94 protein-coding genes and 9 pseudogenes (2 of these 103 only partly in view) are annotated in these 114,228 nt (G+C 60.6%); 49 read left to right on the top strand and 54 right to left on the bottom strand.

What is annotated here, in order from left to right; all coding sequences use genetic code 11:
* Together AAEQ75_RS14950 and AAEQ75_RS14955 are read left to right on the top strand one after the other, a co-directional pair.
* On the top strand, positions 1-1,283 hold the 3' portion of the coding sequence (locus tag AAEQ75_RS14950; RefSeq protein WP_343349478.1) for a serine/threonine-protein kinase. 196 nt of this gene lie to the left of the window's left edge; the window shows 1,283 of its 1,479 coding nt (coding positions 197-1,479); its start codon lies beyond the left edge, outside the window; its stop codon occupies positions 1,281-1,283.
* A 15-nt stretch (positions 1,284-1,298) separates the two neighbouring features.
* The gene (locus AAEQ75_RS14955) at positions 1,299-2,207 is read left to right on the top strand and encodes an FHA domain-containing protein (RefSeq protein WP_343349479.1); all 909 of its coding nucleotides are present in this window, start codon (positions 1,299-1,301) and stop codon (positions 2,205-2,207) included.
* Between the two features lie 143 nt (positions 2,208-2,350).
* Here the strand turns inward: AAEQ75_RS14955 and AAEQ75_RS14960 are convergent, their stop codons facing one another.
* The 4 genes from AAEQ75_RS14960 to AAEQ75_RS14975 all read right to left on the bottom strand — a co-directional run bounded on the left by AAEQ75_RS14960 (position 2,351) and on the right by AAEQ75_RS14975 (position 4,827).
* Positions 2,351-2,680 carry a DUF2025 family protein gene (locus tag AAEQ75_RS14960; RefSeq protein WP_143507836.1) on the bottom strand — a complete coding sequence of 110 codons (330 nt, stop codon included), beginning with the start codon at positions 2,678-2,680 and terminating at the stop codon, positions 2,351-2,353.
* A gap of 141 nt (positions 2,681-2,821) precedes the next feature.
* Positions 2,822-3,229: an NUDIX hydrolase gene (locus AAEQ75_RS14965; protein WP_343349482.1), complete on the bottom strand. Its 408-nt coding sequence runs from the start codon at positions 3,227-3,229 to the stop codon at positions 2,822-2,824.
* Between the two features lie 41 nt (positions 3,230-3,270).
* Positions 3,271-3,972, bottom strand: a complete 702-nt coding sequence (locus AAEQ75_RS14970; RefSeq protein ID WP_343349485.1) for a YebC/PmpR family DNA-binding transcriptional regulator — start codon at positions 3,970-3,972, stop codon at positions 3,271-3,273.
* 120 nt (positions 3,973-4,092) lie between these two features.
* On the bottom strand, positions 4,093-4,827 hold the full coding sequence (locus AAEQ75_RS14975) for a sulfite exporter TauE/SafE family protein (RefSeq protein ID WP_343349487.1): 735 nt from the start codon (positions 4,825-4,827) through the stop codon (positions 4,093-4,095).
* Between the two features lie 139 nt (positions 4,828-4,966).
* On the opposite strand from AAEQ75_RS14975, the gene AAEQ75_RS14980 reads away from it, so the two are divergent.
* Entirely contained in the window at positions 4,967-5,860 is an 894-nt protein-coding gene (locus AAEQ75_RS14980; RefSeq protein WP_343349489.1) for an EamA family transporter, read from the top strand.
* 81 nt (positions 5,861-5,941) lie between these two features.
* Here the strand turns inward: AAEQ75_RS14980 and AAEQ75_RS14985 are convergent, their stop codons facing one another.
* The 3 genes from AAEQ75_RS14985 to AAEQ75_RS14995 all read right to left on the bottom strand — a co-directional run bounded on the left by AAEQ75_RS14985 (position 5,942) and on the right by AAEQ75_RS14995 (position 8,433).
* The gene (locus AAEQ75_RS14985; RefSeq protein ID WP_179574151.1) at positions 5,942-6,481 is read right to left on the bottom strand and encodes a DUF1003 domain-containing protein; all 540 of its coding nucleotides are present in this window, start codon (positions 6,479-6,481) and stop codon (positions 5,942-5,944) included.
* 59 nt (positions 6,482-6,540) lie between these two features.
* A complete protein-coding gene (locus AAEQ75_RS14990) occupies positions 6,541-8,070 on the bottom strand; it encodes a GGDEF domain-containing protein (protein ID WP_343349493.1) in 1,530 nt (509 codons plus the stop codon).
* An 81-nt stretch (positions 8,071-8,151) separates the two neighbouring features.
* Complete coding sequence (locus tag AAEQ75_RS14995) at positions 8,152-8,433, bottom strand: peptidylprolyl isomerase (protein WP_024309017.1); 282 nt, start codon at positions 8,431-8,433, stop codon at positions 8,152-8,154.
* 167 nt (positions 8,434-8,600) lie between these two features.
* On the opposite strand from AAEQ75_RS14995, the gene AAEQ75_RS15000 reads away from it, so the two are divergent.
* Positions 8,601-8,942 (top strand): hypothetical protein, encoded by a 342-nt coding sequence (locus tag AAEQ75_RS15000; RefSeq protein ID WP_343349495.1) that lies wholly within the window; start codon positions 8,601-8,603, stop codon positions 8,940-8,942.
* A 135-nt stretch (positions 8,943-9,077) separates the two neighbouring features.
* Positions 9,078-9,527 carry a hypothetical protein gene (locus AAEQ75_RS15005; RefSeq protein ID WP_343349497.1) on the top strand — a complete coding sequence of 150 codons (450 nt, stop codon included), beginning with the start codon at positions 9,078-9,080 and terminating at the stop codon, positions 9,525-9,527.
* Between the two features lie 11 nt (positions 9,528-9,538).
* On the opposite strand, the gene AAEQ75_RS15010 is transcribed toward AAEQ75_RS15005, so the two are convergent.
* Positions 9,539-10,579 (bottom strand): GGDEF domain-containing protein, encoded by a 1,041-nt coding sequence (locus tag AAEQ75_RS15010; protein WP_343349499.1) that lies wholly within the window; start codon positions 10,577-10,579, stop codon positions 9,539-9,541.
* Between the two features lie 197 nt (positions 10,580-10,776).
* Here AAEQ75_RS15010 and AAEQ75_RS15015 point away from each other — a divergent pair, with 197 nt between their 5' ends.
* Positions 10,777-11,625, top strand: coding sequence for a CAP domain-containing protein (locus AAEQ75_RS15015; protein WP_430523419.1), 849 nt, complete (start codon positions 10,777-10,779; stop codon positions 11,623-11,625).
* 13 nt (positions 11,626-11,638) lie between these two features.
* Here AAEQ75_RS15015 and AAEQ75_RS15020 read toward each other — a convergent pair whose 3' ends face one another.
* On the bottom strand, positions 11,639-12,226 hold the full coding sequence (locus AAEQ75_RS15020; RefSeq protein WP_343349504.1) for an NAD(P)H-dependent oxidoreductase: 588 nt from the start codon (positions 12,224-12,226) through the stop codon (positions 11,639-11,641).
* A gap of 155 nt (positions 12,227-12,381) precedes the next feature.
* Between AAEQ75_RS15020 and AAEQ75_RS15025 the strand changes: the two genes are divergently transcribed.
* On the top strand, positions 12,382-12,690 hold the full coding sequence (locus AAEQ75_RS15025; protein ID WP_343349506.1) for a putative quinol monooxygenase: 309 nt from the start codon (positions 12,382-12,384) through the stop codon (positions 12,688-12,690).
* A gap of 85 nt (positions 12,691-12,775) precedes the next feature.
* Here AAEQ75_RS15025 and AAEQ75_RS15030 read toward each other — a convergent pair whose 3' ends face one another.
* On the bottom strand, positions 12,776-14,785 hold the full coding sequence (locus tag AAEQ75_RS15030) for a peptidase U32 family protein (protein ID WP_343349507.1): 2,010 nt from the start codon (positions 14,783-14,785) through the stop codon (positions 12,776-12,778).
* Positions 14,786-14,931: 146 nt separating this feature from the next.
* Here AAEQ75_RS15030 and AAEQ75_RS15035 point away from each other — a divergent pair, with 146 nt between their 5' ends.
* On the top strand, positions 14,932-15,576 hold the full coding sequence (locus AAEQ75_RS15035; protein ID WP_343349509.1) for a YecA family protein: 645 nt from the start codon (positions 14,932-14,934) through the stop codon (positions 15,574-15,576).
* Positions 15,577-15,590: 14 nt separating this feature from the next.
* Here AAEQ75_RS15035 and AAEQ75_RS15040 read toward each other — a convergent pair.
* The 3 genes and pseudogenes from AAEQ75_RS15040 to AAEQ75_RS15050 form a co-directional block, all read right to left on the bottom strand.
* Positions 15,591-15,783 (bottom strand): annotated as a pseudogene (locus AAEQ75_RS15040) (HDOD domain-containing protein); the annotation flags it as partial.
* 387 nt (positions 15,784-16,170) lie between these two features.
* Entirely contained in the window at positions 16,171-16,518 is a 348-nt protein-coding gene (locus AAEQ75_RS15045; RefSeq protein WP_343349510.1) for a cupin domain-containing protein, read from the bottom strand.
* A gap of 211 nt (positions 16,519-16,729) precedes the next feature.
* A complete protein-coding gene (locus tag AAEQ75_RS15050) occupies positions 16,730-16,897 on the bottom strand; it encodes a hypothetical protein (protein ID WP_343352495.1) in 168 nt (55 codons plus the stop codon).
* Between the two features lie 285 nt (positions 16,898-17,182).
* On the opposite strand from AAEQ75_RS15050, the gene AAEQ75_RS15055 reads away from it, so the two are divergent.
* Positions 17,183-17,926, top strand: coding sequence for a class I SAM-dependent DNA methyltransferase (locus AAEQ75_RS15055; RefSeq protein ID WP_273255024.1), 744 nt, complete (start codon positions 17,183-17,185; stop codon positions 17,924-17,926).
* Between the two features lie 35 nt (positions 17,927-17,961).
* On the opposite strand, the pseudogene AAEQ75_RS15060 reads toward AAEQ75_RS15055, so the two are convergent.
* Positions 17,962-18,162: pseudogene (locus AAEQ75_RS15060) on the bottom strand (NAD(P)H dehydrogenase); the annotation flags it as partial.
* Between AAEQ75_RS15060 and AAEQ75_RS15065 the strand changes: the two are divergent.
* Positions 18,156-18,371, top strand: a pseudogene (locus AAEQ75_RS15065) (LysR substrate-binding domain-containing protein); the annotation flags it as partial. The pseudogenes AAEQ75_RS15060 and AAEQ75_RS15065 overlap by 7 nt on opposite strands.
* Before the next feature lie 456 nt (positions 18,372-18,827).
* Here the strand turns inward: AAEQ75_RS15065 and AAEQ75_RS15070 are convergent.
* A complete protein-coding gene (locus AAEQ75_RS15070; protein ID WP_343349514.1) occupies positions 18,828-20,219 on the bottom strand; it encodes an FAD-binding oxidoreductase in 1,392 nt (463 codons plus the stop codon).
* A 289-nt stretch (positions 20,220-20,508) separates the two neighbouring features.
* Here AAEQ75_RS15070 and AAEQ75_RS15075 point away from each other — a divergent pair, with 289 nt between their 5' ends.
* Positions 20,509-20,808, top strand: a complete 300-nt coding sequence (locus tag AAEQ75_RS15075; RefSeq protein WP_343352403.1) for a putative quinol monooxygenase — start codon at positions 20,509-20,511, stop codon at positions 20,806-20,808.
* Positions 20,809-21,059: 251 nt separating this feature from the next.
* On the opposite strand, the gene AAEQ75_RS15080 is transcribed toward AAEQ75_RS15075, so the two are convergent.
* On the bottom strand, positions 21,060-21,755 hold the full coding sequence (locus AAEQ75_RS15080) for a GNAT family N-acetyltransferase (protein WP_343349515.1): 696 nt from the start codon (positions 21,753-21,755) through the stop codon (positions 21,060-21,062).
* A gap of 202 nt (positions 21,756-21,957) precedes the next feature.
* Between AAEQ75_RS15080 and AAEQ75_RS15085 the strand changes: the two genes are divergently transcribed.
* Complete coding sequence (locus tag AAEQ75_RS15085) at positions 21,958-22,293, top strand: hypothetical protein (protein ID WP_125836534.1); 336 nt, start codon at positions 21,958-21,960, stop codon at positions 22,291-22,293.
* The gene (locus AAEQ75_RS15090; protein WP_125836532.1) at positions 22,277-22,468 is read left to right on the top strand and encodes a DUF1289 domain-containing protein; all 192 of its coding nucleotides are present in this window, start codon (positions 22,277-22,279) and stop codon (positions 22,466-22,468) included. Before AAEQ75_RS15085 ends, AAEQ75_RS15090 begins: the two co-directional genes overlap by 17 nt.
* Positions 22,469-23,296: 828 nt before the next feature.
* Here the strand turns inward: AAEQ75_RS15090 and AAEQ75_RS15095 are convergent.
* The 6 genes and pseudogenes from AAEQ75_RS15095 to AAEQ75_RS15115 all read right to left on the bottom strand — a co-directional run bounded on the left by AAEQ75_RS15095 (position 23,297) and on the right by AAEQ75_RS15115 (position 30,264).
* Entirely contained in the window at positions 23,297-24,496 is a 1,200-nt protein-coding gene (locus tag AAEQ75_RS15095) for a DUF3800 domain-containing protein (protein ID WP_125836531.1), read from the bottom strand.
* A gap of 304 nt (positions 24,497-24,800) precedes the next feature.
* On the bottom strand, positions 24,801-26,180 hold the full coding sequence (locus tag AAEQ75_RS15100; RefSeq protein ID WP_343349519.1) for a hypothetical protein: 1,380 nt from the start codon (positions 26,178-26,180) through the stop codon (positions 24,801-24,803).
* Between the two features lie 222 nt (positions 26,181-26,402).
* Positions 26,403-26,747 (bottom strand): annotated as a pseudogene (locus AAEQ75_RS22000) (TniQ family protein); the annotation flags it as partial.
* Positions 26,744-27,688 carry a TniB family NTP-binding protein gene (locus AAEQ75_RS15105; RefSeq protein WP_343349521.1) on the bottom strand — a complete coding sequence of 315 codons (945 nt, stop codon included), beginning with the start codon at positions 27,686-27,688 and terminating at the stop codon, positions 26,744-26,746. The gene AAEQ75_RS15105 and the pseudogene AAEQ75_RS22000, both read right to left, overlap by 4 nt.
* 2 nt (positions 27,689-27,690) lie before the next feature.
* Positions 27,691-29,610: a hypothetical protein gene (locus AAEQ75_RS15110; protein WP_343349522.1), complete on the bottom strand. Its 1,920-nt coding sequence runs from the start codon at positions 29,608-29,610 to the stop codon at positions 27,691-27,693.
* 3 nt (positions 29,611-29,613) lie between these two features.
* Positions 29,614-30,264 carry a Tn7 transposase TnsA N-terminal domain-containing protein gene (locus tag AAEQ75_RS15115; protein WP_343349525.1) on the bottom strand — a complete coding sequence of 217 codons (651 nt, stop codon included), beginning with the start codon at positions 30,262-30,264 and terminating at the stop codon, positions 29,614-29,616.
* A gap of 885 nt (positions 30,265-31,149) precedes the next feature.
* Here AAEQ75_RS15115 and AAEQ75_RS15120 point away from each other — a divergent pair.
* The 3 genes from AAEQ75_RS15120 (at position 31,150) to AAEQ75_RS15130 (ending at position 33,521) form a co-directional block, all read left to right on the top strand.
* Entirely contained in the window at positions 31,150-31,488 is a 339-nt protein-coding gene (locus AAEQ75_RS15120; protein WP_343349528.1) for a hypothetical protein, read from the top strand.
* 159 nt (positions 31,489-31,647) lie between these two features.
* Positions 31,648-32,262, top strand: coding sequence for an MbcA/ParS/Xre antitoxin family protein (locus AAEQ75_RS15125; protein ID WP_343349529.1), 615 nt, complete (start codon positions 31,648-31,650; stop codon positions 32,260-32,262).
* An 878-nt stretch (positions 32,263-33,140) separates the two neighbouring features.
* On the top strand, positions 33,141-33,521 hold the full coding sequence (locus AAEQ75_RS15130) for a helix-turn-helix transcriptional regulator (protein WP_343349530.1): 381 nt from the start codon (positions 33,141-33,143) through the stop codon (positions 33,519-33,521).
* A 75-nt stretch (positions 33,522-33,596) separates the two neighbouring features.
* On the opposite strand, the gene AAEQ75_RS15135 is transcribed toward AAEQ75_RS15130, so the two are convergent.
* Entirely contained in the window at positions 33,597-35,690 is a 2,094-nt protein-coding gene (locus AAEQ75_RS15135; protein ID WP_343349533.1) for an ankyrin repeat domain-containing protein, read from the bottom strand.
* A 142-nt stretch (positions 35,691-35,832) separates the two neighbouring features.
* On the bottom strand, positions 35,833-35,988 hold the full coding sequence (locus AAEQ75_RS22005; protein WP_430523420.1) for a hypothetical protein: 156 nt from the start codon (positions 35,986-35,988) through the stop codon (positions 35,833-35,835).
* A 273-nt stretch (positions 35,989-36,261) separates the two neighbouring features.
* Here AAEQ75_RS22005 and AAEQ75_RS15140 point away from each other — a divergent pair, with 273 nt between their 5' ends.
* The 3 genes from AAEQ75_RS15140 (at position 36,262) to AAEQ75_RS15150 (ending at position 39,133) form a co-directional block, all read left to right on the top strand.
* Positions 36,262-37,287: a hypothetical protein gene (locus AAEQ75_RS15140; protein WP_343349534.1), complete on the top strand. Its 1,026-nt coding sequence runs from the start codon at positions 36,262-36,264 to the stop codon at positions 37,285-37,287.
* A 134-nt stretch (positions 37,288-37,421) separates the two neighbouring features.
* Complete coding sequence (locus AAEQ75_RS15145; RefSeq protein ID WP_343349536.1) at positions 37,422-38,618, top strand: hypothetical protein; 1,197 nt, start codon at positions 37,422-37,424, stop codon at positions 38,616-38,618.
* Positions 38,619-38,896: 278 nt separating this feature from the next.
* Entirely contained in the window at positions 38,897-39,133 is a 237-nt protein-coding gene (locus AAEQ75_RS15150) for a hypothetical protein (protein ID WP_343349539.1), read from the top strand.
* 10 nt (positions 39,134-39,143) lie between these two features.
* Here AAEQ75_RS15150 and AAEQ75_RS15155 read toward each other — a convergent pair whose 3' ends face one another.
* The gene (locus AAEQ75_RS15155; RefSeq protein WP_343349542.1) at positions 39,144-41,087 is read right to left on the bottom strand and encodes an ATP-binding protein; all 1,944 of its coding nucleotides are present in this window, start codon (positions 41,085-41,087) and stop codon (positions 39,144-39,146) included.
* Between the two features lie 332 nt (positions 41,088-41,419).
* Here AAEQ75_RS15155 and AAEQ75_RS15160 point away from each other — a divergent pair, with 332 nt between their 5' ends.
* A complete protein-coding gene (locus AAEQ75_RS15160) occupies positions 41,420-45,361 on the top strand; it encodes an RNA-directed DNA polymerase (RefSeq protein WP_343349543.1) in 3,942 nt (1,313 codons plus the stop codon).
* Positions 45,362-45,446: 85 nt separating this feature from the next.
* On the opposite strand, the gene AAEQ75_RS15165 is transcribed toward AAEQ75_RS15160, so the two are convergent.
* The 7 genes from AAEQ75_RS15165 to AAEQ75_RS15195 all read right to left on the bottom strand — a co-directional run bounded on the left by AAEQ75_RS15165 (position 45,447) and on the right by AAEQ75_RS15195 (position 58,106).
* On the bottom strand, positions 45,447-46,157 hold the full coding sequence (locus AAEQ75_RS15165; protein WP_343349545.1) for a SprT family zinc-dependent metalloprotease: 711 nt from the start codon (positions 46,155-46,157) through the stop codon (positions 45,447-45,449).
* 13 nt (positions 46,158-46,170) lie between these two features.
* On the bottom strand, positions 46,171-49,455 hold the full coding sequence (locus AAEQ75_RS15170) for a type I restriction endonuclease subunit R (protein WP_343349547.1): 3,285 nt from the start codon (positions 49,453-49,455) through the stop codon (positions 46,171-46,173).
* A 3-nt stretch (positions 49,456-49,458) separates the two neighbouring features.
* The gene (locus AAEQ75_RS15175; RefSeq protein WP_343349549.1) at positions 49,459-50,343 is read right to left on the bottom strand and encodes an OST-HTH/LOTUS domain-containing protein; all 885 of its coding nucleotides are present in this window, start codon (positions 50,341-50,343) and stop codon (positions 49,459-49,461) included.
* 10 nt (positions 50,344-50,353) lie between these two features.
* Complete coding sequence (locus AAEQ75_RS15180) at positions 50,354-51,607, bottom strand: restriction endonuclease subunit S (RefSeq protein ID WP_343349551.1); 1,254 nt, start codon at positions 51,605-51,607, stop codon at positions 50,354-50,356.
* The gene (locus AAEQ75_RS15185; RefSeq protein ID WP_343349552.1) at positions 51,604-53,217 is read right to left on the bottom strand and encodes a type I restriction-modification system subunit M; all 1,614 of its coding nucleotides are present in this window, start codon (positions 53,215-53,217) and stop codon (positions 51,604-51,606) included. Before AAEQ75_RS15185 ends, AAEQ75_RS15180 begins: the two co-directional genes overlap by 4 nt.
* Positions 53,218-53,487: 270 nt before the next feature.
* The gene (locus AAEQ75_RS15190) at positions 53,488-54,738 is read right to left on the bottom strand and encodes a ribonucleotide-diphosphate reductase subunit beta (protein ID WP_037000242.1); all 1,251 of its coding nucleotides are present in this window, start codon (positions 54,736-54,738) and stop codon (positions 53,488-53,490) included.
* A gap of 458 nt (positions 54,739-55,196) precedes the next feature.
* Positions 55,197-58,106, bottom strand: coding sequence for a ribonucleoside-diphosphate reductase subunit alpha (locus AAEQ75_RS15195; RefSeq protein ID WP_179574134.1), 2,910 nt, complete (start codon positions 58,104-58,106; stop codon positions 55,197-55,199).
* 763 nt (positions 58,107-58,869) lie between these two features.
* Between AAEQ75_RS15195 and AAEQ75_RS15200 the strand changes: the two genes are divergently transcribed.
* The gene (locus AAEQ75_RS15200; RefSeq protein WP_017674890.1) at positions 58,870-59,625 is read left to right on the top strand and encodes a winged helix-turn-helix domain-containing protein; all 756 of its coding nucleotides are present in this window, start codon (positions 58,870-58,872) and stop codon (positions 59,623-59,625) included.
* A 10-nt stretch (positions 59,626-59,635) separates the two neighbouring features.
* Positions 59,636-61,243 (top strand): ATP-binding protein, encoded by a 1,608-nt coding sequence (locus AAEQ75_RS15205; RefSeq protein ID WP_343349556.1) that lies wholly within the window; start codon positions 59,636-59,638, stop codon positions 61,241-61,243.
* Positions 61,244-61,434: 191 nt separating this feature from the next.
* On the opposite strand, the gene AAEQ75_RS15210 is transcribed toward AAEQ75_RS15205, so the two are convergent.
* The gene (locus AAEQ75_RS15210; protein ID WP_343349558.1) at positions 61,435-62,139 is read right to left on the bottom strand and encodes a 4'-phosphopantetheinyl transferase family protein; all 705 of its coding nucleotides are present in this window, start codon (positions 62,137-62,139) and stop codon (positions 61,435-61,437) included.
* A 540-nt stretch (positions 62,140-62,679) separates the two neighbouring features.
* On the opposite strand from AAEQ75_RS15210, the gene AAEQ75_RS15215 reads away from it, so the two are divergent.
* On the top strand, positions 62,680-64,554 hold the full coding sequence (locus tag AAEQ75_RS15215) for an MFS transporter (protein ID WP_343349559.1): 1,875 nt from the start codon (positions 62,680-62,682) through the stop codon (positions 64,552-64,554).
* A 76-nt stretch (positions 64,555-64,630) separates the two neighbouring features.
* On the opposite strand, the gene sugE is transcribed toward AAEQ75_RS15215, so the two are convergent.
* The 3 genes from sugE to AAEQ75_RS15230 all read right to left on the bottom strand — a co-directional run bounded on the left by sugE (position 64,631) and on the right by AAEQ75_RS15230 (position 67,081).
* Complete coding sequence (gene sugE, locus AAEQ75_RS15220; protein ID WP_343349561.1) at positions 64,631-64,945, bottom strand: quaternary ammonium compound efflux SMR transporter SugE; 315 nt, start codon at positions 64,943-64,945, stop codon at positions 64,631-64,633.
* Positions 64,946-65,087: 142 nt separating this feature from the next.
* The gene (locus AAEQ75_RS15225; RefSeq protein ID WP_343349563.1) at positions 65,088-66,035 is read right to left on the bottom strand and encodes a bile acid:sodium symporter family protein; all 948 of its coding nucleotides are present in this window, start codon (positions 66,033-66,035) and stop codon (positions 65,088-65,090) included.
* A gap of 185 nt (positions 66,036-66,220) precedes the next feature.
* Positions 66,221-67,081: a MurR/RpiR family transcriptional regulator gene (locus AAEQ75_RS15230; RefSeq protein ID WP_177429707.1), complete on the bottom strand. Its 861-nt coding sequence runs from the start codon at positions 67,079-67,081 to the stop codon at positions 66,221-66,223.
* Between the two features lie 211 nt (positions 67,082-67,292).
* Between AAEQ75_RS15230 and zwf the strand changes: the two genes are divergently transcribed.
* From zwf to AAEQ75_RS22015, 5 genes and pseudogenes are all read left to right on the top strand, one after another.
* Positions 67,293-68,762, top strand: coding sequence for a glucose-6-phosphate dehydrogenase (gene zwf, locus AAEQ75_RS15235; protein ID WP_343349564.1), 1,470 nt, complete (start codon positions 67,293-67,295; stop codon positions 68,760-68,762).
* Positions 68,749-69,462, top strand: a complete 714-nt coding sequence (gene pgl, locus AAEQ75_RS15240) for a 6-phosphogluconolactonase (RefSeq protein ID WP_343349565.1) — start codon at positions 68,749-68,751, stop codon at positions 69,460-69,462. The genes zwf and pgl overlap by 14 nt, the downstream gene beginning before the upstream one ends.
* A gap of 1 nt (position 69,463) precedes the next feature.
* A complete protein-coding gene (locus tag AAEQ75_RS15245; protein ID WP_343349566.1) occupies positions 69,464-70,135 on the top strand; it encodes a bifunctional 4-hydroxy-2-oxoglutarate aldolase/2-dehydro-3-deoxy-phosphogluconate aldolase in 672 nt (223 codons plus the stop codon).
* Positions 70,136-70,423: 288 nt separating this feature from the next.
* Positions 70,424-71,308, top strand: a pseudogene (locus AAEQ75_RS22010) (methyl-accepting chemotaxis protein); the annotation flags it as partial.
* 198 nt (positions 71,309-71,506) lie between these two features.
* Positions 71,507-72,211, top strand: coding sequence for a methyl-accepting chemotaxis protein (locus AAEQ75_RS22015; RefSeq protein WP_430523466.1), 705 nt, complete (start codon positions 71,507-71,509; stop codon positions 72,209-72,211).
* 62 nt (positions 72,212-72,273) lie between these two features.
* On the opposite strand, the gene ggpS is transcribed toward AAEQ75_RS22015, so the two are convergent.
* The 6 genes from ggpS to phhA form a co-directional block, all read right to left on the bottom strand.
* Positions 72,274-74,532, bottom strand: a complete 2,259-nt coding sequence (gene ggpS, locus AAEQ75_RS15255; RefSeq protein WP_343349569.1) for a glucosylglycerol-phosphate synthase — start codon at positions 74,530-74,532, stop codon at positions 72,274-72,276.
* Between the two features lie 160 nt (positions 74,533-74,692).
* Entirely contained in the window at positions 74,693-75,946 is a 1,254-nt protein-coding gene (locus AAEQ75_RS15260; protein ID WP_343349570.1) for an MFS transporter, read from the bottom strand.
* A 145-nt stretch (positions 75,947-76,091) separates the two neighbouring features.
* Positions 76,092-77,435, bottom strand: a complete 1,344-nt coding sequence (locus AAEQ75_RS15265; protein ID WP_343349573.1) for a DUF2254 domain-containing protein — start codon at positions 77,433-77,435, stop codon at positions 76,092-76,094.
* 85 nt (positions 77,436-77,520) lie between these two features.
* A complete protein-coding gene (locus AAEQ75_RS15270) occupies positions 77,521-78,720 on the bottom strand; it encodes an amino acid aminotransferase (RefSeq protein WP_343349574.1) in 1,200 nt (399 codons plus the stop codon).
* Positions 78,717-79,073 carry a 4a-hydroxytetrahydrobiopterin dehydratase gene (locus AAEQ75_RS15275; RefSeq protein WP_343349575.1) on the bottom strand — a complete coding sequence of 119 codons (357 nt, stop codon included), beginning with the start codon at positions 79,071-79,073 and terminating at the stop codon, positions 78,717-78,719. Before AAEQ75_RS15275 ends, AAEQ75_RS15270 begins: the two co-directional genes overlap by 4 nt.
* Before the next feature lie 93 nt (positions 79,074-79,166).
* Positions 79,167-79,952, bottom strand: a complete 786-nt coding sequence (gene phhA / locus AAEQ75_RS15280) for a phenylalanine 4-monooxygenase (RefSeq protein ID WP_343349576.1) — start codon at positions 79,950-79,952, stop codon at positions 79,167-79,169.
* A 256-nt stretch (positions 79,953-80,208) separates the two neighbouring features.
* Here phhA and AAEQ75_RS15285 point away from each other — a divergent pair, with 256 nt between their 5' ends.
* Positions 80,209-81,762 carry a sigma-54-dependent phenylalanine hydroxylase transcriptional regulator PhhR gene (locus AAEQ75_RS15285; protein ID WP_017362120.1) on the top strand — a complete coding sequence of 518 codons (1,554 nt, stop codon included), beginning with the start codon at positions 80,209-80,211 and terminating at the stop codon, positions 81,760-81,762.
* Positions 81,763-81,848: 86 nt separating this feature from the next.
* On the opposite strand, the gene AAEQ75_RS15290 is transcribed toward AAEQ75_RS15285, so the two are convergent.
* Both AAEQ75_RS15290 and AAEQ75_RS15295 read right to left on the bottom strand, forming a co-directional pair.
* Entirely contained in the window at positions 81,849-82,403 is a 555-nt protein-coding gene (locus tag AAEQ75_RS15290; RefSeq protein ID WP_343349578.1) for a nucleoside deaminase, read from the bottom strand.
* 228 nt (positions 82,404-82,631) lie between these two features.
* Complete coding sequence (locus AAEQ75_RS15295) at positions 82,632-83,519, bottom strand: LysR substrate-binding domain-containing protein (RefSeq protein WP_343349579.1); 888 nt, start codon at positions 83,517-83,519, stop codon at positions 82,632-82,634.
* Positions 83,520-83,719: 200 nt separating this feature from the next.
* Between AAEQ75_RS15295 and AAEQ75_RS15300 the strand changes: the two genes are divergently transcribed.
* The 6 genes from AAEQ75_RS15300 to AAEQ75_RS15325 all read left to right on the top strand — a co-directional run bounded on the left by AAEQ75_RS15300 (position 83,720) and on the right by AAEQ75_RS15325 (position 90,303).
* Positions 83,720-84,547, top strand: a complete 828-nt coding sequence (locus tag AAEQ75_RS15300; RefSeq protein WP_343349581.1) for an FAS1-like dehydratase domain-containing protein — start codon at positions 83,720-83,722, stop codon at positions 84,545-84,547.
* A 68-nt stretch (positions 84,548-84,615) separates the two neighbouring features.
* Entirely contained in the window at positions 84,616-85,779 is a 1,164-nt protein-coding gene (locus AAEQ75_RS15305; protein WP_074918923.1) for an acyl-CoA dehydrogenase family protein, read from the top strand.
* A 10-nt stretch (positions 85,780-85,789) separates the two neighbouring features.
* Positions 85,790-87,142, top strand: a complete 1,353-nt coding sequence (locus AAEQ75_RS15310; RefSeq protein WP_343349582.1) for an MmgE/PrpD family protein — start codon at positions 85,790-85,792, stop codon at positions 87,140-87,142.
* Between the two features lie 14 nt (positions 87,143-87,156).
* Positions 87,157-88,359, top strand: coding sequence for a CaiB/BaiF CoA transferase family protein (locus tag AAEQ75_RS15315; protein ID WP_343349584.1), 1,203 nt, complete (start codon positions 87,157-87,159; stop codon positions 88,357-88,359).
* Positions 88,356-89,177, top strand: coding sequence for an HpcH/HpaI aldolase/citrate lyase family protein (locus AAEQ75_RS15320; RefSeq protein WP_343349586.1), 822 nt, complete (start codon positions 88,356-88,358; stop codon positions 89,175-89,177). The genes AAEQ75_RS15315 and AAEQ75_RS15320 overlap by 4 nt, the downstream gene beginning before the upstream one ends.
* 130 nt (positions 89,178-89,307) lie before the next feature.
* Positions 89,308-90,303, top strand: a complete 996-nt coding sequence (locus AAEQ75_RS15325; protein WP_343349588.1) for a TRAP transporter substrate-binding protein — start codon at positions 89,308-89,310, stop codon at positions 90,301-90,303.
* Positions 90,304-90,537: 234 nt separating this feature from the next.
* Here the strand turns inward: AAEQ75_RS15325 and AAEQ75_RS15330 are convergent, their stop codons facing one another.
* Both AAEQ75_RS15330 and AAEQ75_RS15335 read right to left on the bottom strand, forming a co-directional pair.
* A complete protein-coding gene (locus AAEQ75_RS15330; protein WP_343349590.1) occupies positions 90,538-91,473 on the bottom strand; it encodes a hydroxymethylglutaryl-CoA lyase in 936 nt (311 codons plus the stop codon).
* 164 nt (positions 91,474-91,637) lie between these two features.
* Positions 91,638-92,840, bottom strand: a complete 1,203-nt coding sequence (locus AAEQ75_RS15335; protein ID WP_343349593.1) for a CaiB/BaiF CoA transferase family protein — start codon at positions 92,838-92,840, stop codon at positions 91,638-91,640.
* A 168-nt stretch (positions 92,841-93,008) separates the two neighbouring features.
* Between AAEQ75_RS15335 and AAEQ75_RS15340 the strand changes: the two genes are divergently transcribed.
* The 7 genes and pseudogenes from AAEQ75_RS15340 (at position 93,009) to AAEQ75_RS15370 (ending at position 100,546) form a co-directional block, all read left to right on the top strand.
* Positions 93,009-93,929, top strand: coding sequence for a LysR family transcriptional regulator (locus AAEQ75_RS15340; protein WP_343349594.1), 921 nt, complete (start codon positions 93,009-93,011; stop codon positions 93,927-93,929).
* A gap of 118 nt (positions 93,930-94,047) precedes the next feature.
* Positions 94,048-95,067, top strand: coding sequence for a TRAP transporter substrate-binding protein (locus AAEQ75_RS15345; protein ID WP_343349595.1), 1,020 nt, complete (start codon positions 94,048-94,050; stop codon positions 95,065-95,067).
* Positions 95,068-95,218: 151 nt separating this feature from the next.
* The gene (locus tag AAEQ75_RS15350) at positions 95,219-95,848 is read left to right on the top strand and encodes a TRAP transporter small permease (protein WP_343349598.1); all 630 of its coding nucleotides are present in this window, start codon (positions 95,219-95,221) and stop codon (positions 95,846-95,848) included.
* Positions 95,845-97,128 carry a C4-dicarboxylate TRAP transporter large permease protein DctM gene (gene dctM, locus AAEQ75_RS15355; protein WP_055985020.1) on the top strand — a complete coding sequence of 428 codons (1,284 nt, stop codon included), beginning with the start codon at positions 95,845-95,847 and terminating at the stop codon, positions 97,126-97,128. Before AAEQ75_RS15350 ends, dctM begins: the two co-directional genes overlap by 4 nt.
* 212 nt (positions 97,129-97,340) lie before the next feature.
* Positions 97,341-99,302 (top strand): acetate--CoA ligase, encoded by a 1,962-nt coding sequence (gene acs / locus AAEQ75_RS15360; protein ID WP_003462147.1) that lies wholly within the window; start codon positions 97,341-97,343, stop codon positions 99,300-99,302.
* 200 nt (positions 99,303-99,502) lie between these two features.
* Positions 99,503-99,715, top strand: a pseudogene (locus AAEQ75_RS15365) (methyl-accepting chemotaxis protein); the annotation flags it as partial.
* Positions 99,716-99,766: 51 nt separating this feature from the next.
* Positions 99,767-100,546 (top strand): EAL domain-containing protein, encoded by a 780-nt coding sequence (locus tag AAEQ75_RS15370; protein WP_343349601.1) that lies wholly within the window; start codon positions 99,767-99,769, stop codon positions 100,544-100,546.
* 221 nt (positions 100,547-100,767) lie between these two features.
* On the opposite strand, the gene AAEQ75_RS15375 is transcribed toward AAEQ75_RS15370, so the two are convergent.
* A complete protein-coding gene (locus AAEQ75_RS15375) occupies positions 100,768-101,445 on the bottom strand; it encodes a DUF4197 domain-containing protein (RefSeq protein ID WP_343349602.1) in 678 nt (225 codons plus the stop codon).
* Between the two features lie 116 nt (positions 101,446-101,561).
* Here AAEQ75_RS15375 and AAEQ75_RS15380 point away from each other — a divergent pair, with 116 nt between their 5' ends.
* Entirely contained in the window at positions 101,562-101,963 is a 402-nt protein-coding gene (locus AAEQ75_RS15380; RefSeq protein ID WP_084341108.1) for a hypothetical protein, read from the top strand.
* Between the two features lie 8 nt (positions 101,964-101,971).
* Here the strand turns inward: AAEQ75_RS15380 and AAEQ75_RS15385 are convergent, their stop codons facing one another.
* The 4 genes from AAEQ75_RS15385 to AAEQ75_RS15400 form a co-directional block, all read right to left on the bottom strand.
* Positions 101,972-102,670, bottom strand: a complete 699-nt coding sequence (locus tag AAEQ75_RS15385; protein WP_075748800.1) for an SDR family NAD(P)-dependent oxidoreductase — start codon at positions 102,668-102,670, stop codon at positions 101,972-101,974.
* Entirely contained in the window at positions 102,667-103,200 is a 534-nt protein-coding gene (locus AAEQ75_RS15390) for a DUF3833 domain-containing protein (protein WP_075748798.1), read from the bottom strand. Before AAEQ75_RS15390 ends, AAEQ75_RS15385 begins: the two co-directional genes overlap by 4 nt.
* An 8-nt stretch (positions 103,201-103,208) precedes the next feature.
* Positions 103,209-103,754, bottom strand: coding sequence for a chalcone isomerase family protein (locus AAEQ75_RS15395; RefSeq protein WP_343349603.1), 546 nt, complete (start codon positions 103,752-103,754; stop codon positions 103,209-103,211).
* Positions 103,755-103,884: 130 nt separating this feature from the next.
* Positions 103,885-105,663: an acyl-CoA dehydrogenase C-terminal domain-containing protein gene (locus tag AAEQ75_RS15400; RefSeq protein ID WP_343349604.1), complete on the bottom strand. Its 1,779-nt coding sequence runs from the start codon at positions 105,661-105,663 to the stop codon at positions 103,885-103,887.
* Positions 105,664-106,037: 374 nt separating this feature from the next.
* Here AAEQ75_RS15400 and AAEQ75_RS15405 point away from each other — a divergent pair, with 374 nt between their 5' ends.
* Positions 106,038-107,399 carry a putative bifunctional diguanylate cyclase/phosphodiesterase gene (locus tag AAEQ75_RS15405; protein WP_343349605.1) on the top strand — a complete coding sequence of 454 codons (1,362 nt, stop codon included), beginning with the start codon at positions 106,038-106,040 and terminating at the stop codon, positions 107,397-107,399.
* A gap of 230 nt (positions 107,400-107,629) precedes the next feature.
* On the top strand, positions 107,630-108,286 hold the full coding sequence (locus AAEQ75_RS15410) for a TIGR04211 family SH3 domain-containing protein (protein ID WP_343349606.1): 657 nt from the start codon (positions 107,630-107,632) through the stop codon (positions 108,284-108,286).
* Positions 108,287-108,290: 4 nt separating this feature from the next.
* On the opposite strand, the gene ubiM is transcribed toward AAEQ75_RS15410, so the two are convergent.
* Entirely contained in the window at positions 108,291-109,463 is a 1,173-nt protein-coding gene (gene ubiM / locus AAEQ75_RS15415; RefSeq protein ID WP_343349608.1) for a 5-demethoxyubiquinol-8 5-hydroxylase UbiM, read from the bottom strand.
* A 305-nt stretch (positions 109,464-109,768) separates the two neighbouring features.
* On the opposite strand from ubiM, the pseudogene AAEQ75_RS15420 reads away from it, so the two are divergent.
* From AAEQ75_RS15420 to AAEQ75_RS15430, 3 pseudogenes are all read left to right on the top strand, one after another.
* Positions 109,769-109,975 (top strand): annotated as a pseudogene (locus tag AAEQ75_RS15420) (glucokinase); the annotation flags it as partial.
* Between the two features lie 55 nt (positions 109,976-110,030).
* Positions 110,031-110,147, top strand: a pseudogene (locus tag AAEQ75_RS15425) (DNA-binding response regulator); the annotation flags it as partial.
* 4 nt (positions 110,148-110,151) lie between these two features.
* Positions 110,152-110,484 (top strand): annotated as a pseudogene (locus tag AAEQ75_RS15430) (carbohydrate porin); the annotation flags it as partial.
* Positions 110,485-110,585: 101 nt separating this feature from the next.
* On the opposite strand, the gene mapR reads toward AAEQ75_RS15430, so the two are convergent.
* Together mapR and ccoG are read right to left on the bottom strand one after the other, a co-directional pair.
* Positions 110,586-111,998 carry a GntR family transcriptional regulator MpaR gene (mapR, locus tag AAEQ75_RS15435; protein ID WP_343349609.1) on the bottom strand — a complete coding sequence of 471 codons (1,413 nt, stop codon included), beginning with the start codon at positions 111,996-111,998 and terminating at the stop codon, positions 110,586-110,588.
* A 283-nt stretch (positions 111,999-112,281) separates the two neighbouring features.
* Positions 112,282-113,694 (bottom strand): cytochrome c oxidase accessory protein CcoG, encoded by a 1,413-nt coding sequence (gene ccoG, locus AAEQ75_RS15440; RefSeq protein WP_343349610.1) that lies wholly within the window; start codon positions 113,692-113,694, stop codon positions 112,282-112,284.
* A 342-nt stretch (positions 113,695-114,036) separates the two neighbouring features.
* On the opposite strand from ccoG, the gene AAEQ75_RS15445 reads away from it, so the two are divergent.
* Positions 114,037-114,228: the 5' end (the start) of a nitrite/sulfite reductase gene (locus AAEQ75_RS15445; RefSeq protein WP_343349611.1), read on the top strand. Its footprint extends 1,476 nt past the window's final position; the window shows 192 of its 1,668 coding nt (coding positions 1-192); it begins with the start codon at positions 114,037-114,039; its stop codon lies beyond the right edge, outside the window.

Consider the following 114,228-nt stretch of genomic DNA (forward strand, 5'->3'; position numbering starts at 1 on the left):
ATCCGTCGATCATTACCATTTACCGCATCGACCAACTCGACGATGGCCGCCATTTCCTCGCCATGGAGTACCTGGCAGGCAGCGATCTGGCTCAGTACAAGGGCCAGACTCTGGAGCCGGCGCGTGCGCTGCGCATCGTCCGGCAGATCGCCAGCGCCCTGGCGCTGGTGCACGACAAGGGCCTGGTGCACCGCGACATCAAGCCGGGCAACATCCTGTTTCGTGACGATGGCACCGCCGTGCTCAGCGACTTTGGCGTGGCCAAGGAGCTGCAGCTCGACAGCGAACTGACCCAGTCCGGCATTGCCGTCGGCAGCCCGGCCTACAGCAGCCCCGAGCAGGCGCAGTGTCAGGCGCTGGACGCGCGCAGCGACATCTACAGCCTGGGCGTGATCCTGCTGGAGATGCTCAGCGGGCATAACCCCTTTCGCGGCACTAACTACACCCAGACCCTGATGAATCAATTGCAGCTAGAGGCGCCGCCGCTTCCGGAGTCGCTGAGCGAGCTGCAATGGCTACTCGACCGCATGCTGGCCAAGGACCCGGAAGATCGCTTCGCCGACTGCCACGTGCTGCTGGCCAGCCTCGATGAGCTGCAGGACGCCGATCAGGACCAGACCCGTCTTAGCCCGGGCGTCAGCCTGCCGCCTCGTCCACCCCGGCGGCGCTGGCTGCCCTGGGCCGTGCTCGGCCTTTTGTTGCTCGGTATGGGCAGCGCGGGCGGCTACTACTGGCAACTGCAGCAGCGCATCGCCGGGCTGCTCGTGCTCGCTGAAACGCGCCTGAGCGAGGGGCGTCTGCTGACCCCTTCGCAGGACAACGCCGATTATTACTTTCGCCAGGCGCTGGCCCTGGACGAGGACAACGCCCAGGCCAGCGATGGCCTGCAGCGCGTGCTGCAGGCACGTATCCAGCAGTATCTCGACCTGGCCGAGCAACGCCTCGGCGAGGGCTTGCTGATCCTGCCCGAGGACGACAGTGCGGTGTATTACTTTCGCCAGGTGCTTGGCTGGGAGCCGGACAACCTGCTGGCTCTGGCTGGCATCAATCGCGTGGCGCAGCGTTTTATCGAGCAGAGTGAGGCGGCGTATGCCCGGCGCGAGTACAACCTGGCGCTTGAGCACATCAAGCAAGGCCTTGAGGCCGAGCCCGACAACGAACGGCTGCTGGCCCTCTATGACAGCCACGAGCAGCGCGTGCGGCAGGCGGCGAGCAGCCCACGCAGCGCGCAGCCGGCCCAGCAGAACCCGATCAAGCGCTTGCTGAACAATCTATTCGACTGACCCGAGGCGACCACGATGCTCAGACTGCAGTTCCTGGATAACCGCCAAGCGCCGGTCTGGCTGACCGACGAACGCCTGACCATCGGTCAGGACAGCCGTAACCAACTGGTGCTTGGCGATGCCGGAATCGCCAGCTTCCACGCCGAGATCCGCCAGGATCACGGCTACTACTACCTGAGCGATGCCGGTCAGGGCGCCACCTGGGTCAACGACCAGCGCGTCGGTACACGCTTTCAGTTGCGCGACGGTGATCGCCTGCGCCTGGGCGTCGTCGAACTGCAGCTGGTCGACCCGGCGAAAAGTGCGGCCAGACCCGAGGCTGCCGCGCCGCGCTGGTTTCTGCAGGTGATTCAAGGCGAACACCAGGGGCGCAAGTTTCATGTCCACGGCTCGATGACCTTCGGCCGTTCGAGCAAGTGTGAGCTGTGCTTCAGCGATCTGGAACTGTCGCGCCGGCATTGCGAGTTCTTTCTCAAGGACGACGTGCTGGAGATCAAGGACCTCGCCTCGGCCAACGGTGTGCTGGTCAACCAGCAGAGGGTCAGGACCGCCGTGCTGCAACCGGGTGATCAATTGAAGATGGGCACGGTGACGCTATTGGTGATCGGGCCGAAGGTGAACGTGAGTGATGCGCCCGACGAGGATGCCACCCAGTTCATGCGCGTGGCGGACCTACCGCCAGCTTTGGCTGCCAAGGCAGCTGGCGGCGGCGCTACGCAGATCGCCCCGGTGCCGCAGGTAGTAGTGCGTGCCAGCGCCAAGGCAGCGCCGGCGGCGGCCAGTCCGCTGCGTGTGGCTCAGGCCAAGCCGGCCCCCCTTGCCGCGCCACCTGCGGCCAGTGCGGGCAAGCTGTGGCTGGGTGGGATCGTACTGCTGCTGATCGGCGTAGGCCTCGGTGCTGTCGCCATGCGGCTATTGGGCTGAGGCGGGGCGCGTCACCCGATAGAACCGGCATGGCGGGTTGCACCCGCCTTACGGGGTAGCGCTCGTGTCGTAGGGCGGGGGTACCCCGCCGTTGTGGTCCCGGTGGGTTGGTGCGCACCGAATGCCTCGAAACACGCTGAATCTCAGGCCGGCGTCAGGCGTCGCCGCTCCGCACGGATCTCCGGCAAATCGCTGCGGCGCAGGTAGACGCGCAGCGGCTCACCGAGATTCACTCGATCATCGATGCGTTGCTCCTGCAGCCAGGCTAGGCGTTGGCGATCCAGGCGCATCAGTTCGCCCTCGTCAGCGTGCCAGACGTATTCGCAGGTAGGCGTGATGGTTTCGGCCGGTACGTCGAGACCGAAGCTGTCTTCGGAGAATCGCAGCAGGTACTGCTCGGTCTTGGCGTTGAAGCCGACGAAACCCTGCAACTGGTCGGCGGCCTCGCAGATTTGGGCGGACGTGATACTCATGGCAAACCTCGTTTCCTGTGGGGTTTGCAGGCAAGGCGAATGGTTTTGTTTATCGGCGCAGCCTAATCGCTGGTGTTGTCACCCGCGTTGTCGTGGATCAAGAAACTACCGCGAGCGGTTTTGATGCCGCGAGCAACGCTCTTACACTGACGGCAGCCGTTTCAGGGCCGGCAGCACCTGATCGCGCAGCAGAGGCGCCAGGTCGTCAGGAAGGGGCAGGGAAGTATCGAGCCAGCGCAGTTCCTCCAGCTCGGCGGCGGGCTGAACGGCATGGGGGAGGGCGGCGCGAAAGATGTCTGCCTGCACCCAGGTATCGGCTTCGTTGGCGGCGGGCGCCTGGAACTGACCGAGTGGTTGCAGTGCGCCGGCCTGTAGTTGCAGCTCCAACTCTTCGAGCAGCTCACGCTGAAGCGCAGACAGCGCATCTTCGCCCGGTTCGCGTTTACCGCCAGGCAGCATGAAGAATCGGGTGTTGCGCTTGCGCACGAGCAGCAGGCGGCCTTGTTCGTCGAACAGGCAGGCGGCGGCAATGTGCAGGGTGGTTGGCATGGGAGCAGCGTTGGGCGCCCAATTCGGGCGCCCAGCGAACATCAGCCAGCGAGGCCGACATAGACGTTCTGCACGTCGTCATGGCCGTCGATGGCTTCGAGGAAGGCTTCGACTTCTTCCATCTGCTCCGACGTCAGACTGCTTACCGGGTTCTTCGGGCGGTAGCCGAGCTTGGCCGAGTTGACGGTGAAACCCTGTTCCGGCAGTGCCTTGCACACGGCGTCGAGGTCGGTCGGGTCGGTGATGAACAGGGTCGAGCCCTCGTCATCGGGCACGAAGTCCTGGGCGCCGGCTTCGATGGCCGCCAGTTCCGGGTCAGCGCCTTCTTCGGTAGTGGCTTCGATCAGGCCAACGTGGTCGAAGTCCCAGCTGACCGAGCCGGAAGCGCCGAGCTGGCCCTTGCGGAACAGCACGCGAATCTCGGCGACGGTGCGGTTGACGTTATCGGTCAGGCACTCGACGATCACCGGCACCTGGTGCGGGGCGAAGCCTTCGTACAGGGTGCGCTCGTAGTTGATCACTTCACCGGACAGGCCGGCGCCTTTCTTGATGGCGCGCTCCAGGGTGTCCTTGGGCATCGAGGCTTTCTTGGCCTGATGCACGGCCAGGCGCAGCTTGGGGTTCATGTCCGGGTCGGCGCCGTTGCGCGCGGCGATCATGATTTCCTTCACCAGCTTGCCGAAGATCTTGCCTCGGGCATTGGCGGCGGCTTCTTTGGGTTTGGCTTTCCACTGGGCGCCCATCTGGGGTCTCCTGGCCGATAGGTGAGACGGCGTCGCGCGAATCTGGGCGTGACGATCGGATAGGCTGCGGATTCTAGTGCCTTGCGCGGTTGTCGGCACCTGCAATTTCAGTCGGCGGACTCAGAGGTAGCGCCAGATCAACTGCACGCCCGCCAGCAGAATGCCCAACCGGGCGATGCGGTAGAACCACAGGTGGTTGACCCGCGATTGCAGCCACAGGCCGCTCCAAACGCCTAGTGGCACGATGGGCGCGAGCATCAGACTGAGCAGCAGGTTTTCCTGGGTGAACTGACCCAGCGCGGCGTAGGGAAACAGCTTCGCTGCGTTGGTCAGCAGGAAGAACAGGTTGATGGTGGCGACGAAACGCACCTTGTCCAGTTGCTGCGGCAGCAGGTGCATCATCACCGGCGGGCCACCGGCGTGGGCGACGAAACTGGTGAAGCCGGCCAGGCTCGACAGCAGTGTGCCGCGTCCTTTATGCAGCGGGCGGGGTGCCTGGTTGCCAACTACCAGGCCGAGCCCGACGAAGATAATGGCGATGGCGCCGATCAGCAGGCCGATGGCGCGCTCGTCGAACAAACCGAAAGTCATCGAGCCGATGGCGATGCCGATGACCGCGCCCGGCAGCATGACCTTGAGATTGGCCGTATCCCACTTGCCCCAGTAGGCCTTGAGGCCCACCACATCGGCCAGGCAGAGAATTGGCAACATCACCGCCACCGCCTGTTTCGGCGACGTGGCCAGTGCCAGCAACGGCACGGCGATGCCGCCCAGAGCGCCGCCGAAGCCACCCTTGGACAGCCCGGTGAGAAACACTGCAGGCAAGGCGAACAGAAGGAAATCTTGCAGAGTCATGGGTTTGGCGTACCACTACAGAAGCGCACAGGTTAGCAGCCGGCAGTGGCTGTGTGGCTTTTTTCCTCGGCCTCTGTGTCTGTCTGCTGCGGGGTGAGGCTGTTCTAATGCCGGCTCACTCAACTCGAGGTTTGTGCTCATGACCCCCAAGGATCTGCTGCTGGCGCTGCTGGTGATCGTCGTCTGGGGGCTGAACTTCGTGGTCATCAAGGTCGGCCTGCACGGCATGCCGCCGATGCTGATGGGCGCCCTGCGTTTCATGCTCGCGGCGTTTCCGGCGATTCTCTTCGTGCGTCGGCCGCAGGTGCCCCTACGCTGGATGCTGGCCTACGGCATGACCATTTCCCTGGGGCAGTTCGCCTTTCTCTTCTACGCCATGTATGTCGGCATGCCGGCCGGCCTGGCGTCGCTGGTGCTGCAGTCGCAGGCGTTCTTCACTCTGTTTTTCGCCGCGCTGTTTCTCGGCGAGCGGCTGCGCGGCAGCAACCTGTTCGGCCTGCTGGTGGCGGCCAGCGGCCTGGTGTTGATCGGTCTGCAGGGCGGGCAGGCGATGACCCTGGCCGGCTTTGCCCTGACCATCGCCGCTGCCTCGATGTGGGCGCTGGGCAACGTGGTCACACGCAAGCTGGGCAAGGTCAATCTGGTCGGCCTGGTGGTCTGGGGCAGCCTGATCCCGCCGCTGCCGTTTCTGGCGTTATCGCTGTGGCTGGAAGGCCCGGAACTGATCAGCCAGTCGCTGCGTAGTCTCAGCCTGGACTCGCTGCTGGTACTGGCTTACCTGGCATTCGGTGCCACCATTCTCGGTTACGGGCTCTGGAGTCGTCTGCTGTCGCGTTACCCGGCCAGCCAGGTGGCACCGTTCTCGCTGCTGGTGCCGGTGGTGGGTATCAGCTCCTCGGCGCTGTTGCTCGATGAGCGCCTCGGCAGCTTGCAGATGGTCGGTGCGGCGCTGGTGATGGCCGGGCTGCTGATCAACGTGTGGGGCGGACGCTTGCTAGATAGCTGGCGGCAGCGCGAGCCGACGCTACCGTAGTCTACGCTGCGCGCCTGGCCTGAATGCCTGAACTCTGGTGCGCACGGCGCACCCTACGGTGCAAACGCGGCCCGCGTCGGCTCAGTCTTGCGGGCGTTTTTCCGGCAGGCGCTCGAGAATCTGGTCCAGACGCTGCTGGATGCGTTGGTCGATCTTCTCGTGCAGGCGCATGATTTCCAACTCGGCGCGCAGGTTCACTTCGAAGTCCAGGCTCGCGGCCAGGCGATCCTTCGCCGCCTGGCGGTTCTGGCTCATCATGATGATCGGCGCCTGGACGGCGGCCAGGGTCGACAGCATCAGGTTGAGGAAAATGTAAGGGTAGGGGTCGAAGGCCATGCCGAAGTGCGACAGCACGTCGGTGTTGAGCAGCATCCAGCCGAGCATGGTCAGTGAAAAACAGATGATGAAGGTCCATGAGCCGCCGACCGATGCGACCCTGTCGGAAAGCCTCTCGCCGAAAGATGATTGTTCATCCGACGCGTCGGCAGCATCGCGGCTGATGGGGCGACGCTGGCGAATCTGTTCGAGCACATGGCTTTCTTCCGGCTCGAGTTCGTGGGGGGCTTTGCCGAGCAGGGTCTGGGCGAGTTTTTGCAGCGGGTGCGAGGTGTCGTTGCTCATCGTGACTGCTCATTTATGGCTGACAGTAGCAGGGATGCTGAATCGCTCCGGCCGACTTGTCACCTGTCCACTGCATCCTGGCGTGCTGCACTTTCCAGGCGGTTGCGACCATTGGCCTTGGCCCGATACAGCGCCTGGTCCGCTGCGTCGATCAGGCTCAGAGCGCTTGTGGCGCTGTCCTGGGTGCCGGGGCTCAGGCTGGCCAGGCCGATGCTCACTGTAATTCTCTGGAATGGACTGTTCTCATGCGGCAGTGCGCTGTGCTCCAGGTTTGTCATGAACGCGAGAGCGATGGCTTCGGCGCCCTCGCTACTGGTGTTCGGCAGAATCACGGCCAGTTCTTCGCCGCCGTAGCGTGCCGCCAGGTCGCCGGGGCGACGCATGCAGCGCTGGAGCAGGTCGGCGACGCTGCGCAGGCATTCGTCACCCGCCAGGTGGCCGTAGTGATCGTTGTAGCGCTTGAACAGGTCGATATCGAGCAGCATCAGGGTAAGGTCTGAACCCTGGCGCTGCGCACGGCGAATTTCCACTTCCAGCGTCTGGTCGAAGCTGCGACGGTTGGCCAGGCCGGTCAGGGCGTCCTGCGAAGCCAGTATTTCCAGGCGGGCATTGGCGTCGAGCAGTTCTTCCCGGGCGCTGAGCAGTTGGCGCTCGGCGCGCGAGCGACGGTGCATGTCGACAAGTAGCCGCAGGCCGATGATAGCGACGGCGAGCAGCAGGATCAGAACCACCGTGGCGAACAGTCGTGCATCACGGCGCCAGGCCGTTAGTGCCTCATCGCGACCCAGCGCCACCACAGTGATCAGGGGGAGGTTGCTGTTATGGCGGAACGCGTACAGGCGCTCGATGCCATCGATGCGGGAGACCTGTGTGGTCGTGGCCTGTTGCCGTTCGCGTAATGTCTGAAAGATCGGCGAGCTCGACCAATCCAGCCCCACATCCTGTTCACGGAAGGGCTGGCGAAACAGCAGGGTGCCATCGCTGGCTGAGAGGCTCATCGTGCCTTGCTGGCCCAGATCGAGGCTGCCGAACAGCTGGAGGAAATGCTTCACGCTCAACGTGATGGCCACCACGCCGGAGAAATTGCCGTCGGTATCGTTCAGGCGCCGGCTGACGGTGAATACCCACTCGTGCGCCAGGCGGCTCTTGATGGTCGGGCCGATGAACGTCTCGGGCGAGGGATTGTCGCGATGATGGATGAAGAACGCACGATCGGCGGCGTTCGGGCGCGCATTGATATCGCCCCGCGATACCAGCAGGCGGTCACCCTTGGCGTTGTAGATGATGATGGTGCTGGCCAGCTTGAGCACCCGGCTCTGTTCCTGCACGACCTGCTGCAGGCGATCGAGATGTGCCCGACCCTTGCCTTCGTGCTCCAGGCGTTCTGCCAGCTCCACCAATACCAGCTCGGATTGGCGAATCACCCCTTCGCTGTAATTGTCCAGGGCACGCGCCAGGTTGAGATTGGCCACGTTCAGATCATGCAGGGCACGCTCGCGGGAAAACCAGATCTGCCAGGCCGTCAGCAATGCCAGCGACAGGCATATGAATACCAGCAGGATGAAGGTGAGGCGGGTACCGCGTTTCATAAAGCCAGAGCCCTGCCGTGGGACTGAACAGCGTGGGCAACGGAAAAACCACCGGCGGGTGGCTTTTCCATTGCGAGAGAATCAGTCCTGACGGCTGGTGACTTCCAGCAGGTGATAACCGAACTGAGTCTTGACCGGGCCTTGCACCACGCCGACCGGTGCGCTGAACACCACGGTGTCGAATTCCTTGACCATCTGGCCCGGGCCGAAGGAACCCAGATCACCGCCGCTACGGCCGGACGGGCAGGAGGAGTTGTCGCGGGCCAGTTGGGCGAAATCGGCACCGCCCTCGATGGCGGCTTTCAGTTCGTTGCACTTGTCTTCGCTGGCAACCAGGATGTGGCGGGCAGTGGCGCGGGCCATGGGAGTACCTCCTATCAATGAAGGTGCAGAGCCTAGCGCAATCGCCTCGACAAGCAAACGGTCGGCCGTTCGTCCATCTGTCAGGAGCCGTTTCGGCGTCTGGCTTGTCCCATCTTCTGTAAGTGGGCATTTGCCCTGAACTCAGGCTTCACTGAGGAGACTTGCGGATGAACACCCTGAGCATCGACGGTTGGCGCAAGGCCGACAATGACAGCAAATCCATCCCTATCGGCACTATGCAGTTCTATGTCAGCGAGGCGGAGCACTTGCGCCTGGAGCAGGCTGAGGAGCAATTGCAGCGCAGCGGCGTCCGGGACGCGATGATCGACGCAGACATGCAGACGTTGGAGCTGGTCATGCCGGAGGGCTTCGGCCCACTGAGTGAATGCAAATGGCGCGTCTACATTGGCGGCGAAGAGGGGCGTGGCCAGTTTCATCTGGTCGGCTACAGCGCCGAAGATGGCTGCCTGATCTACAGCAACGCGGTAATGGTCGATCTATTGGGTTGACCGCTATTGGCAAACCCTTGCCTCGGGGTGGCAAGTCCATGCCGCGACGTCGTATGAAAGCCGCGTATTTACTGGTCTGCAGCGGCTGGCCCGGAATCTGCTATGCATCAGGCGAACGGATTTCGCGGAGGCCTCATGACCAGTATCAACAACAGCACGCCTGCCATGCTCAGCTACTACGGTAGCCAGCTCAACAATCGCTCGACTGCGACCAGCGGCGAAGCCAACGGTCAGGCCAGTCAGGATCCAGTTGCCGACTTGCGGCGTTTTGCCAAACAGGTGGTGGCGCGCAGTGAGGGTGGACTACTACGCGCGATGAATGGTGGCGCGGCGCAGGCCAGCAATACCGTGCAGCGCAGTGGCGACAGTCAGCCGACTAGGCCTTCGGTGATTCAATTGCCGGATGTGACGCAGCTCGATCGCGACGATGCCGCCAAGCTGCTGGCGCAGGTGCAGAAGATGGTGGATGCCGGCATGGATGGCAGCGTGCGCATCGCCGGTTACAACGGCGACCAGCAGACCGACTCGCTGGAAACCTACCGCCAGTGGCTGCAGGAAAAGGGCGGAGTCAGCATCTACGTCTGATCCGCAGCCGTTCAGCCCAGAATGGGTTCTACGTCCTCTCGGGTGATCACCCGGTTACGCCCGGCGCGCTTGGCCGCGTAGGTGCGCCTGTCTGCCGCCAGCATCAGCTCGTCCAGTGATTGCCCATCTACCCCGAAACAGGCCACGCCAGCGCTCAACGTCATGTGCAGCGTGGTTTCATCCACCGTCAGCGATTGCGCAACCAGGCGTTCGCGCAGGCTTTCGGCGATTTCCCGAGCTTGCGCTGCCTTGCTGCCTGGCAGCAGCACCGCAAATTCCTCACCGCCCAGGCGACAGAACAGATCATTGACCCGTAAACGCTGCGCCAGCACCTTGGCGAAGTGAACCAGGGCACGGTCACCGACTTCGTGGCCAAAGCGGTCGTTGATCTGCTTGAAGTGGTCGATATCGACGAATACCAGCGAAAGCGGCGTGCCATTGCGCAACGCATGGGCACGCTCACGCTCGAATACCTCGGCCAGCTTCAGGCGGTTTGGCTGGCTGGTCAGAGAGCCGGTGGTCGCCTGCTCGGTCAGGCGCTGCTCATTGAGCAGGCGGCTGCGCTCGTAGATGTGCGCGAAAATCATCACCGCCAAGCTGGCGAGGCCGAGATTGGCGATGATCTCGACGTTTTGCAGCAATTCATCGGACGAAAACCGCTGACTGAAGACGAACAGGCCGACACCGACGAACACGATCGAGCCGTACATCCCCAGGCGCAACCCCAGTAATAGATAGCAGATGATCGGAATTGTCTGGATCCAGGCGAACACCGCGAAGGTAGTGGTGGTCTGAGACAGCGCCACAATCATGATGCTGAAGAACGGCAGCAGGTAAATTGCGGTCAATAGCTGCAGGTTGCGTGTTTTATCGATGATGGTCAGCAAATACAGCGACACCGCGGCGTAGCCGATCTCCAGACCGGCCAACAGCCAGTTGTCGTGCAACAGATTGACGACCGAGAAGAACAAACCGCCGCTCAAGGTGATCCCTAGCAAGGCTTTAAGGACCAGGCGGCGATGTTGTTCGTTCTTGGCGAAGTAACCGGGCATTAGTGTTCTCAGGCGGGAGAGGCGAGTGCATAAGTTGTGTGATGACGATAGATGGCGTCATGCAGGAACCCTGCCGTTCGGCCGCGATGCCAATGTACGCGGGCGTTCGATGGGATCAGGAAACCGGCCATGACCCTGCGCCGGGAATTGCGTCAGAATCACGACGTTAGTTGGGAGAAGGCTGTATGACAACAACAATGAGCAAATGGGGAAGGCAAGGCTGCCTGCTGGCGCTGCTGTTGATGGGGATTGCGGGCACGGCTCAGGCGGCTGAGGACCTTGAGCTGATCGAGACGATCAACAGCTATCGCAGCGAGGTGCAACGCTGCGGCGTGCAGGCCTCCGAGCCATTGCCACCGTTGACCAACGATCCACGCCTGATCCTGCCTGCCAACGGCACTGCGGACCTGCAGGATTCGCTGAGCGCGGCCGGTTACCCGTTGGTCAACGTACAGGCCATCACGCTCTCCGGCCCGCGCAATGCGCAGGCTGCCATGCAGGCCTTGAGCGAGAGCTTCTGTCGCGTGATGCTCGACCCTCAGTTCATCGATATCGGCGTCAGTCAGCAGGATCGCGACTGGCGCATCGTACTGGCTCGGCCGCTGCTCAGTGGGCGGCTGCAAACATGGCAGACCGAGGGGGAAAGTCTGCTCCTGCTGATCAACTCCGCTCGCGCCGAGGCGCGCCAGTGCGGTGACCAGGCCTTTGCCGCTACTACGCCGCTGGTATGGAGCGACGAACTGGGCAGCGCCGCCGAGAGCCATAGCCGGGCCATGGCCAATGGCAATTTCTTCGCTCATCAGGGGCGTGACGGCCTCACGCCGGGTGACCGCGCGGAGCTGGCGGGTTACAGCGGTACCAAGGTCGGCGAGAACATCGCCGCAGCGCTGGATACCACCGCCAAGGTGGTCGAGGGCTGGCTGGCCAGCTCCGGGCACTGCGCCAACATCATGAACCCGGAGTTCAGCGAGCTAGGCGCTGCCTATGCCAACGACCCGCAGAGCGATGCTGGCATCTATTGGACGGCGCTGTTCGGCGGGCAATGAGCGAGCGCCTGCGTCAGGCGACGCCGAACACCTGGGCGAGGTGCTGCTCGTAGCGCGCCACGTCCTGCTCGATGGCCGGTACTTTCATCACATCATTGCAGATGAAGGTGGGCAGGCCAGTCATGCCGAGGAATTCGTTGGCCTTGTGGAAGGGGAAGTACACCGCGTCCACGCCTTTGCCTTCGAAGAAATCGGTCGGGTCCTCGAAGGCCTGCACTGGGGCGTTCCAGGTCAGCGACAGCATGTACTGCTTGCCCTGGATGAGCCCGCCGCTGCCGTACTTCTGCGAGGCGTCGGAGCGCGTACGCCCGTCGTTGGCATAGAGGCTGCCGTGACCGGCGGTGAACACCTCGTCGAGGTACTTCTTCACCGTCCAGGGAGCGCCCATCCACCAGCCGGGCATCTGGTAGATCACCACATCGGCCCAGAGAAATTTCTGCACTTCTTCTTCGACGTCGTAGCCGCCGTCGATAAAGGTGGTCTTGACGTCGAATCCGGCGCGGTCGAGGAAGGCCACTGCTGCGTCATGCAGGGTGGTGTTGTACTGGCCGTGGGAATGGGCGAACGCTTTGCCGCCGTTGAGCAGGAGGATCTTTTTCATGGTGTTTCTCCAAAAAATGTGGCTGCAGGTTATCCAGCCCTGCGCGTGCGAAACACCGCGAAACGGTCAAATTATTGTTGACTGAAAATCATGAAAGGCTCGCTGAATGCTGCGCTAAGGTGAGGCATCTTCCCCACATCGAGGCGCCTGCACCCATGTACGGCTTTATCCTTCACGCGCACACCCATCCCGAGCAGGCCGAGGCCTTCGAGCAACTGTTTCGCGCCTATGTCGAACCCAGTCGCACCGAGCCTGGCTGCATCGAATACCACATGCTGCGCGATGCACAGGACCCGACCCTGTTCATCTTCTACGAGGTGTGGGCATCGCGGGAGGCGCTAGCCGAGCACACGGCGTTGCCACACATGCGCGCGTTTCACGACAAGCGCATGGACTACCTGAGACGTGATTTCGACATTCGCGAGATCGAGATGCTCAGCCCGGCGAGTGCAGCGCGGGCCTAGTTCGCGATCCGTGGGAGCCAGCTTGCTGGCGATAGTTGTGGTGGCCAGGATTGCATCCGGGCCACCACAACAGGCGAGGCTGGGCTCAGTGGCTGTAACCCGGCTTCTGGCGAATGGTCTTGAGCAGGTCGTCGGGTGAAATGTGCCCGACCACCTGGGTCGCCGCGCTGCCCGGTTGCGGCAGGTCGAGAATGTGGCCCTTCATCTTGCCGATCACGTGCATCTCACACGGCTTGCAGTCGAACTTCAGGGTCAGCACTTCATCGCCATGTACCAGCTGCATCGGTGCGACCTTGGTCTTCACGCCGGTTACACCCTTGGCCTGTTTCGGACACAGGTTGAAGGAGAAGCGCAGGCAGTGCTTGGTGATCATCACCGGCACTTCGCCTTCTTCTTCGTGCGCCTCGTAGGCAGCGTCGATCAGTTGCACGCCGTGGCGGTGGTAGAAGTCGCGGGCCTTCTGGTTGTAAACGTTGGCCAGGAACGACAGGTGCGATTCCGGGTACACCGGCGCTGGGTCGGTCTCGGCCTTGCGGCCGCCACGTGGATGGGCAGCGATGCGCGCTTCGGTGAGTGCTTCGATGGCGTCGCGGCGCAGTGCCTTGAGCTGCGAGTTGGGCACGAAGAACGCTTGCGGCGCATCCAGCGTCACGCTTTGGGCGTGGTAGATGGTGGTGCCGAGCTGGGTGAGCAGGTCACGCAGGCCATCGAGTGCCTGTCCCGGCTTGTTGGCCACACCGAACGGGCCGGGCAGGGCGACGTCAACACTGATGCCCTCTTCGCTGGTGGCGGTGAGCTTGAGGGCGTCTTCACGCAGCTCGGTCTTCCAGCTCACGCCAATACGGCGCTCGGCGCTGGTGCGTTGCAGCGCCTGCTGCCAGTTGTGGTCGAGGTTGCGCGAGAGCGGATGATTCGGGCGCAAGCGGAACAGGCCTTCGGGCATCTCGTTGGGCTCGACGCGGTAGCGGTAGCGCTTCTCGCCGTCTTCCTCGAACTCACCTTTGAGTTCAGCGATATTGGCGCGGAAACCCACCACCTCGCGCTTGACCAGCACGTTGAGGCCGTCGCCGTTGGACAGCGGCTCATGGGTAACGGCGATCAGGTCGCGCTTGTTCACCTTCTCCACGCTGCCGACCAGCAGGCCGGTAAAGGTGGGCGAATCGAAGGCGCCGATATCCACCTTGCGCTCAGTGACGAAGTAGTCGGTGCTGCCACGGTGGAAGGTCTTGTCCGGATCGGGCACGAAGAAGTGCGCGGTACGGCCGCTGGAGGCGCGAGCGAGGTCCGGGCGGTCTTCGAGAATGGCGTCAAGCTCGCGGCGGTAGTGGGCGGTGATGTTCTTCACGTAGGCCACGTCCTTGTAGCGGCCCTCGATCTTGAACGAGCGCACGCCAGCCTCGACCAGGGCGCGCAGGTTGGCGCTCTGGTTGTTGTCCTTCATCGACAGCAGGTGTTTTTCATAGGCGATTACGCCGCCTTTTTCATCCTTGAGGGTGTAGGGCAGGCGGCAGGCCTGCGAGCAGTCGCCACGGTTGGCGCTGCGCCCGGTCTGCGCGTGGGAGATGTTGCACTGGCCGGAGAAGGCCACGCATAGCGCGCCGTGGATGAAGAACTCGATGGCGGCATCGGTGGCATCGGCGATCTGACGGATTTCCTGCAGGTTCAGCTCGCGTGCCAGTACCAGTTGGGAGAAACCGGCCTGGTCGAGAAACTTGGCCCGTGCCAGGGTGCGAATGTCGGTCTGGGTGCTGGCGTGCAGCTCGATGGGCGGAATATCCAGCTCCATCACCCCCATGTCTTGCACGATCAGCGCATCCACGCCTGCGTCGTAGAGCTGGTGGATCAGCGTACGTACCTGCTCCAGCTCGTCGTCGTGGAAGATGGTGTTGAGCGTGGTGAACACCCGTGCATGGTAGCGCCGGGCGAACTCCACCAGCTTGGCGATCTCGCTCACCTCGTTGCAGGCGTTGTGCCGCGCGCCGTAGCTCGGGCCGCCGATATAGATGGCGTCGGCGCCATGCAGAATGGCCTCGCGGGCGATTTCGACGTCACGCGCAGGGCTGAGCAGTTCCAGGTGGTTCTTGGGCAAGGACATGGTGTTTTCTTTTATCAGGCTGGCACACGGGCAAGGCGCGCATTGTACCGGGCTGTGGCCCGCTGGGCACTCACCAGATGCCGGACGGCTGGCAATACGTGCCGATGCAGGTACAGTAGCGGCCTTTTTCAGGCGGAGGCGTGGCGATGGACAACAGAGGGTTGGAGAAGCTCGATCAGTGGCTGCTCAAGTACGGCAACGATGACTCGATCCTCTCTGCCAGCGAACTGGACGGCTTCTTCGCCGCCATCGTCTCCGCCCCGCGCCAGGTTGCGCCTGCCATCTGGTATTCGGCGATCTGGGCTGACCAGCCGCCGCAGTGGCCGAGTGACAAGGATGGCGAACGTTTCATGAAACTGGCCGTCGAGCTGATGAGCGAGGCCGCCTACATGCTCGCCGAAGAGCCGGACGACTACGAAGCGATCTTCCTGGCCGACAACAACGGCAAGGGCGAGAAGCTGATCGTCTCCGAATGGTGCGCGGGTTACCTGCGTGGTGCGGCGGTGGCCGGCTGGCTCGATGCATCGCTGCCGGAGTCGGTGGCGGCAGCTCTGGCGCTGATCACCCTGCATGGCGATGAAAGCGGCAGCGCGACGCTCAAGGCCATGACCGACGCCGAGTACGACGCCAGTACGGCGTTGCTCGAACCCGCCGCCGTCGAGCTTTTCCAGTATTGGCAGGATAACCTGGACCCGCTGCTGCCGGTGCGCCGCGAGGAGGCTAAAGTCGGGCGTAACGACCCCTGCACCTGCGGCAGTGGCAAGAAGTACAAGCAGTGCTGCATGCGCTGAGTCGTGACCCGGGGCACGGGCCCCGCGAAAACGAGGCGAGTTGGCCAGGCGCAGTACCTTGGCAGCGATGACCGGGGCGTGCTCGATATTGCGCGCCACGCTTTCCAGGCTCGAAGACGGGTTGTCGAACTGTTGAATCAGCTCCTGCGCGACCTTCGGAATGCTGGGCAGGGTGTGCAGTCGAGCGAACAGACTTTCTATATCCATGGCAACTCCGATAGGGAAGAACGCTGCAGTTGCGTTGGATGAGAAATAGCTCTCTGAGCACAGCTGTGCCTAACGCCTCAGCCAGTCCCATAGTTGCTATTTAGAGCCTTTTCCATGGGGGGTACCAGTCTGAAATACCCGCCCCGAGGGGTAATGCTGTTCACATAAGCAATGGTCGGACGCGATTAGTCACCTCGCCCCTTTGGGGAGAGGGTTAGGGCGGGCCGCGTTCGGCGAGGGGGAAACTGGCAGTTTTGCGGTGTTCTCAGCCCTCTCCCCCAACCCCTCTCCACTAGGCGTGCCCCCAATAAATGGGAGAGGGGGCCAAACGTGTGCAACTTTAAGTGAATAACATTCCGCCCCGAGGGGCGGTTTTTCGACGATGCGTCAGGCGAACACGAAGTACTTGCGCACCGTTTCCACCACTTCCCAGGTGCCTTTCATACAAGGCTCGACCACGAAGATGTCGCCGGCCCTGAGGTGGATCGGCTCCATGCCGTCCGGGGTGATGATGCAGTAGCCTTCCTGGAAGTGGCAGTACTCCCACTTCACGTAATCCACGCGCCATTTGCCGGGTGTGCAGATCCAGGTGCCCATGATCTTGCTTCCATCTTCGGAGGTGTAGGCATTGAGGTTGACGGTGTGCGGGTCACCTTCGATGCGCTCCCACTTGCAGGCATCGACGACGGGCATCGGCTGGGTATCGCGCAGAACGGTGATCGGTTTGTTGGTCATGGGGCGCTCCGGTGAGTGATCAAAGTGGCGTTCACCATAGAGCGGGGGCGGGGCGGTCGATTGCCTGGGGTCGACACGGGGCTGCTCATTCGCGCAGTGCGCGGGGCTTTCTATTCCTGAAAAAACCAAGGCCGGTTTATCAGGCCGGCCTTGTGGGGCTGCGCGTTCCATCGAGTCATTCGACGTTCTCGATCAGTTCATCAGGAAGGTATCAGGCGGTGCGGCTTTCGATCAGACGATCGGAGCCACCTTCAGCGACGCGGTTCTGGATCAGACGATCAGAGCCACCTTCGGCGACTACAGGTTGGGCGGAGGAGGCGGCGAATACGTTGGCTGCCAGTACGGAGAAAGCGAAGCTGAGGATGAGTTGGCGTTTCATGATGTTTTGCTCCAGCGGTGTTGTGGTTGGGTATGGAGCAGATGTTACGCACTGGATTTTTTCAGAGAACTTCATTGGCATGATGGTGAACATCGATGCCGCTGATAGCTGGTGAAATCCACGGAATACAAAGCCTCCAGCTGTTTCGTGAGCGTCGCTGGGGCCCGTTCATGGTGAGCGTCGGGCTCGACCAGACCGCCGGCATAGCAACGGCAGCGATAGTGATTTTGCCCATTCGCGGCCTGAGCTATGATGCGCGCCCTTCGTCCTTGCGCCCCTGTCATCATGTCTGGCAATGCCCTCTATACCGACCTGTCGGGTTACTACGATCTGATGTGCGCGGACATCGACTACGCCGCCCAGAGTCATTGCGTGCACCGCCTGCAACAACTGTTCGGCAACGGAGGCAAGCGCCACCTCGATCTGGCCTGTGGCACCGGCCCGCATGTGCGCCATTTTCTCGATGCCGGCTATTCCAGCAGCGGCCTGGACATCAACCAGCCGATGCTCGATCGCGCCGCCCAGCGCTGCCCCGAGGCACGCTTTGCCCGGCAGGACATGTGCGGTTTTCAGGTCGACGAGCCGCTGGACCTAATCACCTGCTTTCTCTATTCCATCCATTACAGCGCCAGCATCGAACGGCTCAAGGCTTGTATCGCCAGCGTGCACGGCGCCCTGGCGGTTGGCGGGGTGTTCTGCTTCAACGCGGTGGACAAGCAGCGCATCGATAACGCCTCGTTCGTTGCCCACAGCGCACGGCATGCCGAAGGGCAGTTCCGCTTCAGCTCCGGCTGGTACTACCGCGGTGAAGGCGAACAGCAGGCGCTAAGGCTGCGTATCGAACTTACCCTCGCCGAACAGACCGAGGTCTGGCACGACGAACACCCGATGGTGGCGGTGAACTTCACCGAGCTGCAGAGCCTGCTGGCGCCGTACTTCGAGGTGCAGGTGCTTGAGCACGACTATCAGCGGCTGGCGCCGTGGGATGGCAGCTCTGGCAACGCGCTGTTTGCCTGCACCAAGCGCTGAGGCGAGGCAGCGTCATCCTCGGCCTGGCCATTGCCTCACGCCGGCTCCTCGACGCGCTCGGCTTGCAATGAACGCTGCAGCTCGGCCACCAGCGCATCGACCTTTGCCAAGGCCTGTTTGACGGATTCGGCGAGCAGTTCACCGCCGACTTCCTGGCCTTCGATGGCAATCTGGTGTACGCGGGTGATGCCGATGAAGCCGAGCGCGGTGATCAGATTCGGCTCCAGATGGTTCGGCGGCCGTTGGCGCCCAGGGCGAGGCGCTGATGCGCCGGCAACTGATCGAGGATGAGCTGAGAGAGGGACGATTGGTGCAGCCTTTCGGCCCGGAACTGGAGGGCAGACCGTTCTTTCTGGTGTACCCGGAGAGCCGCAGAAACGATCCGACCATTCTCGCGGTGCGGGAGTGGATCATGGCGGTGCTGGGAGGGTTGTGTTCGCTGTGACGACTTTATTCAGGCGGTGCCGGGTGACGAGGTAATCAAGAAGGCCAGAGCCCTGATTCGATGAAGCATTTTTCCACCCGGTAGCGGAAGCCGAGTTTCTGTAGTCAGTCGGTTACTACGAATCGAAGGTTCCTGGATTAGGTGGGCATTGATCAACGAGTTTCAGGCCTTGGCCAAATTGATTGGTGAGTCACCCATGGCCTGGCGGATTGAACTTGAACCAGATATTCGCAGCGTCCCCCCTTCGGCGTTTTCCGCTATCGATCATTTACCGGCCAAGGCCAGACGGCTTCCAGATTCTGGCCGTTACCCTTCACCGCCGCCGTCCGCAGTACTGGCTTGGCAGGCTCTGATTCCGGGCTTTCCAGCTGTCTCCCATGCGGTTGCATGGGAGTCGCCCTGTGACCTGGTTAATGCCAGACAGCAGAACTCCTGAGCGTTGGACCGCGATTTCAATCAGTGGCCACTGGGCTGCAGGTAATAGGCATCCCACAGCTTATTGCGGAATTTGTTGCTTGGGTCGACGCGTTTTTTCAGCGCGAAAAATTCCTCGGCGCGAGGGTAGGCGGCAAGGAATTGCTCCCGGCTGGCGTGGATTTGATAGGGCAGGTAGTAGCTGCCCTGGTGGGCGATGGCCAGATCGATCAGCTGTCGTGTCCAGTCGCCTACGGCGGCGCGCTCGCTGGGTGAGACGCCCTGGCGGTAGTAGATCACCAGCGCGAAGGTGTCTTCGCGGGCCCAGGCCAGCAGCGTACCCGGGTCGGCCTTGGCATGGCGGATGGAGATATTGGCGACCTTGACCTTGTGCGCTTTGAGCACGTCTCTCATGCCCGCGACAAAAGGCTCCAACTGGGCTTCGGGCACGAAATATTCCTGCAGCACATAGCTGTAGTCGGTGCCGGAAATGGGCTGCAGTTCGCGCACATCCAGGCTGGCCTCATGGTTGCGCCACTGCACTTGCGGTCGTTTCAGCAGCAGCGGGTCGACGACGCTTTCACGCACCTTTGCGCCGCCATTGCTGCTGGCCACTGCCAGCGCGGCGCGCATGGCCTTGTAGTCGCGGTCCAGCGGTACCAGGCGTTCGGTGACGGTCAGCGGCGCATCCGTACGCAGGTAGGACACGGCGCGTACGCTGTCGTAATCGTCGGTATAGAGAATGCCGTTGTGCATCACCATGTCCGGGTTGCCGCGTACCTGGCTGGCGAAGAACTGCGCATAGTCTCCGAGCGGCATGAGCTGCGTCTGACGCACCAGCTTGCTGTTCTCCACCAAGTGCAGGGTGGCCTCGACGATCACGCCCAGCCCGCCGTAACCGCCTATGGCGCCATGGAACAGCTCGCTGTTGTGCGTCGGGCTGGCATCCACCACCTGACCGTCAGCCAGCACCAGGCGTAGCGAGCGAACGCCCAGCACCAACGGCCCCTGGCCGACGTATCGGCCATGAGCGTTGACGCTGAGGGCGCCACCGACGGTGAAGTTGGCGTAGGACTGCATGATCTGCGGCGACAGGCCGTGTGGGTCGATGTACTCCAGTAACTCGCGCCAGGTGATACCGGCCTGCACACGAATCTCCCGGCGTTCGGCGGAAAATTCCAGCACCCGGTTGAACCGGCGCATGTCCAGTTGCAGGGCCTGTTCGGTGGCGGTCTGCCCGCCCATGCTGTAGCGCCCGCCGCCAATGGCGATGGGGCCGGCATGCCCGCTAACGGCCGTGACGATCTGCTCCAGTTCGGTGGGCGCCAGTACCTGCGCCACTTGGATGGGGTTCATGCCGGTGACGTCGTTGACGGTCTCGGTGGCGTGCACGCAATGGCACAGAAACAGCAGTAGGACGAGGGCGAGGCGCATGGAGCTTCCTTGTTCGCAGCGGAGAACGAATGGTTTGGCTGATAGTGCGTTGTGGCGTGTTCAGGTGGCAATCGCCAGTGGCCATTCAGGGTGCTTCATTTTCAATAGGTCGAAGAAAGTATTAGCGCGTTCTGTCGGTGTTTCTTTTCGATTGAATGGACAAGGATGAACCCACTCCACAGAGAGTGAGATGAAACCCATGATCAAACACCCGAGTCTTTGGCTGTGCGTGCTGCTGTTCACTGTCCTCGCCGGGTGCGCAAGCCAACCCATCGAACGAGTTAACACCATGAGCAAACCATTTGTATCCCTTGCCGTACTCAAGGCCAAACCCGGTAAACAACAGGAACTGAAAGAAGGATTGCTGAGCCTGATAGAACCCACGCGGGCCGAGCCGGGCAATCTTGATTACGTGCTGTTCGAAATGCGTGATGAGCCTGGCACCTTCTACATGCGTGAAGCCTTCAAGGATCAGGCAGCCCTGGATGCGCATTTTGCGACGCCCTATTTTCAGGCGTTTGCCGCCACCGCTGATGAACTGCTCAGCGAGCCATTGCAGCTGATATTCCTCGAGCAGGTGTCCAACTGAGTGGGACCTATGGCCATTGCTTGATGCATGGGTATACCCGTTGGTTCGCTGATGGTCGCTCCCACGCCTCTAGATGGGCCGCCTGGTGGTCTGCGCCGACCGGGCGAGAGTCCCTGTCTTAATGCTTTATCAGCGTTGGCGGGCGTTCAACGTCCGCCAACTGCGCGTGTGCATGCGTGGTGTCGGCTGACCGCCACAGGTGATTGCAATCGGCGTTTCGTGAAGCCCCACGGCTAGCGTGGGGCATTGCCTCAATGCAGGGCGCGCGAGGGCAGGCGCTCGTCGACCAGTTGCTGAGCCTGGAGCGCGAGTGCATCGAGGTGCGCGTCACGCTGCTTTTCCGCCTGTTGCATGGCGCGCTGGCCGTGTTGCTTGAGCAGGTAGGCGTGAATCTGCCTGACCTCGGTGGAGGCAAACACCGGCGCCAGGTCGGCGACCGCTACCATGCCGGTGGAGCGGTAGTCGCGGCTGTTCATCACCACCAGCGCACCCTGAGCGGCCAGCACCTGCAAGCCTAGGGCCTCGAACAGCGGCACCTTGCCTGCCACGCAGGCCAGCTCCAGATGCGGGCGTCGCTCCAGCACCCGTTGCAGCAGCGCCCGGCCGATGCCCTGAGCGCGATACTCGTTATGCACCGCCAGATAGGCGAGGGTGCAGGCGGCAGCATCGTCCGGGCTCGGCAGATACAGGGCAAACCCCAGCACACGGGCCGGATCTTCATCGTCCAGCGCCAGTAGCAACTGCACGGGGCCTTCGGCGTCGCCGTTCATGGTCTGCAGGTGCAGATGCAGCTCATAGCCGATCACGTACTGGTACAACTGATACAGCGGATTGCTTGGCAGCAGCGGTACTGCGCTGACATCGGCGAAGTAGTCCACCACCATCTGCTGCACTTGGCTCTTCAGTGACTCGGGCGGCGGGCTGCTGAGGTGGGAAAGGGTGAACATCGGTATATGGTCCGCTGGAGAATGCGTGGGCCGTGGATTGTAACCCGCGGGCGGGGTTGCTCGGGCGCCATGATCGTACCCTCACTCGGCGTTACCCCGTGTCGCGGATACCATTTTCCGGCCTCGCCCCATCAATTCCCTCTGGCCGTTTTGCGCCTCGGGTAACATGGCGGCGCAGCGAACTCGGACCCAGAACAACCTTATGCCATCGCCGAAACGAAAATACTCAGGCATCGAGCGCGAGCTGATTCGCACCCTGACCCTTGCCTGTGAAACGGCGAAAAGCGAAATCGTCGGCTTCCAGTGGCTGACCCATGATGTGAACTACGAGCAGTTTCCGCAGAGCCTTGTGGTGACCTGGGTGTTCGACAGCGAAGCGAACAAGGCGCGTGCACTTGCCTGCGCCGACAAGGCGAGAATGCGGGCGCTGACGCTGGCCGCTTTCGATGAGGTGGGCATCAGCGTTTCCAGCATCGCCGACCACGTCGCGTTCTCGGTCGAACGACCGGCAAGGGGCAAGCGTGGCCAAGGACATTGAGAACCCCTGCGTGTCGCTGTGCCAGCTCAACAGTGAGCTGTGCGTCAGTTGCGGGCGCACGCGCGAGGAAATCCGCAAATGGCGAGGCATGAAAAGGCCCGAGAAGATGGCCAGTGTGCAGAAGGCCGCAGCGCGGATGAAGGCGATTGCCAAGAAGAAAGGCAAAGGTCAGTAGGGTGGATGACGCTTTTTTCATCCACTCTTCAGCGGTTCTCAGGTCTACTCGCTCAACCAGCCAAGAACCACGATGGCTCACGCCTGACGGCACTTTGGTTAGACCTCAGTTACACCACTTCCTGGGACACGATCCGGCGTGAACTCGCCGCTTCCATGTTGTTGCCGATACCGGTTCCGCTCTTACAGCGGCTCACTTTTGGCAGACGCCCCAAAAGTAAGCAAAAGGTCTGTGCCCCTGCCATCCGGCCCGACTTCGTCGGGTTCCCTCGCTCCATCATTGTTCCAGGGGCCCGCCGCGAAGGGCCATCCCTGGCCCATCGCGGCTCTCGCGGCATCCATGCCGCTCAACCCCTTACACAACGATTCCACTCGGCCTCCTGACGGGGCGTTTGGCGTCGTCTGTGAGATCGGCGATCCAGCACCAAACAGAGCGAGAGCATTGCGGCTTGGCCGCAATGCTCTCGCTTTAAGCTCTGCTTTTGCTTTTTTGCTCTGCCTTCCACAACACGTTCAAATACCGCGGTCCCCGAATCCCGTCAGGAGGCCGAGTGGAGGTGCTGTGGAGAGGGGCGTTTGGCATGGATGCCAAACGAGGAGTGATGGGCCAGGGATGGCCCTTCGCGACGACCCTCGGAGCAGCGCCGGAGCGAGGGGAGTTTCGCGTAGCGAAACCCGGATGCCGGGCGCGCTTTCTCTTTGGTTACTTTCTCTTTCGCGCGAGCAAAGAGAAAGTGGCTCGCCGTAAGGGCGAAAACGGTAAAGGAGAGCGACATAAAAACGTTTCAGGTTTAACTGGAGTCGTAGGGGAATTAGTATTTTGAAGTTTTTAATTGTTATCTTTGATAAGTTGTGCTTGGATTTTTTGCCATGCGGGGTCACTAGCCTCTATTAAATTGCATAGGTCTCCGGCGCTGTCTTTATTGATCATTTCAAGTGTTCCTGCAGATTGGGTGCGATAATGATTATGCATTTTCTTAACGCGATCCAATATGGGAATTATTTGAGATGTTACTTTATTTAGATAGTCTTGGATGTCAGATAGAGATGTCGGTATTTTGTAACCATTTGGGCTGCTCGCGATTATGACGCTTTCGTCTCGAAGTTTTGCAATTCCTCCAGTGCGTAGCATTTGTTGTGTGATGTCTGTGAGTCCAATATTTTTTAAGTGATTTTCTATTTCTACCGTGCTTATGTAGTTGGACGTTCCCTCTAGTGTGTTTTTGAAAAGCAAGAATTTCAGTATCGCCGTTTGTAGTCTTTTAGATTGATCGGCAGATTTTGGTGTTTTAGAAAGGTAATCATATGCGCTTTTTATAGCGATTTCGTATACCTTTTGGTCTTGGGGTGTTGAAGATTTAGATTGGGGAGGTGATGTGTATCGGATTGGCCACTCAATAAAAGAATTCTGCTTTTCTCTGATTTTATTTAAGTACTCCAGGGCAATATACGGTGGGCATTTTTCTTCGTATATGTGCGCTATCGTGCCCGCATAGAAGTCGGCTACTTGAATTAATATGGCTTCATGGCTCTTTGCTGTTCCGAAGGCCGAGGTGGAGTCGATTAAATCAAATTTCCTATTGACGTACGCTTCTAGCGAGGATTTGAATTCTGGCGACCCATGCTCATCAGCTAACACCTCAATGGTGGGATATGTTTCATATAGGTTTTTATATAGTATGCTGGTTCCATATTTTATGAAGGATTTTTTATGCTTGAGGCCGCTATCTGGATATATTTCAGATTTGTTTATTGCGATAATCTCAAGCCTTATCTCGAGCTTGGCTAGGTCTTCTAGTATTTGAATTCTGCGGTTATGGCTTTTATGTCCGACGTTGCTTGATTTTATTTCGCTTGTTTTGAAATGTCTTTCTCTTATTGCTTCGGCAACTTTTTCGTTTTGCTTTAAATTGTGCTCTGAGCTAATTATTGCGCATACTACATAGTATTCTGATGTTCCGTCCTTTTCTATGTTTAAGCTAGTATTTCCCGACTCGTCGACATATGCGTAATGTTTTTCAGTAAGCATATATTCCTCGCCAATAAAAAGCCCCGCACTAGGCGGGGCTTTTTATTCAACTTCATTCCCAACATCCCTGGCAGGTGTAGGGTCAATCTACTCTGATGTCAGCCACTCATTTTCGTTAATTGCCGAAACCTTGATCCCGGAACTCAGGGCCTCTAGGTTGATTTCTCGCTGGGGGCGAAACTTATTTTTCGCTATTTCGCGAATTTCTAACCAGTTTTTGCACTAATTTGCGAAATGGCTTTTTAAGGTTTTAAAAGTTTGTGTTCGCAGTAACAGAACGCTACTGGTTTTTGCGGAGGAGTGGCTACTTTATCTCGTTGATATCATTGCGGCGAACAAGGCGAACCGTAGATACATAGCCGGCTTCATTGGAAAGGATAGGGTTAAGTTTTTTCATTCTTATAAGGTTGGCGGTGTGGCCAATGGGCGCGCCAAGAATTTCGTCCGCTTCGCAGAGACTGACGAATAGGTAGCGGTGCTCTTGGATGCGATGAAGCTGCTCCACCGGCACTAGGATTTTGCTACCTATACGAATGTACTTCAGAAAGTCACTTTGGATGTATCTCCTGGAAAAAGTCTGAGAAGACATGCCGAGCTGACCTGAAAAGCACTTGAGTGAGACCGTGCTCTTAAGCAGTGCTTGAGCATTTTTCACTGAGCTGTTAGTGAAATAGCGACCTGTCTTAAGGTTCTTTGATCGAATGAGGTGACCAAGTCGTTCGAGATGCTTCAAGTCGTGCACGCCGACACCCAGCGTGCGCGCCGTATCTGTGCTTGATGTAGATTCATCTCCCGAGCGGCTAGAACAACCAGCCGGTTTCCTGCCTGAGTTTGATTTGTAGTGAGCGAGATTTTGTAGCGTGGCCTGAACCTCGTCGGTTACATCATCTCGGCGATATATAGGTATTAGACCTTCATCAAACCCATGCCCAGAAACGGGAGCTATCCCGAGGTGAAGGAGCTTGGCGGAAAGGGTGGTTCTAGGAAGACTCAGATCCGTAGCAAGCTGACCTACGAAAGCGAAGGTCGCTGAAAAATGGTCTACCGCAGCCGCCTGGAGCAGTCTCCTGCCATGAGCATCTTTCCTCGCCGAGGCGTGCATGAAGCCCTGCGAGTAGGCGCTACGAACTGCATCTGGGTATACGCCCAAGCGGACAGCGACCTCATCAATGGTGAGGTATGTACTGCAATCGTGGGTTGAGGGGCTCAAGGTGGAAGCATGCTTAGCTTCCGCGCTAGGCGCGGTCGACTGCTCAAGCAGCATGCATAGCTTCTTGGCAGAGTACTTCCATCGTGCTTCATCCCCCTTCGCGCGTTGAACCAAATCACGGGTCAGGAATGATCTGAGCTTGGTCGGTGAAACCTTCAGGGCATAAACCATCTCGTCCTGATAAAGCTGAAGTTCTGAGCAATTGCATGTCCCGCTTGCGTCGGCGATATCGGCTTTGGAACGAAGCAAGTGGTGTACTTGGCTTTTGACCCATGAATCCTCCGAGGCGATCCAAGGAGCGAGAAGTGGTCTCGCCGTAAGGCACGGGTAGAGGCGCTCGGATGCCTGTATCAGCTCCTCGAATACCCCCGCGTCACAATCGGCGACACGTGCAGCGGCTTCTACAATGCTCTGCGCTTGCTCATGGTGCTGGGTATACCGAAGGGCCTTCAGCGCATAAATGAATCGATCCAAAGCGGGCTGATCTTTTCGCCTGAAGATGTTCAGGAGTCGATGGGAACTGTCCGCGTGAGTGGAAATTATCGGCGTAGCGCGTAGATCAAATCCGCACTGACAATGGGGGCCGGAAAGCTGGGTCCATCGGATACCCCGAGAGCATTCAGGGCACGCCGACACTAGCTTGCAAGCGTGATAGGGGCAGCTTTCTAGCCAGTTGAGATCCAGTATCGATGGATGGCTGCCTGACTGGATGCAGCCTGGGCAAAAGCTATACGCATCAGTCCGAATAATGGCCGCCGGCACGGCCAATCCCATCACCTCAACGGGGCTCTCACTTGTGCGTCCGAGCTGTCTGTAGAAACTCGCGAGAAATTGTGTGCTATTGAGGCCTTCATGGCTGGCCAACTGACTAGCAAGTTTTGAGTGCTGCATTTGCCAAGCGAAGGGTTGGCGTGACTCCTTCGCTCCAAAGGCTCTGGCCATTGCTGAAACTGAGCCAAACCCGTTCGCATGGGCGGTACGCATCATTACGCTTCGGGGGCTCTCTTCATGACGGGCGTGGGCGAGGTGGAAAATTTTCATTTTACTTTCACCCCGGAGATGATTTTAGTGAGCGACTCGTCGGTGAGACGAAAGGCATTGCCGCGATACAGAGCGGTGGGGATGACAGAGAGATCTGCGGCGCTGATCAGGTCGATAAGTTCGAAACTACCGTTGTTACGCAGCAGTGCGAGCCGGAAAGCATCGTTGAGGAGCTGGCGAATGCCATTCATGTTTCCGCCTGTCGTCAGGTACATCGCCTTAAGCGGCTGCTCTGTGTTCAAGCTAATGCACTTCTCGAATTCACCGATTTTCTTGATCGCTCCACCAAGCGCCCGCAAGGTCTTACTGAATACGGAGGCAGGGTCAAGCGCGGCGTAGGTGAAGTGATTCATTTGGTGCCGATACGGATACCGTCTGGAAAGCTGGGGATGTGCATTGATGATTTCTTCGCAGCTGGGAATACCAACAATCGCAACCGGAACCAATGTTTCGTTCAACAGGGTGCGCACCCAATCGCAGACTTGTTCGCGGGATTTTTCTGCTCCCTTGCGAAGCAGGTTGTCGAACTCGTCAAGCACGATGAGCTTGGTCTGGCACGTTTGAAGAAGAGTGACCAGGCGCTTGAATAGCGTCGAGCTGTTGCCGGTCACGTTGCTGCATCCCAGCTCCTGCAACATCGACGTTGTGAGGCTCTTGGTCGTGGCGCCCGCTTGTAGAGAGCAGTAGAACGCTGGAACAATTTCGGTCGTACCTGCCTCCGTGGTGACAATCCGCCTCTCACCGAACTGGCTCAAGGCTATCCTGCAAGCCGTTGATTTACCCGTCCCTGGTTCTCCAGTCAGGAGCGCTGATGCCGGTTCTCCCCGTGTCGTCGTGGCTTCAATGCTGCGGGTGATGCAACTCAGTGCATCGGCGTACTCAGGGTGGTTCACAACAAATTGTGCAAACTGCACCAGCTTGTCTTTGATCTCGTCGTTCATCATTACTTCCTAGGTAGTTCGAAGGTTTCGTAGTCGTCATCGTCATCAAGCGTGTCGTCAATAAGTTCAAGATCGATTTCCTCTGCAAGTTCGATGTGTTCGTTGATGTGTTGAACATCATCACTCAAGTTATTAGGGGCGGTAATGTTCTGTGTCTGGTTACTGCGAACATCACTGAGATGGGCGCGTTTACGTCGCGCATTGTTCGCTGTGCTCTCGCTCAGGGCCTGCCAGATCCGGCGCAATGTCTGCCGAGCTTCTTCGCCTGTAAAGAGCTTTGCCTCTTCCTTAAGCTTTTTTTGTACCAGTTCGTGTTCATACATGGACAAGCCAAACTGATAGCTATGCACTCCATCTGCTTGATAGAACGTACCGCTGCTCGGATCTCGCACGTAGACAGTACCGAGGTCCGTTCGGTCGTATAGAACTTCGACCTTTTGTGATGTCTTCAAATTACTTTCAATTATGGGTAGCCCCGGACCGGACCATGCCAGGTTCTTGAACCGAACTCGACCGCGATTGATAGTGCAGAAGTGAGTCGAAATACAGATAAAACTCAGAGCCTCAGCTGTAAAAACTTTCGGCGGATTCATTTTGTCTATGTATCGCTCCCACAGCACGTTTGCTGGCAGATAGCGATGGCCGTGACTCATTTTGTTGTAGTAGTTCAGAATCCAGTCATCGACGATCGCGCGAAACTCATCTAGCGTCATTACCGCTTCGCTTTCGGAGTCATAGTCTCCCCGCATTGTTGGATTGGACTTCGTGGTTCCGCTCAACCCATGAATGAGTTGTAGATTCAAAGTGCGGAAAAAGCTCTCAACGTGGGGTTTTTGGTTAGGTTGGCCCTTCGAGCAGAAGCGAACGGTGAACCCAAGGCGGTTGGCCAAGGCAAGCAGAGAGGCGTTGTAGAACTCTGGCCCGTTATCTACGACTAGCTCTTCCATGAGTCCGGCGGGGGAGCCATCCTCGCGCACGCGCAACGCATGACTCAGCGCGCTGGCGGTTTTTTCGAAACAAGGCGGAGTGAACGAAAGGCTCCAGCCAATAACCGAACTGGTTAGTACTTCTAGCAATACGGTTAGGTAGGCACGTCCTATGTAGATGCCATCCTCACCAACCAGGTGAATGTCTACTTCCTGAGTGTCCGCCTCGACCCTGCTCAATAGCCTTTCAGGGACGTGGATTCCTTTGCCGAAGCCATACTTTTTAGCTGCTGCTCTTGAGCCAAGTCGGGCGCGGTCCACGTCGTAGCTGTTGAGTGCTTTTAGCGCTCGGTAAAAAGTCGAAGCGGACGGTACGTCCAGCTTGCTTTCGGAGTGCAGGTTCAGCTCTTCCAGGTGAGATACGAACAATTTGTAGACCATCAGTGCAGGCGGCTTTGTGCTCTTCAAATAGTGATGGCGGATATAGTCCTGCATGACTTCCAGGGACTCTTGGCTCAACCGCTTGGCGCGTAGCTGCTTACCTGTTGCCAGATCGACAAGGGCGAGCGTGCTTTTTCCGTTTGCCAAGAAGAGCTTTACTTGCTCGTATAGCTTGGTGTACTTCGGCGGTTTTGGATCTCCCAACTCAGCGGCCATCGTCGCTACCGCAGCGAGAGTCTTTTCGCGTGGGAGCGAACCATGAAACATCTCTATAAGATTCTGGATGTAGTAGGACATGTGGTCGAGCTTGAGACGCTGAGCTGCGTCTAGCCTCACCAGTTGTAGGGCCTTTTGTTGATCCATCAGGGCGCTGCTGATTGGTACGAAACGGCCTTGGCGGATGAGCTGATCCACTTCTGTCTCAGGAAGGTACAAGGCGCCTTTATGGTTCACACCACGCATGAATATGCGTCCGTTGGCCTGATCGATGACCTCGACCAAATCCCCGTTCAGTTCGTACCGTGCCCCGATTTGTACAGTGTGCTGGTTCGGCATGCTTTACCCCCAGAAAACCCGGCTGCTGGTAGAAATTGGTTTGTCCCAGTTGCAGCGCAACTCTTGTTCAAAAAGCGCCGCAGACAGCGAGGCTGGAGAGGGAGGTGAGGGCAACGCCAGAAGGTCACCAATTTGCATGGGGGCTTTCAGCATGCTGAGCTGATCGCGCAGATAAGCCCGCTCAATTGGTGTCACGCCACGGGCCTGCGAGTAGGTCTTGATCAGGTTATTCAGCCGAGGCTGCTGGCGAATTTGGCTATCAGTGAGCAGTTGGAAGCGCTGCCCGCGCTTATGGAGGAATTCTTCTGCCGCGCGATACAGGGCTAGGTATTTGGGCTTGCGGTAGACGTTGTCTGGTTTGACTTCAACAAACGTGGTCGAGCCGTCCGAATAGAGAACCTCGAAGTCCGGTACATATGTACGGATCTTGCCCTCGACTTCCAGGACAAGCCGTTCGGGTTGCGGGCGATAGCTGATGACGTCCTTATCGTACTCCCAGTGGAAGCATGCATCTGCTTCCAGGCGTACTTCACAGACAATGGATTCGCCGTTCTTTCGAGAGGGGAAAATGGTTGTTTGTTTGCCAAACTGGCTGCGTTTTATGTTTCTTAGGGGCGAAGCTGTTTCGCCGCCATTAATCCGGAGTTTTTTCATGATGTTTGCTCGATATGAGTGGACTAGAGGTTGGTAGCCGTTTTTGGGCTTGTCAAACAGGTAGCTGGATTAATCGGCATAACATCATGGGTTTTCTCCTTGCTGCACGTTTGCTGTATTGACAACTTGAAAGTTGCACAAGTTAATCAATGACTTAGACAGTTTTATTTTATTGTCCCGCAGGGAGTTTCCGAGTTCTAAATCTGACGAACGGGCACAGAAAAAATCAGCGTAAATGCACTGTTCGAGAATAGAAGCGTTCGGAAGATGGTAGACGGCCAAAGATGGCCGAACATCCCAGTGAGGGATTCAGAAGAGGCGTAATAACGAGGGGAGGGAGTAGCAAGAGTGTTGCATCAGAGAGCTTCGCATTTGCTGGTCGGATTGACCTGATGCCTTCAAATACTAACAACTGTTTTCCGAAAAGTCAATAGCTAAGTTGCTCCCGATGTGACCTGCCGACTGCGCACTTGCCCGCGCCAGAGGGCCTGAAGTGCCCGTGCTATGTGGCTTTCACTCACAAGGCGAGCTAGGTCAGCTAGGTCTTTGAGGCCTCTGGTGTCGCTCTGTCGTGAAAGGCTGTTGCTACCTTGAAGCTCTTTGTGCAGTCCTTCTTCAGTGAAAAATGAAACGCTAACTGATGATGCGATTTTTTAGTTGGTCGTGAGTTGACACACAGATTTGATCGACTAAGTTCTTTTTATGTTTTCCAAATCTTAAGTTGGTAGCAGACCAAAAGCGCACTACTCAGCTGCATTCACATTGTATGTCTCGCCATCTGTTTTGGGACGGTGCCTCAAATCAGTGGTAGGTGCTTTTGAGCCCATTTAGCGTGCTCATGGTGTTGGACGGTTGTTGTATGGTCGGCGATGGTTAGGAGGGGAAATGCTTATGCCAGGCAAAACAGCACTACTTGTTAATGCGCTGCTAGAGGAATACCCAGAGTATGTGATCACCGGATATTTGACAGATGTTTACATAAGCGCCTATTGCGCTGTTGGCTACGTCTATAAGCACGCTCAATATGAAAACGGCAGAAAGATGTTGACCGAAGAGATCAGCAAGGTCATCGAGTTTGAGCACAGGTACATGATTGAGACTGTTGATGGTGAGCGGCTTTTACTTGTGAATTTTCATTCGTGTGGTGGGCGAAAGTCGTTGATGTTCCTTCTGGAACTATTCAGTAGCGGCGCAATGTCTGGGTCGAGGTACTGCGTGCAATGACAGAGTGCAATCGAACGGAGATACACATAACACTGTTTCGGTTGGATGGCGGGACGACCCCTCTGCCTCTGACGCTAGGAGTGATCGTGATGGAGAGTCCGAGTCGGAACGGCGTTATTCACTGCGCGGTGTGCGACAGTGACACGCGTGTGCTTGGCTATGCATGAACAACTAGATGCGCTGCTGTGTCAGCGATATCCCGCGATTTTTTCAGTTGATGATTTCAGTGCTCTGCCGGTGTTCGGCTTTGAGTGCAGTGATGGCTGGTTCACGCTAATCGAGGCGGCGTGTGCATTGATTCAGCATCACGTCGATACTACGGGCGCTCAGCAACTGGTGGCGACGCAGGTGAAGGAAAAATTTGGTGGGCTGCGCTTCTATTACCGACACGGGGGCGATTACGCAATACCTGTAATCGGGCTTGTTGAGCTGCTATCGACGCACGTGTGTGAGGTATGTGGCGCCTTGGGCGAGGGCGTGTCGCTCTTTGGTTGGATGCAGACGCGTTGCCTTGAGCATGCGAAAGCGATTGTGTATGAGGAACCGCTCATGGCGGTCATTAGGGAAAATCTCGTACTAGCCCCGCCGATGGGCGCACTGCTGGGGGCCTCGCTGGAATGCTTCGCCCTCGATGACCAAGCTGCTGCCCGCTGGTTGACCAAGCCTGCCCTGGCTTTGGGGAATATCGCGCCATTGGCGCTGGCTGGATCTCTCGATGGGCAACAGCAAGTACTGACGCTGATCGGCCGCCTGGAGCACGGCATCACGCCGTGATGCTCTGGTTGTAAACCTTGTACGTTGCGTAAATCGAAGAGGTTTACGCAACGTACAAGGTTTACAACCAGAAACTGGAATACCTAGAGGGCGGTCACGTTGCTCGCGGGCCGGCTCAGAGTTCGCCTCACTAAGGCGTTGACGCCGCCGCTCGTTCACCCGGCAGGCCTGGGACGGGCGTTGGCGGTAGTGATGGAGTTGGTGACCGCCGATGCCCTTAGTCTAGAGCGGGAGCAACTTGACTCTGCGTGCGAGGTGCTTGGGAGTAATCGGAGCGCTAGTTGTAGCCATACACCCGATATGACACCCATTTACACCCATTACTCTAGTTTCTGAACCGTGAAGCCTACGTCTGTGTCGTTACTACTCTGCGAGAACTGCACAATGCTTATTATCAGGACCTTGTGGCCCAAGGTGGTGGAGCTTGTGCTATCTACAGCCGTGGGCTGGTATGACACGCTAGCTATCGTTCGGGTTGTTCACGAGCCCCTAGCATTCTTCGCAAACGACCTTTTGGGTGCATCGTATTGGTTCTCGTCCTCTGTAATCGGTCTTTGGGCAGCATCCGCTCGATCTTGTGCAAAGCCAAACGGGGCGCCAATAGATCCTTAAACTGCTCGAAGGCGTCAGCAGCAAGCCTGTTCTGGATTGATGCACTGCTAGGTCGGATAGCTGTTTGGAGCCGCCATAGTGTGTGGCAGGGTTTGCTTGGTATAAGTCCTAACCAATGCAGCATTTGTGCTTCATTTTGAGTCTAATGCAGCATACGTGCTTCAAAATACGCGAATTGCATCATATATGCTGCGTAGGCCGATGCGGATTAAGCGACCCGTAGCGGATTTTCAAGTGGTTATTGCAGTTGCAAGGTAAGGTTTCCGATGAGAACAACATTGCTTGATCAGATTCTTAGGCGCAGAAAAGCCTTGAAGATTCGATCTTCTGACATGACTCTGCTAGCAGGTATCAATCGTCAGCAATATGAAAAAATTGAAAAAAGCGGGAATCCAAGCCTGATTACGTTGGATAAGATTGCTGAGGCGCTGGACGCCGAACTGATGCTTATTCCTAAAGAGACGTTAGGTGCGGTCAGAAAAGTTTTAGCTATTTCCACCAATCCATCACAGACTTTGTTGGCCAGCAAATCTACAGTTGAAGAAAGTCTCTATCGGGCTGTGGATTCATCAGATAGCGAGGGGCTGGGTACCAGCCATGATGACCTTATCGCAGATCCATGGGCCCTGATTGAGGGGAAGAGGTAGCTCAATCTTAAATCAGTATCCACTCAGTTTGGGAAAGACCACTGTGCACATGATTTTCTAGCGATAGATATCCAATTAAACCCTTTGCGTTAGATATTGCACAATCTCTCTGCGGTCATGGTCTATGGCTATCCATAGCGCATCATAGGTCTGCAATGGACTATTGCTGGGTATGAGGGGTAGTGCAGCGTCGCCGCCATAGCTTAGTAGGAGTTTAAACAGAGCTAGATCTCCAATTTCTGCGGCGAATAGTGTTGGGGTCCACTCGGCTATATGCTCCGGTTGAACTCGGTAGCGACGATTTGGATTGGCACCGTGCTTGAGTAGGACTTCGATGACTTGACGTCTGTCTTCTAGGGGGCGGGAATAGTATTCCCTAGTGGCTTGGAATAGATCTCGGTAATGGGGGCTTTGCATCATTTTGAGCATGGAAAGACGGCGGCTCGGTAGGTCAACGTCCACTGCGACACCTTCTTTTGCATCATACGCATCACCGCGAGTTTTGCCGTTCACATAAAATTCTTGCTCGATAGCGAATGCGGTTTCTGGTCGTTTGCTGTGGTGGAATAGTGCCATTGCATAGCACAGCGCCGAAGCCTGATATCCGCAGGATATTTCAGTCTGGGCGCCCAGTTGTAGTAGTTGTTCGACAGCAGTAGCGTCAGCCATTTCTATGGCCCATTTCATCGGCGTCTCTTTTTTTGTGGAGGCGTGGCGGTTTACCGTTTCGACGGTCAGTCCCGCGCTTAGTAAGTGATTCATGATGGCGGGATCTTTCTGGTCGCAAGCTCGGCGCATGGCATAACTGATCGGCCCTTCACCTGACTCCGGGATATAGTCGTTCGGGTCTCCGCCGCGTTCCAAGAGAGCCTTTACGTCATCCAGTGTGCCCATCATGACCGCCTGCATAAGCGGTGTTCGTCGTGTGCGCCCATCGGCGTATTTAACTTTTCGGTTTGGAGCCTCAAGAGCTTCGCTTGTGACGCGAAAGGGGCCTTCCAGAACCGCCATTTCCAGGGCCGGCGGTACGCGATCATGTGCTTTTAATGGTTGGAAGCGATACTCAAAGGCCAAGGCGAGGCTTCGGCGTTGTTGCTCATCAAATGGGCGTTTTGGCCAGTGGTTGATGCCTAGTAAAAAAGTCTTGTCCCAGAAGTGTTTTGCGACACGCTGCTCGCCAGCACCAACAGCGAAAAGCAGTGCCTCTGTGAGCAGTGCCTTCTGATTAGCGCCTTTTCGCCACCAAGCCTGCTCGACTGCTCGCAGGTATAGCGTCACGGCCTCACTGTGAGGACGAGTGAAAGCAGCTAGTCGCGCACTCAGCCAGTCGTGCTGGTATTGGAGCTGCGCTTGCTCTTGTTCTGTGCCTTGTCGGATCAGCTGTTGCAGCTGTTGAAGGTTCAGTTGAATGGTGTCCGCATGCGCTGCCGTCGACGCAAATAGCTCTTCGATTTCAATGATGAGCGGTATGGCCTTTTTACGAATACCGTGAAAAGCCCACTGCGCTTCGCGTTGAGCAAAGGAGTTGATGACATCATCAAGCGATGGGGGGGAATATTGGAGCGATTGGCTTATGGCTACTCGCAGAACGGTAGGGATGTTTTGCAGGGTAATCGCCACGATCAGCCAGCCTGTACTTAGCTCGACTTGCCGTTCGGACAGAGCACGATCTACACACGCTTCTACTTTCTTTCGGAGCGGCCAGAAGCTTTTTTTGATTGGCTTGCCTTGTAGCCAGCGTTGCAAGCTACGTATGTCAACGCCGAGGCAGGATTCTAGACGCTCTAGCAGGGTTGCCTGCTCAATCGCCAACTGCGCAGAAAGCCATTCAACCCAAGTATGGAAGGGAGACGCGCACAGGTTATTTAGGGGTGGCCCTGACATCTGACGTTGAGCCGACTGGAGAAGGCCCCTGCACAACGGCAGTTGAACCGTCTCCCGGTACAGCTCTTGGCCGTCCTCATCAGCCCAAGACATTTCATCAATGTTCTGCACAAGGGTTTGTATCGTTGTACGGGTGTGACGCCAGGCTGCGTCCAACCACTGGTGCCAAGAGGGGCCACACTCTGCGTGCACGGCTTTGAGTAGCTGCTGTTCAATCTCGGCGATCAGTTCTGCGGTGGATTCAGGGCGGGCCTCGATAGCCGCGTCGTCTAGGCCTTTATCCATGCCTCGCTCGTTCAAGAGCGGACGCAGACCTGCATCGGTAATGACGTGGCGAAGCACTTCTCCGAGTTTGGGCAAAGGACTTCTGGAAAACATTGGGTGTCCCTAGTGAAGAAGCGGGGCAGAAGCCCCGCGTTTTCCTTAATCAGCGTTTGTTCTTTTCAGCCGCACGAGTCGCCCGTGCAGTGAAACTGCCTTTGGATACCTGGCCGCCATTACCCTTTGCCTCACTGGAATGGATTCGGGCCGCTGCCTCGCTAGTCATTGGGGTGGGCGAGGTTGTCTTAGGTTGCTGGGTCATGATTGCTCTCCTGATGATGTGCCATGAGCGGCACCGAAGAGATCATCCCGTCCAGCTCGACATAGTGCACGACAGACTACCGAGAACATTTACGAGTTTTCGGGATGATAGGTTTTAGGCGGCCGGCGGTTCGAGCTTGCTTGCTAAAGCAAGTCAATATAATGGCATTATAGTGGCATTTGTTCCGCCTGAGATGCTGACCAAGTGGGCGGCTTTACTTGCATATCCCTTTATCATTGTCGCCGGAGATCGCGGCGCTAAGGATTAGCCCCAATGCTATATGAGCTGACTGTGCAGGCCTTAGTCGACAGTCGTCGAGTCCCTATCGAACGCCCGGATGCCCTGGGGATTAGCGAAAAGCATATTGAGGAGTTCTTGGCTTCTCACCTTGTTGAGTTGATTCCCGAAGAACAGCTCATGCTGCTGGCTCAGGAGCGGCAGTTCCAGGAAGAGGCCGATATTCTGGCACTGGATCGTAAAGGTACTCTTTTCATCTTCGAGCTGAAACGATGGCAATCGAGTGCGGAGAACCTGCTCCAGGTCATGCGCTATGGCCAGAAATTTGGCCGTTACACCTACGCTCAGCTGGAGACGATGGTGCAGAGGCAGCAACGCTTGCAGGGGGCCTTGAGTGCTCGGCACCAAGAGTACTTTGGGCTTGAAGCGCCGCTGAAAGAGCAGGAGTTCAATCAAGACCAACGATTTGTTGTGGTAACCAATGGTGTGGATCGTGACACCTTGGAGGCCATTCAGTACTGGTCGAAAAAAGGCGTTCACATCGACAGCCTGACCTACAAGCTTTACAGGGTGGGAGGTAAGCCATTCATTCAGTTCGACACGTACAACCCCGAACTGGATCTGTTGATGGAGGCTAACCCCGGCATCTTCATCGTCAACACCAACCGTACCTACATGGACGATGCCTGGCGCGACATGCTCGGCGATGGCAAGAAAGGAAAAGCGGCGGCTTACTATGACCGTAAGAACGCGGTGCGGAAGATCGGAAAGGGATCGACCGTGTTCCTGTATCACACAGGAGTTGGGGTAATTGCCAAAGGCAAGGCAACTGGTGGTGTACAGGCCACCGACTATGAAGGAGATGTGGACGAGCAGTTCTTTGTCCCGCTCCAGTTTGAGTGGTCGTTGCCGGATCCGGAAAGCTGGTCGTCACGGGCGCCCAAGGCCTACGAAATCAATGCATTGACTGGGGCTAGCAACCGTTTTCGCCAGACAGTGTTCAACGCCTCGGAAGAAATGCGGGATGCGATTCAGGGCGTGTGGGCTGCACGCAACACCTGATTCCAGTCTCTACATGCCCTTTCGTTCAGGTGGATCTGCTTGGCGGCGCTGATTTGAGATGAACTGGTCGAGTGGCGCTGAATTTAGTTGGCCGCAACAGATTTAAGGCTATTCAACATAAGGAAGAACTACGCATGGACGTCACCATGATTCAGCACCCTGTCGGACAAGGCGGGCTGTTCAGCGGCCAGCTTCAGGCGGGAAGTTCTGTCCTCCGGTGGATCTATGACTGCGGCTCCAACCAGCAGGATCGGCTCAGCGAGGAGATTCTTTCCGTCGCGGATCAGGGTGCGATTGATCTGATGTTTCTCTCCCACTTGGACAGCGATCATGTCAACGGTGTTGACCGTCTGCTCGCAGCAACGACGGTGGGAGAAGTGGTGCTTCCATATCTGAATGCAGTCGACTACGCGGTGGCAGTCATTCAAGACATTGAAGCTGGGACGCTCTCCGGAACTTTTCTGGAGTTTGTGGCCGATCCGGTGAAGTGGATGATCGGGCGGGGTATTGGCAAGGTAAGCGTTGTGCGAGTTGGAGGGAGCGATAAGCCTCTAGGTGAGACGCTGAGTGACGCTGAGCAAGAAGGGGCGGGAGATCGGGACGCTGATGGTTTCTGGTACGGTTGGTCGTCGGCGATTAAGCAGCGATCCGTAAGAAATGCGACTGTCCAAGAAATTGAGGCAGGGAGCACTGCCAGCATTTATCTCGATGGCCGCAGGATCGACTGGTCGCTGGCACCCTATGCCCATGCACCTACCAGGCAGCAGATGCGTGACTTCATCAATGCACTGAGGTCTGCGTTAGGTTCCCGCTTGACCCGCCATGCTGTCGTGCGCCTGGCGCGTAGTCAGGCAGGTCGTGCGTTGCTGAAACGGTGCTACAGACCCTTTGGGGGCGTCCATAACAAGGTATCAATGGCACTCTATTCCGGGCCTCGCCAGCATTTGGTGAACAGGCTCAGTCAGGTACCGTTTGATCGCTCGGATATCGAATCATTCTGCGACCAAAGAGAGATCGGCTGGCTAGCAACAGGTGATGCCGAGCTTGGTACTAAAACACGGTTGCAAGCGCTGCTGCATCACTATGATGGGTTGCGAGCGCGTGTGGGCGTCTTGGCGCTGCCTCACCATGGTGCTCACAGCAACTTTAGCCCACAGTTGCTGGTCGATTTACCTCGATTGCATACGTGCGTCGCCGCTGCGGGTCGGAACCGTCATGGGCATCCAGCCCCTTCGGTCGCTGCCGCTGTGACAGCTCATCTTGGTCCGTCAGGTTGGCGTCATGTCAGCGAGAGTGACTGGAGCCGTTTCGGTATTTACGCCCAGTTGTGATCTGGCCGTAGATCGTGGTCAGGCCACAATCTACGTCTGATAAATGACCAGCGCGTGGGCACTCAGTGGCCCGCTGTGCGTCGATGGTGGTGTACTGCGTGTAATTTGCCCTTATGGTCAATCGATCCCCTCTCTTAGGCCGTGTCTGGCGTGGCTCCTTCCGGGGGCTGGTCACCAGCACCCCGGTCACTGGTCGACCGGAAGTTACCCAACTGGTTGAGAGGCGCTGCGACCACTAGCCTGAACCGACAGGTCGAGGACTGTTGGGGCTAGAAAAAATGAAAAAGGCAGTTGAGCAGGACACGCTGGTGGCGTTGATCGAGAGTGGCGCAGCGCGGGAGTTTCGCGCCACCCGTGGGCCGGGTGGCGAGGGCTGGAGTTTGAGCACGCGGCTGGGTCGGTTCTGGCTGCCGGTGCGCTCGCGGCGCGAGCCGGTCAGGACGTGGGCGAGCCTGACCGCGCTGGGGCGGTTTTGCGAAGGTGTAGGGATTCGCTGTCTGACAGTGGAAATGTGAGTTTCCCTGACTACTGCGGATCCGCCTCAACCATTAGATCGCCCTGGCGAACTGGCACCGGCTTCAGAAAGCTGGCGAGTTGCTCTTGCTGTTCGAGCAGGAATGGAGCGTCCTGGACTCTAGAGTAAAGGTTCAGAAGGCGCTTTTCGGCCCTAGTGAGGATGGTGTCGTAGAGCATGGGAATGATCTTGACCTCCTCGCCATGGGAGGTCGGATCATCTTCACCTTGTTCGATGATACTGCCGAGAATGAAGCCATCCACCCGCGTGTGCTGACGAATATGTCCCTTCGCTTTCAGTTCCTTCACGTACTTCCAGACCTGATCCTTTTCGCGGGAGCCGAGCGGCAACTCAGTGGTCTTGAGGTCCACGATCACGACGTGCGCCGCACCATTCTCGTTGTAGTCCTCGTCGTAGGACGATCTGGCATAGAAGCTGACGCTGCAATCTGGCAGGGCGACAAAGTCCGGGCGGTTGCGGCTGCCCTTACCCTGGCTGTCGCCGAACAGTTGGCGGATGACGGAGGTCATGCCCTTGTTGGAGGTGAATTCGATGGACTCGAACTGGGCACCGAACATCCATAAGCCGCGCTCGAACAACGGTTGCAATTCGTGCACTTCGTCGATCCCGGCGACCTGAATCTTGGTGCGAAGCTCTCCGATGAGTTTCAGGCGATTCTGGATCTCGTCGAGCACGAGCTTGGCCATGCTGACCGTCCATTCGGAGAGGATGGTGTGCAGGGTGTCGTAATCGTTGGGCTCGCATTTATGCAAGAGATCGAGCAGGCCATAGCGTGACTTCGCCTTTTCCAGCTTGGCCAGGATCGTGGAGAGCTGAACAATCTCCTGTTCGCCAAAGTTGGGGCAGGTTTCTACCACTTCGTCGATGAAGGCTTCGACGCGGTCCTTGCTGATGGGGGAGAGGGTGTTGACGGTATTGCCGACACGCTCAAAAACCGCTGCACGCTTGGCTTCGCGCTCACTTTCACCACTGCCGTGAATGATCTGCCGGATGCGGTCCTGAACAGCTTCGCGGGTGATGCGCCAGGCCTGGTTGTCGTCCTTGAATCCGCTCCAGTCAGGGGTGACTGCGTCATGCTGGTTCAGGAAGTCGGCCTGGACGATGAAGGTGAAGCGCTTGGCTTCGGACGTGCGGCCATCGAGCACGCGCTCGTAGTCGCTGCGACTCCATTTGCAGTCGCCAACGGCACGGTTCTGCACCCACCAGGCTATGCCATGCTGCTTGGTGGTTCGATCTGCCTTTTTGGTATCGATATGCAGGATGGTCACTTTCCCTAGATCAGGGATTTCAATCTCCTCGCTGGACAGCAACTCAGGGATGTCCCTGAAGGTGATTGGGCTTCCATTGATCGAAACCGTGAACGCTGGGTTCGCCAGAAAGCGACTGCCGATCAGCTCGCGGGCTTGCTCTTCGCTAAACCTCAGAGGAGGGATGCTGCCGTTACCAATGATCTCAGTGCCGTGACCTTTGACGCCCTCAGCCGTGAAGGATATTTCTTCCAGCACCAGTGGCTCGGTCAGCGTTCTATGGACACGGCAGACGAACTCCTGGCCATTCTTGCGTGAAGTGATCAGATATTCATCGGCAAAGCAGAAACTGGCGAACCGTCCCTTGCCATTCTTACCAAATACCGGACGAAGCAAGCCTTCAACACCTTGAGGAGGTGCGGCGACTGCACCCTGTACCGAGAGTCGGTTATAGGCAATGGTGCGCCATATGTGTTGGAACTCGTCACGGGTCATCCCGTGGCCGTTGTCTTTGATCCTAAATTGTCGACCTGAATCAGCTGCCGGCCAGGTAATCTCCACCTGGGTGGCGTAGGCATCCCAGCAGTTGGCGACCAGCTCGACGATTGCGGTTGCTGGGTCGGTGACGATGGCACCCGCGTAGCTTTCGAGAAAGCGGGCATCGTAGAGAAGAGATCGTTGCTCCATGCTGCTTATCGTCCTTAGGCTTATTTAACCGATTCCACGCCTTGCTTACCGGCAGATACTATGCGACTCCTCCGGAGTAGTGCAGCAAATAGTGGGAGCTGTGGCGTACGCAGGGGCAGCCGAAATACATTATTGAAGCACTTTGCCTTTACGTCCATGGTCTGCCGAACGATGATGATGGCCATCGCATTGGCGGCATGTAGCGTTACCAGGGATGGCTTTTCCTTCGATTCTGCGAGGGATCAATGTCACCTAGTGTCTCTCTCGTTGCTACCCAAGCTTGCTTTTGATCGGCCTTGATTAGCTGTGTCCAGTTAACGAAGAGAGAGAAGATGTCCATTATCAATGTGAATTATCAAACCCTGCTCCCCCAGGGTAAGACCCTTCAGGACATTGTCGTACTGGCACAGGCTTGGAAGAAATCCCAGGGCTTCATTCGTCGGCATAACTCATATGCTGACGTTTTGGAACTCGACAGTTCCACTATCAATCTGGAGCGCCAACTCAAGGAGTGGAGTCAGGCTATAGGTGACCCCGGTTTTCTGCCGGAAGATCTCAAATTGGTACCAGCTCCTAAGAATGGAAAATGGGAGTTTCGTTCAAACCCTGGTTTGACGATCGAGGAGCTGCTAGATACTCCTTTTAACGATCTAGATTCGCTGTTTAACGAATGGAGACCCTGTGCGGATCAAGATGCTGGGGAGCCGCCAGCCTCGCCAGGGCTGCAAAAACTGCGACCTTTGGCTCACATTTCCATCAGGGACCAGTCATTGGCGACAGCCGTGATGATGTGCCTTGCGGAGTCCATTGAGACAGCGCAGGGAAACCCGGATGAGATAGATGCAATGAAAGCGCGGGACTGCGGTCTGGCCAGCTATGGCAACCGTCTCCACTGTCGCTGGTCCGAGACCGGCGGTACGCAAGCCAGGGCTCATTTTTCCTGGGGCAATAGCCAAACCTACCGCAAGTATTTTCAAGACTATCGAGCATTCTTGTCTCGTCCTCGCCAGGTTTGTGCAGAGTTCTCGCCACGCTTACCAAAAGGGCGGGAGCTATTTGTCGTCTCCCTAGATTTGAAGGCCTTTTATGATCGAGTGGATCGCCGGGCGCTGTTGGCGGAATTGCAACGCCTGGAGGCTGAGTACCGGCAAGACTTCCACCTCCAGGCTGAGAGTGGGGCTGACCAAGATTTCTGGGATAAGACTGCCCGGATCATGGATTGGCGCTGGCGTGGTGGTGACATTGTCCACGCGGGGTTATTCAACGAGACAGAAAGCAAGGAACTTGAGCTTGGATTACCTCAGGGGCTGGTTGCCTCGGGATTTCTGGCCAACGCATACCTGATTGGCTTCGATAGAGCTGTCGACAAGGCCTCGAAGGAAGCACATGAGGTAAGTGATGGCATCAAAATACTCGACTATTGCCGCTATGTTGATGACATTAGAGTTGTCGTTGAGGCACCGAGCTATGCGTCCCTGCTGGAACCGATCAAGACGTTCATCTTGGAGCAACTCAAGGAGCATTGCGCACGTCTCGGTACTAGCAAGGAAATTAGCCTTTCCGAGGCTAAGTGCTCAGTCACTCCATATCGCTCCATGTCCGCGCAGAACAATGTCTCGACGCTGATGAGTGTTCTCGGAGCGGAGCTTAGTGGCACTTTCGACCTTGAGTCACTGGCGCAGGCTGCCGGTGGTCTTGAGGGGCTGCTGTGGATATCGGATCAGATCGAGGGATCGCAGGAGCCGCCTAGATCGAGGCTCCGGTTGGCAACAATTGCGGCACCGGCCACAGATGTTCGAGACGATACGGTCAAGCGATTCGTAGCAACCCGACTTGCCGAATTAATGAGGCAGCGTCTTGCCATGACTGACGTCAGTGCGCCGGACGACACAGGGGAGTCTCTTGGCGAACGTGTAACAAATGGAATGGCGCTTGCGCATGAGTTCGAGTCGACAGCTCGCAAGCTCATAAAGTGCTGGGCTGAGAACCCTGCTTTGGTCTTGCTGCTGCGATGTGGTCTTGACTTATTTCCTCATCCCCGACTGCTCGCACCGGTCTTGGAAGCACTGAACTCAAAGCTTTATGACGTGACGCTCAGCTGGCTCAAGCCAGAGCAGTTACGTGAGATCCGGGCTGCTGAATATGTTGCCGCTGATCTGCTGCGTGCTGGCGTTGTCGAGACCGGTTATCGGGATATGGAGGACTACCCGGAGGCAATCGATATTCAGGGCTATAGGGAAGAGCTAGGTGTCTTTGCCAGGAGAGTCGTTATCGAGCGAGCTGATTCGCCATGGTATCTATTGCAGCAGGCTTTTCTTTATTTGGCTTCAATCGGGGACTGTGGCCTGGCTGTAAATGCTATTACAGAACCCTCGCTAGGGGCCGCCTACAACAAGCTTCGAAGGGCAATGCTGTTCGAACCTACGGCGTCCAAGGACTTGCTGGAAATACTTCCATCAGCACTAGTTACCCAGCAGATGCATCCGAACTCACGTCGCTTTGGTGTCTGGTTGTCCGAGGGACTCCGTGCCACTCAGGATGAGGTCCTTGTCCAGGAGATCGTGAACACGGTTGCTCTTGAGAGACCTGATCTACTCCTTGAAGCGATAGGTAAGCGCGGTGGCCGCCCTCCTAAGTGGAGGGAGTTTGTTCCACAATCTCTCGTGGAAATTAACCGCATCAGCTCCAGCAAGCAAAAGGATGGAAGTGCTCTGCCATCTCGCCAGTTGTTGCGGGTCATGCAGGACCCATTCAATGTTTTTGGGCAGGAGAACGGACTTCTTATGCTCGCCAAGGCCCTCCTGAGTGTGCCGCGTATCGAGGAGCGCCTATCGGCCGGTCTCAGTCCAGTCGATATTATTTTGAAATGTGCTGACTGGCCCAGCATTCATGCGCTACCTGAGGGCGCAGGGTTTCTAGAGGTCAGTCTGACTGAAGGTGAGGGGCTGGAAAATCCGCTTTATGAGCGGCCTGAATGGGTGAGCAAGGAGGGGGCCTGGCTGTACGGCTTGGGAAGAGTCCTTCGATCTGCCCTAACTGGGGAGTTTGATTTCACAAGCCGTCGTTTCCTTGTGACCGAGGAAGTCGGACGCTACAGGGGGATTCGGAGCAGTTGGTATAAGCGACGTTTCGGGATGCTCAATTCCGTTAACGGATTGATGGATGAGCCTGCACCAGTATCCCTCTGGCTTTCGGGTTTCCTTTCCACTTTGCTCCAGTGGCCGGGGATTGAGTTCAAGGCAAACGATGCGGCCCCTGTCTCTGCGGTGCGTACGCCGGGTGAGTTGTTGGCGCTCTTGGAGAAACGTATTGCGGTACAGCGCGCTTTGTATGGGGAAAGGAGTAAGACGCCAATCTATGTGCTTCCCACTAGTGACAATGGCCTGCTTGTTGATCGTCCCTTGCGCGTAGCAATTGTCCAAACCCTTCGCCCGAAGATGGATGACTTCGATACCAAGGATCCTACGCATTGGACTCCGGCAATGCTGTCTCAGCATCGACGCCACCTCGCTGAGGTTTGCCGTCTGGCTCACGCTAAGTTGCGTGCATGGGCATCAGCAAGGCCGCTGCAAGAGGGAGAAAGCGAGGCTCCCACCATAGATGTAATCCTTTTCCCCGAGCTGGCAGTGCATCCTGAGCATGTGTTCTTTCTGCGACGTCTCTCTGACAAGCTCAAGGCAAATATCTTTGCGGGGCTAACCTTCATGCACTCTGATAAGTGCGGAGGTCCGATCAATCAGGGCTTGTGGTTGATACGTACGGATGCACCGGATCATGGCCGCAGTATCCAGTATGTGTGGCAAGGGAAGCTCCATCCAATGAAGCTTGAACAGCAAATGGGAGTCAAGGGGTATCGACCGCACGTGACCCTAGTGGAGTTGCCGGTCGGTACGACGTCACCGACACGTCTCGCCGCGGCAATCTGCTATGACGCTACTGATCTTGATTTAGTTGCGGACCTCAGGGATCGCTCAGACGTGTTCCTGGTTGCGGCCCTGAATCAAGATGTGCAGACCTTTGACAACATGGTTGCGGCGTTGCATTTCCATATGTACCAGCCTGTGGTGCTTGCCAATTCCGGAGAGTTTGGGGGCTCCACTGCTCAAGTACCACTTCCGAAACATGATCGTCTGGTTGCGCATACCCACGGTAATAACCAGGTCGCAGTGAGCGTATTCGAGCTTGATCCCGCTCCCTTCAAGTCGACTAAACCGGTGAGGTCACCAAAACAGTTAAAGACTGCGCCGGCAGGCTACAAGGGAAGGCCTTTTTGACTGGGGCATAGCCCGGGGATGTCTACCGGAGCGGAGGTAGTCCAATGCGCATGGGGCCAGTGTCTACAAAAAACTGGGCGAATGATCAAACCGCATCCCCAAACACCGCCCGCTCCAACACCTGATGTTGCCGCTGCCAATCAGGCATATGGCTGGCCACCAGTGCCCAGAATGCTTTGGTGTGGTTCTTTTCCACCGTGTGACATAGCTCATGGACGATGACATAGTCCTGCACGCTGGTAGGTAGTTCCATAACCCGAGGATGAAATTCCAGGGTGTTGTTCGCATCGCAGCTGGCCCAGCGGCTTTGGAAGTGGCGGATTCGAGCACCATTTGCCTGAAGCCCGGTTTCTCGCTGCCAGTGACGGACTCGTACCAACAACTTCTCATGAGCACGATCCCGGTAGAACCGCTCAAGCAATGGCATCAGCACGTCCGGCAGGATGCTCGCCGCATCTGGGCTATCCACGATGAAGCGTGATGCTGTGAAGGTGAGTCGGGGTTTCAGGATGTCCGGTGTATGCCGTACCTCGGTGAAGTACGTACGCCCGGCATAGCGTAGGCGACTGCCCGTCACGATGGGTTCGCTGGCCAGGGGCTGATTCATCTGTGCCAGCTTTTCACGAATCCAGCGTGCACGGCGCAGCACCAAAGCTTCTTGCTCAGGCTCATCCACTAGCGGCCCACGCAAAAGCACGGGACGACCCCGTTCCACGGTCACGTAGTGGCGCTTGAGTTTACTATCGAGCTGGAAGTACCACTCGATAGCCGTTTGGCCGTAATTCAAGACTGGCATGGGTAACGCCGCGTTAGTTTTTCAGCAAAATATCGAAGATTCGCTTGGCGTGATCACGCGCCACTGAACGCTCCCAGCCCGCCAGAGGCATCAATACCCCGCGCAGGTGGTCTCTGAAATCAGGGTGCGTATCCGGCATTTTCTTCCAGTTTTCAGTCGCCAGCGCACGGTTCAGCATTTCATCTTCAAACAGCTTGGTCGTTGCCACTCTTGCCGTATCCTCTGCCAGTAACGCGGCAAGGTAGTGGTAAACCGCTGAGTGCGCAGGCTTATTAAAACCGGTGTTGTCCTTGTTTTGAATCCGCTGGCTGAACAGCTCCAGTTGCTCCAGGAATTTGGCCTGGGTAATGCGCCCCGCCTTTTCCTCTTCCAGCAGCTTTTCCAGCTCCTCGGCGATCTTGTCGAAGAATGCTGGATCCTTGTCCTTACCAGTGACGATGGTCTGCTTCAGCTGGTTTTTCATTACCAGGGCGCGACTACCGGGGCTCGCCAGTTTCTTCAACCGCTCCATATCACTGGCATCCAGAATAGACACCTCATGACCCAGCAGGCTCTTCGCCGGGCTGGCCGCGATGTACTCATCCAGCAGCTGTTGCAGCAGCGCGGACTCCAGTTTGGTGATGCGCTCCTTGTGGGTACTGCCCGGCAGTTTGTCGCGCAGCATCAGGCGAATCTCACCTAGCAGGGTGAAATAGGGCTTGAACGGTACGCCGCGTACATCCGGCAGGATGATGTCCACTGAGCGGTTGAATTGTTTCACCAGGTCGAGGAATTCTTCGACCATGTCCAACCGGGTGGCAGGATCAAGGAAGCGCTCGGCGTCGTCTTTGTAGGTCTCGCGCTGTGCTACAGGGTCATGCTTTTTCGGCAGCAACTTGAGGATGCGGTCGAGTGTGGCTTGCAGTTTGGGCAGTTCGGTTTCGACACCTTCCCAGACCTGCGAAGGTTTCACGTTTCCACCATAAATCTTCAGCGCATGGTCAAGGTGATCGACCACCCCATGGTAATCCACGATGTAACCGGCATTTTTGCCGGGCAAGGTGCGGTTCACCCGTGCAATAGCCTGCAACAGGGTGTGTTCCTTAAGCGGCTTGTCGAGGTACATGATGCCAACAATCGGGGCATCCCACCCCGTCAGCAGCATGTCTGAAACGATGATCAGTCCGACGTTGTTCGCCTGCGGCTTACCATCCAGCCCCTTAGTCTCTTCACCGTAGGGCAGGGGAAATAGCTTGCTGACAAAGTTACCAATCTGCTCGGATGGCATGGCCACGGGGGGCTTTCCGGCTTTCACCTCGGCCTTGACCCGCTCCTCGATGCTGCGAATTTTATCGGCCTCAATCGCGTACGCTGCCGCCTCCTCCATGGTAGAAGCGCCCGTACGGGAAGAGGTGATGCTGGCCAGAGAAATAATCACCTTGCTGTCAAAAGTGGGCAGCCCTTTGTTCGCCCGTTCGACCATGATCGCATCGAGCAGATCCTTGTAACGTACCGCCATATCGCGGCCATCGCACACCAGCATGGCCTTCAAACCTTTGGCCTTTACGCTACCGAGAAAATGCTCGACCAGATGCTCGGCGACCTGCTCCATGCGGTCACTGGCCTGACGCCAGCGGCGCAGCAGCTCACGCTTCAGCTCGTGTTGACGCACTTCACTCTGGTCAGAAAACTGCTCTTTGAACGCGGCATCCAGATCAGCATTGGCCGACAGCGCTACCCAGGCGTCCTGGTATTTGATCGGCAGGGTTGCGCCATCCGCTACCGCTTCATGCAGGCGATATTCGTCGATGTACTCGCCACCGCCAAACTCGCCCAGCGTGTGTTTGTCCTCTTGCAGCAAAGGTGTACCGGTAAAGGCAATAAACCTTGCGTTGGGCAAGCTGGCGCGCATAAAGGCTGCGAGGAAGTCGTACTGGCTACGGTGAGCTTCATCGACCAGCACATAGAAATTTGGCTTGGTGCTCAGCACTCGGAAGTGCACCTTTTCCCGGCTGATTTCTTCCCACTTGGGCTTAACCGGAACACCGCTCTCATCCACCTCCAGGTGGCGGACATTTCGCTCATGCACGATGAAGAAGTCCTTCTCCTCACGAATCCGCCGGTGGCGGGTCGCTTGCAGGGCATCATCTTCTTCGTCAGGCGTCTCGGCAGCCTGCTCAGTAGGCTGGTCGTTTTCCTGGAACTTCTGCACGGTGCTGGTGAACACGCTGCCGTAGTCGTTAGACAGCATCTTCAGCAGGCCATCAACCGACACGGCCTGAATGGCATTGATGCCCACCGCATGGAAGGTGTCGAAGATCTGCTTATCGAGGTCTTTACGGTCGGTCAGCACCAACACGGTTGGGTTGTTTAACCCTGTGCTATCTGCCCGCAGCATGCGCGCGAGCAGAGCCATGGTCAGGGACTTGCCGCTACCCTGGGTGTGCCAAACGACGCCGCCTGAAGGTTTCGGGGCGCACAGGCGATCCACCGTTTTGCGCACGGCACGCCATTGCTGGTAGCGCGGAAGTTTCTTCACGGTCTTGCCGTCGCGGGTTTCGAACAGCACAAAATGGGTGATCAGTTGCAGGAAGCGGCTCGGCTCAAACAATGCCCACAGCACATTTTCCTGCTCACTGGGAGCATCGCCTAACAGGGCAGCAACAGCGGCAGTCTCCAGCGCCTGCATCCGATAGCGGGCGTAATAGGCAGGTTTGGTGAGGATCGCGCCATACAAACCTTCACGCCGATTCAACCCAACACAGACCTGGTTGAACACAAACTGGGTTGGGAAGGTGCTTTGGTAGCCATCCAACTGGCCCAGGGCTTCATCCACGCGGTGATGACTGGCTTTGCATTCGATGATGGCTAGCGGCAAGCCATTCACAAACAACAGCAGATCAGGACGGAAAACATCCCCATCCGCATTGCGCCCCACGTACTGATCGACCACATGGAAGTCGTTGTTGCTGGCATCGCTGGCGTCGAAGAAGCGCACGCTGCGCGGCTTACCCTCGACGTCCTTCACCTGGATATCCGAACGATGCACCACCTGTTCCCAGAACGTCTTGTTGGCCGGCAACAGCTCATCATTCACGCGTTTACGTAGCTCAATCAGCGCTGCACTGATACCGCCAGGTGCAGTCGCGAGCCATGGATTCAGGATCAGCAGCCGAGCTTGCAACACATCGTCCAGTACCGGAGCCAGGTGACGATGTTCAACCTCCACTTGGCTACCGGGCAGATGGGTGTAGCCCAGCTTGATCAGCCAATTGATAGCGGGCAGCTCGACCCCGACATTCTCCGGTGACTGGCTCATTGCTTACTCCTGTTCCTTGGAGGTTTCCCTCGGGCGACTGCGATACCAAACCACCGTGGGGCCATTTTCGGCTTGGCTTTGTTTACGAATTTCAAACTGCTGCGACGCATGGATGACATGACGCCAACTGCCGCAGCCATAGCGCTTGGGTGTCTGCTCGGGGTAGGTCTTGGCAATCCAATGAATGGCTTCGAAAAGTGGTGTCCACCCAGCCTGAGCCAGCTTAGTTTCCGCTTCACGTAAGCAGGCAGTTATACCGCTGCCAGCCCAGTGGATGGTGCCATCGACCCAGATGCCGTGCACAACAGCATCCTCGTACTCTTTGGTTTGCATAAACGAAACCATTAGCTTCCGAGCCTCATCCATGGATATGGCCCAGTCGCGCAGCGTCAGGTAATGGCCGTCGATGGTTTCGTTACTTTCATCGAGATAAGACTCGGCGGCTATACAGCCATCGACACTCCAAAGGTCGAAGCGCTGAAGAAAGTGGTGCACCAACTCGTTTCGCAGGTCGACCAGCTCCTTGAGTGCAGCCTTGGTCTCGGCGTAGCGCTCCTCGGGTAACTCCATCTGGCATCGGAAGCTGACCCATATCTGATCAATAGGCTCAGCCTGCTCTGGCTCATCAGCTAAATCAGGCAGCTTCAGATAGCTCTCGGTCAGCATCCCTACCAAGGTGCCCAGTGTCTTCTTATGGGCACAGGCAACTTTCTCTTCGCGAATCGCCTGAAGCCGTTCCGGAGGGCCACTCAACTCACTATGGGCAACCATCGCTTTGAGCAGCCGCTCGTACTGCTGCAACTGCAACATGCAGCGTCCGAGCTTGCGCTGCACGATTCGCTGAAGGTCAGGTACCGGATCTGAGGAGAGGGGAGTGATTTCGTCCATGAATAAAAACTCAGGCTATGCCGGTGGGGCTATCGAGCTTGACCCGCCACTCGCCGGTTAGCAGCTTTTGCATCAGTCCGCGTTTGAGTGAGGAATAATTTTCTCGCTTGGTCGATAGCAACCTAAGCTTTCCATCAACTGACGCCAAGATGGTTGCAATACGTGCTTGCTCCTCATCTGACGGCAATGGAAAGGAAAACTCACGAATGCGTGTTAGGGCCAGTTTTGGCTGGGCATTTGAGGTCGCCTCCCGTGCTATCAAATCCTGAATAGCGTCGGAGCAAAGGCAATAGAACAAGTAATCACGATTGATTTTGATGTCTGTGAGCTTGTCGGCGTTCTCTGTCAAGTTCGCCCCATCGAGTTCTTCTGGAACAATGCCCACAAGGCCCAACGTTCCAGCCACCGAAATAAAGATGTCGTCTTTGGAAATCGTGTATCGGGCAATGGTGGGCCGCACGTGAGAGGGAACGTAAAGGATGCCTGCGGTATCGACCCCCCCCATAAACATATCGGTCACGCGAATATACGGGTGACCGGTGTTTTCTTCGGTCAGTGTCTCGCCCTTGGGCAGTCGCTTGCCGCCTTTTACCTCACAAACCTCTCCGACCGTAGTAACCACCCAAGCCGAGGGAATCTCCCCCAGCTTACTGCCCTTAAACTCGGTATGCGGTGTCCAGCCACCATTGGCATCTTGCGTGCCCACACCCCGGCTGAACAGGGTTTGCATTAGACCCTGCTTGAGGGCTTGAGTCGCTTCAATCTGGCGGGCAATTACATTCAGCTTATCGTCAACAGCGGTGAGGATCGCGGCGATTTTTTGTTGTTCAGGAAGCGGGGGAAATACAACTATTTCTTTGTGTGCAACATTTCTATTGAGTGTTGGGACGCCTGTCCCTGTCTTGAATTTTTCAAGGCCAATTTCACTTAATTTGTAAAACGCGAACTTCGGGAGATTCCCTTTGAAGTTTTTAACATACAACGTAGTGTTGAGCGGCCAATACTTATCTTCAGTGTAGAAGAGCTTCCCGATTGTTCCTGAGCGACCAGTGATGACACCGGGGCCTTCCGTCACGTTGATGTTGTGAAATCCGAGCAAGCCATTAGATCCAAATATAGGTATGTCGCCCTGAGTGCGATCTTGCACCGGCAGGTCTACACCCCGTTGAAGTTCTAGAAAGCTCAGCAACTCGCCAGTTTTCCAGCCAGACGGAGCGGGAGTCTCTGATTCTGGTGCGCGTTTTAAAGGCCAGGCCTGATTCATGTCGACTCAGCCTCCAACATTCCTAACTCCACCAGATAGCCATTCAGCTGTGTATCAATCCGAGCCTCCTCCTCGGCCAATGAGGCTAATTGAGCCAAGGTTGCCGCCAAATCGACTGCTGCTTCGGCCTCACCGTTGTCGATATAGCGGGAAATATTAAGATTGCCGTCGTTGCTGCGGATCTCGTCCAGCGTCACGACCCTGCAATAGTTCTCGACTTCTGCTTGCTTCGCAAATGCCGCTTTGTGGGCGCTTAAGATTCGTGTGATGTCTTCAGTACGAAGACTGTTCTGTGCCTTACCCTCAAGGTAGTCCCGGCTGGCATCGATGATGATGACCTTGCCTTTGAGGGTGGTGGGTTTCTGCTTGTTGAGGATGAGCACGCAAGCCGGAATGCCGGTGTTGTAGAACAGAGCCGAGGGTAGGCCAACTATGGCTTCAATCAGATCACCCGGCTGATCGCCGCTGGCCGCATTCGTACCGAACAGCAGTCCCTCGCGAATCTTGCCTTCCTCACCACTGCGAAACAGCACACCGTGCGGCAAGATAATGCCCATACGACCATCAGCCTTGAGGCTGGCCAACATATGCTGAGCAAAGGCGAGATCGGCATAGCTCCGTGGCGGGACACCATAGACCAAGCGACCATAAGGATCACTGACCTGCTTGTAGTTGGGTGCCTTGGGCTTCTTGCCACTGTCTTGCTCGTTCTCGTTACTCAGCTCCAACGGTGCCCACCAGGATTTTGCCGAGAACGGCGGATTGGCAATCACCCGGTCGAAGGTCTTCAGGTAATCTCCGTCAAGGTGCTTTGGCTCGACCAAGGTGTCGCCGCGCTCAATGGCTGCATGCATGTTGTGCAGGTAAAGATTGAGCTTGGCTATGGCCCAGGTGCCCAGGTTCTTCTCCTGCCCGTACAGCAGCACATTGGGTTTACCCATCAGGGTGCCATTGGGCAAACCGGATACATGGTGGGCGCTTTCCACCAGCATGCCACCACTGCCGCAGGTAGGGTCATACACGCTGTGACCGGGTTGCGGGTCGATCAGCTCAACCACCAACTGCACCACGGCCTTGGGCGTATAGAACTCACCGCCTTTCTTACCGGCATCATCGGCAAACTGCTTGATCAGATACTCATAGGCATCGCCCAGCATGTCGGCCTTGTACAGATCGTCATTGCCCAGCTTGTACTGGTTAAAGTGGCGCAGCAGACGCTGCAAGGTGGCATCCGCCAGCACCCGCTTATCGCCGTACTGCGTAGCGGTCAGTACATGTTGCAGTTCAGGGTTGTTGGCCTCGATGGTCGCGAAAGCCTTATCAAGGGCCTCGCCGATATTCTCGGTGCGCGAGATCAGATCGAACCAACGGGCGCTGATGGGGAACTTACCCCATTTGTCCTCGATCTCTTCCTGAGCATCGCTGTAGCTCAGGCTTTCGTCCTTCATCAGCTTGGTGACACGTTCGTCGAACACATCGTTGTAACGCTTGAGGAAGAGCAGGCCGAAGATGTAGTTCTTGAAGTCGGAGGAGTCGATGGAACCGCGCAGAATGTTGGCGGACTCCCAGAGCCAGGACTCCAACGTTTCGAGTGACAGCTTGTCAGCCATGGGTAAATCAATCCCTATACAAAGCACGAGGCCCAGCACCTGGCGATTGCTGCCATGACGCCTGGGCACATCAGAAAAAGTGGGCTCGATTGTACAAGTCGACGCCATTTGGAGTCCGAAAAATCATCTCGCTCCACTGCTCCTGTCAAATGAGCATTGCCGTTTAGAGAATAAAAAAAGGCTGCCCAGTGGCAGCCCTTTTTTGGTGCGTCCGTTTCACGTTTAGCGAGAAACTTTCGCGGTCTAGCGATTTTGAGCGTCAGCGAGCCATCAATCCCAGCTCAACGCCCCACCAGTCTGATACTCAATCACTCGGGTCTCGAAGAAGTTCTTCTCCTTCTTCAGGTCCATGATCTCGCTCATCCATGGGAAGGGGTTGGTAGTACCTGGGTACTCTTCCTTCAGGCCGATCTGGGTCAGACGGCGGTTGGCGATGAATTTGAGGTAGTCCTCCATCATCGCGGCGTTCATGCCCAGTACGCCGCGCGGCATGGTGTCACGCGCGTATTCGATCTCCAGCTGGGTGCCCTGCAGGATCATCTGGGTCGCTTCGTCCTTCATCTGGGCGTCCCACAGGTGCGGGTTTTCGATCTTGATCTGGTTGATCACGTCGATGCCGAAGTTCAGGTGCATGGACTCGTCACGCAGGATGTACTGGAACTGCTCGGCGGTGCCGGTCATCTTGTTGCGGCGGCCCATGGAGAGGATTTGGGTGAAGCCGCAGTAGAAGAAGATGCCTTCCAGTACGCAGTAGTAGGCGATCAGGTTACGCAGGAACTGGCGGTCGGTTTCCGGGGTGCCGGTTTCGAACTTGGGATCGGAGATCGAGCGGGTGTACTTGAGGCCCCAGGAGGCCTTCTTCGCGACGCTCGGGATCTCGTGGTACATGTTGAAGATCTCGCCTTCATCCATGCCCAGCGATTCGATGCAGTACTGGTAGGCGTGGGTGTGGATTGCTTCCTCGAAGGCCTGGCGCAGGATGTACTGGCGGCACTCGGGGTTGGTGATCAGGCGGTACACGGCCAGGACCAGGTTGTTGGCAACCAGGCTGTCGGCGGTGGAGAAGAAGCCGAGGTTGCGCATGACGATGCGGCGCTCGTCTTCGCTGAGACCGTCTGTGGATTTCCACAGCGCGATGTCGGCGTTCATGTTCACTTCCTGCGGCATCCAGTGGTTGGCGCAACCATCCAGATACTTCTGCCAGGCCCAGTCGTACTTGAAGGGTACGAGCTGGTTGAGGTCGGCGCGGGCGTTGATCATCTGCTTGTCGCCGACCTGTACGCGCGCGGAGGCGCCTTCGAGGTCGTCCAGGCCTTCCTGGATGTCGAGGTCGTTCAGGGCTTTCTTGGCGCGGGCGACGGCGTCGGAGTCGTTGGCGTCAACGGCGCGGGCCTGCTCGACCGAGCCGGCAGCTTCGCTGTCGAGCTTGTCGAAATTGGTGCCGGCGCTCTGTGCGTTGGCGTTGCTTGCGGCGGCTGCTTCTGCGCCGTCTTCCTTGTCGAATTCATCCCAGCTCAGCATGGCTTGGCTCCTGCGTGAGGGCCGGCGAATAAACCGGCCTGTATGGATATACAGATAATTTGAATTATGTTCCGTTGCGTGATGCGCGCAAGGGTAAACGGGTACCACTGGTCAGCAGGCGGTGGATTGCTGGCTGACCGTTGCCCCTCGACCCGGGGGAGGAGGGGCGGGAATTTGTGGGGAGGAGTGACGGTTTTGCCTGGGCTTTGGGTCGCGGCTAAAGCCCCTCCCACAAGTACAAGCCGAACCGTTTTGCCCTCTCCCTAACCCTCTCCCGCAAGCGGGAGAGGGGATTTACCGCTGATTTGCTTTAGAGCTTCACAGACCTTCGAGCGTGTAGCTGAGCGAGTGAGCGCTAGGCGCCTGGTAGGTCGGAGCCCCTGAGCGTACGCATGTACGTGATGGGGGCCGGCCTAACGGGCAACGACGCGGGCGCCGCTCAGATCCACGCGCCAGCCTTATTGGCAGGCTTCGCAGTCGGGTTCGTCGATGGCACAGGCTTTCGGTACGGGCGCCGGGGCCGGAGCTGCCTGCTGGGCAGGAGCCTGGGCCTTGGCCGAGAAGCCTTCGTCACCACCAGCGGACACTGCGTTGAGCTTGCCGGTGTTGATGGTGGACTTCTCGGTGCTGGTAGCGGCCAGGGCACGGAGGTAGTAGGTGGTTTTCAGGCCACGGTACCAGGCCATGCGGTAGGTCACGTCCAGCTTCTTGCCCGAGGCGCCGGCGATGTACAGGTTCAGCGACTGAGCCTGGTCGATCCACTTCTGGCGACGGCTGGCGGCGTCGACGATCCACTTGGTTTCCACTTCGAAGGCGGTGGCGTACAGGTCTTTCAGATCCTGCGGGATGCGCTCGATCTGCTGCACGGAGCCGTCGTAGTACTTCAGGTCGTTGACCATGACCGGGTCCCACAGGCCACGATTTTTCAGGTCGCGCACCAGGTAGGGGTTGATCACGGTGAATTCGCCGGAGAGGTTCGATTTCACGTACAGGTTCTGGTAGGTCGGCTCGATGGACTGCGACACGCCAATGATGTTGGAGATGGTCGCGGTCGGCGCGATGGCCATGATGTTCGAGTTACGAATACCTTTTTTCACGCGCTCGCGGATCGGTGCCCAATCCAGCGATTCGGACAGGTCGACGTCGATGTACTTCTGGCCACGGGCTTCGATGAGGATCTGCTGCGAATCCAGCGGCAGGATGCCTTTGCTCCACAGCGAACCTTCGAAGGTGCTGTAGCTGCCGCGCTCTTCGGCCAGGTCACAGGAGGCCTGGATGGCGTAGTAGCTGATGGCTTCCATCGACTTGTCGGCGAACTCGACGGCAGCGTCGGAGCCGTAGGCGATGTGCTGCAGGTACAGGGCGTCCTGGAAGCCCATCAGGCCGAGGCCGACCGGACGGTGCTTGAAGTTGGAGTTACGTGCTTGGTCGACGCTGTAGTAGTTGATGTCGATGACGTTATCGAGCATGCGCACAGCAGTCTTCACGGTGCGGCCGAGTTTCTCGATGTCCAGCTTGCCGTCATTGATGTGGTTGACCAGGTTGACCGAGCCCAGGTTGCAGACAGCGATCTCGTCCTTGTTGGTGTTCAGGGTGATCTCGGTGCACAGGTTGGAGCTGTGGACCACGCCCACGTGCTGCTGCGGGCTGCGCAGGTTGCACGGGTCCTTGAAAGTCAGCCACGGGTGGCCGGTCTCGAACAGCATCGAGAGCATCTTGCGCCACAGGTCTTTGGCCTGGATGGTCTTGTACAGTTTGATCTTGCCGTACTCGATCAGGGCTTCGTAGTACTCGTAACGCTCTTCGAAGGCCTTGCCGGTCAGGTCGTGCAGGTCCGGCACTTCGGACGGGCTGAACAGGGTCCACTTGCCGTCTTCGAAGACGCGCTTCATGAACAGGTCCGGAATCCAGTTGGCGGTGTTCATGTCGTGGGTACGACGACGGTCGTCACCGGTGTTCTTGCGCAGTTCGAGGAACTCCTCGATGTCCATGTGCCAGGTTTCCAGGTAGGCGCAGACCGCGCCCTTGCGCTTGCCGCCCTGGTTGACCGCCACGGCGGTGTCGTTGACTACTTTGAGGAAGGGCACGACGCCCTGGGATTTGCCGTTGGTGCCCTTGATGTAGGAGCCCAGCGCGCGCACCGGCGTCCAGTCGTTGCCCAGACCGCCAGCGAATTTCGACAGCATGGCGTTGTCGTGGATGGCGCCGTAGATGCCCGACAGGTCGTCCGGCACGGTGGTCAGGTAGCACGAAGATAGCTGCGGACGCAGGGTGCCGGCGTTGAACAGGGTCGGGGTCGACGCCATGTAGTCGAACGAGGACAGCAGGTTGTAGAACTCGATGGCGCGGTCTTCACGGTTCTTCGGTTCTTCGATCGCCAGGCCCATGGCCACGCGCATGAAGAACACCTGCGGCAGTTCGAAGCGGATGCCGTCCTTGTGGATGAAGTAACGGTCGTACAGGGTCTGCAGGCCCAGGTAGGTGAACTGCTGGTCGCGCTCGTGGTTCAGCGCCTTGCCCAGTTTCTCCAGGTCGTACTCTTTGAGTTTCGGGTCGAGCAGCTCGAACTCGGCGCCTTTTTCCACGTAGGCCGGCAGGGCCTTGGCGTACAGGTCGGCCATCTCGTGGTGAGTGGCGCTGGCAGTGATGTTGAGGAAGCTCAGGGCCTCGGCGCGGATGTTGTCCATCAGCAGGCGGGCGGTGACGTAGCTGTAGTTCGGCTCACGCTCGACCAGGGTACGGGCGGTCATCACCAGAGCGGTGTTGACGTCTTTCTCGGCCACGCCGTCGTACAGGTTCTTCAGGGTTTCGCGCTCGATCAGCGAACCATCGACTTCGGCCAGGCCTTCACAGGCTTCACGGATGATGGTCTGCAGGCGGCCCATGTCCAGCGGCTGCAGTTCACCGCCAGCGGTGGTGATGCGGATGCTCGGGTGCGGCTGGGCGATGTCGCTGCCGGCATTGGCGCTCTTGCGCTTGTTGGCCTGGGCTTCGCGGTAGATCACGTAGTCGCGGGCGACTTTCTGCTCGCCGGCACGCATCAGGGCCAGCTCGACCTGGTCCTGGATTTCTTCGATGTGGATGGTGCCGCCGGACGGCATGCGACGCTTGAAGGTGGCGGTGACCTGCTCGGTCAGGCGCGCGACGGTGTCGTGGATGCGCGACGAAGCGGCTGCGGTGCCGCCTTCTACTGCGAGGAAGGCCTTGGTGATGGCGACGGTGATCTTGTCATCGGTGTAAGGGACGACAGTGCCGTTGCGCTTGATCACACGCAGTTGGCCGGGCGCGGTGGCAGCCAGATCCTGAGAGGATTCAGCGGCCTGCGGCGCCACGGCCTGCGGGTTCTCGCGAGTAGTGTCGGTATGCATGGAGATCTCCGTGTTCTGTAATTTTAGGTGGGACGACACGCGTGCTTGTCGTGCTCTGTCCGCCATTCATTCCATCAACAACTCAGGCCGTGCGCGGCAGCGACGCCGGGTACGGGGTGTTGCAAGAGCGGGCAGGGTGGGCACGACTTCAAGTGCCGTCCTGGCGCATCAGTCACAGCGGGGCATTACCACACCCCGCCTACTACATATAGTGGTCGACTGGCGGATAAGACCGCTGTCTGACCGGCTCACGCGCAACGTCGGGCGTTGCCGCGTGGCTGTAACCCAGGCCAGGCCTGGGTTAGGGCGAAACGGTTAGCCGGGACACCTGGAAAACCCTGCGAAAAGGGCTTGCGCGATTCGTTCTTTTTGTGTCCGGTTTTCTGCAGTAACCCAACATCTGGTGGGTACTGCGCGATGGGGATACAAGATAGTGCGCTGTTGGAGGCATTGCAAGGCGCTAAAAAAAGAACTGCCTGTGGATAAGCTGTGAGTGCCTTGTGGGTGTTAACAGCGTAGCCCGCGTGTTCTCTGGCTCTGGTTGCTAATGACCGTTCGTCGCTCCTGGCGGAAGGTTTTCAGCGACGTGGCGAAGCTGTTCGGCGGCGCACAGACTACCACTATATATAGTGCTTTTGGCATGTGCTGTGCTTAACCAGGTGCCAGGTCTGGGCGCTGGTTTGTCGCTCGCACCGAGACGCGCTCAGCCCCTAGAATGGCGGCGGTATTTGCGGCACTTGCCGCTATGCGAAGGGGAAAGGGTGTGGAACAAGAAGCGTGGCAGATTCTCATCGTCGAGGATGACCAGCGCCTGGCGCAGTTGACCCGCGAGTATCTGGAGGGCAATGGTCTGCGTGTGGCCATCGAAGCCGACGGCGCGCGTGCGGCGGCGCGGATTCTCGCCGAGCAGCCGCACCTGGTGATCCTCGACCTGATGCTGCCGGGTGAAGATGGCTTGAGCATCTGCCGCAAGGTGCGCAGCGGTTACAAGGGGCCGATCCTCATGCTCACTGCGCGCACCGACGACATGGATCAGGTGCTGGGCCTGGAGATGGGCGCCGATGACTACGTGTGCAAGCCGGTGCGCCCGCGTGTGCTGCTGGCGCGCATTCGTGCGCTGCTGCGCCGCCGTGAGGGCAGCGAAAGCGAGCGTGATGAAGGTCAGCCGCGGCGTCTGCAGTTTGGTGCGCTGGCCATCGACAGCGCCATGCGCGAAGCCTGGCTGGGCGAGCAGGGCATCGAGCTGACCAGCGCCGAGTTCGATCTGCTCTGGCTGCTGGCGGCCAATGCCGGGCGCATCCTGTCGCGCGAGGAAATCTTCAATTCCCTGCGCGGTATCGAATACGACGGCCAGGACCGTTCCATCGACGTGCGTATTTCGCGCATCCGCCCGAAGATCGGCGATGACCCGATGCACCCGCGGATGATCAAGACGGTGCGCAGCAAGGGTTATCTGTTTGTCGCCGAGGCCGCCGAAGCGCTGCCGTTCGGTGATGCGCCGCCGATCCTGCGCGATTGATCGGGCGCCCATGAACTCGATCTTCCTGCGCATCTATGGCGGCATGCTCGCCGCGCTGGTGCTGGTGGCGCTGCTGGGCGTCGGCACCTTGCACCTGGTCAACGAGGTGCGCGGTGATCAGTACCGCGAAGGGCTGGCGCGCGGCACCTTTCGCCTGATGGCGGACAACCTGCTGCCGATGAACGAGGTGGAACGCCGGCGCGCCCTGGTGGTGTGGTCACGTCTGCTCGGCATCCCGCTGGAGCTGCAGGCCCTGAGCGAGGTGCCGCTGGAAAGCAGCGAGCGCAACCGGCTGCAGCGCGGCCACGTGCTGGTGCAGCAGACCGGCCCGCACTCGGCCAAGGTCTATGGCCTGCTCGATGGCAAGCAGCCGCTGCTGTTGACTGGCGAGATCCAGCAGATCAGCGAGCAGTTGGCGCGGGCCACCAACTACCTGCTGATCGATGAACTGGTGCGCTACCCGGTGCATGAGCAGCCGCAGCGCTTGGCTGAACTGAAGGCGGCCAAGCAGTTCGGCTTCAACCTGCAGCTGGTGCGGCTTGAAGACGCCACCCTCGACCTCGACCAGCGCAGGCGTATCGACGAGGGCGATACGGTGATGGCGCTGGGCAAGGGTGGCGACTCCATCTATGTGTTCTCCGGCATCGTCGATACGCCTTGGGTGCTGGAGATCGGCCCGCTGTACCAGATGAACCCTTATCCGCCGCAACTGCTGGTGCTGATCGGCGCGCTGGGACTGAGCCTGATCGGCCTGATCGTCTATCTGTTGGTGCGCTCGCTAGAGCAGCGCCTGCGTGCGCTGGAAAGTGCGGCCACGCATATCGCCAGCGGCCGCCTGGATGCCCGCGTGCCGACGCGCGGCGCGGATTCGGTGGGGCGCCTGGCCAGCAGCTTCAACGCCATGGCCGAGCACCTGCAGACCTCCCTGAGCACCCAGCGCGAGCTGGTGCGTGCGGTGTCCCATGAACTGCGCACGCCGGTGGCGCGCCTGCGTTTCGGCCTGGAGATGATTGCCGATGCGCCCAACGAAAGTGCCCGGCGCAAATACATGGACGGCATGGACAGCGATATTCAGGACCTCGACAAGTTGGTCGACGAGATGCTGACCTACGCGCGCCTGGAGCAGGGTTCACCGGCGCTGAATTTCCAGCAGGTGGAGCTCAAGGCGCTGATCGATCAGGTGATCGACGAGCTGGCGCCGCTGAGCAACAAGGTGCGTGTGGAGTGTGGTGCGGTGCTCAGCGTGCAGGCCGAGGGCGCCTCCTGGGTTGAGGCCGAGCCGCGCTATTTGCACCGCGCGCTGCAGAATCTGGTCAGCAATGCCATGCGCTACGCCGAAGGCAAGGTGCTGATCAGCTGTCAGGTCGGCTACAAGCGTTGCCGCATCGATGTCGAGGACGACGGGCCGGGTGTGCCGGAAGAGGCCTGGGAGCGCCTGTTCAGTCCCTTCCTGCGTCTCGATGACAGCCGCACGCGGGCCTCCGGCGGGCATGGCCTGGGGCTGTCGATCGTGCGCCGAATCATCTACTGGCACGGCGGCCGCGCGCAGATCGGCCGCAGCGACAGCCTAGGCGGTGCGCGTTTCAGCCTGGTGTGGCCGCGGCGTCAGGGGGAGTAGGGCGCGATTGTGTGGTGGGCCCGGTGCGCTGTGCGCACCGATTTTTTGCCTGCGCTGTAGCTCGGATGCAATCCGGGGCGATTGAGCGCGGCCAAAAGCATCGCGGCTGAAGCCGCTCCTACAGAGGTTCACCGGTCCCGTGGGAGCGGCTTCAGCCGCGATAGCTCTATCCAGCCCGCATGAAATCCGGGCTACGCCGCCACGGCCACCAGGCTCAGCACCTTGTTATCGAACAGCGCGAACTGGCCATCCAGCTCGGCGCCCGTGCGCCATTCTGGGTGCAGGTCGATCAGCAGGCGCAGGCGTGCGCTGTCGTGGTCCATCTCCAGCAGCTCGGCATCATGGAAATAGAAACGCGTCAGGGTCAGCGGGTAGAGCGCCTTGAACAGGCTTTCCTTGAGCGAGAAGGTCAGGCTGATGCGCGTGGCGCGGGCCTCGTCGTCCAGGCCCGACAGGCGCTGCAACTCGGCCTGAGTGAGGATTTCGCCCTGCAGGCGCTGGGCGCGCTCTACGGGCAGCAGGCGCTCGACGTCCAGGCCTAGCGCGCGCCATTGCTCACGCTGGGCGACCAGTGCAGCAGCCCAGTTGTCGCCATGGGTGATGGAGCCCACCACGCCACGTGGCCACTGCGGCGCGCGGTCTTCGCCGACGGCCGGCACGCTGGGCTGGCCGGTTACGCGGCGCAGCGCCTCGCGGGCACACAGGCGTCCGGCCAGGTACTCGGCCTGGCGCTTGGCGACGCCGCGCACCGGGGCGATATCGCAGCGAGCGAAGTCATCTTCTGCGAGCAGTGCAGGGTCGAAACGGGTGCTGACCAGCTGCGCGCCGTCCACTGCGCGGGGTAGCGGGTTGTGCGTGTCGAGTGGGCTGCAGCAGGCGGGGTGGTGAGCGTTCATGGGCGCGATTGTGCCGCGCGGCGGACCGTGCAGTCATCTGCCGTTTACATTTCTTTGCAGGCAGGTAACAAAGCTAAACGGACGCTGAGGCTGGCTTTTGTCAGACTGCGCTGGCATTCCCCAGGGAGTGCAGGTGAGGTTGTAGTCAGTGCGAGGGCACTGACGTTTTCTCCGAGTTCGAGAACGGTAGCCCGATTGGGCTGCCGTTTTTTTTGCGCTGCGTTTGGCGGCGCCCCCTGCTGGGCCGGGGCCGTGAAGGCGCACTCGGGTGTGGGAGGCGCTTCAGCGGCGAGCTTTTTGCGGTTGCTGTCGCGGCTGAAGCCCCTCCCACAAAGGTAGTGCTGTTCACACAAGAAATGGTGGAACGCGATTAGCCCCCTCGTCCCTCTGGGGAGAGGAGAGCTAAGCGCGCATCTTTAAATGAACAGTCTTACCTCCTCGTTAGCCAAGGCATTCGCATTTGCCCTGTGGCTTTCATGGGGGGATTTGCAGTCAAATGCCTGTGCGGGCAAAAACCGACTCCCGCGAGGACCATGGACGATGACCCAACAATCGCAGTTCGCCCTGCTCGGCAAGAAGCGCTTTCTGCCGTTTTTCGTGACGCAATTGCTAGGCGCCTTCAACGACAACATCTTCAAGCAGTCGCTGATTCTCGCCATCCTCTTCAAGCTCAACACGGGCGTCGACCGCGATCTGCTGGTCAATCTCTGCGCCTTGCTGTTCATCCTGCCGTTCTTTCTGTTCTCTGCCCTCGGCGGCCAGTTTGGCGAGAAGTTCGCCAAGGACGCGCTGATTCGCAAGATCAAGTTCGCCGAGATCGGCATCATGCTCGCCGGCGCCGCCGGGGTGCTGCTGGATAACCTGCCGCTGATGCTCGCCGTGCTGTTCGCCATGGGCACGCAGTCGGCGCTGTTCGGCCCGGTGAAGTATTCGATCCTGCCGCAGCACCTCAAGGAGCAGGAGCTGGTGGGCGGCAACGCCCTGGTGGAAATGGGCACCTTCCTGGCGATTCTGGCCGGCACCATCGGCGCCGGCATCATGATGGCCAGCAGCAGCTATGCGCCCATCGTCGCCGGCTCTGTGGTCGGTGTGGCGCTGCTCGGCTACCTGGCCAGCCATGGCATTCCCAAGGCTTCGGCTGCCATGCCTGAACTGCCGCTGGACTGGAATATCTTTCGTCAGTCCTGGGTGATCATGAAGCTTGGCCTGGGTCAGCGTCCGGCGGTGTCGCGCTCGCTGGTGGGCAACTCCTGGTTCTGGTTTCTCGGCGCGATCTACCTGACGCAGATTCCGGCCTACGCCAAGGAGTGGCTGTACGGCGACGAGAGCGTGGTGACGCTGATTCTCACTGTGTTCTCGTTGGGCATCGGCCTGGGCTCGATGCTCTGCGAGCGCATGAGTGGGCACAAGGTGGAGATCGGCCTGGTGCCGTTCGGTTCCATCGGCCTGACCCTGTTCGGCATCCTGCTCTGGTGGTTCTCCGGTGGCTTCCCCGAGGGCGCCGCGCCGCATGATTGGCTGGCGCTGCTGGGTTACGGCCAGGCCTGGTGGATTCTCGGTTGCATCCTCGGCATCGGTCTGTTCGGCGGCTTCTACATCGTGCCGCTGTATGCGCTGATCCAGTCGCGCACCGCCGAGCACGAGCGGGCGCGGGTGATCGCCGCCAACAACATCCTCAATGCGCTGTTCATGGTGGCGTCGGCCATCGTCGCGATCCTCTTTCTCAGTGTCGCCGGGCTGTCGATTCCGCAGCTGTTCCTGGTGGTGTCGCTGATGAACATCGCGGTCAACAGCTACATCTTCAAGATCGTCCCCGAGTTCAGCATGCGCTTTCTCATCTGGCTTCTGGGGCACTCGATGTACCGGGTCGAGCACAAGGGGCTCGATGCCATTCCCGACGAGGGTGCGGCGGTGCTGGTGTGCAACCACGTGTCGTTCGTGGATGCGTTGTTGATTGGCGGCGCTATTCGCCGGCCGGTGCGCTTCGTCATGTACTACAAGATCTACGACCTGCCGGTGCTCAATTTCGTCTTCCGCACAGCCGGCACCGTGCCGATTGCCGGGCGCAACGAGGACCTGCTGATCTACGACGCCGCCTTCAAGAAGATCGCCGAGTACCTGCGCAACGGTGAGCTGGTGTGCATCTTCCCCGAGGGCAAGCTGAGCGCCGATGGTGAGATCGACGAGTTCAAGGCGGGTGTCGAGCGCATTCTCGAAGAGAACCCGGTGCCGGTGATTCCCATGGCACTGCAAGGCTTGTGGGGCAGCTTCTTCAGTCGCGACCCGCACAAAGGGCTGTTCAAGCGCCTGTGGTCACGGGTGTGCCTGGTGGCTGGAGCGCCGATTGCGCCGGAGCAGGCCAAGCGCGAGGCGTTGCAGGCGCAGGTGGCGGCCTTGCGTGGGGATTGGCGATAGCGAGGGGGCGTGTGGGAGGGGCTTTAGCCGCGATTCGCCGCTAAAGCGCCTCCCACGAAGTTGAGCTCTGGCTTTCTCAATGGCTCAACTTGAGCCCGATCAACCCGCAGACGATCAACGCCACGCTGGCCAGGCGTAGCAGCGCCATCGACTCGCCGAACAGGATGATGCCGGCGATTACCGTGCCCACGGCGCCGACGCCGGTCCAGATGGCGTAGGCGGTGCCCAGCGGCAATTCCTTCATGGCCAGGCCGAGCAGGCCGAGGCTGATGACGATGGCGGAGACGGTGAGCAGGGTGGGCAGCGGGCGGGTGAAGCCGTCGGTGTATTTCAGGCCGACGGCCCAGCCGACCTCGAACAGGCCGGCGAGAAACAGAATGATCCAGGACATGGTCACCTCCAGTGGCTGAAGGGGCCGTCCCCCGGATGAGCCACCCTGGATTCAGGGTGCGGAGGTCGTCCTCGCGTGCGCCAATATTGTGCATATTGGCGCGTCCGGGGCAAGGTGCACCCGATTGGTGCGAGATGCTGAATCAGTCTTCGCTGTGCTTGGCGTTCTGGCCCATGCGGCGGTACAGGGTCGCCAGCAGCGGGCCGGACAGGTTGTGCCAAACGCTGAACAGGGCGCTGGGCACGGCGGCCAGTGGGCTGAAGTGCGCGCTGGCCAGGGCGGCGCCGAGGCCGGAGTTCTGCATACCGACTTCGATCGACAATGTCTTGCGCTGCGCCAGCGACATGCCGAACAGGCGTCCGGCCAGGTAACCCAGGCCCAGGCCGATGCCGTTGTGCAGGATCACCACGGCCATGATCAGCAGGCCCGATTCGGCAATCTTGCCCTGGCTGGCTGCGACTACCGCGGCGACGATGGCGACGATGCTCACCACGGAAATCAGCGGCAGCACCTCGACGGCGGTCTTCACTCGCTCGCCGAGCAGGCGCTGGGCGATCAGGCCCAGGGCGATGGGCAGCAGCACCATCTTGAGGATGGAGATGAACATGGCGCTGAACGACACCGGCAGCCATTCCGACGCCAGCATCCAGATCAGTGTCGGGGTGACGAGCGGGGCGAGCAGGGTAGTGACGGCGGTGATCGAGACCGACAGCGCCAGGTCGCCACGGGCGAACCAGGTGATCACGTTGGAGGCGGTGCCGCCTGGGCAGCAGCCCACCAGGATCACGCCCACGGCGATTTCCGGCGGCAGGGCGAACGCCTGGCACAGCAGCCAGGCGGTGCAGGGCATGATGATGAACTGAGCCAGTACGCCAAGCAGCACGGCCAGCGGGCGGCGGGCGACTTCCTGGAAGTCCGCGCCCTTGAGCGTCAGGCCCATGCCGAACATGATCAGGCCGAGCAGCGGCACGATCCAGGCGGTCAGCGGCAGGAACCAGCTGGGCTGGAAGAAGGCCATGACGGCGAACAGCAACACCCAGATGGCGAAGGTGTTGCCGATGAAACGGCTGAGGGCAATCAGAGCTTGCATGACGGATTTCCTGGCAGGTTCGGAAAGGCCGGCAAGCCTACCAGAAGCGTCGCTATTTGCCTGGTCGAGCCACGACAGTATTTAGCCTGCAGTGCAGCGGAACGTTAGGCGCCGGCTTGCCGGCGATGCTTTTTCGGAGCGTGCCAATGCGACGGATCGCCAGCAGGCTGGCTCCTGCAGATGCCTTAGAGCGGCTCTTCATCCGCCGGGTAACGGCTGGCGCTGAGGCTTTCCTTGATCTTGCGCAGGTGTGGCTGGAAGTCGACGCCGCGGCGCAGGGTGACGCCGGTGGCGAGTACGTCGAGTACGGTGAGCTGGATGATGCGCGAGGTCATCGGCATGTAGATATCGGTGTCTTCCGGCAGCGGAATGTCCAGGCTCAGGGTGCTGGCCTTGGCCAGCGGCGAGCCGGCGGCGGTGAGGCCGAGCACCGAAGCGCCGTTCTCGCGCGCCAGGCGCGCCACTTCCACCAACTCGCGGGTGCGCCCGGTGTAGGAAATGATCACGAACAGATCGCCGGTGTGCGCCACCGAAGCGATCATGCGCTGCATCAGCACGTCGGAGTGTGCAGAGACCGCGAGGTTGAAGCGAAAGAACTTGTGCTGTGCGTCCAGCGCTACCGAGGCCGAGGCGCCGAGGCCGAAGAAGTGGATCTGCCGCGCCTGGATCAGCAGGTCGACGGCGCGGCTGACGTGCTGCGGGTCGAGGCTCTGGCAGGCGCTGTCCAGCGAGGCGATGGTGCTGCCGAAAATCTTGCGCGTGTAAGCCTCGGGGCCGTCGTCGGCCGATACCGCGCGGCTGACGTAGGCGGCGCCGCTGGCCAGGCTCTGCGCCAGCTGCATCTTCAGTTCCGGATAGCCGTTGGCGCCGAACGAGCGGCAGAAACGGTTGACCGTCGGCTCACTGACGGCGGCGGCCTGTGCCAGCGCAGCGATACTGAAGCGTGTGGCTTGCTGCGGGTCGTGCAGGATCACTTCGGCGACCTTGCGTTCGGCCTTGTTCAGGTCGTCCAGGCGGCTCTGGATCTGTTCCAGCAGGTTGCGCACGCGGTCCATAAGGGCTCCTAACAGGCGGTTGAACGGGCTTGGCGACAGGCGATGGGCGGTAAAACAACCGGCCTATCCTACTGATGCCGCCCCGTGGCCACCACTGACTTATCGGATGTAGTGAATAATGTTGTTGCTATCACAACATTTTTCCTTGATAAAAGCAGTATCACCCGGTATTTCTAGTGCATCTTGATAAAAGAACAAACTCATGCCTGCGATGAAGCTTGAATCCTGCACCTTTGCCTTGTTCGGCGCGCTGGGCGATCTGGCCTTGCGCAAGTTGTTTCCCGCGCTTTACCAGCTCGATCGCGCCGGTTTGCTGCACGATGGCACGCGCATCCTCGCCCTGGCCCGTGAAACGGGCGAGCCGAGTGGTCACCTGCGCGCCATCGAACAGGCGTTGCGCCTGCACGTACCAGCCAAGGAGCTGACGGAAACCGACATGGCGCGGTTTCTGGCGCGCCTGAGCTACCTGAGCATGGACTTCCTCAAGGCCGACGATTATGCGGCGTTGCTCGAGCATGTGAGCCCGCAGGATCAGTTGATCGCCTACTTCGCCACGCCGGCCTCGGTATACGGTGGCATCTGCGCCAACCTGGCTGCCGTGGGGTTGGAAGAGGGCACGCGGGTGGTGCTGGAGAAACCGATCGGCCACGACCTCTCGTCCTCGCGTGCGGTCAACGATGCCGTGGCTCAGGTGTTCCCGGAAAACCGCGTCTATCGCATCGACCATTACCTAGGCAAGGAGACGGTGCAGAACCTGATTGCCCTGCGTTTTGCCAACAGCCTGTTCGAAACCCAGTGGAACCAGAACCACATCTCCCACGTGGAAATCACCGTGGCCGAGAAGGTCGGTATCGAAGGGCGCTGGGGTTACTTCGATCAGGCCGGGCAACTGCGCGACATGATCCAGAACCACTTGCTGCAACTGCTCTGCCTGATCGCCATGGACCCGCCCAGCGACCTGTCGGCCGACAGCATCCGTGATGAGAAGGTCAAGGTGCTCAAGGCGCTGGAGCCGATCAACGTCGAGCAGCTCGGCCAGCGCGTGGTGCGCGGCCAGTACGTGGCCGGCAGCAGCGATGGGCGCGCGGTGCCCGGCTATCTGGAAGAAGAAAACTCCAACACCCAGAGCGATACCGAAACCTTCGTCGCCCTGCGTGCCGACATCCGCAACTGGCGCTGGGCCGGCGTGCCGTTCTACCTGCGTACCGGCAAGCGTATGCCGCAGAAGCTGTCGCAGATCGTCATCCACTTCAAGGCGCCGCCGCACTACATCTTCGCTCCGGAGCAACGCCAGTTGATCGGTAACAAGCTGATCATCCGTCTGCAGCCGGACGAGGGCATCGCCCTGCAGGTGCTGACCAAGGATCAGGGCCTGGACAAGGGCATGCAGCTACGCAGTGGTCCGCTGCAGCTGAGTTTCTCCGACACCTACCGCAGTGCGCGCATCCCCGATGCCTACGAGCGCCTGTTGCTGGAAGTGATGCGCGGCAACCAGAACCTGTTCGTGCGCAAGGACGAAATCGAATACGCCTGGCAGTGGTGCGATCAGTTGATCGACGGCTGGCAGCGCCTCGGCGAAGCGCCGAAACCCTACACCGCCGGCAGCTGGGGCCCCATGGCCTCGGTTGCGTTGATCACCCGGGATGGCAGGAGCTGGTATGGCGATCTCTGAACTGAAACTGCCGCAGGGCGTACAGGCCTGCCCCTACGACAGTGCCGAACAACAGGCCCAGGCGATGGCGGTGCTCGTGGCCGATGCGCTTCGTGAAGCCATTGCCAGTCGCGCTCAAGCCACGCTGGTCGTTTCCGGCGGGCGCAGCCCGGTGCTGTTCTTCGAGGCGCTGGCGCAGCAGGACGTGCCCTGGGCGCAGGTGCTGGTGAGCCTGGCTGACGAGCGCTGGGTGCCGATCAATCACGCGGGCAGCAACGAGGCGCTGGTGCGTCGTCACCTGCTGCGTGGGCCGGCGGCCGAAGCGCGTTTCCTCAGTCTGTACCAGGTTGCCGGCAACCTCGACCAAGCGGCCGAGCTGGCTGATGCGGCGGTCGCCGAACTGGCACCGATAGACGTGCTGGTGTTGGGCATGGGCGATGACGGTCACACCGCCTCGCTTTTCCCGCACAGCCCCAATCTGCACCAGGCGCTTCAGCCAGCTTGCGCGCGCCGTGTGCTGCCGATGCTGGCACCGAGCGAGCCGGCGCAGCGCCTGACCCTGACTATGCCGGTATTGGCCAGCGCACGCCTGCCGCTGCTGGCGATCCAGGGTCAGGCGAAACTGAACATCCTCGGCGCGGCGCTGCGGCCTGGTGAAACCTCCGAGCTGCCCATTCGCGCGTTCCTGCATTCCCCCCTCGAAATCCATTGGTGCCCCTGACATGACCAGCCTCGACCAAGGCCAGCGCGCGCGCATGGCCGACAAAATCGCCGAGATCGACCGCATCTGCGCGCAGGCGCGGATCATGCCGGTGATCACCATCGCCCGCGAGGCGGACATCCTGCCGCTGGCCGACGCCCTGGCCGCTGGTGGCCTGCGCGTACTGGAAGTGACCCTGCGCTCTGAGCACGGTCTGGAAGCGATTCGCCGCCTGCGTGCCGAGCGCCCCGAACTCTGCGTTGGCGCTGGCACCGTGCTGGATGAAGACATGCTCGCCGCGGCGACCTCCGCCGGTGCGCAGTTCATCGTCACGCCGGGCAGCACGCGTGAGCTGTTGCTGGCCGCGCTGGATAACCCGCTGCCGCTGCTGCCGGGTGTGAGCAGTGCATCGGAACTGATGGTTGGCTACGCCCTGGGTTATCGCCGCTTCAAGCTGTTCCCAGCGGAGATCTGCGGTGGCGTCGCGGCGCTCAAGGCGTTGGCTGGGCCTTTCGGCGGGGTGCGTTTCTGCCCCACCGGCGGCATCACCCCGGACAACCTGCAGCGCTACATGGCGCAGCCCAACGTCATGTGCGTAGGCGGCACTTGGATGTTCCAGCGCGAGTGGGTGGAAAGCAGCGACTGGGCACGTATCCAGCAATGCAGTACCGAGGCCTTGCAGCTGTTGAGCTGAGGCGTGCCAGTGGCGGCGCTGCTACCGCATATCGGATTGCTCTAAAATCTGTGTCGCATTGGCCGCTACATACGTCAGCTAATGTCATTGTGCTGGCGTCAATAAAAACAACTCTCCAGCGAAACCCAGAAACACCCGCAGTTGGAGAATTTCATGAATACCTGGTTCGCTAATCTTAGTGTGACCCGCAAACTGGCGCTCGGCTTCGGCCTGGTGCTGGCACTTACCCTGGCGCTGGCCTGGACTGCCTGGACTGGTCTGGGCAGCGTGATCCAGCGCAGTGGTTGGATGAGCGAGATCACCCAGCTCAATAACACGCTGACCAACCTGCGCATCGCTCGCCTGCAGTTCATGCTGGCCAAGGGCGATGCAGTCAGTACCGAGCGCCTGCTGAACAATCTGAACATTTACCTCGAGCAGCAGAAGAAGCTGCTGGGAACCTTCAAGAACCCGGCCAACGTCAAGTTGCTGCAGGAGCAGGACCGCTATAACCAGGACTATCAGCGCTCCCTGGCGGGGATGCGCGCAGCCTACGCGGCAGCGGCTGAGGTGCGCGACCAGGCGAACGTCGAAGACCAGCAACTGAGCGAGCTGCTGGCCAACATGCGGCGCAGTGTTGAGCTTCTGCCGGAAGACGATGCCGATCGCTTCACGCAACTGCAGGCTCTGATGATCACCCATGGTCAGTTGTTGCGCCTGCGTTATCTGCTCGAGCGTTATGACAGCGCACCTGATGCACAAACCGAACAGGCGCTGTCCGAGCGTATCGCCATGGCCCGAGCCAGCCTCGGTGCGCTGCAGCAGGCTTTCGGTAGCGCCCAGCAAGATGCCGTGCGCCGTATCGAGGCGGCCCTGGGGCAGTTCGAACTGACCGTGCAGGCCTTCAAGAATGCCACTGCTGATATTGCCCGGACCCGTCAGGAAATGACCGATCAGCAGACCGAGATCGTCCGCATCAGTGACACCCTGTACAAGTTCCAGATCGAGCGTCTGGCCATCGAGAGCGCCGAGGCGCGCACCTGGCAGATCATCGCCGTGCTGCTGGCGCTGCTGTTCGGCGTGCTGGCTGCCTGGATCATCACCCGGCAGATCACCCGTCCACTGCAAGACACCCTGGGCGCGGTACAGCGCATTGCCGAGGGCGACCTGACGGCCAGCGTGCGGGTCGATCGCCGCGACGAGATGGGCCAACTGCAGCAGGGCATCCAGCACATGGCCACGACCCTGCGCGAGCTGATCGGTGGCATCCGCGACAGCGTCACCCAGATCGCCAGCGCCGCCGAAGAGTTGTCGGCGGTCACCGAGCAGACCAGCGCCGGTGCCAACAGCCAGAAGAGTGAGACCGATCAGGTGGCCACCGCCATGCATGAAATGTCCGCCACCGTACAGGAAGTGGCGCGTAACGCCGAGCAGGCCTCGCAAGCGGCCAACGACGCGGACGGCCAGGCGCGCCTGGGCGACCAGGTAGTGGCCGAGGTGATTTCGCAGATCGAGCGTCTGGCTGCCGAAGTAGGGCGTTCTTCCGAGGCGATGACCGGCCTGCAGCAGGAAAGCGACAAGATCGGCAGCGTGATGGACGTGATCAAGTCGGTGGCCGAGCAGACCAACCTGCTGGCACTCAACGCCGCCATCGAGGCAGCACGTGCCGGCGAAGCAGGTCGCGGTTTTGCCGTGGTCGCCGACGAAGTACGCGGCCTGGCGCAGCGTACGCAGAAATCCACCGAAGAGATCGAGGCGTTGATCGCCGGGCTGCAGAGCGGTACCCAGCAGGTGGCGGCGGTGATGCGCAACAGCCGTAACCTCACCGACAGCAGTGTCGAGCTGACGCGCAAGGCCGGCGACTCGCTGGGCAGCATCACCCTCGCGGTGTCCAGCATCCAGTCGATGAACCAGCAGATCGCCGCGGCTGCGGAGGAACAGAGCGCCGTGGCCGAGGAAATCAGCCGCAGCATCCTCAGCGTACGCGACGTATCCGAGCAGACCGCCACCGCCAGCGAAGAAACCGCTGCCTCCAGCGCCGAACTGGCCCGTCTGGGCGGTCAGTTGCAATCCATGGTCAGCCGCTTCCGCGTCTGACCCAGACCCGCGCACCCTACATCAGTCACGTAGGGTGCGCGGCGCGCATCGCCTGTCCGAACTCAACTGGCCAAGGTCAGCGGTTCTGGCTCTTGCTGCACTTGCACGCCCGCCAGGAACTCCTCGCCCCAGCGGCGAATGTCGTTGTAGCAGACGATATCGAACAGCTCGCGCAGTCGCGCCTGGGCCTCGCTTTTCGGCAGGTTCAGCGCCAGGTAGCAGGTCTGCGCCAGGTCGGCCGGATCATGCGGGTTAGTCAGTAGCGCGCCCTTGAGCTCGGCGGCGGCACCGGCGAACTCCGACAGCACCAGCACGCCACGTCCGCCGAGCAGGCCTTGCGCTGCGACGAACTCCTTGGCTACCAGGTTGAGGCCGTCACGTAGCGGGGTGATCCACATGACATCAGCCATGGCGTACCAGGCGCTGATTTCCTCGAAGGGCAGGCTGCGGAAGAAGAACTGCAGCGGTGTCCAGCCAATGCGTGCGAAGCGGCCGTTGATGCGGCCGACCGCCTGCTCGATCTGACTTTGCAGCTCGTTGTAGACGGTCATCTCCTTGGCTGCGGGTACGCACACGGTGACCAGGGTGACTTTGCCGATCAGCTCGGGGTTATCGGCCAGCAGGCGCTCGTAGGCGTTGAGCTTTTCCAGAATGCCTTTGGTGTAGTCGAGGCGCTCTACCGAGAGGATCAGCTTCACGCCTTTCATTTCCTCACGCAGTTGACCCATCAGTTCCTTGATCTTCGGCGCCTCCAGGGCGCCTCGCACACGGTCTATGTCCAGCCCGACCGGGTGTGCGCCGAGCTTGACCTGACGGGTGCCGGTGTCCAGTTCGGTAGTCATGCGCTCCAGGCCCACGGCGCAGCCGTAAGTGATGAAGCGCGGCGCGCAGTTCTGCCGCTCCAGGGTTTTCAGTGGGAACACGCCACGAGCGACGTCGACGAAGTTCTCCACCTGGCGTGGAATGTGGAAGCCGATGTAGTCGCACTGCAACAGGCTGCCGACGATCTGCCGGCGCCACGGCAACACGTTGAACACGTCGGCTGAGGGGAAGTAGGTGTGGTGGAAGAAGGCGATGCGCAGGTCCGGGCGCAGCTCGCGCAGGTAGGCCGGCACCATCCACAGGTTGTAGTCGTGCAGCCAGACGATGGCGCCTTCGGCTGCCTCCAGCGCGGTACGTTCGGCGAAGGCGCGGTTGACCTTGAGGAATACCTGCCAGTCGTCCTCGTTGAAGGTGGCGCGTTCCCAGAAGGTGTGCAGAGTTGGCCAGAAGGCTTCCTTGGAGAAGCGCTTGTAGAAGATATCGACTTCTTCCTTGCTCAGCTTGACCCGCGCGGCGGTGAGCTTGGGATAGCGCTCGGCGTCCACGGTGGTGTGGCTGTCGAACGGTTCGTCGCCATCCTCGTGCACAGCCCAGGCGACCCAGGAACCGGGGCGGCCGTCGCCGAAGAAGCTGAGTAGGGTGGGGATGATGCCGTTGGGCGAGGTCGGCCGGCGACGCTGCAGCTTGCCGGCGGCGTTGCGGTATTCCTCATAGGGCAAGCGGTGATAGACCATCACCAGCTCGGCCTTGCCGGGTTGCGCGGCCTGGCGGCGTTCGGCAGCGATGCCATGCTCGCCGAGGAATCCGAAATGGGCGAAGGCTTCGAGGATGCCGCCGCAGCCCGGACGCTCGGCGTGCAGGGTGCGTGAATGGTGGTTGGTGGCTTCCAGCAATGCGGTTTCCGACTGACCAACGCACACGCCATGGAAGCTGGAGCTGAGCATGGACAGGTCATTGAGCGTGTCGCCAGCGGCCAGCACCTGATCGTGGCTCAGCTCCAGCCAGTCGGCCAGGGCCTGCAGGCTGCTGCCCTTGTTCACACCCTTGGGCAGGAAATCCAGGTACAGCTCGGCGGAGTACAGCAGGTCGCAACCGAGCTCATCGGCGATCTCGCGTAGTGCCGGGTTGGCCGCCTGTTCGGGCGTGCAGAAATAGGAGCAGCGGCGCGCCTGTGGCACGTCCTGGCGTTCCAGGCCGGACGGCTCGATGGCGCTGGCTACCTGGGTTTCGCCGGGCCAGCGGGCATCGACCACGCTCTGCAACTGCTGGATCGGTTGCAGGCTGTCGCCATGCACCAGGGTCGCGCCGACGTCGGCGATGATGTAGTCCGGCTGCGGCAACGTTGGGTCGGCCAGCAGCGGCAGTACGGCTTCCAGGCTGCGCCCGGTGACGTAGGCGAGCTTGATTTCGGGGTGGGCGGCGATGGTCTGATAGAGGCTCAGGCGATCTTCGGGGTCGCCAGCGAGAAAGGTTCCATCCAGGTCGGTAGCTAATAGCATCGTTGTTTCTCCAGAAGTGGCCGCTGCGGCTCGGCGCGAATGCGCGCGGCCGAGGGGCCGGGTTTCTGGCTGCTTGGGGTAGGCTCAAGGCCTTGCCGAAACAGCCTTTAAGAACCTGTCCCAAGACTGCTTCGCGAGCCTTTGAACAGGTTCTATGACTTCAGGACTGAGTTGTCGTCTCCTCCGTCGAATCATGGGGCGGTGCATCGGGCATCAGCTCCAGCACCGTAGGGCTGGTACGCAGCATGGGCGTGAAGTGCGCGGCGTCGCCGCTGACCAGATCGCTGACATGGCGCAGCCGGTAAAAGGTGTAGGCGGCCAGCAGGCCGAGGGTGCAGGCGAAGTACAGTGGCAGTGCGCTGGCGCCCAGTTGCTCCATCAGCACGCCAGCCAGCAGCGGGCCGCACACCGAGCCGATGCCATTGACCATCAGCAAGCTGGCGGAGCCTGAAAGAATCTCGTCGCTGTGCAACTGGTCGATCAGTTGCGCCACAGCGATGGGGTAGATGGCGAAGGCCAGCCCGCCCCAGATGAAGATGGCGCCGAGCAGCAGCGGACCGGCCGGCAGCAGGCTCATGATCAGCGCCAGGGCGACTGCCAGTATCACCACCCAGAGCAGCACCTGACGCCGGTCGTGACGATCCGAGTAGATGCCGATGGGCCATTGCAGCAGGGCGCCACCGAGAATGGTGGCGGTCATCAGCAGGCCGACGCCGGAGGTATCGAAGCCGGCCAGGCTGGCGTAGACCGGCGCCATGCCCCAGAAACCGCCCATGGCCAGGCCGGAAAGCCCGGCGGCGACTATCGCCAGTGGCGCGATATTCCACAGTTGGCGCAGGTTGGTCGGCGGCGTTTCCGGCAGGCTTGGCTGTGCCTGACGGGTCAGGGTAATGGGCATCAGCGCAGCGCTGATGAGGATGGCAGCTATGGCGAACAGGGTGAACTGCACCGGGTCGGCCAGGTGCAGCAATTGCTGGGCCAGCGCCAGGGCGCCAAGGTTGACCGCCATGTACACGGCGAACACCTGGCCGCGCTTCTCGTTGGGCGCCTGGGCGTTGAGCCAGCTCTCGATGACCATGTACAGCGTCACCAGCCCCAGGCCGTAGAGCACCCGTAGGCCCAGCCAGACCCAGGGATTTATCAGCAGCAGATGGAGCAGGGCGGCGATGGCGGCCAGGGCGGCACAACAGGCGAACGCGCGAATGTGCCCGATACGTTTGACCAGCGGAGTCGCCAGCCAGGTACCGAGGAGGAACCCGACGAAGTACCCGGACATGATCAGTCCGAGCATCGTGGTGGAGTAGCCTTCGGCGACGCCACGCAGGGTCAGGAGGGTGTTGAGCAAACCATTGCCAAGCAGGAGTAACGCGACCCCGCTCAGCAATGAACTGATGGGGGCAATCAGGGACCACATGCAAACTACCCTAGGGAACTGTGCCCCTGATAGCAAGCATGAAGTACGCCATGTTTTTTGCGTTTCGTTTTTATCTGTTTGATTTTTAACGATTATTTTTACTGATGAACGGTCATGCAATTTTTTGGCGGCAAACTTGGCACCATCATGGTGCCTCGTTCGCGATTTGCAGGTGCGCCAGCGGCTGATCCGAGCCCTGCAATGCGCGATTGATGCGAGTGATGAAATCGTTGATTTCCTCGCGATCACGCCGCTCGCGCAAATGGCGCTCGGCAGTGTCGCGTACGCTGCGTGCGTGACGCAGAAGGTCGGCGCGTTGCTGGCTGCTGGCGGGGCGATGCAGCAGGTTCTTGAAGGCCTGCAGCAGGCTGACCAGTACACAGACATCGGCGGCACCATAGGTGCGTATCGGACCCAAAAGCTGCAGCAGCAGCTGGTCCAGCGAAAGCTCCTGGTAGCACAGCCGCGGTGGCTCGTCGGGCAGGCTGGCGAAATCTCGTTCGGACAGCGCCAGGCGTCTGCTCAACAGTACGCTGAGCAGGTCCACGGTCTTGATTGCCGTGCCTGGATCGTTGATGCCGGGGCTCAGCGCCTTCACGGCGATCTCCGACATCTGCCGGCAACCGAAGAAGTAATGGCTGCTGGCGTACTCCTCGATGAAGAAGTCGAAGCAATCGAGCAGTTGCTGGCAGGCTCCCTCGTCCAGCGGACGCTCCAGGCGAAACAGCGGATGCCCCTCGCTGACGAAGAAACCGCGGTGGGCAAGGACTGTCATCCGCACCTGATGGCGCTGCAGCAGCGTGTTGACCTCCTTGACGTTGAGCTCCTTGAAGTAGCCGTTGCGCTGCGCGTGCACAGTGATCCACTCACTGTCATCTGGCCACTGGGGCGCGGCGTCGCGCGAAGCTGGGCTGCCGCCACAGGCATCGAGCTTTTCCAGGCTGGTGCTGTAGAGGTTACCGAGGATGTGCTCGACCTGAATCGACTGCGATATCGAGCGGATGAAGTGTACGAACAGGCCCAGGCAGACGATGCCCAGGGCCAGGGTTATGAGCACGCCGAGACTGGGTATCCGCTCATTGTTGCCCTGCTCGATTGTGGTGATCAGCAGCAGCGCGTAGAGGATGGTACCGAGGTAGAAACCCAGGGTTTTCTGGTGCCCCTTATTGCTGACCAGACCGGGGATCACCCGTGGTGACAGCGATGCGGCTGCGTTGTTGAGCACCACCATGACCATCGAGAAACTGAACACCATCAATGACAGAATGCCCGTGACCAGCGTGCCGAGGATCAGCCTGGCATTGTCTGCATTGCTTACCAGGCCGAGATCGACGTGATCCTTGAACGCCATCATCCATGGTTGGTACTCGGCAGCCATGGTCAGCAGGCACAGCAGGAAAAAGCCGATGGCGATCAGCGTCGGGTAGAACGCCAGGCTGTGGATGATGCGCTGGTAGGCGCGAAAAAGGATGTTGCTGGGTACGGCCATTGGCGAATCCGTCGTGAATGGCGATGACCGCACTATAGCTGTGAAGCTGGCAGGCGGCGGTCTCTAAGACCAGCCGCCTGCTGACTCAGTTCACGCAGACCCGAGCGATGGCGTCGGCTAGCTGATCCAGTCGGCTGGCATCCAGCCCCGCGACGTTGGCGCGGCCGCTGCCGACCATGTACACGCTGAACTCTTCGCGCAGACGTTGCACCTGCAGCGGCGACAGGCCGGTGTAGGAGAACATGCCGCGCTGTTCGGCGATATGCGCGAAACGCTCGTTCAAACCGTGCGGCGCAAGTGCTTCGACCAGGCCGCGGCGCAGGCTGGCCACGCGTAGGCGCATACCTTCCAGCTCGTCCAGCCAGAGGCCTTTCAGCTCGTCGTCGCCGAGTATCTGCGCCACCACCGCAGCGCTATGGGCGGGCGGCGTCGACCACAGGTTGCGGGCGATGGAGGCCAGCTGACTGCGAATGTCGACGAGCTTCTCTGCGTTGTCGGCGCAGACGATCAGGGCACCGGTGCGTTCGCGATAGAGGCCGAAGTTCTTCGAGCAGGAGCTGGTGATCAGCAGCTCCGGCAGCTCGGCGGCGAACAGGCGCACGGCCCAGGCGTCTTCTTCCAGGCCATCACCGAAGCCCTGGTAGGCGAGGTCGATCAGCGGCAGTAGCTCACGTGCCTTGACCACCTCCAGCACGCGTTTCCAGTCGCGCGGAGTGAGGTCGAAACCGGTGGGGTTGTGGCAGCAGGCATGCAGCAGCACCACATCGCCCTTGGGCAGGTGAGCGAGGGCGGCGATCATGGCTTCCACGTCGAGGCGGTTGTCAGCGCCGACGTAGGGGTAGTGGCCGACCTTGAGCCCGGCTTCGGCAAACAGGGTTTCATGAATCGGCCAGGTTGGATCGCTCAGCCAGATACCGCGCCCCGGCAGGCAGTGACGAATGAAATCACCCGCCAGCCGCAGGGCGCCGGTGCCACCTGGTGTTTGCGTTGCGCCGGCGCGCTGCTCGGCGAGCAGTGCCGAGTCCGCACCCAGCACCAGTTGGCTGAGTAGCGTGCCGAACGCCGCGTCGCCATGGCCGCCGATGTAGGTCTTGGTCTGTTCAAGGTCGATCAGGCGTTGCTCGGCCAGTTTCACTGCGCGCGGGATCGGCGTCAGGCCTTGGGCGTCCTTGTAGACGCCGACGCCCAGGTCCAGGCGCGCCGGGTTGCTGTCAAGGCGATAGGCTTCCATCAGGCTGAGAATAGGGTCGCCCGGCACGCGGGCGACCTGGGAGAAATGGCTCACTTGCGGCCCTCGGCGCTGGCGGCTAACACGTCGGTGCGTGCGGCCATGATGAAGTCGTTGCGGTGCAGGCCGCGCATTTCGTGGCTCCACCAGGTGACGGTGACCTTGCCCCATTCGGTGAGCAGCGCCGGATGGTGCCCCACTTCCTCGGCGATGGCGCCGACGGCATTGGTGAAGGCCAGGGCATGGCGGAAGTTCTTGAACAGGTACGCGCGCTCCAGCTCCATATGATCGCCACGCACCTCGATGTTCCAGTCGGGGATCTCGCGGATCAGCTCGGCCAGTTCTTCATCGGTCACTTTCGGCGCATCGGCGCGGCAGGCTTCGCATTGGGCTTGGGCAAGGCTGGTCATTTCAGGCTCCTTGAGGATTAGAGGTCAGAGCATAGAAGGTAAGAGGTATCGAACAGCTCCCTCGCCAATGAATGGGCGAGGGAGCTAAAAAGGCTACGCGGCTTTCGGTGGAAATTTCGGCGCGTGCAGGCCGAGCGCCATGGCCTGATGCACCAGCGCCATGATGTCTTCCTGAGCCAACTCGAACAGGCGCTTGAGCTCAGGCAGGACGAAGTACACCGGCTGCAGGATATCGATGCGATACGGCGTGCGCATCGCTTCCAGCGCATCGAACGCCTGGTGCTCGGGAGCGTCGGACAGGGCGTAGAGGGTTTCCTTCGGCGAGGAGAGGATGCCGCCACCGTAGATGCGCCGGCCCTGTGGGGTGTCGAGCAGGCCGAATTCGATGGTCAGCCAGTACAGCCGCGCCAGATAGACGCGCTGCTCTTTCGTGGCCTGAAGGCCGAGCTTGCCGTAGGTGTGGGTGAATTCGGCGAACCAGGGGTTGGTGAGCATTGGGCAGTGGCCGAATATCTCATGGAAGATGTCCGGTTCCTTAAGGTAGTCCAGCTCTTCGGGCGTGCGGATAAAGGTGGCGACGGGAAACTGCTTGCTGGCCAGCAGCTCGAAGAAGGTCTGGAACGGGATCAGCGCCGGTACCCGCGCCACTCGCCAGCCGGTGCTGGCTTCGAGCACACGGTTGATCTCGCCGAGCTGCGGAATGCGCTCCATGGGCAGGCCGAGTTGCTCGATACCGTCCAGGTATTCCTGGCAGGCGCGATTCTCGATCACCTCCAGCTGGCGGGTGATCAGGGTATTCCACACCTGATGCTCGCTTTCCGGGTAATGGATAAAGCCACTCCCGTCCGGTTCCCGGGCCAGGTACTGCGTACTCTTCATCGCTGCCTCCTTCTGGGGGCTGTTGTTCTTGTCTTGACCCGAGCATGCCGCTGATTGCTCGGGTTGAAAGCAGGCGAGTGAGAGGCGGTGCCTTACGCAGGGTCCAGAAACTGTAAAATTTTGATTACGATTTTGCCGGAATGGCGAATATCCAGCTTGCTGGTTGGTTTTGGTGTCACATATTCTTGACGGAAATTATGCTGCCATCGTCGATCTCTGCGACCCGGCGGCGGCCATAACAACAAGAGCCTGAGCCATGCGTATCAAAGTCCACTGCCAGAACCGAGTCGGCATCCTGCGTGACATCCTCAACCTGCTGGTCGACTACGGCATCAACGTCGCCCGTGGTGAAGTCGGGGGCGAGCAGGGCAACGCCATCTACCTGCACTGTCCGAATCTGATCAATCTGCAGTTCCAGTCGTTGAGGCCGAAGTTCGAGGCCATTGCCGGCGTATTCGGCGTCAAACGCGTGGGGCTGATGCCCAGCGAACGGCGTCACCTGGAGCTCAATGCGCTGCTTGGTGCACTGGATTTCCCCGTGCTGTCCATCGACATGGGTGGCAGTATCGTCGCCGCCAACCGCAGCGCCGCACAGCTGCTTGGCGTGCGCGTGGACGAGGTACCGGGTATGGCGCTGTCACGCTATGCCGAGGATTTCGACTTGCCCGAACTGGTGCGCGCCAACAAGACGCGGATCAACGGCCTGCGGGTGAAGATCAAGGGCGATGTGTTTCTCGCCGATATCGCCCCGCTGCAGAACGAACACGACGACAGCGAGGCGCTGGCCGGTGCGGTGCTGACCCTGCACCGCGCCGACCGCGTCGGTGAGCGTATCTACCACGTGCGCAAACAGGAGCTGCGCGGCTTCGACTCGATCTTCCAGAGCTCCAAAGTGATGGCGGCGGTGGTCAAGGAAGCGCGGCGCATGGCGCCATTGGATGCACCGCTGCTGATCGAGGGCGAAACCGGTACCGGCAAGGAATTGCTGGCGCGCGCTTGTCACCTGGCCAGCCCGCGTGGGCAGTCGCCGTTCATGGCGCTCAACTGCGCCGGCCTGCCCGAATCCATGGCCGAGACCGAGCTGTTCGGCTACGGCCCCGGCGCCTTCGAGGGCGCGCGCCCGGAAGGCAAACTCGGTCTGCTAGAGCTGACTGCTGGCGGCACGCTGTTTCTCGACGGCGTCGGCGAGATGAGCCCGCGTCTGCAGGCCAAGTTGCTGCGCTTTTTGCAGGATGGTTGCTTCCGCCGTGTGGGCAGCGACGAGGAGGTGTACCTGGACGTGCGGGTGATCTGCGCCACGCAGGTCGATCTCTCTGAACTCTGCGCCCATGGCGAGTTTCGTCAGGATCTGTATCACCGCCTCAATGTGCTCAGCCTGCACATCCCACCGCTGCGTGAATGCCTCGACGGTCTGGCGCCGCTGGTCGAGCACTTTCTCGATTCCGCCAGCCGGCAGATCGGTTGTGCGTTGCCGAAGCTGGCGCCGCAGGCCTTCGAGCGCATGGCCCATTACCACTGGCCGGGCAACGTGCGGCAGTTGGAGAACGTGCTGTTCCAGGCGGTTTCGTTGTGCGATGGCGGCACGGTGAAGGCCGAGCATATCCGCCTGCCGGACTACGGTGCGCCGCAGCCGTTGGGCGAGTTTTCGGTGGAAGGCAGCCTCGACGATATTCTTGGTCGCTTCGAGAAGGCGGTGCTGGAGCGGCTGTTCCGTGACCACCCGAGCAGCCGTCAGTTGGGCAAGCGCCTCGGTGTTTCCCATACCACCATCGCCAACAAGCTACGGCAGCACGGGTTGGGCAAGGAGTAGACGCAGGGTGCGCCGCGCGCACCAACGCTCCGCTAGCCCTGGCTGATGTCTGCGGTTTTTGGTGCGCACGGCGCACCCTACGGTTTTCAATGACCGCCGCGCCAGGCCGCGAGCACGCGCTCGCGCATAGCTCGTCGGTCTTGCAGGCGCTCGATCAGTTGCTCGGCCAGGTCGAGCCAGTAGGGATCGACCTTGGCCTGCACCACGCACAAACCGGAAGCGAGATTGGCCCATGCCGGAGGCAGGCGGCCGTGATGCAGGGCGAAGCCGCCGTCGCGGTCGCGTGCCAGATAGCGCATGCGGGTGATGCCAGCTAGCAGGATACGGCCGTAGCACATCAGGCAGGGTTCGAGGCTGACGTAGAGGGTCAGGCCTCGGCGGTCGACTTGCGCATGCTCGCTTTCGAGCTGGTCGAGCACCTGCATCTCGGCGTGGGCGGCGCTGCTGTAAGTCGAGGTGAACACCTGGTTGCGAGCGCTGCACAGCAATTCACCTGCGCCATCCACCAGCAGTGCGCCGACCCCATAGCAGCCTTCTTCTACTGCCAGCAGGGCTTGTTCGCAGCACAGCCTGGCCCAGGTGTCATCGTCGTGGGTGCTGGCTGGTGCCTGCTGCAACAGGGCGAGGTGCTCGGTGTTCATGGCGTCTCCATGGCCGGCGAAATGTTGCCGGAGTATGGCCCGCCATTGGTCACGTGCCCTACGACCTTGGTGCAATAGGCAGGGCAGGCACCGGCGGCGACACTGAGTCCGTCCCGATCATCCTGCGTGATTTGGGTGCAAGCGTTTCCGCATTCCTTTCGAGGAGTGCCTTGAATGGGCGGGCGACCAATTTGGTCGCCCTTTTTTTGCCCGGAATTTCGCCCGGCGCTAGACGCCCTGGTTCAGCCGGTCGATCAGCGCGCGTACGCTGCCCGGCAGCGCATCCAGCTCACGTACCAGCATGCTGCGCTCGCGCACCGCCCAGGCTTCGTCCAGCTGCAGGATGGCCAGCTGCATGGTGCGGCTGTGCCGGCGTGCGGCCGACTCGGGGATGATGCCGATGCCGACGCCACCTTCGATCATCCGGCAGATCGCCTCGAAGCTCGATACCTGGATACGCAGGGCCAGGTTGCCGACGAGTTTCTCCACCTGTTCACGCAAGAAACTCAGCAGGGTGCTGCCTTCGTGCAGGCCGATGTGCTGGTAGGCGAGGGTGTCGGCGAAACTCACCGACTGCCGCTGTGCCAGGGCATGGCCCAGCGGTACGGCCAGCACCAGGCGGTCGGTGCTGAAGTGCAGCACCTGCAAACCTGGCGCCTGCACCGGGCCGGCGATGATGCCGAGATCCGCCGCGCCATCGAGTACGCCACGGACGATATCGCGGCTCAGACGCTCTTGCAGGTCGACGGTAACGCCGGGACGTTCGGCGAGAAAACCGGCCAGCACCTCGGGGAGAAATTCGGTCACTGCCGTGGCGTTGGCGAAGATGCGGATGTGCCCGGCGGCGTCGGTGCCGTATTCGGTGAATTCGCTTTTCAGGTAGTCCACCTGACGCATGATCAGCCGTGCGTGCTGCAACAAGCGCTGGCCGGCCGGGGTCAGCTCGACGCCACGGCTGTCGCGATACAGCAGGCGGCTGCCGAGCTGGCTTTCCAGTGACTTGATCCGCGCGCTGGCGGCGGCCGGCGAGAGAAACGCCTTGCGCGCGCCCTGGGTCAGGCTTGGCGACTCGGCGATGTGGATGAACAGGCGCAGGTCGGGCAGATCGAAATGCATGGTGGCCATTTCCTGAGGTCATTCGTAGGAGCCCGCTTGCGGGCGATCACTGGCGATCTGTAAAGCATCGCCCGCAAGCGGGCTCCTACAGGATTGGCGTTAAGCATATCCGAACGCCGGTTTAAATAAATGCGGATTCTCTGAACGCATGCGGCGTCGCATGCTCCAGCTCACACAAGAACCGAGCTGGAACCTGCCTCATGAGTGATTCTGCTTTTTCCGCCTGGATCGGTCGTAGCGAAGAAGTCCACGACCAACTCAGCCGCAATCTGGTCAAGCGCATAGCCGCCACCTTCGGTGAAGCCACGCCGGCCCATGGCGAGGCGCTGCCGCTACTGTGGCACTGGGCATTCTTCCAGGAGCCGGTCGCCGAGAACGGTCTGGGCGAGGACGGTCATCCGGCGCGCGGAGGTTTTCTGCCGCCGGCTGACAACCGCAACCGCATGTGGGCCGGCGGTCGTGTCGAGTTCATCCAGCCACTGCGCGTGGGCGGCGAAGCCAGTCGGGTCTCGACCATCAAACACATCGAGGAAAAGCACGGCCGCACCGGCGCGCTGCTGTTCGTCACGGTGCAGCACGATTACCTGCAAGACGGCCAGCTGGCCATCCGCGAAGAGCAGGACATCGTCTACCGCGAGCCCAGCCCGCCCAAGGCCAGCAGTGGCGAACCGCTGGTTGCCGGCGACTGGCGCGAGGCGGTCACGCCGTCCAGCACCCTGCTGTTTCGCTACAGCGCCGTGACCTTCAACGGCCACCGCATCCATTACGACTGGCCCTACGTCACTGAAACCGAAGGCTATAGCGGCCTGGTGGTGCACGGCCCGCTGACCGCCACCCTGAACCTGCGCGCCTTCTGCCGCGCCAATCCGCAGGCGCGTCTGCGCCGCTTCGCCTACCGCGGCCTGCGCCCGCTGATCGCGCCGCAGCCGTTCGAGGTGGGCGGGCGCATCAGTGGCGAGGGCCAGGCCGAGCTGTGGGCGGGCAACGAGGCCGGCCTGGCGCAGCGCGCCGACGTGCAGTTCGACTGATTTCTGATTGCAAACACTGACTCGTGGGAGCCCGGCGGGTGCCACGACGCGATTTCCGAGGAACACCGATGAACGCTTACAACAACGAAGAACTCAACGCCATCCGTGAAGGCGTGCGCGCGCTCTGTGCGGAATTCCCGGCCGAATACTGGCGCAAGATCGATGAAGAGAAGGGCTTTCCTGAGGCCTTCGTCACGGCCATGACCGAAGCCGGCTGGCTGTCGGCGATGATCCCGGAAGAATACGGCGGCTCGGGTCTGGGGCTGGCCGAGGCCTCGGTGATCCTCGAGGAGGTCAACCACTGCGGTGGTAACTCCGGCACCATCCACGGGCAGATGTACAACATGTTCACCCTGCTGCGTAACGGCAGCGAGGAACAGAAGCGCTATTACCTGCCCAAGCTGGCCAGCGGCGAGCTGCGCCTGCAGTCCATGGGCGTCACCGAGCCCACCACCGGCACCGACACCACCAAGATCAAGACCACTGCGGTCAAGAAGGGCGACAAGTACGTCATCAACGGACAGAAGGTGTGGATCTCCCGCGTGCAGCATTCCGACCTGATGATCCTGCTGGCGCGTACCACGCCGCTGGCCGAGGTGCAGCGCAAGTCCGAGGGCATGTCGATCTTTCTGGTCGATCTGCGCGAGGCCATCGGCAACGGCCTGACCGTGCAGCCGATCGCCAACATGGTCAACCACGAGACCAACGAGCTGTTCTTCGACAACCTGGAAATCCCCGCCAGCAGCCTGATCGGTGAAGAGGGCAAGGGCTTCCGCTACATCCTCGACGGCCTCAATGCCGAGCGCACGCTGATCGCTGCCGAGTGCATCGGTGACGGTCGCTGGTTTATCGAGAAGTCCGCGCAATACGCCCGTGATCGCGTGGTGTTCGGCCGGCCCATCGGCCAGAACCAGGGCGTTCAGTTCCCTATCGCCGAGGCGCATATCGAGATCGAGGCCGCCGACCTGATGCGCTGGCGCGCCTGCGAAGAATACGACGCCGGGCGCAACGCTGGTGCGGCGGCGAACATGGCCAAATACCTGGCGGCCAAGGCCAGCTGGGAGGCCGCCAACGCCTGCCTGCAGACCCATGGCGGCTTCGGCTTCGCCAACGAATACGACGTCGAGCGCAAGTTCCGCGAAACCCGCCTGTACCAGGTGGCGCCGATCTCCACCAACCTGATCCTGAGCTACGTGGCCGAGCACTTGCTCGAACTGCCCCGTTCCTTCTGAGGCCGTGACCATGAGCAAACATACTCAACAGCTGGCTGCGTTCCTCGCCGAACTTTCCTACGAGCAGATTCCCGAGCACGTACTAGACCGCAGCGAAGACCTGTTCCTCGACTGGCTCGGCTCGGCCCTGGCCAGCGAAGGCGCACGACCGATCCCGCTGTTCGAGGCCTATGCGCAGAAGATGGGGCCGGCCGATGGCCCGGCGCGCATCCTGGTCAATGGTCGTGGCACCTCGGCGTACTTCGCCGCACTGGTCAACGGCGCATCGTCGCACCTGGTAGAGCAGGACGACCTGCACAACAGCTCGGTGCTGCACCCGGCCACCGTGGTGTTTCCGGCGGCCCTGGCAGCGGCGCAGGATCTCGGAAAATCGGGCCGCGAGTTGCTGCTGGCTTCGGTCGCCGGCTACGAGGCGGGCATTCGCATCGGCGAGTTCCTCGGTCGCTCGCACTACCGCATCTTCCACACCACGGCGACGGTCGGCACCCTGGCCGCTGCGGTGGCGGTGGGCAAGCTGCTGGACTTCGATCAGCAGCAGTTCGTCCATTTGCTCGGCAATGCCGGCACCCAGGCCGCTGGCTTGTGGGAATTCCTGCGCGACGCCGCCGACTCCAAACAACTGCATACCGCCAAGGCCGCGGCTGATGGCCTGCTGGCCGCCTACTTTACCGAGCAGGGCCTGACCGGTGCGCAGAACATTCTCGAAGGCGAGCAGGGCATCGCTGCGGGCATGTCCAGTGACGCCAATCCAAGCAAGCTCTCGGACCGTCTCGGTCGGCGCTGGGCGCTGGTGGAAACCTCGTTCAAGTTTCACGCCTCCTGCCGGCACACCCATCCGGCGGCGGATGCACTGCTCGGTCTGATGCAGCGCGAAGGCCTGCGCCACGAGCAGATTGAGCGCGTCATCGCCCGTGTGCATCAAGGCGCCATCGATGTGCTCGGCCGGGTGAAGGTGCCGCAGACCGTGCACCAGGCCAAGTTTTCCATGGGCACCGTGCTTGGCCTGATCGCCGTGCATGGCAGTGCGCAGCTGACCGAGTTCGCCAACCTGGCCCTGCAAGACCCGGCCGTGGCCGCCTTCCGCGACAAGGTGCAGATGCGCCTGGACCCTGAAGTCGATGTGGCCTATCCGCAGCGCTGGCTGGGCCGCGTCGAGGTGATCACCACCGATGGCCGCACCCTGCGTGGTGCCATCGACGAGCCCAAGGGCGACCCCGGTAACACCCTCAGCCGCGTCGAGCTGGAAGACAAGTTCCGCCGCCTGCTGGCCTTTGCCGGCAAGCGCAGCAGCGATGAGGCGGGCGTGCTGATCGAGCGGGTCTGGCGCCTGCGCGAGACCGACGACCTGAGCCAGCTGGCCTGACCGAGGACATGGACATGAACAACGCACAACAACCCCGGCCACTGGATGGCATCACCGTGGTCAGCCTGGAGCACGCTATTGCTGCGCCGTTCTGTACCCGTCAGCTCGCCGACCTCGGCGCGCGGGTGATCAAGGTCGAACGTCCCGGCAGTGGTGATTTCGCCCGTGGCTATGACGAGCGCGTCGACGGCCTGGCCTCGCATTTCGTCTGGACCAACCGCTCCAAGGAAAGCCTCACCCTCGACCTCAAGCAGGACGATGCGATGCAGGTGCTCGGCAGCTTGCTGGCCAAGGCCGACGTGCTGGTGCAGAACCTGGCACCGGGTGCCGCCGCGCGCATGGGCTTGTCGTTCGAAGCGCTGCACGAACGCTTCCCGCAACTGATCGTCTGCGACATCTCCGGCTATGGCGAGGGCGGCCCGTACGAGCAGAAGAAGGCCTACGACCTGCTGATCCAGAGCGAGGGCGGCTTTCTCTCCGTCACCGGCGGCGCGGGCGAGGAGGAGATGGCCAAGGCCGGCTGCTCCATCGCCGATATCGCCGCCGGCATGTACGCCTACACCGGCGTGCTGTCGGCACTGATGCTGCGTGGCAAGACCGGTGTCGGCAGCCGCGTTGATGTGTCGATGCTGGAAAGCCTGGTGGAGTGGATGGGCTACCCGCTGTACTACGCCTACGGCGGCGCTACGCCACCGCCGCGTGCCGGGGCCGCGCACTCGACCATCTATCCCTATGGCCCATTCCCGGCCGGCGATGGCGGCACGGTGATGCTCGGTCTGCAGAACGAGCGTGAATGGCAGGCGTTTTGCGAGAAGGTGCTGGAGCAGCCGGAGCTGGCTGGCGACGAGCGCTTCTCGGCCAACTTCAAGCGCTCGGCCAACCGCAGTGAGCTGCGCGCGCTGATCGTCGAGGCCTTCTCGCACATGAGCACCGCGCAAGTGATCGAGCGCCTGGAGCTGGCGCAGATCGCCAATGCCCAGGTCAACGACATGGCCGGCGTCTGGGCTCACCCGCAACTCGAAGCGCGCCAGCGTTGGCGCCAGGTCGACAGCCCCAGCGGCAGCCTGCCGGCACTGCTACCGCCAGGGCGCAACAACGCCTTCGAACCGCGCATGGACGCCATTCCAGCGTTGGGCCAGCACACCGATACGCTGCTCGCCGAGCTGGGTTATGCCGCTGGCGATATCCAGCGCCTGCATCAGCAGGGGGCCGTATGAGCGATTCCGTGATCCGCAGCGCCCTGTTCGTGCCGGCGAGCCGCCCGGAGCGCATCCCCAAGGCGCTCGCCGTCGGTGCCGACGCGGTCATCGTCGACCTGGAAGACGCCGTGCAGGAGAGCCTCAAGGTCGAGGCGCGGGCTCATCTCGATGCCTTTCTCACGGCCAATCCAGACGCCCGCCTGCTGGTGCGCATCAACGCCCCGGAACATGCCGGGCACGGCGCCGATATCGAACTCTGTGGCCGTCATGCCGGTGTCATCGGCGTGCTGCTGCCCAAGGTGGAAAGTGCTGCGCAGGTGGCGCGTGTGGCGGCCTGCGGCAAGCCGGTGTGGCCGATCATCGAGAGTGCAGCGGGGCTGCTGGCGCTGGCGGAGATCGCCCGCAGCGAAGGCGTCGAGCGCCTGTCCTTCGGCGCCCTCGACCTGGGGCTGGACCTGGGCCTGAGCAGCGGCAGCGCCGCGGCCGAACGCATCCTCGACCAGGCCCGTTATGCCTTGCTGCTGCATTCGCGCACGGCAGGCCTGGCGGCGCCACTGGACAGTGTGTTCCCCGCCATTGAAGACCGCGACGGCCTGGCCCGCACGACGCGCGATGCCCGCGACATGGGCTTCGACGGTTTGCTCTGCATCCACCCGACTCAGGTGGCGATCGTCCACGACGCCTTGCGCCCGACCGACCAGGAATTGGCCTGGGCGCGCCGGGTGATGGCCGCGGCCAGCAGCGGCGAAGGGGTCTTCGTGGTCGACGGCCAGATGGTCGACGCCCCCGTACTCGGTCGCGCTCGTCGTTTGCTGCAACGCGCAGGAGAACCGTAGGAGCCCGCTTGCGGGCGATGCTTCTCAGCAGATCGCCGGCAAGCCGGCTCCTACAAAAAACGGCTGGCTGCCGAGGCAGTCAGCCACCTTGTAACCACGTACCAACCTACAAAAACAATGAGGTAACGTCATGTTCAAATTCACCGCCAAGGCGCTCGCCTGCGCTGCCATCCTCTCTTGTGCCGGCCTGGCCCAGGCTGCGGATGCGCCCATCCTGATCAAGTTCGCCCATGTGGTGGCGGACAACACGCCCAAGGGACAAGGCGCGTTGCTGTTCAAGCAACTGGCCGAAGAGCGCCTGCCAGGCCGGGTGAAGGTAGAGGTCTACCCCAACTCGTCGCTGTTCGGCGATGGCAAGGAGATGGAGGCGCTGCTGCTCGGCGACGTGCAGATGCTGGCGCCCTCGCTGGCCAAGTTCGAGCAGTACGCCAAACCGGTGCAGATCTTCGACCTGCCATTTCTGTTCGACAACATGGAGGCGGTCGACCGCTTCCAGGCCAGCCCCGAGGGGCGTGGATTGCTGACCTCCATGGAGGACAAGAACATCACCGGCCTGGCCTACTGGCACAACGGGCTGAAGGTGATGTCAGCCAACAAGCCGCTGCGCGATCCGGCCGATGCCCGGGGGCTGAAGTTCCGCGTGCAGGCGTCGGCGGTGCTGGAGGAGCAGTTCAAGGCGGTGCGCGCCAACCCGCGCAAGATGAGTTTTGCCGAGGTCTACCAGGGCCCGCAGACCGGCGTGGTCAACGGCACCGAGAACACCTGGTCGAACTACTTCAGCCAGAAGGTGCACGAGGTGCAGAAGTACATGACCGAGTCCGACCATGGCCTGATCGACTACATGGTGATCACCAACACCAAATTCTGGAAGGGTCTGCCGGATGACGTGCGCAGCGAGCTGGAAACCATCATGGCCGAGGTTTCCGTCGAGGTGAACAAACAGGCTGACGAACTCAACCGCACGGCCAAAGAGGATATCGCCAAGGCTGGCACCACCGAGATCATCGAGCTGACCCCGCCGCAGCGCGCCGAGTGGCGTGAGGCGATGCGCCCGGTATGGCAGAAGTTCGAGAAGGAGATCGGTGCCGAGCTGATCCAGGCGGCGGAGAGGTCCAACCAGGGTTGAGTGTTCACCTTGAAATGAAAACGCCGCGATTCCCTTGCCGGATCGCGGCGTTTTCCTTGGCCATGCCTGAGTCGGCTGCGGCGGGCGGACTCGGCCTTTTTGTGGGAGCGGCCTTGGCCGCGATATTTTGCTGTCAACGCTGTTCGCGGACAAGTCCGCTCCCACAATTACAAGCGGAATACCGCCCAGTCGCTCCCACAAGGGCTAACTGACTGGCATTTTCGCCGCCAGGCCTCAGAGCCCGGCTTCCTGCATCCACTTCGGCTTGGGATAGCGGCGGTCCGACTTGCCGGCCTTGAGGATGGCGCCCGGCACCTCGTGGCCGATCAGGCCGGGCAGGCTGGCGGCGGCTGCGAGCAGGGCATCGAGGTCGACGCCGGTGTCCAGGCCCATGCGCTGGAACATGTGCACCAGGTCCTCGCTGCAGATGTTGCCGCTGGCGCCCGGTGCATAAGGGCAGCCGCCAAGACCGCCAAGTGAGGCGTCGAAACGGTCGATGCCCGCGTTCAATGCCGCCAGGGCATTGGCCAGGCCCATGCCACGGGTGTTGTGGAAGTGTGCGGTGAACACCGCCTCGGGCCAGCGCTGCAGCGATTCACGACAGATGCGCTCGACCTGGGCCGGGTCGGCCATACCGGTGGTGTCGCAGAGGGTCACGCCCTGCACGCCGATCTCCAGCAGGCGCTCGATCAGCTCATAGACGCGGGCCTCGGGCACTTCGCCCTCGAACGGGCAACCGAAGGTGGTCGACAGCGACGCGTTGATGAATACGCCGCTGCCACGGCTGACCTCGATGATCTCGGCGAACTGCGCCAGCGACTGCTCCGGCGTCATGCGCAGGTTGGCCAGACCGTGGGTATCGCTGGCCGACATCACCAGATTGATCTCGTCCACTTCGCAGGACAGCGCGCGCTCGCAACCCTTCACGTTGGGCACCAGCACGGTGTACTCCACGCCAGCCACGCGCCGGATGCCGCGCATCACTTCTTCGGCATCGCGCAGGTTGGGGATGGCCTTGGGGGAGGTGAAAGAGGTGACCTCGATCTTCGCCAGGCCGGTATGGGACAGGCGGTCGATCAGGGCGATCTTGTCTTCGGTGGGGATGAAGGAAGCTTCGATCTGGAAGCCGTCACGGGTGGCGACGTCCTGGATGTATAGGCGTTTGCTCATGGCATGATCCTGGTTGTTCGCGGCGTAGGGTGCGCTGTGCGCACCGGCTTGAGCTGCGTTGCTGTCTTGGTGGACAAGCTTCGCGTTGTCCACCCTACGAACTGTTGTAGTGCGCACGGCCTAGGCGGCCCCGCGACACCCTACGGGCTAAGCGGTAGCTGCTGTTAGATGATCCCGCGCTCGCGCAGCCCTGCGACCTGTTCCGCGCTCAGGCCAAGCCCGGCGAGGATGTCGTCATTGTGCTCACCGAGCTGCGGGCCGCCGGTGCCGATACGCCCCGGTGTGCGGCTGAGCTTGGGCAGCACGCCCGGCACCTTGAGCGGGCCGACGCTGGTCTGCACCTGCTCGATCATCTGCCGCGCCAGGTAGTGTGGGTCCTGCACGATGTCGGCGGCGGTGTAGGGGTAGCCGGCCGGCACCCGCGCGCCCTTGAGCGCTTCGATCACCTCGTCGCGGCCACGCTGGGCGGTCCATTCGGCGATGGCGCCGTCGATCAGTTCGGCGTGCTGGCTGCGTCCGTCGTTCTGCGCCAGGCGCGGGTCGTTGCCCAGGTCGTCGCGGCCGATCAGGCTCATCAGGCGCTTGTAGATGCTGTCGCCATTGCCGGCGATCAGCACGTAGCTGCCGTCGTTGCACGGGTAGGAGTTGGACGGCGTGATGCCGGGCAGGGCGCTGCCGGCCGGCTCGCGGACGTAGCCGAAGGCGTCGTATTCGGGGATCAGGCTTTCCATCATGGCGAATACCGACTCGTACAGTGCCACGTCGATTTCCTGGCCTTCGCCGCTGCGCGCCCGTTCCTGCAGGGCCAGCAGCACGCCGATCACGCCGTACAGCGAGGACAGCGAGTCGCCGATGCTGATGCCCACGCGCACCGGCGCCTGGCCGGGGTAGCCGGAGAGGTGGCGCAGGCCGCCCATGGCTTCGCCGATCACGCCGAAACCGGGCAGGTCGCGGTAGGGGCCGGTCTGCCCATAGCCGGAGATGCGCAGCATGATCAGGCGCGGGTTGATCGCCTTCAGTGCCTCATAACCCAGGCCCCAGCCTTCCAGCGTGCCGGGGCGGAAGTTCTCCACCAGCACGTCGGCCTCGGCCACCAGCTTACGCACGATGTCCTGGGCTTCGGCCTGTTTCAGGTCGAGGGTCAGCGAGCGCTTGTTGCGTGACTGCACGTGCCACCAGAGCGAGGTGCCGTCCTTGATCTTGCGCCATTTGCGCAGCGGGTCGCCGACGCCCGGCGGCTCGATCTTGATCACGTCGGCGCCGAATTCGCCGAGCAGCTTGCTGGCGAAGGGACCGGCGATGAGCTGGCCCATCTCGATCACCTTGAGCCCCTGCAGGGCCATGTTGCTGGTGTTGTGTTGAGTCATGGCTGCACCTGATTTGCCTGTGCGTTTCTCGTGGTGCGCAGAATGGCGCAGCGGCGCGGTGCCGACAATTGCTCAATGGCCAAGCTAGGCTTCGCGTATTGCGAAGTGGCATGCTGTAAATCAGCTTTCTGGCGGCTTCGCTTCGCCAGGCACGAAATGGAGACCTTTATGCGCCGCATCGATTTCGTCACCCTCAAGCTGTTCGTCGCCATCGCCGATGAGCGCAGCCTGACCCGCGCTGCCGAGCGCGAGCACTTGGCCCTGGCGGCGGTGAGCAAGCGCGTCAGCGACCTGGAAAACCAGCTCGGCATCGCGCTGCTCTATCGCCAGCCCAAGGGCGTCGAACTGACTCCGGCCGGCCATGCATTGCTGCACCACGCGCGCAACATGATGGACAACCTCGAACAGCTCAACGCCGACCTCAGTGAGTTCAGTGAAGGGGTCAAGGGCCATGTGCGCATTCACGCCAACACCTCGGCGGTGATCGAATTTCTGCCCGAGGACCTGGCCAGCTTCAGTCGCCTGCACCCGCAGGTGAAGATCGACCTAGAAGAGCGGGTCAGCAGCGAGACCATCCGCGCCGTGCGCGAGGGGCTGACCGATATCGGCATCTTCGCCGGGCATGTGCCGGCCGAGGATCTGCAGGTTTTCACCTACCGTCACGATCAGTTGGTGCTGGTCACCCCGCGCGAGCATCCCCTGGCCGAACGCGACGGCCTGTTCCTGCGCGAGGCGGTGGGCTTCGATTTCATCGGCCTGCAGCAGGACGCTTCCCTGCATAGCCTGCTGCAGCACTCGGCGCACAGCCAGGGCGTGGCCTTGCGCCTGCGCATTCAGGTACGCAGCTTCGAGGCCATTTGCCGGATGATCCATACCGGCATGGGTGTTGGCGTGTTGCCGGATCTGGCAGTGCGTACCTACCTGCCGGCGCTCGAAGTGCGGGTGATCCCGCTGCACGATCCCTGGGCTCGGCGTGAGCTCAAGGTGGCGGTACGTAATCAGGACAACCTTTCGCTGACCGCGAAGCAGATGCTTGATCACCTGCGAAACAGTGGCGCGACAGAGGGATATTCAGCGCTGCCTTCGTGAATGCCGAAGGCTCGGTTGTTCAAATGTGAATTTCAGCCTGGGGGACGGCGGAGTAGAGTCCGGGCCAATCGAAGGGGTTTCTCCCTCGACGCTCAGACAAAAACAACAGGAGCCTTCCATGAAGTTTTCTTTCGTCCGTCGTGGCCTGGCCGGTGTACTCGCCGGTTGCGCACTGCTTGGCGCACTCTCGGCACACGCAGCCGAGTCGCAGCCGACCGCCCCGATCTTGATCAAGTTTTCCCATATCACCGCCGACAGCACGCCGAAGGGCCAGGGCGCGCTGCTGTTCAAGAAGCTGGTGGAGGAGCGTCTGGCCGGCAAGGTCAAGGTCGACGTCTATGCCAACTCTTCGCTGTATGGCGATGGCAAGGAAATGGAAGCGCTGCTGTTGAACGAAGTGCAGATGCTGGCGCCTGCGCCGTCCAAGCTGGAGCAGTACACCAAGCAGCTGCAGCTGTTCGACATGATGTTCCTGTTCGATGACGTCGCCGCCGCGCAGCGCTTCCAGTCCTCAAGCAAGGGCAAGGCACTGCTCAAGTCGATGGAGAGCAAGGGCATCACCGGCCTGGCCTACTGGCTCAACGGCATGCGCCAGCTCACCGCCAACAAGCCGCTGGTCGAGCCAAGCGACGCCCGTGGGCAGAAATTCCGCGTGCAGCCGTCCGATCTGCAGGCCGCGCAATACAGCGCCCTGCGTGCGGTACCACGCAAGATGAGCTTCGCCGAGATTTACCAGGGCCTGCAGACCGGCGTGGTCAACGCCCAGGACAACCCCTGGTCGAACATCTACTCGCAGAAGTACTTCGAGGTGCAGAAGTACATGACCGAGTCCAACCATGCCATCGGCAACTACCTGCTGATCACCAATACCCAGTTCTGGAACGGTCTGCCGGCGGACATCCGTAGCGAGCTGGAACAGATCGTCGACGAGGTGACCGTCGAGGTGAACAAGCAGGCCGAAGCGCTGAACGCCGAAGCGCGCCAGGCGATTCTCGATACCGGCAAGAGCGAGATCATCACCCTCACGCCCGAGCAGCGCGCTGCCTGGCGTGACGCCGTGCGCCCGGCCTGGAGGAAGTTCGAGGCCGAGATCGGCACTGATGTGATCGAGGCTGCGCAAGCCGCTAATCAGCAATGAGCACCACGACCGTCCCGGGCCCACGCACCCGGGGCGGTTTTTCATTCGCCGTCGCCTAAGACGGCGTTTGCCAATGACGAATATCGCGCTGGTCCTGGCTCGGTTAGATTCGTCCGACCCCTGACAATCACAAGAACCTCGCGGAGATGCCATGAACGCCTTGCGGTGCGTCTGGGAGCACTTCGAGGAAGGCTTCATCGCTTTCCTCCTGGCGGCCATGACGCTGATCACTTTCGTCTACGTGATCCTCAACAACTTCTACACCCTGTTCTATTGGCTGGGTGACACCTTCGGCGGTAACGAGACCCTGCTCGCTATCGGCGACTCCATTCTCGACATGGCCCAGGCGATGACCTGGAGCAATGCCCTGACCAAAGCGCTGTTCGGCTGGCTGATCTTCTTCGGCCTGGCCTACGGCGTGCGCACCGCCGGCCACATCGGCGTCGACGCACTGGTCAAACTCGCCCCGCGCGGCGTGCAACGCGTGATCGGTGTGATCGCCTGCTCGGCCTGCCTGGGCTACGCCGGCCTGATCGCAGTCGGCAGCTTCGACTGGGTCAGCACCCTGTTCAGGGCTGGCATCGGCGCCGAAGACCTCGGCCACTACGGCATCCAGCAATGGCACATCGGCCTGATCGTGCCGTTCGGCTACGCCATGGTGTTCATCCGCTTCCTGGAAATCCTCGTCCGTATCCTGCGCAACGAGCAGACCGGCCTCGGCCTGGCTGACGAAGCCGCCGATGCGTTGAAAATCAATGAGCACGAGGAGCCCAAGCAATGACCGTTCTGTTCCTCTTCCTGCTGCTGTTCCTGCTGATGTTCATCGGCGTGCCGATCGCTGCGTCGCTCGGCCTGGCCGGTTCGATCACCATCATGCTGTTCAGCCCGGACTCGGTGCGCTCGCTGGCGATCAAGCTGTTCGAGACCTCCGAGCACTACACCCTGCTGGCGATCCCGTTCTTCCTGCTCTCCGGTGCGTTCATGACCACCGGTGGTGTGGCGCGTCGCCTGATCGACTTCGCCAACGCCTGCGTCGGCCACATCCGTGGCGGCCTGGCCATCGGTGCGGTACTGGCGTGCATGCTGTTCGCCGCGCTGTCCGGCTCCTCGCCGGCCACCGTCGCTGCGGTCGGCTCCATCGCCATCGCCGGTATGGTGCGTTCCGGTTACCCGCAGGCCTTCGGCGCCGGCATCGTGTGCAACGCCGGTACCCTGGGCATCCTGATTCCGCCGTCGATCGTGATGGTGGTGTACGCCGCCGCCACCGAGCAGTCGGTGGGCAAGCTGTTCATGGCCGGGGTGATCCCCGGCATCATGCTCGGCCTGGTGCTGATGATTGCGATCTACATCGTCGCGCGCATCAAGAAGCTACCGGCCCTGCCGCGCGCCAGCTTCCGCGAGTGGCTGCGTTCCGCCCGTGAGGCGTTCTGGGGCCTGCTGCTGATGGTGATCATCCTCGGCGGCATCTACACCGGCATGTTCACTCCGACCGAGGCTGCGGCCGTGGCGGCGGTATACGCCGGCTTCGTCGCCCTGTTCGTGTACAAGGACCTGACCATCCGCGAGTGCCCGAAGGTGCTGCTGGAGTCCGGCAAGCTGACCATCATGCTGATGTTCATCATTGCCAACGCCATGCTCTTCGCCCACGTGCTGACCACCGAGCAGATTCCGCAGCAGATCACCGCTTGGGTGGTGGAGCTGGGCCTGCAGCCGTGGCAGTTCCTGCTGGTGGTGAACATCGTGCTGCTGGTGGCCGGTGCCTTCATGGAGCCGTCGGCAATCATCCTGATTCTCGCGCCTATCCTGTTCCCGATCGCCATGCAGCTGGGCATCGACCCGATTCACCTGGGCATCATCATGGTGGTGAACATGGAGATCGGTTTGATCACACCACCGGTGGGGCTGAACCTGTTCGTCACCTCGGCGGTAACGGGGATGCCGCTGACGGCAGTGATCCGCGCGGCGATGCCGTGGCTGATGCTGCTGCTCAGCTTCCTGATGATCATCACCTACATCCCGGCCGTGTCCATGGCCCTGCCGAACTGGCTGGGGATGAGCTGAGCAATTGTGTCTACCTCTGTGCCCGGCCCTGTGCCGGGTTTTTTTGCTTCGTCGCGACATATCCATGACGCTGTCGAATTGGCTCGCCATATGCCAGGCAGGGCTTCAAGACGATGGTCTTAGAGCGGTAAGACCATGGTCGAATGGCCTCACGAAGGGTCGGGAGATACAAAAGGCACCATACAAAAACAACTCCCCGTCGAGGTGATTCCATGAGTGCTGCGTCTCTTTACCCTGTGCGTCCCGAAGTGGCCGCGCGGACCCTCACTGACGAGGCCACGTACAAGGCCATGTACCAACAGTCCGTGGTCAACCCCGAGGGTTTCTGGCGCGAGCAGGGCAAGCGGATCGACTGGATCAAGCCCTACACCAAGGTCAAGCAAACCACCTTCGATGACCACCACGTCGATATCAAGTGGTACGCCGATGGCACCCTGAACGTCTCCTACAACTGCCTCGACCGTCATCTGGAAGAGCGTGGTGACCAGGTCGCGATCATCTGGGAAGGCGACGATCCTTCCGAACACCGCGAGATCACCTATCGCCAACTGCACGAAGAGGTGAGCAAGTTCGCCAACGCCCTGCGTGGCCAGGACGTGCACCGTGGTGACGTCGTCACCATCTACATGCCGATGATTCCCGAAGCCGTGGTGGCGATGCTCGCCTGCGCGCGCATCGGCGCCATCCATTCCGTGGTCTTTGGCGGCTTCTCCCCGGAAGCGCTGGCTGGTCGCATCATCGACTGCGAGTCCAAGGTGGTGATCACCGCCGACGAGGGCCTGCGTGGTGGCCGCAAGGTGCCGCTGAAAGCCAACGTCGACGATGCGCTGACCAACCCGGAAACCGCCAGCGTGCAGAAGATCATCGTGGTCAAGCGCACTGGCTCCGACATCAAGTGGAACCAGCATCGCGACATCTGGTACGAAGACCTGATGAAGGTCGCTGGCAGCGTCTGCGCGCCGAAGGAAATGGGTGCTGAAGAAGCCCTGTTCATCCTCTACACCTCCGGCTCCACCGGTAAGCCCAAGGGCGTGCTGCACACCACCGGCGGTTACCTGACCTACGCTTCGCTGACCCATGAACGCGTGTTCGACTACCGTCCGGGCGAGGTCTTCTGGTGCACCGCCGACATCGGCTGGGTCACCGGCCACACCTACCTCGTCTACGGGCCGCTGTCCAACGGCGCCACTACCCTGATGTTCGAGGGCGTGCCGAACTATCCGGACGTGCGTCGCGTGGCGCAGATCGTCGACAAGCACAAAGTCAACATCCTCTATACCGCGCCGACCGCGATCCGCGCCATGATGGCTGAGGGCAAGGCCGCAGTCGAAGGTGCCGATGGTTCCAGCCTGCGTCTGTTGGGGTCTGTGGGTGAGCCGATCAACCCGGAAGCCTGGCAGTGGTACTACGAGAACGTTGGCCAGAGCCGCTGCCCGATCGTCGATACCTGGTGGCAGACCGAAACCGGTGCCTGCCTGATGACCCCGCTACCAGGTGCTCACGGCCTGAAGCCGGGCTCCGCCGCACGACCGTTCTTCGGCGTGCAGCCGGCGCTGGTGGACAACCTGGGTAACATCATCGAAGGCCCTGCCGAGGGCAACCTGGTGATTATCGATTCCTGGCCGGGTCAGGCACGTACCCTGTACGGCGACCACGACCGCTTCGTCGACACCTACTTCAAGACCTTCCGCGGCATGTACTTCACCGGTGACGGTGCGCGCCGCGACGAAGATGGCTACTGGTGGATCACCGGTCGCGTCGATGACGTGCTCAACGTCTCCGGCCACCGCATGGGCACCGCCGAAGTGGAAAGCGCCATGGTCGCCCACCCGAAAGTGGCCGAGGCCGCGGTGGTTGGCGTACCGCACGACATCAAGGGTCAGGGCATCTACGTCTACGTCACCCTGAACGCTGGCGAGGAGTCTTCCGAGCAGTTGCGTCAGGAGCTGAAGAACTGGGTGCGTAAGGAGATTGGTCCGATTGCCACGCCGGACGTCATTCAGTGGGCGCCTGGCCTGCCGAAGACTCGCTCGGGCAAGATCATGCGCCGCATCCTGCGCAAGATCGCTACCGCCGAATACGACTCCCTCGGCGACATCTCCACGCTGGCCGATCCTGGCGTGGTGCAGCACCTCATCGACACGCATCGGCAGATGCAAGCCGCCTGCGCCTGATCGGTAACGGCAACCGAAAGCCCCGCCCGGCCACAAGCCCGGCGGGGCTTTCGTTTTGGGTTATGCCCTCCTTCGCCGTCGGCTTCTGCCGGAGCCGGCGGCGCCTCGCAAGGGCGCAGCGGCGCCGAACAACTGGTCGGCGCCGCGCAGAACATCTCCAGCGCCGCCAGCTGTCGGTGTCCACTCAGGAGCAGTCCCACGCAGCCGCCAGCGTGGTCGGTGTGCTGGATCAGATCTCCCTGGCGCTGCGTGAGCAGACGGTCGCCAATCAGGACGTGGCGCGCAATGTCGAGCGCATCGCACAGATGTCGATGGAGAACAGTGAGGCGGTGGCCGATACATCGCGTACCGCACAAGGCTTGCAGCAACTGGCGTTGTCGCTGGAAAAACAGGTGGCTTCCTTTCGTTTTTGACTAGGATGACAATGACGGAGTCTCCACGTCTTGTTCTATAAGGAAGCGCCTATGGGTATTGTCAGCCAGAGCATCTTTCCTCAGCCATTTCGGGCTGTGGGCTGCGCCGAGTGTCGCAACCCCGAGGCACTGGGGTTCGACTTCACCATGGCCTTTCAGCTGATTCTGGATGTCGAGGAGCAGCGACCCTTCGCCTACGAGGCGCTGGTGCGTGGTGTCAACGGCGAGTCGGCGGGGGAGATTCTCGGAAGGGTCAACGATGGCAACCGCTACCGTTTCGATCAGGCCTGCCGGGTCAAGGCCATTGAGCAGGCTGCGAAGCTCGGGCTGCTCGACATTCCGGATTGTCTGCTCAGCATCAACTTCCTGCCCAATGCGGTGTATCGCGCCGAGACCTGCATTCGCGCCACGCTGGAGGCGGCGCAGCGCTTTGACTTCCCGCGCGAGCGGCTGATGTTCGAGGTGACCGAAGGCGAGCAGATCCATGATGCGGAGCACCTCAAGCGGATCTTCGCCGAGTACGGCAAGCAGGGCTTCACCACCGCCATCGACGATTTTGGCGCGGGCTACTCCGGGCTCAATCTGCTGGCCGAATTCCAACCGCACCTGCTCAAGCTGGACATGGCCCTGACCCGCGGCATCGATCAGGACCCGGTGCGCCAGGCCATCGTCGCCGGTATCGTGCTGGCCGCGCAGCGCCTGGGCATTCGCATCATCGCCGAGGGCATCGAAAGTGTTGGTGAGCGTGATGCGCTGATCGAGCTTGGTATCCGCTACATGCAGGGCTTTTTCTTCGCCAGGCCCGCGTTGGACAAGCTTTGTCTGCCCTAACCGCAAACGCACCGCTGGTGGGGACAGTTAAGCGCTGACGTAGCGAACGTGAGCGGCACCCTGCCGCGAATCAGGGCGGCGTGCTATGGCCAAAAACGGATAACCCGCAGGTCAAATCACCCCGTAGGAGCCGCGCCTCGCGGCGAATCGAAAGATCACCGCAAAGCCAAAGGCTTCGCCCCGGGGCGGGACTCCTACTCAGGCTGCGTCAAGGGCTCTTCTCAGAGCGCGCCGAACACCTTCTTCGCCAGGCTGGTAGCGGCACCGGCCGGGTTCTTGCGGATGCTGGCTTCCTGCTTGGCAATCATCTCGAACAGGCCATCGAGCGCCTGTTCGGTCACGTAGCTTTCTACCGTGCTGTTCTTGGCATCGCCCACGCCGAAGCTGGCGGCTTGGCCGGCGAAGGCGTTGTATTGCTGGGCCAGGCCGACCTGGTCGGTGGCCTGCTTGACGATGGGCAGGAACTTGGTGCGGATCTGCTCGCGGCTGCTCTTGTTCAGGTACTGGGTGGCCGAGTCCTGCGGGCCGCTGAGAATCGACTTGGCGTCGGCTACGGTCATCTTCTTCACCGCGTCGACCAACAGAGCCTGAGCCTGCGGCACGGCGGCTTCGGCAGCCTTGTTCATGCTCGCTTCGAGCTGATCGACCTGGGCACCCATGCCCATCATCTTCATGGTCTTGGCGGCTTTGCCGAGTTTGCCGGGCAGTTCGATGCGCACGTCCGGGTTGTTGCTGAAGCCGCCGGGCGTGCCCAACTGCTTGACGGCCACCTGAGCGCCCTGGATCAGCGCGTCTTTCAGGCCGCCGCTGGCGTCCTGCTGGCTCAGATCGGAGAGGGACAGCGCGAAGACGTTGGCCGAGAGCAGCAGGCCAGCGGCAAGAGTAGTGAGGCGCAGCATGATGGTGATCCTTGCATCGGGGGAAATGCTGTGAGCTTAACGGAGTCTGCGTTACTGGCAAGTCGGCCGATAGCTGTGGATGGGCAGCGCGTTTCGCTATGGCTATGATCAGGGCCATGAATTCGCCGCTGCTGCTCCGAAATCCTTGCCCGCCAGGCGCTTGCGACTGCCAGCGTGATGAGCTGCTGGACAGGCCGGGTGCCGATACCCGCGTGCTGCTGTTGACCCGGCAGGAGGAGCAGCGCCTGCTCGAACGCCTGGAAAACCTGCAGAGCTTGGAAGACCTTGAGCGCATGCAACAGCGCATGTTCGACAACCTGGGTATTCGCCTGCACATCGAGCCGGCCCATGGCGAGGTGCGCAGCATGCGCGGTATTCACATGCGTTTCGAGGCGCACCCGGGGTTGTGCCGCAAGACCCGGCAGAACATTCCGGCGGCAATTCGACGAGCCATGGAGAAAAAGCCGGAAATCGCCTGGCGGCTGCTGGATTCTTTCGACCTGTTCGGTGGCTTGTAGGGGGGGGGCTACCAGGGCAGTGGTTGGCCGTCGTAGGCGTGGAAGCTGCCACTGTGTTCCGGCCCCAGGCTATCGATCACCCGCAGCATTTCCGCTGCTGCCTGTTCGGCCGGTCGTGCCGCTGTGGCGCCGCGAAAGGGCTGTGACAGCGGCGAAATCACTGTGCCGGGATGCAGGCTGAGCAGCCGTGCCTTCGGCTTGCTGCGTGCCAATTCGATGGCGGCGGTCTTGATCAGCATGTTCAGCGCCGCCTTGGATGCACGGTAGGCGTACCAACCACCGAGGCGGTTGTCGCCGATGCTGCCGACCTTGGCCGAGAGCATGGCCATGGCACCCTGATTGTCCAGCAGAGGCAGAAAGTGGCGCAGCACCAGCGCCGGTCCCAGTGCGTTGACCTGAAATACCGCCTGCAGCGCATCGGCCTCGATGGCAGCCAGGCTTTTCTCTGGTGCGATACCGTCGCGGTGCAGCAGACCGGCCGTGTGCAGGATCAACTGATACGGTGCTTCGCCGGCCAGTGCGGCTGCAGCTTCGGCGATGCTGGTGGGAGTTTCGAGATCGAGCGCAGGTGAGCTGCTGCGGCTCAGCTCACGCACGCTGGCGCAGTTTGGGTCGGCGCGCAGTAACCGGCAGAAGGCCTGGCCAATGCTGCCGCTGGCGCCAATCACCAGCGCCTTGTAGCCGTTGCCCAGGCTGTGCAGGGTCATGGTGTGGCAGCGCCCCGGCGGAAGAACAGCGTGACCTGGCCCAGCTCGATGCCGAACTTGCTCATGGCTGAGCGGTTGATCAGGGTGTCGTCATCCATCAGGTACATCCAGTCGTCGAAGTAAACGACATAGGTTGTATCGTCCACCGGCAGGTTGAGGTGATAACGCCAGCGCAGGGCGTTGCCGGCCACTTCACCGATGGCTTCGCCGATCACATCGTCAGCGGTGCCGATCCAGCGTCCTTCGCCGTCCGGGGTCAGGGTCCAGACCCGGCGCTGACGGGTGCCGTCGCTGTACAGAAAGCGCTCGTCGAGGATCAGCTTGTCGCCCTCGCGGCGGCTCTGGATATCGACGTGGAAGCGCTTGATCACCTCACCGGAGCGATCCTGGAACATGCCCCAGGCCTGCACCGGCCCGGAGAAGTAGGTGGGCAGATCCAGCACGGGTTTCTCGTTGGCGTAACGCTCGACCGGGACCTGGCCGCAGCTGATCAGCAGCAGGCTGCTCAGCACGATCAATAGGGCTTTCATGCGATACCTCACGGATTAAGGCCGAGCAACGCCGCACGCAGCTTCGGGCTGCGAGTCTGCGGATCGAGCCAGATGGAGAAGAAGGCACGGGCGAACTCTTGATCATCGATGACGTGCTGCAGCTTGCCATCGACATAGAAACGGCAGCCCTCGCCGGGCAGGAATACGCCGGTGATGCGCCTACCATCCTTCACGTCGACGAACGCCTGGCTCATCTGCTGCGTCCACTCGGCCTGCTGTTCGCGGTCGAGTGGCTCGCCGTTGATCCGGCGAATTTCGTCGAGGCTGGTATCGACCAGGGTTTCCCGGCTGATGCTGCGCCGGTAGGTTAGCTCCAGAGCGAAGGGCTGGGAGAAATCCACGCGCTGCACTGGGCTCCACAGCTTGGCGTTGTAGACCGAGAAGCCGAACCAGCTGAAGTCGCCGCTACCCACCAGACTGGCCTGCGGTAGTTGTTCACGCCAGCCGCTCTGGTTGTTGGCCTGCACCGAGGCACTGGCAAGTGCCAGCGTCAACAGCAGGGTCGAACAGAGGCGTGATGTCAGGGCTGCCATGAGTCATCCCTCAGCAGTTGAAGTTGACCGCGGCCATCGAGTGGCCGCGGGTAGCCAATAAAAAAATCCGACAACCAAAAAGGGGAGAGGTGGGTTGTCGGATTGCGCAGCTTGTCAGCGCCGCCAGCGATCAGGCAGCGAACTCCTCATCAGTGATGGCCATCAGTGTCGCCTTGCCTGCCTTGATCTCGCTGAGCAGGGCGTCGGTTTCTGGCAGGATGCGGGCCATGAAGAAATCGGCGGACTTGATCTTGGCCGCATAGAAATGAGTTTCCGAACTGCCGGCATCGAGTTGGCGCTGGGCCAGCTGGGATTGTTGCGACCACAACCAGGCTAGGCTGGTCAGACCGAACAGACGCAGATAGGGCGTTGCCGCTGCAGCCGCCTGCTCCGGGTCCTTGCTGCCCTCGCTGGCCAGCCAGAGGGTGGCTTGTTGCAGTTGCTTGAAAGCCCGGGTGACGGCCGCTGCATGCGGCGCCGCCGGGTTGTCCTTGAGCCAGTCTTCGACCAGGGCGAAATAGGCGCGCACGGCGCGACCACCGCCCATCGCCAGCTTGCGCCCCACCAGGTCCAGCGCCTGTATGCCATTGGTGCCTTCGTAGATGCGCGTGATGCGGCTGTCGCGTACCAGTTGCTCGATGCCCCAGTCCTCGGTGAAGCCCGAGCCGCCCAGTACCTGTAGACCTTCGTTGGCGCAGGTGAAGCCTTCATCGGTGAGGAAGGCCTTGACCACCGGTGTCAGCAGTTGCACCAGATCGTCGGCGCGGCTGCGGGTTTCAGCATCCTCGGCGCCGTGAGCGATGTCCTGTTGCAGGCCGGCGTAGTAGGCCAGGGCGCGGCAGCCTTCGATCATCACCTTCTGCCGCAGCAGCATGCGGCGTACGTCCGGGTGCACCATGATCGGATCAGCCGGCTTGTCGGCCGCCTTCGGGCCTGAGATGGAGCGACTCTGCAGGCGCTCGCGAGCGAAGCCCAGGGCGATCTGGTAGGCGCTTTCGGCCACACCCAGGCCTTGCATGCCGACCATCAGGCGTGCCGAGTTCATCATGGTGAACATGCAGCTCAACCCCTTGTTCGGTTCACCGATCAGCCAGCCCTTGGCGCCCTCGAAGTTCATCACGCAGGTGGCCGAACCCTTGATGCCCATCTTGTGCTCCAGGCCACCGCAGAAGGCCGGGTTACGGCTGCCATCTTCCAGCACCTTGGGTACCAGGAACAGGGAGATGCCTTTGACGCTATCCGGTGCGTCCGGCAGCTTGGCCAGCACCAGATGGACGATATTGTCGACCAGATCGTGCTCGCCACCGGTGATCCAGATCTTGGTGCCGGTGATGGCGTAACTGCCATCGGCCTGCGGCACGGCGCGGGTGCGGATCAGGCCGAGGTCGGTGCCGCACTGCGGTTCGGTCAGGCACATGGTCCCGGTCCACTCACCGCTGATCAGACGCGGCAAATATTGCGCCTGCTGCTCGGGGGTGCCATGGCTGGTCAGGGCGTTGATGGCGCCATGGGTCAGGCCGGGGTACATGCCCAGTGACAGATTGGCCGAGCAGGTCATTTCCTCGACCAGCATGTTCAGTACGTGTGGCAGGCCTTGGCCGCCAAACTCGGGTGTGCATGCCAGGGCCGTCCAGCCCCCTTCGGCGAACTGCTGATACGCGGCCTTGAAGCCGTCCGGGGTACGCACGCTGCGGCTCTGTGGGTCGTACTGGCAGCCTTGCTTGTCGCCAGGGCCATTGAGCGGGGCCAGTACGTTCTCGGCCAGCTTGGCGGCCTCTCCGAGGATCGCACCACTGAGGTCGGCACTAAACTCGCGGTGTTCGGGCAAATTTTGCAGCAGGGTGTAGGCGTCGAGCAGTTCTTCGAACACGAAGCGCATGTCACGCAGCGGAGCACGGTAGGACGGCATAGTGATTTACCTAAAGCTGTACAAGGATTTGTCGTGTACAGTTTTTGTATAGCTGTTTTGCCCGCTTTGCAAGCCCTTTCGAGCACGTTCGTGCAATGACTGCTGCGTCACGCCTGAGCTTGTGCAAGCTGTACAGGTTTTGCTGGTTCACAAGCAAAAGCGCCCGATTGCGCCCCTTGTGCTAGCAGTGGGTGTCGGTGTCATAGGCCAAGCCATGGTTCTGAAGGTTCAGGCGGCCAAGCCAGGGGGGCGGCGATTGATTTATTGTCGGGCTATTTGCAGGCACAGCGTGCAGGCAGCATTAAAAGCTGCGCCGGAAACTTGCATTCGGCCAGGCAGCTTCAAGAATGAAGTGATCGGATCAGGACTTCATCATGCCATCACTCTCCAGCTTCGGCAGGCGCGTTCGCAAACTCTGGCATGGTGCAGACTTGGCTCTGGTCGGCCAGCGCCGTGAGCGTCGGATGCGCATGCTGTCGAGCGTGGTGATGATCGTGATGGGCCTGCTCTGGGGGCTGTTCTTTTCCTCTCGCGGCTACTGGGCCATCGTCATCATGGATGTGGCTATCGTCTGCAGTGGTGTGGCGGTTTTCGCGCTGACCCTGCGCGACAGGGCACGCAGTGCCAACCTGATCCTGTTCAGCGCGCTGATTGTCGTTGTCGTCGCCTCGACCCTGCTGCTCGATCCGTCGACGCGCATGGCGCCGCGTGCCACGCATCTGTATCTGCTGCCGATGGCTGTCGGTGCCCTGATGGCCTTTCGTGACGATCCACTGTGGCTGCGTTATGGCGTCTCGCTGTTCTGTTTGCTGCTGTTCGTCGCCCTGGCGGCGTCGAACTGGCGACCCACCGATCTCTACGCACTGCCCGACGATGTGCGGCGTGTCGGCTCCTGGCTGCAGGCCGGCGTGGCCATGGTGCTGTTCTTCCTGCTCCTGCACATTCTGCAGACCGATACCGCCGAGCGCTCCGAACTGGATCGCGACCTGCGCGCGGCCATCCGCGAGGGGCAGTTCGTGCTGCACTACCAGCCGCAACTCAACGATGCAGGGCGGGTGGCGGGAGCCGAGGTACTGATTCGCTGGCAGCACCCGCAGCGCGGGCTGCTGGCGCCAGGCGAGTTCATCGACCACGCCGAGAACACCGGGTTGATCATCCCCATTGGCCAGTGGGTGCTGGAGCAGACGGCCGCGCGCTTGCGGCAATGGAAGGGTGACCCGCTCTTTGGCGATGTCGGGCTGGCGGTGAACATCAGTCAGAAGCAATTCTCGCAGAGCAGTTTCGTCGCCGAAATCCTCGGCCTGATCGAGCGTCACGGTATCGATGCCCAGCGCCTGGAGCTGGAGCTGACCGAGACGCTGATCGTCCGCGACATGGAGGACCTGATGCGCAAGATGGTGGCGCTGGTCGAGCATGGCGTGCGCTTCTCGCTGGATGACTTTGGTACCGGTTTTTCTTCCCTCAGCCACCTCAAGCGTTTGCCGCTGAGCAAACTGAAAATAGACCGGTCGTTCATCTGCGACGTGCTCACCGATGCCAACAGCGAAACCATCGTGCGTACGGTGATTGCCCTGGGGCGGAGCATGGGCATGACGGTGATCGCCGAGGGCGTGGAAACCGAGGCGCAGCGGCGGTTTCTGGCTGATAACGGCTGCAGCCAGTTCCAGGGCTACCTGCTTAGCCGGCCGATGCCGTTGGCGGACTTCTGCTCCTTCGTACAGCGCCACAACGGCTGAACCCACGCTCCGTCCATCTACCATCTCTGCTGCGAGTGAACTCTAAGCAAGTGGCCAATGTCTGTCTGCTGTCGGCCCGTACCGGCAGGAGTTGATGGCTATTGGCCGTTAGTGTGGCGTCTACGTCGCGGATTCTGCCTGGATCGTGCTTGAGCATGTGCTCGTGCGTGTGGCCGGCATCGTTCATCCCGTTCGCCGGGTTCGTCTGACTGCCATGTGAAGATCGCCCCATGTTTTTATCTCGTCATGCTCCACTCCAACCCCGCATTCTCGGTGCCTGCCTGCTGCTCGGTGGCCTGCTTGGCGGCGTGCAGCCGTCACTGGCAGAAGAGGCCGCCAGTAACCAGCGCTGGGTCAGCGACAGCCTCAATACCTACGTGCGCAGCGGCCCTACCGATGGCTACCGGATTGTCGGCACTCTGGTGTCTGGGGAAAAAGTCGAGCTGTTGCGTACTCAGGGCGACTACAGCCAGGTACGCAGCGCCAGCGGCAGTACGGTATGGATTCCCAGTCGCGACCTGCAATCGGTACCCGGTCAGGCTGAGCGACTGCCGCAACTGGAGCAGAAAGTCGCCGACCTCACGGCTGAACTCAAAGGCATCGACGATGCCTGGAAGGCGCGTGTGCAAGGCATGCAGGAAACCCTCGACACCCGCAAGAAGCTTATCGATGAACTGCAGGCCGCCCGCGGCGCGCTGGACGCCGAGCTGACCACCACCCGTTCGCAGCTGCGTGATGCTCAGGCGCAACTGGGTGAGGAGCAGCAGCAGGTACTGATGCGCTACATGGCCTATGGCGGCAGCATCGCTGGCGCCGGGCTGCTGCTCGGGCTGATTCTGCCGACCATGCTGCGGGTCAAGCGCAAGCGTAATGATCAGTGGGTGTGAGTCATCAGGCGCGAGCAGTCAAGTGCCGGGCGATGCCCTTCTTCAGCGGCAGCAGGCCCTGAGCCACGCGCAGACCTGCGCCGCGTAGCAGGCGCGCGGGCAGGCGATCGTTGGTGTACAGCTCCACCAGCAGGTTGGTGGCCTGGTACAACGGCCAGGTGGCCAGTCGCAGCTGGCGTTCGTAGCGGGCCAGCGCTGATGTTGAACCGATGTCCTGGTGTTTGCCATGGGCGGCCAGCAGGGCGTCGCTGAGCAGTTGCACGCCAATCAGGCCGAAGTTGAAGCCATGCGCGGTGACCGGGTGCATGCCCACGGCGGCATCGCCGAGCAGGGCGCAGCGGTTGCCGACCATGCGTCGTGCGTAGGCGCCCACCAACGGGTAGACGTGGCGGCTGCTGACCAGTTGCATGGCGCCCAGGCGGCGGTCGAAGCGCTTTTCCATCTCGCGGGTGAAGATCGCCTCGTCCAGTTTCTGCAGGCGTTCTATTTCGCGCGGTGGCAGGGTGAGGACCATCGACGACTGCCGGCCATTAAGCGGTAGCAGGGCCAGGGTCTGGCCATAGCCGAACCACTCCCAGGCGATTTGCTGGTGATCCTGCTCGTGCTGCATGCGGCATACCAGCATGCTCTTGCCGAAGTCCTTGAGTTGCGCGCCGATGCCGAGCTGGCGGCGCGTTTCCGAGAAGCGGCTGTCGGCGGCGACCAGCAGGCGTGGCTGCAGCACCTGACCATCCTGCAGCACCAGTTTCACCTCGTTCTGGCGTTGCTCTATGGCGCGCACGCTGGTTTCGCACAGCAATTGCACATCGGCGCATTCGCTCACGGCCTGATAGGCGGCGCGGCGAATGGCCTGGTTGGCCACCAGATGGCCGAGTCGTTCGGCGCCGGCCTGTTCGGCGCGGATCTTCAATGCGAACAGCGAGGGGCCGTTGAACACCTGAGCGTCGCGTAGTACGGCAATGTCTTCGCTGGGCAGGCGCGCCCATAGGCCCAGGCGCTCGAGCAGTGCCTGCGAACCATGGGTAAGGGCGATCTCGCGGCCATCGAAGGCCGGTTCAGCCAGTGCCTGCTCGGTCTGGCGCTCCAGCAGGACGATGGACAGACCCTGTCCGGACAGGGCACGGGCCAGGCAAAGGCCGGCCGGGCCGGCGCCGACGATGACGATATCGGGTGACATGCTGCAGCTCTCCAAGCGGATGGCCAGTAGGGCGGGTGCAACCCGCCATGCGCCGATGCAAAATGCCAGTCTAGGTCGCAGCAAAGACGCAGATATTGTCCGGGGTCATGCTTGGAGCTGGATGCGAGGGGCTGGATGATGGCTGCAGTGGGGCACAAAATATTGTTGTTATTACAAGTTTATCCGGCTTGATAGGCGTAATTTTCGGGTTTACTGTGATGCGCGTTGTTTGAACTATAAAAATAATTCGGGTTTGGAGTCGATGCCATGCATCCTCATCGTTCTGCAGTGGCCGCTCAGCAAGCGTCGGCGGCGTGGTGCCGCGTTTTGCCGAACGCTTTCTCGCCAGCGGTTTTGCCAAGAGCTTCAGCGACAAGGGCTGCATGAGCGATTATCTTCACGGCATTCCATTGTGGCTGGTGACGGCTGAGTATCCAGGCCTTACCGGCGCTGGCGTGGCCTTGCAACAGGCATCGGAGCGTAGCCTGGATGCAATCCGGGATAAGCATTGATAGCCCCCCGGATTTGATCCGGGCTACACAGTCATAACAAGAAAGGTGGCGGGCCATGAGCCAGCCCGGCAAATCGATTCTGCTGGTCGATGACGACCAGGAAATTCGCGAACTGCTCGATACCTACCTGAGCCGCGTCGGCTTTCAGGTGCGCGCCGTGGCCGATGGCGCCGCCTCAGAACTGGCTGTCCATCGGTGGCCGCACCAGCTACGCCTTCACCGAGCAGTTCAAGCTGGTCGGCGAGATCGGTCGCGATCAGGTCGAGGCGCCCGGCGGTACGCGCAAGCTGACCAAGTTCACCATCGCGCCGACCTGGTCGCCATCCGGCCCCGGTTTCTGGGAACGTCCGGAAATCCGCCTGTACTACACCTACGCCAGCTGGAACCGCGCCGCGCAACAGGCTGCCAACCTGTTGGCCGACGGCTCGGCCTTATCCGAGAACGGCGCCTTCGGCAGCGCACGTAACGGCTCCAACTTCGGCGTGCAGGTGGAGTACTGGTGGAAGTAGAGCGCTCCCAGGATGTGCGCGCTTTAAATCAGTCGGTGCGCATGGCGCACCCTACGTAGGTGGCGCAGGTCATCCGTAGGGTGCGCTGTGCGCACCAGGAGTCAGAGCAACCCCGCCACCAGGCGCCCGAGTACTTCCATGGCCTGTTCGCTGCGTGGGCTCCATGGGTGGCCGTAGTTCAACCGCGCGCAGTGGCGAAAGCCCTGGCTGGCGGAGAAGATCGGCCCCGGCGCCAGGCTGATGCCCTGGGCGAGCGCCAGGCGCAGCAGTTGCAGCGAGTCCAGGCGCTCGGGGAATTCGAACCAGAGGAAGTAGCCACCCGAAGGCCTCGTCACCCGCGTGCTGGCGGGAAAGTGTCGGGCGGCGGAGGCGAGCATCGCGCTCTGTTGCATTTCCAGGGCGTGGCGCAGCTTGCGCAGGTGACGGTCGTAGCCGCCGTGCTGCAGGTAGTCGGCCAGCGCCGCCTGTGCCGGCACTGACGGCGAGATAGTGGTCATCAGCTTGAGCCGGGCGATCTGCTCGGCATAGCGCCCGCCGGCCACCCAGCCAATGCGATAACCCGGCGCCAGACTCTTGGAGAAGGAGCTGCAATGCATCACCAGCCCTTCGCGGTCAAAGCTCTTCACCGGTTTGGGCGGGTGACTGCCGAAGTACAGCTCGGCGTACACGTCGTCCTCGATCAGCGGTACCTGATGCTCGACCAGCAGCTCATACAGCGCCTGCTTCTTGGTCTCGCTCATGCTGGCGCCGAGCGGGTTCTGCAGGCTGCTCATGAACCAGCAGGCCTTGATCGGCAGGTGCTTGAGGCTATCGGACAGGGCACCCAGGTCGATGCCTTCGCGCGGGTGCACGGGGATTTCCACCGCCTTGAGCTGCAGCCGCTCCAGCACCTGCAGGCAGGCGTAGAAGGTGGGGGATTCGATAGCCACCAGGTCGCCGGGCTGGGTCACGCACTGCAGGCAGAGGTTGAGCGCCTCCATGGCGCCGTTGCTGATCACCAGCTCCTCCATCGGCAGCATCACGCCGCTGACCATGTAGCGCAGGGCGATCTGCCGGCGCAGGTCGGCGTTGCCGGCGGTCATGTCGGCGATGATCTCGTGCGGCGAGAGCATGCGCAGCGCGTGCGCCATGCTTTTGGCCAGACGCGGCAGCGGAAACAGGTCGGGGCTGGGGAAGGCCGAGCCGAAGGGTACGGTATGCGGGTCCTTCAGCGAGGCGAGCACGGAGAACACCAGTTCGCTGACATCGACTTCGGTGGTTTGCGCCGCGTGGGCGGTCAGTTCCGGTTCGTGCAGCGGGCGTTTGGCGTGTTCGCGGACGAAATAGCCGGAACGCGCGCGGGCCTGGATCAGGCCGCGATCCTCCAGCAGGTAGTAGGCCTGGAACACGGTGGACGGGCTGACGCCGTAGGTGCGGCTGGCATGGCGTACCGAGGGCACTTTCTCACCGGGACCGAGCACGCCGGTACGGATCAGCTCGGCGATCTCGTCGGCAAATTTTTCGTAGCGTTTCATCCTGTCCTGGTTCACCGCCGCAAAGGGTACGGGCGAATACTTTACGGGGTGAGCGGCAGACATGGCAGTGCCTCGTGAAGGGGGACGTATCTCGAATCGCCCAGGATTGCATCCGGGCTACAACGCTTGCTCCCCTCTCCCATTCATGGGAGAGGGGCCGGGGGAGAGGGTTAGATACACCTCCGTGTAACCGTTACCCCCTCTCCCTAGCCCTCTCCCCGTGGGGGAGAGGGGATTGATCGTGTCCACCTTTCGTTAGGTGAACAGCACGGTTTACTGCGACTCAACGCAGCGGCGCCAGGAAGGTGCTCTTGGTGCTCACATGGCTCTGCGAATCGGCCTTGTCGCGCACTTCGAAACGCAGGGTCTGCGGCCCGGCAGCGTTGTGCGAGGCCGTCAGCGCGACGCTTACCGGCAGGTCGCGAATCTCCCCCGGCGCCAGGTTCAGTGTGCTCGGGCCATGCAGCTCGAAGTCGCCGGGCTCGACCAGGCTGATGGCATAGCTGCGCGGCTGCTGGGTCTTGTTGATGATCTTCAGGCTGTAGATGTTCTCGATCTGGCCCAGTGCGTTCTCGCGGAACAGGCCACGGTCGCGGGTCACGTCCAGCGAGATCAGCGGGCGTTCGGCCAGGGCCCAGACGAAGGCGCCGATCATCACCGCCAGCATCGCCGCGTAGCCGATCAGGCGAGGACGCAACCAGTGGGTCTTGCCGCCGGCCAGCTCATTCTCCGAGCTGTAGCGCACCAGGCCTTGGGCATAGCCGAGCTTGTCCATGATGCTGTCACAGGCATCGACGCAGGCGCCGCAGCCGATGCACTCCAGTTGCAGGCCGTCGCGGATGTCGATGCCGGTGGGGCAGACCTGCACGCACATCGTGCAGTCGATGCAATCGCCCAGGCCTTCGGCCTTGTAGTCGGCGTCCTTGCGGCGCGGGCCACGGTTTTCGCCACGGGCGGCGTCGTAGGAGATGACCAGCGTATCGCTGTCGAACATCACGCTCTGGAAGCGCGAGTAGGGGCACATGTCGCGGCACACCTTTTCGCGCAGCCAGCCGGCGTTGATGTAGGTGGCAGCGGTGAAGAACAGTACCCAGAACGCCGTGGTGGCACCGACTTCGAAGGTCGCCAGGTCCACTGTCAGTTGGCGCACCGGAGTGAAGTAGCCGACGAAGGCCAGGGCCGTGACCAGGCTGACCGCGAGCCACAGGCCGTGCTTGGCGCTGCGCCGGGCCAGTTTTTGCAGCGACCAGGGCGCGGCGTCGAGCTTGATGCGCTGGCCGCGGTCGCCCTCGGTGATCTGCTCCACGCGCATGAACACCCAGGTCCATACGCTCTGCGGGCAGGCGTAGCCACACCAGACGCGGCCAGCCAACACGGTGATGAAGAACAGGCCGAAGGCGGCGATGATCAGGATCGCCGAGAGCAGGATGAAATCCTGTGGCCAGAAGGTCGCGCCGAAGATATGGAACTGACGGTTATCCAGATCCCAGAGCACGGCCTGGCGGCCGTTCCAATCGATCCAGGCGGTGCCGAAGAACAGCAGGAACAGCAAGCCGGCGCCGAGCAGACGGAGGTTGCGAAAACGCCCGGTGAAGCTGCGCGTGTGGATCGGGCCGCCGGCCTGGGCCGGTGTCAGGCGGATGGGTTTGCTCGGGTCGATGGTCTCGACGCTGCGCACGGGGATCAGATCGGTCATTTAGTTGCCCTCATCAGGCGTTTATTCAGGCTGGCGCCATGATCCGAGGGCAACTGATCGCAATACAGACTCAGGTTTTCGATAAAAAAGCGGATCAGATGATCACGTTGGACGTAGGGGAAAATGCCAGAAAGCTCGCCAGGCCCTGCCATTTCTGGCGTCTGGAGCTTTGCTGTCTGGCTGTGTGACGGATGCCCTGCGACATCGCGCCACGCCAATCAGTGACCTGCGCCAGCCACTGTCATACCCATCTGATCCGCTTTTTTAAGGCTTTTCTGGCGCTGTTTTCAGTGCACGCCTGGCAGGCATAGTCGACGCCCCGTGATCAGGAGGCCTGCCTGCATGTACCAATATGACGATTATGACCGCGCGCTGGTGCGCGAACGCGTCGCCCAGTTCCGCGACCAGGTACAGCGGCGCCTGGCCGATGAACTGAGCGAGGAGGAGTTTCTGCCGTTGCGCCTGCAGAACGGCCTGTACCTGCAAAAGCATGCCTACATGCTGCGCGTAGCCATTCCCTACGGCACGCTGTCG

This window comes from Pseudomonas sediminis, from assembly GCF_039555755.1.
GTDB lineage: Bacteria > Pseudomonadota > Gammaproteobacteria > Pseudomonadales > Pseudomonadaceae > Aquipseudomonas > Aquipseudomonas mendocina_D.

Coding starts and splice junctions, on each gene's coding strand:
- AAEQ75_RS14955 (WP_343349479.1), top strand. CDS start 1,299: ATGCTCAGACTGCAGTTCCTGGATAACCGCCAAGCGCCGGTCTGGCTG.
- AAEQ75_RS14960 (WP_143507836.1), bottom strand. CDS start 2,680: ATGAGTATCACGTCCGCCCAAATCTGCGAGGCCGCCGACCAGTTGCAG.
- AAEQ75_RS14965 (WP_343349482.1), bottom strand. CDS start 3,229: ATGCCAACCACCCTGCACATTGCCGCCGCCTGCCTGTTCGACGAACAA.
- AAEQ75_RS14970 (WP_343349485.1), bottom strand. CDS start 3,972: ATGGGCGCCCAGTGGAAAGCCAAACCCAAAGAAGCCGCCGCCAATGCC.
- AAEQ75_RS14975 (WP_343349487.1), bottom strand. CDS start 4,827: ATGACTCTGCAAGATTTCCTTCTGTTCGCCTTGCCTGCAGTGTTTCTC.
- AAEQ75_RS14980 (WP_343349489.1), top strand. CDS start 4,967: ATGACCCCCAAGGATCTGCTGCTGGCGCTGCTGGTGATCGTCGTCTGG.
- AAEQ75_RS14985 (WP_179574151.1), bottom strand. CDS start 6,481: ATGAGCAACGACACCTCGCACCCGCTGCAAAAACTCGCCCAGACCCTG.
- AAEQ75_RS14990 (WP_343349493.1), bottom strand. CDS start 8,070: ATGAAACGCGGTACCCGCCTCACCTTCATCCTGCTGGTATTCATATGC.
- AAEQ75_RS14995 (WP_024309017.1), bottom strand. CDS start 8,433: ATGGCCCGCGCCACTGCCCGCCACATCCTGGTTGCCAGCGAAGACAAG.
- AAEQ75_RS15000 (WP_343349495.1), top strand. CDS start 8,601: ATGAACACCCTGAGCATCGACGGTTGGCGCAAGGCCGACAATGACAGC.
- AAEQ75_RS15005 (WP_343349497.1), top strand. CDS start 9,078: ATGACCAGTATCAACAACAGCACGCCTGCCATGCTCAGCTACTACGGT.
- AAEQ75_RS15010 (WP_343349499.1), bottom strand. CDS start 10,579: ATGCCCGGTTACTTCGCCAAGAACGAACAACATCGCCGCCTGGTCCTT.
- AAEQ75_RS15015 (WP_430523419.1), top strand. CDS start 10,777: ATGAGCAAATGGGGAAGGCAAGGCTGCCTGCTGGCGCTGCTGTTGATG.
- AAEQ75_RS15020 (WP_343349504.1), bottom strand. CDS start 12,226: ATGAAAAAGATCCTCCTGCTCAACGGCGGCAAAGCGTTCGCCCATTCC.
- AAEQ75_RS15025 (WP_343349506.1), top strand. CDS start 12,382: ATGTACGGCTTTATCCTTCACGCGCACACCCATCCCGAGCAGGCCGAG.
- AAEQ75_RS15030 (WP_343349507.1), bottom strand. CDS start 14,785: ATGTCCTTGCCCAAGAACCACCTGGAACTGCTCAGCCCTGCGCGTGAC.
- AAEQ75_RS15035 (WP_343349509.1), top strand. CDS start 14,932: ATGGACAACAGAGGGTTGGAGAAGCTCGATCAGTGGCTGCTCAAGTAC.
- AAEQ75_RS15045 (WP_343349510.1), bottom strand. CDS start 16,518: ATGACCAACAAACCGATCACCGTTCTGCGCGATACCCAGCCGATGCCC.
- AAEQ75_RS15050 (WP_343352495.1), bottom strand. CDS start 16,897: ATGAAACGCCAACTCATCCTCAGCTTCGCTTTCTCCGTACTGGCAGCC.
- AAEQ75_RS15055 (WP_273255024.1), top strand. CDS start 17,183: ATGTCTGGCAATGCCCTCTATACCGACCTGTCGGGTTACTACGATCTG.
- AAEQ75_RS15070 (WP_343349514.1), bottom strand. CDS start 20,219: ATGCGCCTCGCCCTCGTCCTACTGCTGTTTCTGTGCCATTGCGTGCAC.
- AAEQ75_RS15075 (WP_343352403.1), top strand. CDS start 20,509: ATGAGCAAACCATTTGTATCCCTTGCCGTACTCAAGGCCAAACCCGGT.
- AAEQ75_RS15080 (WP_343349515.1), bottom strand. CDS start 21,755: ATGTTCACCCTTTCCCACCTCAGCAGCCCGCCGCCCGAGTCACTGAAG.
- AAEQ75_RS15085 (WP_125836534.1), top strand. CDS start 21,958: ATGCCATCGCCGAAACGAAAATACTCAGGCATCGAGCGCGAGCTGATT.
- AAEQ75_RS15095 (WP_125836531.1), bottom strand. CDS start 24,496: ATGCTTACTGAAAAACATTACGCATATGTCGACGAGTCGGGAAATACT.
- AAEQ75_RS15105 (WP_343349521.1), bottom strand. CDS start 27,688: ATGAACGACGAGATCAAAGACAAGCTGGTGCAGTTTGCACAATTTGTT.
- AAEQ75_RS15110 (WP_343349522.1), bottom strand. CDS start 29,610: ATGCCGAACCAGCACACTGTACAAATCGGGGCACGGTACGAACTGAAC.
- AAEQ75_RS15115 (WP_343349525.1), bottom strand. CDS start 30,264: ATGAAAAAACTCCGGATTAATGGCGGCGAAACAGCTTCGCCCCTAAGA.
- AAEQ75_RS15120 (WP_343349528.1), top strand. CDS start 31,150: ATGCTTATGCCAGGCAAAACAGCACTACTTGTTAATGCGCTGCTAGAG.
- AAEQ75_RS15125 (WP_343349529.1), top strand. CDS start 31,648: ATGCATGAACAACTAGATGCGCTGCTGTGTCAGCGATATCCCGCGATT.
- AAEQ75_RS15130 (WP_343349530.1), top strand. CDS start 33,141: ATGAGAACAACATTGCTTGATCAGATTCTTAGGCGCAGAAAAGCCTTG.
- AAEQ75_RS15135 (WP_343349533.1), bottom strand. CDS start 35,690: ATGGATAAAGGCCTAGACGACGCGGCTATCGAGGCCCGCCCTGAATCC.
- AAEQ75_RS22005 (WP_430523420.1), bottom strand. CDS start 35,988: ATGACCCAGCAACCTAAGACAACCTCGCCCACCCCAATGACTAGCGAG.
- AAEQ75_RS15140 (WP_343349534.1), top strand. CDS start 36,262: ATGCTATATGAGCTGACTGTGCAGGCCTTAGTCGACAGTCGTCGAGTC.
- AAEQ75_RS15145 (WP_343349536.1), top strand. CDS start 37,422: ATGGACGTCACCATGATTCAGCACCCTGTCGGACAAGGCGGGCTGTTC.
- AAEQ75_RS15150 (WP_343349539.1), top strand. CDS start 38,897: ATGAAAAAGGCAGTTGAGCAGGACACGCTGGTGGCGTTGATCGAGAGT.
- AAEQ75_RS15155 (WP_343349542.1), bottom strand. CDS start 41,087: ATGGAGCAACGATCTCTTCTCTACGATGCCCGCTTTCTCGAAAGCTAC.
- AAEQ75_RS15160 (WP_343349543.1), top strand. CDS start 41,420: ATGTCCATTATCAATGTGAATTATCAAACCCTGCTCCCCCAGGGTAAG.
- AAEQ75_RS15165 (WP_343349545.1), bottom strand. CDS start 46,157: ATGCCAGTCTTGAATTACGGCCAAACGGCTATCGAGTGGTACTTCCAG.
- AAEQ75_RS15170 (WP_343349547.1), bottom strand. CDS start 49,455: ATGAGCCAGTCACCGGAGAATGTCGGGGTCGAGCTGCCCGCTATCAAT.
- AAEQ75_RS15175 (WP_343349549.1), bottom strand. CDS start 50,343: ATGGACGAAATCACTCCCCTCTCCTCAGATCCGGTACCTGACCTTCAG.
- AAEQ75_RS15180 (WP_343349551.1), bottom strand. CDS start 51,607: ATGAATCAGGCCTGGCCTTTAAAACGCGCACCAGAATCAGAGACTCCC.
- AAEQ75_RS15185 (WP_343349552.1), bottom strand. CDS start 53,217: ATGGCTGACAAGCTGTCACTCGAAACGTTGGAGTCCTGGCTCTGGGAG.
- AAEQ75_RS15190 (WP_037000242.1), bottom strand. CDS start 54,738: ATGCTGAGCTGGGATGAATTCGACAAGGAAGACGGCGCAGAAGCAGCC.
- AAEQ75_RS15195 (WP_179574134.1), bottom strand. CDS start 58,106: ATGCATACCGACACTACTCGCGAGAACCCGCAGGCCGTGGCGCCGCAG.
- AAEQ75_RS15205 (WP_343349556.1), top strand. CDS start 59,636: ATGAACTCGATCTTCCTGCGCATCTATGGCGGCATGCTCGCCGCGCTG.
- AAEQ75_RS15210 (WP_343349558.1), bottom strand. CDS start 62,139: ATGAACGCTCACCACCCCGCCTGCTGCAGCCCACTCGACACGCACAAC.
- AAEQ75_RS15215 (WP_343349559.1), top strand. CDS start 62,680: ATGACCCAACAATCGCAGTTCGCCCTGCTCGGCAAGAAGCGCTTTCTG.
- sugE (WP_343349561.1), bottom strand. CDS start 64,945: ATGTCCTGGATCATTCTGTTTCTCGCCGGCCTGTTCGAGGTCGGCTGG.
- AAEQ75_RS15225 (WP_343349563.1), bottom strand. CDS start 66,035: ATGCAAGCTCTGATTGCCCTCAGCCGTTTCATCGGCAACACCTTCGCC.
- zwf (WP_343349564.1), top strand. CDS start 67,293: ATGCCTGCGATGAAGCTTGAATCCTGCACCTTTGCCTTGTTCGGCGCG.
- pgl (WP_343349565.1), top strand. CDS start 68,749: ATGGCGATCTCTGAACTGAAACTGCCGCAGGGCGTACAGGCCTGCCCC.
- AAEQ75_RS15245 (WP_343349566.1), top strand. CDS start 69,464: ATGACCAGCCTCGACCAAGGCCAGCGCGCGCGCATGGCCGACAAAATC.
- AAEQ75_RS22015 (WP_430523466.1), top strand. CDS start 71,507: ATGTCCGCCACCGTACAGGAAGTGGCGCGTAACGCCGAGCAGGCCTCG.
- ggpS (WP_343349569.1), bottom strand. CDS start 74,532: ATGCTATTAGCTACCGACCTGGATGGAACCTTTCTCGCTGGCGACCCC.
- AAEQ75_RS15260 (WP_343349570.1), bottom strand. CDS start 75,946: ATGTGGTCCCTGATTGCCCCCATCAGTTCATTGCTGAGCGGGGTCGCG.
- AAEQ75_RS15265 (WP_343349573.1), bottom strand. CDS start 77,435: ATGGCCGTACCCAGCAACATCCTTTTTCGCGCCTACCAGCGCATCATC.
- AAEQ75_RS15275 (WP_343349575.1), bottom strand. CDS start 79,073: ATGACCAGCCTTGCCCAAGCCCAATGCGAAGCCTGCCGCGCCGATGCG.
- phhA (WP_343349576.1), bottom strand. CDS start 79,952: ATGAAGAGTACGCAGTACCTGGCCCGGGAACCGGACGGGAGTGGCTTT.
- AAEQ75_RS15285 (WP_017362120.1), top strand. CDS start 80,209: ATGCGTATCAAAGTCCACTGCCAGAACCGAGTCGGCATCCTGCGTGAC.
- AAEQ75_RS15290 (WP_343349578.1), bottom strand. CDS start 82,403: ATGAACACCGAGCACCTCGCCCTGTTGCAGCAGGCACCAGCCAGCACC.
- AAEQ75_RS15295 (WP_343349579.1), bottom strand. CDS start 83,519: ATGCATTTCGATCTGCCCGACCTGCGCCTGTTCATCCACATCGCCGAG.
- AAEQ75_RS15300 (WP_343349581.1), top strand. CDS start 83,720: ATGAGTGATTCTGCTTTTTCCGCCTGGATCGGTCGTAGCGAAGAAGTC.
- AAEQ75_RS15305 (WP_074918923.1), top strand. CDS start 84,616: ATGAACGCTTACAACAACGAAGAACTCAACGCCATCCGTGAAGGCGTG.
- AAEQ75_RS15310 (WP_343349582.1), top strand. CDS start 85,790: ATGAGCAAACATACTCAACAGCTGGCTGCGTTCCTCGCCGAACTTTCC.
- AAEQ75_RS15315 (WP_343349584.1), top strand. CDS start 87,157: ATGAACAACGCACAACAACCCCGGCCACTGGATGGCATCACCGTGGTC.
- AAEQ75_RS15320 (WP_343349586.1), top strand. CDS start 88,356: ATGAGCGATTCCGTGATCCGCAGCGCCCTGTTCGTGCCGGCGAGCCGC.
- AAEQ75_RS15325 (WP_343349588.1), top strand. CDS start 89,308: ATGTTCAAATTCACCGCCAAGGCGCTCGCCTGCGCTGCCATCCTCTCT.
- AAEQ75_RS15330 (WP_343349590.1), bottom strand. CDS start 91,473: ATGAGCAAACGCCTATACATCCAGGACGTCGCCACCCGTGACGGCTTC.
- AAEQ75_RS15335 (WP_343349593.1), bottom strand. CDS start 92,840: ATGACTCAACACAACACCAGCAACATGGCCCTGCAGGGGCTCAAGGTG.
- AAEQ75_RS15340 (WP_343349594.1), top strand. CDS start 93,009: ATGCGCCGCATCGATTTCGTCACCCTCAAGCTGTTCGTCGCCATCGCC.
- AAEQ75_RS15345 (WP_343349595.1), top strand. CDS start 94,048: ATGAAGTTTTCTTTCGTCCGTCGTGGCCTGGCCGGTGTACTCGCCGGT.
- AAEQ75_RS15350 (WP_343349598.1), top strand. CDS start 95,219: ATGAACGCCTTGCGGTGCGTCTGGGAGCACTTCGAGGAAGGCTTCATC.
- dctM (WP_055985020.1), top strand. CDS start 95,845: ATGACCGTTCTGTTCCTCTTCCTGCTGCTGTTCCTGCTGATGTTCATC.
- acs (WP_003462147.1), top strand. CDS start 97,341: ATGAGTGCTGCGTCTCTTTACCCTGTGCGTCCCGAAGTGGCCGCGCGG.
- AAEQ75_RS15370 (WP_343349601.1), top strand. CDS start 99,767: ATGGGTATTGTCAGCCAGAGCATCTTTCCTCAGCCATTTCGGGCTGTG.
- AAEQ75_RS15375 (WP_343349602.1), bottom strand. CDS start 101,445: ATGCTGCGCCTCACTACTCTTGCCGCTGGCCTGCTGCTCTCGGCCAAC.
- AAEQ75_RS15380 (WP_084341108.1), top strand. CDS start 101,562: ATGAATTCGCCGCTGCTGCTCCGAAATCCTTGCCCGCCAGGCGCTTGC.
- AAEQ75_RS15385 (WP_075748800.1), bottom strand. CDS start 102,670: ATGACCCTGCACAGCCTGGGCAACGGCTACAAGGCGCTGGTGATTGGC.
- AAEQ75_RS15390 (WP_075748798.1), bottom strand. CDS start 103,200: ATGAAAGCCCTATTGATCGTGCTGAGCAGCCTGCTGCTGATCAGCTGC.
- AAEQ75_RS15395 (WP_343349603.1), bottom strand. CDS start 103,754: ATGGCAGCCCTGACATCACGCCTCTGTTCGACCCTGCTGTTGACGCTG.
- AAEQ75_RS15400 (WP_343349604.1), bottom strand. CDS start 105,663: ATGCCGTCCTACCGTGCTCCGCTGCGTGACATGCGCTTCGTGTTCGAA.
- AAEQ75_RS15405 (WP_343349605.1), top strand. CDS start 106,038: ATGCCATCACTCTCCAGCTTCGGCAGGCGCGTTCGCAAACTCTGGCAT.
- AAEQ75_RS15410 (WP_343349606.1), top strand. CDS start 107,630: ATGTTTTTATCTCGTCATGCTCCACTCCAACCCCGCATTCTCGGTGCC.
- ubiM (WP_343349608.1), bottom strand. CDS start 109,463: ATGTCACCCGATATCGTCATCGTCGGCGCCGGCCCGGCCGGCCTTTGC.
- mapR (WP_343349609.1), bottom strand. CDS start 111,998: ATGAAACGCTACGAAAAATTTGCCGACGAGATCGCCGAGCTGATCCGT.
- ccoG (WP_343349610.1), bottom strand. CDS start 113,694: ATGACCGATCTGATCCCCGTGCGCAGCGTCGAGACCATCGACCCGAGC.